General features: G+C 71.9%; 108 protein-coding genes, 1 pseudogene and 1 riboswitch (2 of these 110 cut by a window edge). Of the genes and pseudogenes, 41 read left to right on the forward strand and 68 right to left on the reverse strand.

Features of this window, described 5'->3' with window-relative positions; genetic code table 11:
* Together ACFYNL_RS29115 and ACFYNL_RS29120 are read left to right on the forward strand one after the other, a co-directional pair.
* Nucleotides 1–769, forward strand: partial view of a TetR family transcriptional regulator gene (locus tag ACFYNL_RS29115; protein WP_388808204.1) — the 3' portion only. 44 nt of this gene lie to the left of the window's left edge; 769 of the gene's 813 nt are visible here — the last part of the coding sequence; the start codon falls outside the window, past its left edge; the stop codon is at nt 767–769.
* 108 nt (nt 770–877) lie between these two features.
* Nucleotides 878–1,096 (forward strand): hypothetical protein, encoded by a 219-nt coding sequence (locus ACFYNL_RS29120; RefSeq protein WP_388808205.1) that lies wholly within the window; start codon nt 878–880, stop codon nt 1,094–1,096.
* Between the two features lie 164 nt (nt 1,097–1,260).
* On the opposite strand, the gene ACFYNL_RS29125 is transcribed toward ACFYNL_RS29120, so the two are convergent.
* A complete protein-coding gene (locus tag ACFYNL_RS29125; protein WP_388808207.1) occupies nt 1,261–1,644 on the reverse strand; it encodes a VOC family protein in 384 nt (127 codons plus the stop codon).
* A gap of 452 nt (nt 1,645–2,096) precedes the next feature.
* Between ACFYNL_RS29125 and ccrA the strand changes: the two genes are divergently transcribed.
* The 7 genes from ccrA (at nt 2,097) to pssA (ending at nt 9,859) form a co-directional block, all read left to right on the forward strand.
* Entirely contained in the window at nt 2,097–3,440 is a 1,344-nt protein-coding gene (gene ccrA / locus ACFYNL_RS29130) for a crotonyl-CoA carboxylase/reductase (protein WP_388808208.1), read from the forward strand.
* 17 nt (nt 3,441–3,457) lie between these two features.
* Complete coding sequence (locus ACFYNL_RS29135) at nt 3,458–5,506, forward strand: protein meaA (protein ID WP_388808209.1); 2,049 nt, start codon at nt 3,458–3,460, stop codon at nt 5,504–5,506.
* A complete protein-coding gene (locus ACFYNL_RS29140) occupies nt 5,503–6,465 on the forward strand; it encodes an HpcH/HpaI aldolase/citrate lyase family protein (protein WP_388808211.1) in 963 nt (320 codons plus the stop codon). The genes ACFYNL_RS29135 and ACFYNL_RS29140 overlap by 4 nt, the downstream gene beginning before the upstream one ends.
* Before the next feature lie 5 nt (nt 6,466–6,470).
* Complete coding sequence (locus ACFYNL_RS29145) at nt 6,471–6,983, forward strand: MaoC family dehydratase (RefSeq protein WP_019757884.1); 513 nt, start codon at nt 6,471–6,473, stop codon at nt 6,981–6,983.
* Between the two features lie 2 nt (nt 6,984–6,985).
* On the forward strand, nt 6,986–8,191 hold the full coding sequence (locus ACFYNL_RS29150; protein WP_388808212.1) for an acyl-CoA dehydrogenase family protein: 1,206 nt from the start codon (nt 6,986–6,988) through the stop codon (nt 8,189–8,191).
* 170 nt (nt 8,192–8,361) lie between these two features.
* Nucleotides 8,362–9,021, forward strand: coding sequence for a phosphatidylserine decarboxylase (locus tag ACFYNL_RS29155; RefSeq protein WP_388809078.1), 660 nt, complete (start codon nt 8,362–8,364; stop codon nt 9,019–9,021).
* Entirely contained in the window at nt 9,008–9,859 is an 852-nt protein-coding gene (pssA, locus tag ACFYNL_RS29160) for a CDP-diacylglycerol--serine O-phosphatidyltransferase (RefSeq protein WP_388808213.1), read from the forward strand. The genes ACFYNL_RS29155 and pssA overlap by 14 nt, the downstream gene beginning before the upstream one ends.
* Nucleotides 9,860–9,945: 86 nt before the next feature.
* Here pssA and ACFYNL_RS29165 read toward each other — a convergent pair whose 3' ends face one another.
* A complete protein-coding gene (locus ACFYNL_RS29165) occupies nt 9,946–11,064 on the reverse strand; it encodes a glycerate kinase (protein WP_388809080.1) in 1,119 nt (372 codons plus the stop codon).
* Nucleotides 11,065–11,254: 190 nt separating this feature from the next.
* Here ACFYNL_RS29165 and ACFYNL_RS29170 point away from each other — a divergent pair, with 190 nt between their 5' ends.
* From ACFYNL_RS29170 to ACFYNL_RS29180, 3 genes are all read left to right on the forward strand, one after another.
* The gene (locus tag ACFYNL_RS29170) at nt 11,255–12,328 is read left to right on the forward strand and encodes an ADP-ribosylglycohydrolase family protein (protein ID WP_388808214.1); all 1,074 of its coding nucleotides are present in this window, start codon (nt 11,255–11,257) and stop codon (nt 12,326–12,328) included.
* 194 nt (nt 12,329–12,522) lie between these two features.
* Nucleotides 12,523–13,044: an NUDIX domain-containing protein gene (locus ACFYNL_RS29175; RefSeq protein WP_388808215.1), complete on the forward strand. Its 522-nt coding sequence runs from the start codon at nt 12,523–12,525 to the stop codon at nt 13,042–13,044.
* Between the two features lie 235 nt (nt 13,045–13,279).
* Nucleotides 13,280–14,008, forward strand: a complete 729-nt coding sequence (locus ACFYNL_RS29180; RefSeq protein ID WP_388808217.1) for an NAD-dependent deacetylase — start codon at nt 13,280–13,282, stop codon at nt 14,006–14,008.
* A gap of 143 nt (nt 14,009–14,151) precedes the next feature.
* Here ACFYNL_RS29180 and ACFYNL_RS29185 read toward each other — a convergent pair whose 3' ends face one another.
* Nucleotides 14,152–14,634 carry a methylated-DNA--[protein]-cysteine S-methyltransferase gene (locus tag ACFYNL_RS29185; protein WP_388809082.1) on the reverse strand — a complete coding sequence of 161 codons (483 nt, stop codon included), beginning with the start codon at nt 14,632–14,634 and terminating at the stop codon, nt 14,152–14,154.
* Nucleotides 14,635–14,677: 43 nt separating this feature from the next.
* Nucleotides 14,678–16,147, reverse strand: a complete 1,470-nt coding sequence (locus ACFYNL_RS29190) for an AlkA N-terminal domain-containing protein (protein ID WP_388809084.1) — start codon at nt 16,145–16,147, stop codon at nt 14,678–14,680.
* 200 nt (nt 16,148–16,347) lie between these two features.
* Between ACFYNL_RS29190 and ACFYNL_RS29195 the strand changes: the two genes are divergently transcribed.
* Complete coding sequence (locus ACFYNL_RS29195; RefSeq protein ID WP_388808218.1) at nt 16,348–16,710, forward strand: ArsR/SmtB family transcription factor; 363 nt, start codon at nt 16,348–16,350, stop codon at nt 16,708–16,710.
* A 23-nt stretch (nt 16,711–16,733) separates the two neighbouring features.
* Here ACFYNL_RS29195 and ACFYNL_RS29200 read toward each other — a convergent pair whose 3' ends face one another.
* The 6 genes and pseudogenes from ACFYNL_RS29200 to ACFYNL_RS29225 all read right to left on the reverse strand — a co-directional run bounded on the left by ACFYNL_RS29200 (nt 16,734) and on the right by ACFYNL_RS29225 (nt 21,708).
* Nucleotides 16,734–17,165 (reverse strand): hypothetical protein, encoded by a 432-nt coding sequence (locus tag ACFYNL_RS29200; protein ID WP_388808220.1) that lies wholly within the window; start codon nt 17,163–17,165, stop codon nt 16,734–16,736.
* Nucleotides 17,166–17,287: 122 nt separating this feature from the next.
* Nucleotides 17,288–18,820 (reverse strand): FAD-dependent monooxygenase, encoded by a 1,533-nt coding sequence (locus ACFYNL_RS29205; RefSeq protein ID WP_388808222.1) that lies wholly within the window; start codon nt 18,818–18,820, stop codon nt 17,288–17,290.
* A gap of 124 nt (nt 18,821–18,944) precedes the next feature.
* Nucleotides 18,945–19,202: pseudogene (locus ACFYNL_RS29210) on the reverse strand (transposase); the annotation flags it as partial.
* Nucleotides 19,147–19,434 (reverse strand): hypothetical protein, encoded by a 288-nt coding sequence (locus ACFYNL_RS29215; protein ID WP_019760071.1) that lies wholly within the window; start codon nt 19,432–19,434, stop codon nt 19,147–19,149. The gene ACFYNL_RS29215 and the pseudogene ACFYNL_RS29210, both read right to left, overlap by 56 nt.
* Before the next feature lie 185 nt (nt 19,435–19,619).
* A complete protein-coding gene (locus ACFYNL_RS29220) occupies nt 19,620–20,129 on the reverse strand; it encodes an O-acetyl-ADP-ribose deacetylase (RefSeq protein WP_388808223.1) in 510 nt (169 codons plus the stop codon).
* Nucleotides 20,130–20,295: 166 nt separating this feature from the next.
* Nucleotides 20,296–21,708 carry a phytoene desaturase family protein gene (locus tag ACFYNL_RS29225; RefSeq protein ID WP_388808224.1) on the reverse strand — a complete coding sequence of 471 codons (1,413 nt, stop codon included), beginning with the start codon at nt 21,706–21,708 and terminating at the stop codon, nt 20,296–20,298.
* Between the two features lie 97 nt (nt 21,709–21,805).
* Here ACFYNL_RS29225 and ACFYNL_RS29230 point away from each other — a divergent pair, with 97 nt between their 5' ends.
* Nucleotides 21,806–22,408, forward strand: a complete 603-nt coding sequence (locus tag ACFYNL_RS29230) for a hypothetical protein (RefSeq protein WP_388808226.1) — start codon at nt 21,806–21,808, stop codon at nt 22,406–22,408.
* Here ACFYNL_RS29230 and ACFYNL_RS29235 read toward each other — a convergent pair.
* Together ACFYNL_RS29235 and ACFYNL_RS29240 are read right to left on the reverse strand one after the other, a co-directional pair.
* A complete protein-coding gene (locus tag ACFYNL_RS29235) occupies nt 22,344–23,189 on the reverse strand; it encodes an inositol monophosphatase family protein (protein ID WP_388808227.1) in 846 nt (281 codons plus the stop codon). The genes ACFYNL_RS29230 and ACFYNL_RS29235 overlap by 65 nt on opposite strands.
* A 146-nt stretch (nt 23,190–23,335) precedes the next feature.
* Complete coding sequence (locus ACFYNL_RS29240) at nt 23,336–25,162, reverse strand: gamma-glutamyltransferase family protein (protein WP_388808229.1); 1,827 nt, start codon at nt 25,160–25,162, stop codon at nt 23,336–23,338.
* Nucleotides 25,163–25,389: 227 nt separating this feature from the next.
* Between ACFYNL_RS29240 and ACFYNL_RS29245 the strand changes: the two genes are divergently transcribed.
* The 3 genes from ACFYNL_RS29245 (at nt 25,390) to ACFYNL_RS29255 (ending at nt 27,291) form a co-directional block, all read left to right on the forward strand.
* Entirely contained in the window at nt 25,390–25,764 is a 375-nt protein-coding gene (locus tag ACFYNL_RS29245; protein WP_388808231.1) for a VOC family protein, read from the forward strand.
* 53 nt (nt 25,765–25,817) lie between these two features.
* Nucleotides 25,818–26,375: a GNAT family N-acetyltransferase gene (locus ACFYNL_RS29250; protein WP_388808233.1), complete on the forward strand. Its 558-nt coding sequence runs from the start codon at nt 25,818–25,820 to the stop codon at nt 26,373–26,375.
* A 367-nt stretch (nt 26,376–26,742) separates the two neighbouring features.
* Nucleotides 26,743–27,291, forward strand: coding sequence for a DUF1062 domain-containing protein (locus ACFYNL_RS29255; RefSeq protein WP_388808235.1), 549 nt, complete (start codon nt 26,743–26,745; stop codon nt 27,289–27,291).
* A 294-nt stretch (nt 27,292–27,585) separates the two neighbouring features.
* Here ACFYNL_RS29255 and ACFYNL_RS29260 read toward each other — a convergent pair whose 3' ends face one another.
* Both ACFYNL_RS29260 and ACFYNL_RS29265 read right to left on the reverse strand, forming a co-directional pair.
* Nucleotides 27,586–28,260, reverse strand: a complete 675-nt coding sequence (locus tag ACFYNL_RS29260; RefSeq protein ID WP_388808237.1) for a response regulator — start codon at nt 28,258–28,260, stop codon at nt 27,586–27,588.
* A complete protein-coding gene (locus tag ACFYNL_RS29265; RefSeq protein WP_388808239.1) occupies nt 28,257–29,360 on the reverse strand; it encodes a sensor histidine kinase in 1,104 nt (367 codons plus the stop codon). Before ACFYNL_RS29265 ends, ACFYNL_RS29260 begins: the two co-directional genes overlap by 4 nt.
* A gap of 167 nt (nt 29,361–29,527) precedes the next feature.
* Here ACFYNL_RS29265 and ACFYNL_RS29270 point away from each other — a divergent pair, with 167 nt between their 5' ends.
* Together ACFYNL_RS29270 and ACFYNL_RS29275 are read left to right on the forward strand one after the other, a co-directional pair.
* Nucleotides 29,528–30,535 carry a carboxymuconolactone decarboxylase family protein gene (locus ACFYNL_RS29270; RefSeq protein WP_388808240.1) on the forward strand — a complete coding sequence of 336 codons (1,008 nt, stop codon included), beginning with the start codon at nt 29,528–29,530 and terminating at the stop codon, nt 30,533–30,535.
* A gap of 150 nt (nt 30,536–30,685) precedes the next feature.
* Nucleotides 30,686–31,354 carry a hypothetical protein gene (locus ACFYNL_RS29275; RefSeq protein ID WP_388808241.1) on the forward strand — a complete coding sequence of 223 codons (669 nt, stop codon included), beginning with the start codon at nt 30,686–30,688 and terminating at the stop codon, nt 31,352–31,354.
* Nucleotides 31,355–31,373: 19 nt separating this feature from the next.
* Here the strand turns inward: ACFYNL_RS29275 and ACFYNL_RS29280 are convergent, their stop codons facing one another.
* From ACFYNL_RS29280 to ACFYNL_RS29320, 9 genes are all read right to left on the reverse strand, one after another.
* On the reverse strand, nt 31,374–32,921 hold the full coding sequence (locus tag ACFYNL_RS29280; RefSeq protein ID WP_388808243.1) for an NCS1 family nucleobase:cation symporter-1: 1,548 nt from the start codon (nt 32,919–32,921) through the stop codon (nt 31,374–31,376).
* A 146-nt stretch (nt 32,922–33,067) separates the two neighbouring features.
* Nucleotides 33,068–34,090, reverse strand: a complete 1,023-nt coding sequence (locus ACFYNL_RS29285) for a TIGR03842 family LLM class F420-dependent oxidoreductase (protein WP_388808245.1) — start codon at nt 34,088–34,090, stop codon at nt 33,068–33,070.
* A gap of 11 nt (nt 34,091–34,101) precedes the next feature.
* A complete protein-coding gene (gene hydA, locus ACFYNL_RS29290; RefSeq protein WP_388808247.1) occupies nt 34,102–35,505 on the reverse strand; it encodes a dihydropyrimidinase in 1,404 nt (467 codons plus the stop codon).
* An 82-nt stretch (nt 35,506–35,587) separates the two neighbouring features.
* Nucleotides 35,588–36,430, reverse strand: a complete 843-nt coding sequence (locus ACFYNL_RS29295) for a nitrilase-related carbon-nitrogen hydrolase (RefSeq protein WP_388808248.1) — start codon at nt 36,428–36,430, stop codon at nt 35,588–35,590.
* 155 nt (nt 36,431–36,585) lie between these two features.
* The gene (locus tag ACFYNL_RS29300; protein WP_388808249.1) at nt 36,586–38,202 is read right to left on the reverse strand and encodes a PucR family transcriptional regulator; all 1,617 of its coding nucleotides are present in this window, start codon (nt 38,200–38,202) and stop codon (nt 36,586–36,588) included.
* A 31-nt stretch (nt 38,203–38,233) separates the two neighbouring features.
* On the reverse strand, nt 38,234–39,517 hold the full coding sequence (locus ACFYNL_RS29305; RefSeq protein ID WP_388808251.1) for an aspartate aminotransferase family protein: 1,284 nt from the start codon (nt 39,515–39,517) through the stop codon (nt 38,234–38,236).
* Nucleotides 39,514–40,356 (reverse strand): nitrilase-related carbon-nitrogen hydrolase, encoded by an 843-nt coding sequence (locus ACFYNL_RS29310; protein WP_388808253.1) that lies wholly within the window; start codon nt 40,354–40,356, stop codon nt 39,514–39,516. The genes ACFYNL_RS29305 and ACFYNL_RS29310 overlap by 4 nt, the downstream gene beginning before the upstream one ends.
* A gap of 181 nt (nt 40,357–40,537) precedes the next feature.
* Nucleotides 40,538–42,043, reverse strand: a complete 1,506-nt coding sequence (locus tag ACFYNL_RS29315; RefSeq protein WP_388808255.1) for a hypothetical protein — start codon at nt 42,041–42,043, stop codon at nt 40,538–40,540.
* 131 nt (nt 42,044–42,174) lie between these two features.
* Nucleotides 42,175–42,435: a helix-turn-helix domain-containing protein gene (locus ACFYNL_RS29320; RefSeq protein ID WP_388808258.1), complete on the reverse strand. Its 261-nt coding sequence runs from the start codon at nt 42,433–42,435 to the stop codon at nt 42,175–42,177.
* A 61-nt stretch (nt 42,436–42,496) separates the two neighbouring features.
* Between ACFYNL_RS29320 and map the strand changes: the two genes are divergently transcribed.
* The 7 genes from map (at nt 42,497) to ACFYNL_RS29355 (ending at nt 50,939) form a co-directional block, all read left to right on the forward strand.
* Nucleotides 42,497–43,273, forward strand: coding sequence for a type I methionyl aminopeptidase (gene map, locus ACFYNL_RS29325; protein ID WP_388808261.1), 777 nt, complete (start codon nt 42,497–42,499; stop codon nt 43,271–43,273).
* A 346-nt stretch (nt 43,274–43,619) separates the two neighbouring features.
* Nucleotides 43,620–43,730 (forward strand): keywimysin-related RiPP, encoded by a 111-nt coding sequence (locus tag ACFYNL_RS29330; RefSeq protein ID WP_019759430.1) that lies wholly within the window; start codon nt 43,620–43,622, stop codon nt 43,728–43,730.
* 25 nt (nt 43,731–43,755) lie between these two features.
* The gene (locus tag ACFYNL_RS29335) at nt 43,756–45,600 is read left to right on the forward strand and encodes a lasso peptide isopeptide bond-forming cyclase (RefSeq protein WP_388808265.1); all 1,845 of its coding nucleotides are present in this window, start codon (nt 43,756–43,758) and stop codon (nt 45,598–45,600) included.
* Nucleotides 45,601–45,630: 30 nt separating this feature from the next.
* Nucleotides 45,631–45,885 (forward strand): lasso peptide biosynthesis PqqD family chaperone, encoded by a 255-nt coding sequence (locus ACFYNL_RS29340; RefSeq protein ID WP_388808267.1) that lies wholly within the window; start codon nt 45,631–45,633, stop codon nt 45,883–45,885.
* Complete coding sequence (locus ACFYNL_RS29345) at nt 45,882–46,307, forward strand: lasso peptide biosynthesis B2 protein (RefSeq protein ID WP_388808269.1); 426 nt, start codon at nt 45,882–45,884, stop codon at nt 46,305–46,307. Before ACFYNL_RS29340 ends, ACFYNL_RS29345 begins: the two co-directional genes overlap by 4 nt.
* Complete coding sequence (locus ACFYNL_RS29350) at nt 46,304–48,181, forward strand: ABC transporter ATP-binding protein (RefSeq protein ID WP_388808271.1); 1,878 nt, start codon at nt 46,304–46,306, stop codon at nt 48,179–48,181. The genes ACFYNL_RS29345 and ACFYNL_RS29350 overlap by 4 nt, the downstream gene beginning before the upstream one ends.
* A 205-nt stretch (nt 48,182–48,386) precedes the next feature.
* The gene (locus ACFYNL_RS29355; protein WP_388808274.1) at nt 48,387–50,939 is read left to right on the forward strand and encodes an ATP-dependent Clp protease ATP-binding subunit; all 2,553 of its coding nucleotides are present in this window, start codon (nt 48,387–48,389) and stop codon (nt 50,937–50,939) included.
* 63 nt (nt 50,940–51,002) lie between these two features.
* Here the strand turns inward: ACFYNL_RS29355 and ggt are convergent, their stop codons facing one another.
* Nucleotides 51,003–52,802, reverse strand: a complete 1,800-nt coding sequence (gene ggt, locus ACFYNL_RS29360; protein WP_388808276.1) for a gamma-glutamyltransferase — start codon at nt 52,800–52,802, stop codon at nt 51,003–51,005.
* A 119-nt stretch (nt 52,803–52,921) separates the two neighbouring features.
* Here ggt and ACFYNL_RS29365 point away from each other — a divergent pair, with 119 nt between their 5' ends.
* Complete coding sequence (locus ACFYNL_RS29365) at nt 52,922–53,686, forward strand: hypothetical protein (protein WP_388808278.1); 765 nt, start codon at nt 52,922–52,924, stop codon at nt 53,684–53,686.
* 115 nt (nt 53,687–53,801) lie between these two features.
* Nucleotides 53,802–55,367, forward strand: a complete 1,566-nt coding sequence (locus tag ACFYNL_RS29370) for a CocE/NonD family hydrolase (protein ID WP_388808281.1) — start codon at nt 53,802–53,804, stop codon at nt 55,365–55,367.
* Nucleotides 55,368–55,592: 225 nt separating this feature from the next.
* On the opposite strand, the gene ACFYNL_RS29375 is transcribed toward ACFYNL_RS29370, so the two are convergent.
* On the reverse strand, nt 55,593–56,336 hold the full coding sequence (locus tag ACFYNL_RS29375; RefSeq protein WP_388808285.1) for an amino acid ABC transporter ATP-binding protein: 744 nt from the start codon (nt 56,334–56,336) through the stop codon (nt 55,593–55,595).
* 161 nt (nt 56,337–56,497) lie between these two features.
* Entirely contained in the window at nt 56,498–56,905 is a 408-nt protein-coding gene (locus ACFYNL_RS29380; RefSeq protein ID WP_388808287.1) for a DUF6278 family protein, read from the reverse strand.
* 217 nt (nt 56,906–57,122) lie between these two features.
* On the opposite strand from ACFYNL_RS29380, the gene ACFYNL_RS29385 reads away from it, so the two are divergent.
* Nucleotides 57,123–58,889: an SGNH/GDSL hydrolase family protein gene (locus ACFYNL_RS29385; RefSeq protein ID WP_388808289.1), complete on the forward strand. Its 1,767-nt coding sequence runs from the start codon at nt 57,123–57,125 to the stop codon at nt 58,887–58,889.
* A gap of 45 nt (nt 58,890–58,934) precedes the next feature.
* Here ACFYNL_RS29385 and ACFYNL_RS29390 read toward each other — a convergent pair whose 3' ends face one another.
* The 3 genes from ACFYNL_RS29390 to pcaC are packed head-to-tail and all read right to left on the reverse strand — an operon-like array spanning nt 58,935 to nt 61,742.
* Nucleotides 58,935–59,714, reverse strand: coding sequence for an exodeoxyribonuclease III (locus ACFYNL_RS29390; RefSeq protein WP_388808291.1), 780 nt, complete (start codon nt 59,712–59,714; stop codon nt 58,935–58,937).
* Between the two features lie 58 nt (nt 59,715–59,772).
* Nucleotides 59,773–60,408: an MBL fold metallo-hydrolase gene (locus tag ACFYNL_RS29395; RefSeq protein WP_388808293.1), complete on the reverse strand. Its 636-nt coding sequence runs from the start codon at nt 60,406–60,408 to the stop codon at nt 59,773–59,775.
* Nucleotides 60,409–60,446: 38 nt separating this feature from the next.
* Entirely contained in the window at nt 60,447–61,742 is a 1,296-nt protein-coding gene (gene pcaC, locus ACFYNL_RS29400) for a 4-carboxymuconolactone decarboxylase (protein WP_388808295.1), read from the reverse strand.
* 511 nt (nt 61,743–62,253) lie between these two features.
* On the opposite strand from pcaC, the gene ACFYNL_RS29405 reads away from it, so the two are divergent.
* From ACFYNL_RS29405 to ACFYNL_RS29425, 5 genes are all read left to right on the forward strand, one after another.
* Complete coding sequence (locus ACFYNL_RS29405) at nt 62,254–63,123, forward strand: alpha/beta hydrolase family protein (RefSeq protein WP_388808297.1); 870 nt, start codon at nt 62,254–62,256, stop codon at nt 63,121–63,123.
* 899 nt (nt 63,124–64,022) lie between these two features.
* Nucleotides 64,023–64,153: riboswitch (cobalamin riboswitch) on the forward strand.
* Nucleotides 64,154–64,215: 62 nt separating this feature from the next.
* A complete protein-coding gene (locus tag ACFYNL_RS29410; RefSeq protein ID WP_388808300.1) occupies nt 64,216–65,256 on the forward strand; it encodes an ABC transporter substrate-binding protein in 1,041 nt (346 codons plus the stop codon).
* Entirely contained in the window at nt 65,253–66,317 is a 1,065-nt protein-coding gene (locus tag ACFYNL_RS29415) for a FecCD family ABC transporter permease (RefSeq protein ID WP_388808302.1), read from the forward strand. The genes ACFYNL_RS29410 and ACFYNL_RS29415 overlap by 4 nt, the downstream gene beginning before the upstream one ends.
* A gap of 269 nt (nt 66,318–66,586) precedes the next feature.
* Entirely contained in the window at nt 66,587–67,342 is a 756-nt protein-coding gene (locus ACFYNL_RS29420; RefSeq protein WP_388808304.1) for an ABC transporter ATP-binding protein, read from the forward strand.
* A 195-nt stretch (nt 67,343–67,537) separates the two neighbouring features.
* On the forward strand, nt 67,538–68,230 hold the full coding sequence (locus ACFYNL_RS29425) for an ANTAR domain-containing protein (RefSeq protein ID WP_388808306.1): 693 nt from the start codon (nt 67,538–67,540) through the stop codon (nt 68,228–68,230).
* A gap of 47 nt (nt 68,231–68,277) precedes the next feature.
* On the opposite strand, the gene ACFYNL_RS29430 is transcribed toward ACFYNL_RS29425, so the two are convergent.
* The 5 genes from ACFYNL_RS29430 to ACFYNL_RS29450 form a co-directional block, all read right to left on the reverse strand.
* Nucleotides 68,278–70,488, reverse strand: coding sequence for an SWIM zinc finger family protein (locus ACFYNL_RS29430; RefSeq protein ID WP_388808308.1), 2,211 nt, complete (start codon nt 70,486–70,488; stop codon nt 68,278–68,280).
* Between the two features lie 551 nt (nt 70,489–71,039).
* Nucleotides 71,040–73,859: an SNF2-related protein gene (locus tag ACFYNL_RS29435; RefSeq protein WP_388808311.1), complete on the reverse strand. Its 2,820-nt coding sequence runs from the start codon at nt 73,857–73,859 to the stop codon at nt 71,040–71,042.
* Nucleotides 73,860–73,998: 139 nt separating this feature from the next.
* Nucleotides 73,999–74,580: a sugar kinase gene (locus ACFYNL_RS29440; RefSeq protein WP_388808313.1), complete on the reverse strand. Its 582-nt coding sequence runs from the start codon at nt 74,578–74,580 to the stop codon at nt 73,999–74,001.
* Nucleotides 74,577–75,725, reverse strand: a complete 1,149-nt coding sequence (locus ACFYNL_RS29445; RefSeq protein ID WP_388808315.1) for an ROK family glucokinase — start codon at nt 75,723–75,725, stop codon at nt 74,577–74,579. Before ACFYNL_RS29445 ends, ACFYNL_RS29440 begins: the two co-directional genes overlap by 4 nt.
* Before the next feature lie 211 nt (nt 75,726–75,936).
* Entirely contained in the window at nt 75,937–76,674 is a 738-nt protein-coding gene (locus ACFYNL_RS29450) for a GntR family transcriptional regulator (RefSeq protein ID WP_388809087.1), read from the reverse strand.
* Nucleotides 76,675–76,803: 129 nt separating this feature from the next.
* Here ACFYNL_RS29450 and ACFYNL_RS29455 point away from each other — a divergent pair, with 129 nt between their 5' ends.
* On the forward strand, nt 76,804–77,826 hold the full coding sequence (locus ACFYNL_RS29455; RefSeq protein ID WP_388808317.1) for a Gfo/Idh/MocA family oxidoreductase: 1,023 nt from the start codon (nt 76,804–76,806) through the stop codon (nt 77,824–77,826).
* 34 nt (nt 77,827–77,860) lie between these two features.
* Here ACFYNL_RS29455 and ACFYNL_RS29460 read toward each other — a convergent pair whose 3' ends face one another.
* From ACFYNL_RS29460 to ACFYNL_RS29470, 3 genes are all read right to left on the reverse strand, one after another.
* Nucleotides 77,861–79,045, reverse strand: coding sequence for a cytochrome P450 (locus tag ACFYNL_RS29460; protein ID WP_388808320.1), 1,185 nt, complete (start codon nt 79,043–79,045; stop codon nt 77,861–77,863).
* Between the two features lie 44 nt (nt 79,046–79,089).
* Nucleotides 79,090–79,770: a response regulator gene (locus ACFYNL_RS29465; RefSeq protein ID WP_388808322.1), complete on the reverse strand. Its 681-nt coding sequence runs from the start codon at nt 79,768–79,770 to the stop codon at nt 79,090–79,092.
* A 76-nt stretch (nt 79,771–79,846) separates the two neighbouring features.
* On the reverse strand, nt 79,847–81,091 hold the full coding sequence (locus ACFYNL_RS29470; RefSeq protein WP_388808325.1) for a sensor histidine kinase: 1,245 nt from the start codon (nt 81,089–81,091) through the stop codon (nt 79,847–79,849).
* 180 nt (nt 81,092–81,271) lie between these two features.
* On the opposite strand from ACFYNL_RS29470, the gene ACFYNL_RS29475 reads away from it, so the two are divergent.
* Nucleotides 81,272–81,472, forward strand: coding sequence for a hypothetical protein (locus ACFYNL_RS29475; RefSeq protein ID WP_388808328.1), 201 nt, complete (start codon nt 81,272–81,274; stop codon nt 81,470–81,472).
* 48 nt (nt 81,473–81,520) lie between these two features.
* On the opposite strand, the gene ACFYNL_RS29480 is transcribed toward ACFYNL_RS29475, so the two are convergent.
* Nucleotides 81,521–81,907, reverse strand: coding sequence for a ribonuclease domain-containing protein (locus tag ACFYNL_RS29480; protein WP_388808331.1), 387 nt, complete (start codon nt 81,905–81,907; stop codon nt 81,521–81,523).
* A 168-nt stretch (nt 81,908–82,075) separates the two neighbouring features.
* Nucleotides 82,076–82,702, reverse strand: a complete 627-nt coding sequence (locus tag ACFYNL_RS29485; RefSeq protein WP_388808333.1) for a dihydrofolate reductase family protein — start codon at nt 82,700–82,702, stop codon at nt 82,076–82,078.
* Nucleotides 82,703–82,856: 154 nt separating this feature from the next.
* On the opposite strand from ACFYNL_RS29485, the gene ACFYNL_RS29490 reads away from it, so the two are divergent.
* Complete coding sequence (locus ACFYNL_RS29490) at nt 82,857–83,603, forward strand: SDR family oxidoreductase (protein WP_388808335.1); 747 nt, start codon at nt 82,857–82,859, stop codon at nt 83,601–83,603.
* Nucleotides 83,604–83,687: 84 nt separating this feature from the next.
* On the opposite strand, the gene alc is transcribed toward ACFYNL_RS29490, so the two are convergent.
* Nucleotides 83,688–84,818: an allantoicase gene (gene alc / locus ACFYNL_RS29495; RefSeq protein ID WP_388808337.1), complete on the reverse strand. Its 1,131-nt coding sequence runs from the start codon at nt 84,816–84,818 to the stop codon at nt 83,688–83,690.
* Nucleotides 84,819–84,856: 38 nt separating this feature from the next.
* Nucleotides 84,857–86,197: an allantoinase AllB gene (gene allB / locus ACFYNL_RS29500; RefSeq protein WP_388808339.1), complete on the reverse strand. Its 1,341-nt coding sequence runs from the start codon at nt 86,195–86,197 to the stop codon at nt 84,857–84,859.
* A 249-nt stretch (nt 86,198–86,446) separates the two neighbouring features.
* Here allB and ACFYNL_RS29505 point away from each other — a divergent pair, with 249 nt between their 5' ends.
* The gene (locus tag ACFYNL_RS29505; RefSeq protein WP_388808342.1) at nt 86,447–87,241 is read left to right on the forward strand and encodes an IclR family transcriptional regulator; all 795 of its coding nucleotides are present in this window, start codon (nt 86,447–86,449) and stop codon (nt 87,239–87,241) included.
* Between the two features lie 139 nt (nt 87,242–87,380).
* Here ACFYNL_RS29505 and ACFYNL_RS29510 read toward each other — a convergent pair whose 3' ends face one another.
* Nucleotides 87,381–87,701 carry a DUF5955 family protein gene (locus tag ACFYNL_RS29510; RefSeq protein ID WP_388808345.1) on the reverse strand — a complete coding sequence of 107 codons (321 nt, stop codon included), beginning with the start codon at nt 87,699–87,701 and terminating at the stop codon, nt 87,381–87,383.
* A gap of 186 nt (nt 87,702–87,887) precedes the next feature.
* On the opposite strand from ACFYNL_RS29510, the gene ACFYNL_RS29515 reads away from it, so the two are divergent.
* Nucleotides 87,888–88,490, forward strand: coding sequence for an NTP transferase domain-containing protein (locus ACFYNL_RS29515; protein WP_388808348.1), 603 nt, complete (start codon nt 87,888–87,890; stop codon nt 88,488–88,490).
* A 209-nt stretch (nt 88,491–88,699) separates the two neighbouring features.
* Entirely contained in the window at nt 88,700–90,322 is a 1,623-nt protein-coding gene (aceB, locus tag ACFYNL_RS29520) for a malate synthase A (protein WP_388808350.1), read from the forward strand.
* A 36-nt stretch (nt 90,323–90,358) separates the two neighbouring features.
* Here aceB and ACFYNL_RS29525 read toward each other — a convergent pair whose 3' ends face one another.
* The 8 genes from ACFYNL_RS29525 to ACFYNL_RS29560 form a co-directional block, all read right to left on the reverse strand.
* Nucleotides 90,359–90,637 carry a SelT/SelW/SelH family protein gene (locus ACFYNL_RS29525; RefSeq protein ID WP_388808353.1) on the reverse strand — a complete coding sequence of 93 codons (279 nt, stop codon included), beginning with the start codon at nt 90,635–90,637 and terminating at the stop codon, nt 90,359–90,361.
* Nucleotides 90,634–91,539 (reverse strand): HipA family kinase, encoded by a 906-nt coding sequence (locus ACFYNL_RS29530; protein ID WP_388808356.1) that lies wholly within the window; start codon nt 91,537–91,539, stop codon nt 90,634–90,636. Before ACFYNL_RS29530 ends, ACFYNL_RS29525 begins: the two co-directional genes overlap by 4 nt.
* A 154-nt stretch (nt 91,540–91,693) precedes the next feature.
* The gene (locus ACFYNL_RS29535) at nt 91,694–92,137 is read right to left on the reverse strand and encodes a hypothetical protein (RefSeq protein WP_388808359.1); all 444 of its coding nucleotides are present in this window, start codon (nt 92,135–92,137) and stop codon (nt 91,694–91,696) included.
* Complete coding sequence (locus tag ACFYNL_RS29540; protein ID WP_388808361.1) at nt 92,134–92,646, reverse strand: hypothetical protein; 513 nt, start codon at nt 92,644–92,646, stop codon at nt 92,134–92,136. Before ACFYNL_RS29540 ends, ACFYNL_RS29535 begins: the two co-directional genes overlap by 4 nt.
* A gap of 32 nt (nt 92,647–92,678) precedes the next feature.
* A complete protein-coding gene (locus tag ACFYNL_RS29545) occupies nt 92,679–93,122 on the reverse strand; it encodes a hypothetical protein (protein ID WP_388808363.1) in 444 nt (147 codons plus the stop codon).
* A gap of 72 nt (nt 93,123–93,194) precedes the next feature.
* Entirely contained in the window at nt 93,195–93,596 is a 402-nt protein-coding gene (locus ACFYNL_RS29550; protein WP_388808366.1) for a peptidoglycan-binding protein, read from the reverse strand.
* A 106-nt stretch (nt 93,597–93,702) separates the two neighbouring features.
* Nucleotides 93,703–94,155 carry a hypothetical protein gene (locus tag ACFYNL_RS29555; RefSeq protein ID WP_388808368.1) on the reverse strand — a complete coding sequence of 151 codons (453 nt, stop codon included), beginning with the start codon at nt 94,153–94,155 and terminating at the stop codon, nt 93,703–93,705.
* 14 nt (nt 94,156–94,169) lie between these two features.
* Nucleotides 94,170–94,637 (reverse strand): hypothetical protein, encoded by a 468-nt coding sequence (locus tag ACFYNL_RS29560; RefSeq protein ID WP_388808370.1) that lies wholly within the window; start codon nt 94,635–94,637, stop codon nt 94,170–94,172.
* An 809-nt stretch (nt 94,638–95,446) separates the two neighbouring features.
* Here ACFYNL_RS29560 and ACFYNL_RS29565 point away from each other — a divergent pair.
* Nucleotides 95,447–96,244, forward strand: a complete 798-nt coding sequence (locus ACFYNL_RS29565; protein WP_388808372.1) for a BTAD domain-containing putative transcriptional regulator — start codon at nt 95,447–95,449, stop codon at nt 96,242–96,244.
* Here the strand turns inward: ACFYNL_RS29565 and ACFYNL_RS29570 are convergent.
* The 18 genes from ACFYNL_RS29570 to ACFYNL_RS29655 all read right to left on the reverse strand — a co-directional run.
* Complete coding sequence (locus tag ACFYNL_RS29570) at nt 96,227–96,859, reverse strand: class I SAM-dependent methyltransferase (protein ID WP_388808375.1); 633 nt, start codon at nt 96,857–96,859, stop codon at nt 96,227–96,229. The genes ACFYNL_RS29565 and ACFYNL_RS29570 overlap by 18 nt on opposite strands.
* 11 nt (nt 96,860–96,870) lie before the next feature.
* Nucleotides 96,871–97,509 (reverse strand): sterol desaturase family protein, encoded by a 639-nt coding sequence (locus tag ACFYNL_RS29575; RefSeq protein ID WP_388808377.1) that lies wholly within the window; start codon nt 97,507–97,509, stop codon nt 96,871–96,873.
* Complete coding sequence (locus ACFYNL_RS29580) at nt 97,506–98,345, reverse strand: SDR family oxidoreductase (RefSeq protein ID WP_388808380.1); 840 nt, start codon at nt 98,343–98,345, stop codon at nt 97,506–97,508. The genes ACFYNL_RS29575 and ACFYNL_RS29580 overlap by 4 nt, the downstream gene beginning before the upstream one ends.
* A 55-nt stretch (nt 98,346–98,400) precedes the next feature.
* On the reverse strand, nt 98,401–98,898 hold the full coding sequence (locus tag ACFYNL_RS29585; RefSeq protein ID WP_388808382.1) for a type II toxin-antitoxin system RatA family toxin: 498 nt from the start codon (nt 98,896–98,898) through the stop codon (nt 98,401–98,403).
* A 1-nt stretch (nt 98,899) separates the two neighbouring features.
* Nucleotides 98,900–99,961: an SDR family oxidoreductase gene (locus ACFYNL_RS29590; RefSeq protein WP_388808385.1), complete on the reverse strand. Its 1,062-nt coding sequence runs from the start codon at nt 99,959–99,961 to the stop codon at nt 98,900–98,902.
* Between the two features lie 209 nt (nt 99,962–100,170).
* Nucleotides 100,171–100,491, reverse strand: a complete 321-nt coding sequence (locus ACFYNL_RS29595) for a hypothetical protein (RefSeq protein WP_388808387.1) — start codon at nt 100,489–100,491, stop codon at nt 100,171–100,173.
* A 286-nt stretch (nt 100,492–100,777) separates the two neighbouring features.
* Complete coding sequence (locus tag ACFYNL_RS29600; RefSeq protein WP_388808390.1) at nt 100,778–101,761, reverse strand: LLM class flavin-dependent oxidoreductase; 984 nt, start codon at nt 101,759–101,761, stop codon at nt 100,778–100,780.
* A gap of 106 nt (nt 101,762–101,867) precedes the next feature.
* On the reverse strand, nt 101,868–102,302 hold the full coding sequence (locus tag ACFYNL_RS29605; protein WP_388808392.1) for a PaaI family thioesterase: 435 nt from the start codon (nt 102,300–102,302) through the stop codon (nt 101,868–101,870).
* Between the two features lie 173 nt (nt 102,303–102,475).
* Entirely contained in the window at nt 102,476–103,693 is a 1,218-nt protein-coding gene (locus tag ACFYNL_RS29610; protein ID WP_388808395.1) for a beta-ketoacyl-[acyl-carrier-protein] synthase family protein, read from the reverse strand.
* Complete coding sequence (locus ACFYNL_RS29615; protein WP_388809089.1) at nt 103,693–103,923, reverse strand: acyl carrier protein; 231 nt, start codon at nt 103,921–103,923, stop codon at nt 103,693–103,695. The genes ACFYNL_RS29610 and ACFYNL_RS29615 overlap by 1 nt, the downstream gene beginning before the upstream one ends.
* 128 nt (nt 103,924–104,051) lie before the next feature.
* A complete protein-coding gene (locus ACFYNL_RS29620; RefSeq protein ID WP_388808398.1) occupies nt 104,052–105,089 on the reverse strand; it encodes a beta-ketoacyl-ACP synthase III in 1,038 nt (345 codons plus the stop codon).
* Nucleotides 105,086–106,072: a VlmB-like protein gene (locus ACFYNL_RS29625; RefSeq protein WP_388808401.1), complete on the reverse strand. Its 987-nt coding sequence runs from the start codon at nt 106,070–106,072 to the stop codon at nt 105,086–105,088. Before ACFYNL_RS29625 ends, ACFYNL_RS29620 begins: the two co-directional genes overlap by 4 nt.
* Nucleotides 106,069–106,614 (reverse strand): flavin reductase family protein, encoded by a 546-nt coding sequence (locus tag ACFYNL_RS29630; protein ID WP_388808404.1) that lies wholly within the window; start codon nt 106,612–106,614, stop codon nt 106,069–106,071. Before ACFYNL_RS29630 ends, ACFYNL_RS29625 begins: the two co-directional genes overlap by 4 nt.
* Before the next feature lie 5 nt (nt 106,615–106,619).
* Nucleotides 106,620–107,171 carry a hypothetical protein gene (locus ACFYNL_RS29635; protein ID WP_388808406.1) on the reverse strand — a complete coding sequence of 184 codons (552 nt, stop codon included), beginning with the start codon at nt 107,169–107,171 and terminating at the stop codon, nt 106,620–106,622.
* Between the two features lie 52 nt (nt 107,172–107,223).
* On the reverse strand, nt 107,224–107,706 hold the full coding sequence (locus ACFYNL_RS29640) for an SRPBCC family protein (RefSeq protein WP_388808409.1): 483 nt from the start codon (nt 107,704–107,706) through the stop codon (nt 107,224–107,226).
* Nucleotides 107,693–108,988 (reverse strand): aspartate aminotransferase family protein, encoded by a 1,296-nt coding sequence (locus ACFYNL_RS29645; protein ID WP_388808412.1) that lies wholly within the window; start codon nt 108,986–108,988, stop codon nt 107,693–107,695. The genes ACFYNL_RS29640 and ACFYNL_RS29645 overlap by 14 nt, the downstream gene beginning before the upstream one ends.
* Nucleotides 108,989–109,041: 53 nt before the next feature.
* Nucleotides 109,042–110,181, reverse strand: coding sequence for an acyl-CoA dehydrogenase family protein (locus ACFYNL_RS29650; RefSeq protein WP_388808414.1), 1,140 nt, complete (start codon nt 110,179–110,181; stop codon nt 109,042–109,044).
* 36 nt (nt 110,182–110,217) lie between these two features.
* On the reverse strand, nt 110,218–111,831 hold the 3' portion of the coding sequence (locus ACFYNL_RS29655; protein WP_388808416.1) for an aldehyde dehydrogenase family protein. It continues 21 nt past the right edge of the window; 1,614 of the gene's 1,635 nt are visible here — the last part of the coding sequence; its start codon lies off the right edge, out of view; the stop codon is at nt 110,218–110,220.

Consider the following 111,831-nt stretch of genomic DNA (forward strand, 5'->3'; position numbering starts at 1 on the left):
CGCGCCGGAGAGTGCCGCAGGCAGTCGCGCGGCCGCCCAGCGACTCAAGATGCGCCGAGAACTGGCGGCCGCCGCGATGGAGCTGTTCGCGACCAAGGGGTACGAGGCGACCACCGTCGACGAGATCGCGGCCGCGGCCGGGGTCGCCCGCCGCACGTTCTTCCGCCACTTCCGCTCCAAGGAAGAGGCGATCTTCCCGGACCACGACGACACGCTGATCCGCGCGGAGGCCGTGCTCAACGCCGCGCCCGCGCACGAGCATCCGCTCGACACGGTGTGCCGCGGGATCAAGGAAGTCATGCGCATGTACGCGGCCCGGCCGGAGATCTCGGTCGCCCGCTACAAGCTCACGCGCGAGGTGCCCACCCTGCGCGAGGCGGAGATCGCCTCGGTGGCCCGCTACGAGCGTCTCTTCACCCGCTACCTCCTCGGCCACTTCGACGAGCACGCGCACGACGACGACGCCAACGACGACCCGCTGCTGGCGGAGGTCGCCGCGTCCGCGGTGGTCACCGCGCACAACCACGTCCTGCGGCGCTGGCTGCGCGCCGGCGGCCAGGGTGACGTGGAGGCGCAGCTGGACCACGCCTTCGCGATCGTGCGCAGGACGTTCGGCACGGGGATCGGGGCGGGCCGGGAGACGGCACCGCGTACGGCGCCGGCCTCCGTGGCCGCCCAGGGAGAGGTCCTGGTGGCGGTGGCCCGCACCGACGCTCCGCTCGACGAGGTGATGCGGACCATCGAACACGCCCTGAAGGAGCGGGCGTAGGGCGCACGGCGGCTTCTCGCGGGGCTCCCGGCAGGGGAACCATTCGGCGGGCCCGTCCGTCTTCCATGGCGAGGCTGATCTTCAGGCGAGCGACGGAAGTGGGTTGCCATGCAGACGAACGACCCGGCCAGGCTGGAGACCACACTGGCCGACGGACGGCGGATGACCCTGTCCCTGCCCCCGACGGACGCCCAGTGGGCCGCCGACGGCATCCAGGGCCTGCGCGCCGTCCCGCCCACGCACACCGGCCGGGGCGAGGAGCCCCCGGCCCTGCCCGAGGAGCCGGCGCTGCCGCTGCAGGTGGCTCTGCTCGGCCTGGGGGCCTGAGCGCGGCTCACCGTCCTGGATGATCGCGTCTGGCGGGACATGCTCGCGCGGGACTCGGTCTCGCGGGACGTGATGGTCCGACGAACGGCCGGTGAGCCCGGTCGAGGCCATGGTGGTCCTCGGGGGCGCACCGGGCCGTCGGCCTGCGGTCGGGCCCGCGGGCTTCAGGAGGGCGTCGCCGCGCGGTCCGACTCGCTGCGCAGGACGCAGAACTCATTGCCTTCGGGATCCGCCAGCACCGCCCAGCCCGCGCCACCGGGTTCCCGGCGGTCGGCGACCAGGGTGGCTCCCAGCCGCAGGAGCCGCTCGATCTCCGCCTCCCGCGAGGTGGTCGGGCGCAGGCACAGGTGGATCCGGTTCTTGACCGTCTTCGGTTCCGGCACCTGGTTGAAGTACAGCAGCGGTCCCTCCGCGAGCACCACCCGGACCTCCGGATCGCCCGGCCCGTCCTGCGGATGCACCGCGCCACCGGTCGCCTCGCTCCAGAACCGCGCCAGCTCATAGGCGTCGGAACAGTCGATCGCCACGTTCTGCACCACCGAAGTCATGCGGACGATCCTGCCCTCGACGGCGCTTTCGAGACCAGCGTTCTCACAGGGAGCCGGGCCGTGCGCCTGGCACCGCGTGCCGCTATCCCTTTGCGCCCGATAAGCACCTACTCACGAGTAGCTTTGATCGATCATCGCTCATTTGTTACGTAAAGATTTCATCTGAGGGGAAGTTCTGGCACCCAGTGCCTTGCCAGGTGACACGCCGTGCCATACGTTGAAGGAGTCCGGGCGGCCGGCGTGCAGAGACCTTTCGTACGCCGGCTGTCCCCGCAAGTCCCTCCCGGGACCTGCGCGCCCGGCGCCTGCGTCACAGGCAACCTCCCGCGCCACAAAGCGCTGCCGAACAGCACCACCGGCCGAACCGACGGCACCTCACCAAAAACCCTCAGCAGCACCGACGTAACCCTCAGCACCCCTCCCTCAGGGTGCGCATCGCCGGAGGCAACACCGTGACCGTGAAGGACATCCTGGCCGCGATCCAGTCGCCCGACTCCACGTCGGAGGACTTCGCCGCCCTGCCGCTCCCCGAGTCGTACCGCGCGATCACCGTGCACAAGGACGAGACGGAGATGTTCGCGGGCCTCACCACTCGCGACAAGGACCCCCGCAAGTCGATCCACCTGGACGACGTGCCGCTGCCCGAGCTCGGCCCGGGTGAGGCCCTGGTGGCCGTGATGGCCTCCTCGGTCAACTACAACTCGGTGTGGACCTCGATCTTCGAGCCGCTGTCCACGTTCGGGTTCCTGGAGCGCTACGGCCGCACCAGCGAGCTGGCCAAGCGCCACGACCTGCCGTACCACATCATCGGCTCCGACCTCGCGGGCGTCGTCCTGCGCACCGGCCCCGGCGTGAACTCCTGGAAGCCCGGTGACGAGGTCGTCGCGCACTGCCTGTCCGTCGAGCTGGAGTCCTCGGACGGCCACAACGACACGATGCTCGACCCCGAGCAGCGCATCTGGGGCTTCGAGACCAACTTCGGCGGCCTCGCCGAGATCGCCCTGGTCAAGTCCAACCAGCTGATGCCCAAGCCGGACCACCTCAGCTGGGAGGAGGCCGCCGCCCCGGGCCTGGTCAACTCCACCGCCTACCGCCAGCTGGTCTCCCGCAACGGCGCCGGCATGAAGCAGGGCGACAACGTCCTGATCTGGGGCGCGAGCGGCGGACTCGGCTCCTACGCCACCCAGTTCGCGCTGGCCGGCGGCGCCAACCCGATCTGCGTCGTGAGCAGCCCGCAGAAGGCGGACATCTGCCGCTCGATGGGCGCCGAGGCGATCATCGACCGCAACGCCGAGGGCTACAAGTTCTGGAAGGACGAGAACACCCAGGACCCGAAGGAGTGGAAGCGCTTCGGCAAGCGCATCCGCGAGCTCACCGGCGGCGAGGACATCGACATCGTCTTCGAGCACCCCGGCCGCGAGACCTTCGGCGCCTCCGTCTTCGTCACGCGCAAGGGCGGCACCATCACCACCTGCGCCTCGACCTCGGGCTACATGCACGAGTACGACAACCGCTACCTGTGGATGTCCCTGAAGCGGATCATCGGCTCGCACTTCGCCAACTACCGCGAGGCCTGGGAGGCCAACCGGCTCATCGCGAAGGGCAAGATCCACCCGACCCTGTCGAAGGTGTACTCCCTGGAGGACACCGGCCAGGCCGCATTCGACGTGCACCGCAACCTCCACCAGGGCAAGGTCGGCGTGCTCTGCCTCGCCCCCGAAGAGGGCCTGGGCGTGCGCGACGAGGAGATGCGCGCCAAGCACATCGACGCCATCAACCGCTTCCGCAACATCTGAGACACCCGAGGTCATAGATGACTGAGCGTCAGCCCGCCGAAGGCAAGCGGGAGAAGGACCGGCCGTGGCTCATGCGGACCTACGCCGGTCACTCCACGGCCGAGGCGTCCAACGAGCTGTACCGGCGCAACCTCGCCAAGGGGCAGACCGGCCTGTCGGTCGCGTTCGACCTGCCGACGCAGACCGGCTACGACTCCGACCACATCCTCGCCCGCGGCGAGGTGGGCCGGGTCGGTGTGCCCGTCGCGCACCTCGGTGACATGCGCCGGCTGTTCCAGGACATCCCCCTGGAGCAGATGAACACCTCGATGACGATCAACGCCACCGCCATGTGGCTGCTGGCGCTCTACCAGGTCGTCGCCGAGGAGCAGGGCGCGGACATCACCAAGCTCCAGGGCACGACCCAGAACGACATCGTCAAGGAGTACCTGTCGCGGGGGACCCATGTCTTCCCGCCGGGGCCCTCACTCCGGCTGACGACGGACATGATCGCGTACACGGTCTGCCACATCCCGAAGTGGAACCCGATCAACATCTGCAGCTACCACCTGCAGGAGGCGGGCGCCACGCCGGTCCAGGAGATCGCGTACGCGATGTCCACCGCGATCGCGGTTCTCGATGCCGTGCGCGACTCGGGGCAGGTCCCCGAGGAGAAGTTCGGGGACGTCGTGGCCCGTATCTCCTTCTTCGTGAACGCGGGCGTCCGCTTCATCGAGGAGATGTGCAAGATGCGGGCGTTCGGGCGGATCTGGGACCGGATCACGCGCGAGCGGTACGGCATCGAGAACCCCAAGCAGCGCCGCTTCCGGTACGGCGTCCAGGTCAACTCCCTCGGTCTGACCGAGGCGCAGCCCGAGAACAACGTCCAGCGGATCGTCCTGGAGATGCTGGCCGTGACCCTCTCCAAGGACGCCCGCGCGCGTGCCGTGCAGCTGCCCGCCTGGAACGAGGCGCTTGGCCTGCCCCGGCCCTGGGACCAGCAGTGGTCGCTGCGCATCCAGCAGGTCCTGGCGCACGAGAGCGACCTGCTGGAGTACGAGGACATCTTCGAGGGCTCGCACGTCATCGAGGCGAAGGTCGCGAGGCTGGTCGAGGAGTCGCTGGCCGAGATCGAGCGGATCCAGGAGATGGGCGGCGCGATGGCGGCCGTCGAGTCCGGCTACCTCAAGTCGCAGCTCGTCGCCTCCCACGCCGAGCGCCGGGGCCGTATCGAGTCCGGCCAGGAGAAGATCGTCGGCGTCAACATCTTCGAGACGACCGAGCCGAACCCGCTGACGGCGGATCTCGACACGGCCATCCAGACGGTCGACCCGGCCGTCGAGGCCCGTGTCATCGCCTCCCTGCAGAACTGGCGCGACACCCGCTATCAGCCGCCCTTCAACCACCCGCGCCCCTGCAAGGCGCTGGAGCGGCTGAAGGAGGCCGCCAAGGGCACCGCCAACCTCATGGAGGCCACCCTGGAGTGCGCCCGCGCCGGGGTCACGACCGGCGAGTGGGCCGGGGCGCTGCGCGAGGTGTTCGGGGAGTTCCGGGCGCCGACGGGCGTGTCCTCGGCGCCGGTGGCGATACCCGCCGAGGAGGGCTCGGCCCTGTCGCAGGTCCGCCGCAAGGTCGACCTGACCGCGCGGGAGATGGGCGTCGGCAAGCTCCGCTTCCTGGTCGGCAAGCCCGGCCTGGACGGGCACTCCAACGGCGCCGAGCAGATCGCCGTGCGGGCGCGTGACGCCGGCTTCGAGGTCGTCTACCAGGGCATCCGGCTGACGCCCGAGCAGATCGTGGACGCGGCCCTCGCCGAGGACGTGCACGCGGTCGGGCTGTCGATCCTGTCCGGCTCGCACGCGCAGCTGGTGCCGGACGTGCTGGAGCGGCTCCGTGTGGCCGGTGCCACAGATATACCGGTGATCGCCGGTGGCATCATCCCGAATGGTGACGCCGAGCAGCTCAGGGCCGCCGGAGTGGCCGCCGTCTTCACCCCGAAGGACTTCGACATCACCGGGATCATCGGCCGCATCGTCGACGAGATCCGCAAAGCGAACAAGCTCGACCCCCTGGAGGTCCCCGCATGACCACGGTCAACCGCCTTCGCCCCCGGCGTTCCTGCCTGGCGGTACCGGGCTCGAACCCCCGCTTCCTGGAGAAGGCACAGGGTCTCCCGGCGGACCAGGTCTTCCTCGACCTGGAGGACGCGTGCGCCCCGCTCGCCAAGCCCGAGGCGCGGCACACCATCGTCAAGTTCCTCAACGAGGGTGACTGGACGGGCAAGACGCGGGTCGTGCGCGTCAACGACTGGACGACCGAGTGGACGTACCGCGATGTCGTCACGGTGGTCGAGGGCGCCGGCCAGAACCTCGACTGCATCATGCTGCCGAAGGTGCAGACGGCTCAGCAGATCGTCGCCCTCGACCTCCTGCTGACCCAGATCGAGAAGACGATGGGCTTCGAGGTCGGCAAGATCGGCATCGAGGCGCAGATCGAGAACGCCCAGGGCCTGAACAACGTCAACGAGATCGCGACGGCCTCCCAGCGCGTCGAGACGATCATCTTCGGCCCGGCCGACTTCATGGCGTCCATCAACATGAAGTCGCTGGTCGTGGGCGAGCAGCCGCCCGGCTACCCGGCGGACGCCTACCACTACATCCTGATGAAGATCCTGATGGCCGCCCGCGCCAACAACCTCCAGGCGATCGACGGCCCCTACCTGCAGATCCGCAACATCGACGGCTACCGCGAGGTCGCCCAGCGCGCCGCGGCCCTCGGCTTCGACGGCAAGTGGGTGCTGCACCCGGGCCAGGTCGAGGCGTCCAACGAGATCTTCTCGCCGTCGCAGGAGGACTTCGACCACGCCGAGCTGATCCTGGACGCGTACGACTACTACACGTCCGAGGCGGGCGGCAAGAAGGGCTCGGCGATGCTCGGCGACGAGATGATCGACGAGGCCAGCCGCAAGATGGCGCTGGTCATCTCCGGCAAGGGACGCGCGGCCGGCATGCAGCGCACCAGCAAGTTCGAGATCCCGGAGGGCTGAGCGCGATGCAGTTCGGACGCACCTACGAGGAGTTCGAGGTCGGGGCGACGTACAAGCACTGGCCTGGAAAGACGGTCACGGAGTACGACGACCACCTGTTCTGTCTCCTCACCATGAACCACCACCCGCTCCACATGGACACGAACTATGCGGAGAAGACGACTGATTTCGGCAAGAACGTCGTCGTCGGGAACTACATCTACTCGCTGCTGCTCGGCATGTCCGTCCCGGACATCTCCGGCAAGGCGATCGCCAACCTGGAGATCGAGTCGCTCAAGCACGTGGCGCCGACCTTCCACGGCGACACGATCTACGGCGAGACGACCGTGCTCGACAAGTGGCCGTCGAAGTCGAAGAACGACCGCGGCATCGTCTACGTCGAGACCAAGGGCTACAAGCAGGACGGGACGCTGGTCTGCGTGTTCCGCCGCAAGGTCATGGTGCCCACCGAGACGTACATCAAGGAGCGCGGCGGCGAGCAGCCGGGCCGCCCCGAACTGAAGCAGCAGGAGAAGTAGAGATGGCCCGTCTCGCCCAGACCGCCGGTCTGACCGACGTCCAGCAGGAGATCCTCTCCACCGTCCGCGACTTCGTGGACAAGGAGATCATCCCGGTCGCGACCGAGCTGGAGCACCGCGACGAGTACCCGCAGCAGATCGTCGACGGCCTCAAGGAGCTGGGCCTCTTCGGCCTGATGATCCCCGAGGAGTACGGCGGCCTGGGCGAGTCCCTCCTGACGTACGCCCTGTGCGTCGAGGAGATCGCCCGCGGCTGGATGTCGGTCTCCGGCATCATCAACACGCACTTCATCGTGGCGTACATGCTCAAGCAGCACGGCACGCAGGAGCAGAAGGACCACTTCCTGCCGAAGATGGCGGCCGGCGACATCCGGGGCGCCTTCTCGATGTCGGAGCCGGGCCTGGGTTCCGATGTGTCGGCCATCACGTCCAAGGCGGTCAAGGACGGCGACGAGTACGTCCTGAACGGCCAGAAGATGTGGCTGACGAACGGCGGAACGTCAACCCTGGTTGCCGTACTCGTCCGAAGTGACGAAGGACACCCCGAGGGCACCGCACCCCACAAGTCGATGACGACCTTCCTCGTCGAGAAGGAGCCCGGCTTCGGGGAGGTCCGCCCCGGCCTCACCATCCCCGGCAAGATCGAGAAGATGGGCTACAAGGGGGTCGACACGACCGAGCTCATCATGGACGGCCTGCGAATTCCGGCCAATCGGGTGCTCGGCGGCGTCACCGGCCGAGGCTTCTACCAGATGATGGACGGCGTCGAGGTCGGGCGCGTCAACGTGGCGGCGCGTGGCTGCGGCGTCGCTCAGCGTGCGTTCGAACTCGGTGTCCAGTACGCCCAGCAGCGCCACACCTTCGGCAAGGCGATCGCCCAGCACCAGGCGATCCAGTTCAAGCTGGCCGAGATGGCTACCAAGGTCGAGGCCGCCCATGCCATGATGGTGAACGCGGCACGCAAAAAGGACTCCGGGGAACGTAACGACCTTGAGGCCGGTATGGCGAAGTACCTCGCCTCCGAGTACTGCAAGGAGGTCGTGGAGGACGCCTTCCGGATCCACGGCGGCTACGGCTTCTCCAAGGAGTACGAGATCGAGCGCCTCTACCGGGAGGCGCCGATGCTGCTGATCGGTGAAGGTACTGCCGAGATCCAAAAAATGATCATCGGTCGTAGGTTGCTCGAAGAGTATCGATTCCAGGGCTGATTGTCCGGATACGGGGTGTTTTCTTGGAGAAGAAGATCACACCCCGTCAACACTCTTCAGCCGCCGACTCGGCTTCCTGGCTTGCCCAGTTGTGGCCCGCGACCGGTACGATCCCGGGAAAGCCGCCGTCCCCTGATACCGCGCGGCATCATCCGCTACGAAGGTCATCCATGCCCCACAGCCAAACCTCTGCACCACGCGACAGCCAGGTCGGCGGCGTACGCCTCGCGCGCGGAGCATCGCCGTGGCTTCTCCCGACCGTCGCCACCGCAGCCGTCAGCCTGCTGCGCGCGCGCCGCTCCGGCGCCGCGAAGGCCGTCGCCGTGCCCGCCACCGCTCTCGCGGCGGGCATGCTGTGGTTCTTCCGCGACCCCGAGCGCGAGATCGCCCAGGGCCGGGTCATCTCGCCCGCCGACGGTGTGGTGCAGAGCATCATGCCGTGGAAGGACGGCCGCACCCGCGTCGCGATCTTCATGAGCCCGCTGAACGTCCATGTCAACCGTGCCCCGCTCTCCGGCACGGTGACGTCGGTCGAGCACATCCCCGGCGGGTTCGTTCCGGCGTTCAACAAGGAGAGCGAGAACAACGAGCGTGTCGTCTGGCACTTCGACACCGAGCTCGGCGACATCGAGATGGTCCAGATCGCCGGCGCGGTGGCCCGTCGCATCGTCCCTTACATCCCGCAGGGCACGAAGGTCGAGCAGGGCGACCGCATCGGTCTGATCCGATTCGGCTCGCGTGTCGACATCTACTTGCCCGAGGGCGTGGAGGTCGCGGTCGAGGTCGGGCAGAAGACCGTGGCTGGGGTGACTCGCATTGACCGTGATTGATCCTGAGACTCAGGCGGGCTGGGTGCCCGAGGCCGACGAGGTGGACGAAGAGGAGGAGATGCCGCTCTCTCTCCGCCTCTCAATAGCGGACACCCTCACCCTCGGCAACGCCACGTGCGGCTTCATGGCGGTGTACTTCACCACCACCGGCATCCTGATCCCGCACCTGTCCGGGGACGACTCGGGCATGGCCCGCAACAGCGCGGCCACGGCCGTGATACTGATGCTGTGCGCGGCCGTCTTCGACCTCTTCGACGGCCTCGTCGCCCGCAAGCTGCGGTCCTCGCCTATGGGCGCGGAGCTGGACAACCTCTCCGACCTGATCAGCTTCGGCCTGGCGCCGGCGTACTTCGTTCTGGTGTACGGCATGGTCGCGAGCGACGCGCACGAGCGGGTCGCGGCGGTGGGCGCGATCGTCGTGCTGTTGGCGGTGGTGCTGCGGCTTGCCCGCTTCTCGTGCGTCACCGTGAAGGACGGCACGTTCCAGGGCATGCCATCGCCGTTCGGTGCGCTCACCGTCGTCTCGATCGTGCTGCTGGAGCTGCCGTTCGAGGCGACGCTGCTGGCGGTCGTCGGTACCGCGTGGCTGATGGTCAGCCGGGTCGAGTACCCGAAGCCGCGGGGCGTCCTGGCGGTGGCGGTGCTCGGCTGGATCGTGTCGGCCATGGGCCTGCTGGCGGCCTGGGCGTTCGACGCGCCGGGTGGCCAGGTGCTGCTGCAGATGGGCTGCGCCCTGCAGATCGTGATGGCGGCGACGATTCCGCTGTTCGCCACAGCGCGCCGGGTGAACACCTTCCGGGACAACCGGCGTGAGGCCCGGGCGGCACAGATTCCGTAAGCGGACACGCCCAGGGGCTGACGGTACGACCACCCGAAGGGCCCCGAGCCACCCGGCTCGGGGCCCTTCGGCGTACGTGCGTCGGCTCAGCGCAGGAAGTCGGCGGCGATCCGCTCCGCCACCCGCTCCAGAATCGGTCCCGCGTCCGCGATGCACTTGGCCACGTCCGGCTCTGCCTCCGTCAGCGGGTACGCCCGCCGGATGCCGGCCCGGCCCAGGGCCTCCGGTGGCAGCAGGAGGCGCCCGCAGACGGCGACCACCTCCTTGCCGGCCGCGCGGGCCGCGGACGCCACGCCTGCCGGGGCCTTGCCGTGGAGGGTCTGCTCGTCCAGGGAGCCCTCGCCGGTGATCACCAGGGAGGCGCGCTCCAGCGCCGGTGCGAAGCCCAGGACGTCCAGCATGACGTCGATCCCGGGCCTGAAGCGCGCGCCGATCAGCAGGGCCCCGTAGCCGATTCCGCCCGCCGCTCCGGCCCCCGGCGACGCGGCGTGCTCGGCGGCCCGGGCGCCCACGGTCTCCTCCAGGACCTTCGCGTAGTGCGCGAGGGCGGCGTCCAGGGTCCGCACGTCGTCCGGCGAGGCGCCCTTCTGCGGGCCGTACACGGCCGGCGCGCCCTTCGGGCCGGTCAGCGGGTTGTCGACATCGCTGGCGAGGACCAGGTCGACCGAGGTCAGCCTCGGGTCCAGGCCCGAGAGGTCCGCGGTGGCGAGGGCGCCGAGGCCGCCGCCGCCCGGCGTCACCGGCTGCCCGTCCGCGTCCAGGAAGCGGGCGCCCAGCGCGGTCAGCATGCCGGCGCCGCCGTCCGTGGTGGCGCTGCCGCCGACACCGAAGACGATGGTGCGGGCGCCCGCGTCGAGGGCGGCGCGCAGCAGCTCGCCGGAGCCGTACGTGGACGCAGTGAGCGGCGCGAAGACGCCGGCGGGCAGCCGCTGCAGGCCGCTCGCCTCCGCCATCTCCACGACCGCGGTCTCGCCGCGCAGCGCGAACGCCGCCGTCACCTCGTCTCCGAGGGGCCCGGCGACCCGCACCTCCCGCCGCTCGAACCCGGCCGCGACCGCCGCGTCCACGGTCCCGTCGCCGCCGTCGGCCACGGGCATGGCCTCGATGTCGAGGCCCGGCACGACCCGGCGCAGACCGGCCGTCACCCGCTCGGCGACCTGCACGGCCGTGAGCGAGCCCTTGAACTTGTCCGCGGCGATGAGCACGCGCTGTGTCACCTGATTTCCCCTTGCTCTCCGGGCCTCGCGCATGTCAAGGCCAGTCGCGCCGCTGCGACCTTAACCTCACGACGCCCACGGCGTCATGCCCTGCCCAGGGCCTGAGAACGCCCCTCGGCCCCGAACCCGTACGGTCGGCCCCCGCGCGCTCGCCCCCGGAATTGGGTAAACCGGTCCTATGACCCCTGTGGGCACTGAGCCAGAGCTCGCCGACCGCGTCCTCGGGGGCTGGCTGGGCCGGATCGCGGGCAACATGCTCGGCAAACCGGTCGAGCAGGGCGACCTGTGGACGCGGGACCGGATCGACCGCTATCTGCGGCAGGCCGCCGCCCTGCCCCTCACCGACTACCTGCCCGAGCCGATCAGCGAGAGCGACGGCTTCGAGCTGCGCCCCGAGTGGCGTCAGTGCGTCCGCGGCCGGATCCACGGCAGCTGCCGCGACGACGACGTCGACTACGCGATCCTCGGCCTGGACCTGCTGGAGACCCACGGCTTCGCCTTCAGCACCGAGCAGGTCGGGGACCTGTGGCTGCTGCGGCTGCCGTTCCTGCAGACCTTCACGGCGGAGCGGGCCGCGTACCGCAACCTCGCCAACGGTCTGAAACCGCCGCTCACCGCGACGTACGACAACCCGTACCAGGAGTGGATCGGCGCCCTCATCCGCGCCGACATCTACGGCTGGACCTCCCCAGGCGTCCCGCGCCGCGCCGCGTCGCTCGCCCGCCGGGACGCGGTGCTGTCGCACACCGGCAACGGCGTGTACGGCGCGATGTGGGCGGCGGCCCTGATCGCGGCGGCGTTCACGGCGACCACCGTCCGGCAGGCGGTCGACCAGGCGCTCGCGGTCATTCCGGCGAGCAGCCGTCTCGCCCGGACCGTACGCCGTGTCGTCTCGCTCCATGACACCCGGATGACCTGGGAGGACACGCTCGCCACCCTGACCCAGGAGACCGCCGGGCTCGGCTGGATCCACACCGTCCCGAACGCCGCCGTGCTCACCGCCGGGCTCCTGTACGGCGACGGCGACTTCACACGGACGATCACGCTCACCGTGCGCGGCGGCCTGGACACCGACTCCAACGGGGCGACGGCCGGTTCGGTGGCCGGTGTGCTGTCCGGGGCCGCGGCGATCCCGCAGCAGTGGACCGTGCCGCTGGAGGACACGGTGCGCAGCGCGGTTTTCGGGTTCGACGGGATGCGGATCAGCGAGCTGGCGGAGCGGACGGTGCGGCTGGCCGAGGCCGCGGAGTAGACGGTGCGGCCGGTGGCGTCCGAAGCACCGCGGCTGGGGCGGGCGGGCGCCGGGGTGCGGAGGCGGCGAGCGGGCGCCGGGGTGCGGAGGCGGGCGGCGGTGCGCCGGGGGGCGCCTTCCCGCGCGGGGCTTGTGCTTCCGTGGGCGGGGCGGGAGGCCGGAGTGTGATCGCGTGGGCTGGTTACGCTTCCCCCATGACCACCACGCCAGACTTCGCCACGTACATCGCCGGTCTCCCGCGGGTCCTCGCCGGTGCCGCCGCCCTGTTCCGGGACGCCGAGGGCCGGGTACTGCTCGTGGAGCCCAACTACCGTGAGGGCTGGGCGCTTCCGGGGGGCACGATCGAGTCGGACGACGGTGAGACGCCCCGCCAGGGCGCGCGGCGTGAGACGGCCGAGGAGATCGGCCTGGACCGGGATCTGGGCCGGCTGCTCGCGGTGGACTGGGTGGGCGGGCCGGGGCGTCCGCCGCTGGTGGCGTACCTGTACGACGGCGGGGTCCTCGGCGAGGACGACTTCAAGGCGATCCGGTTGCAGGAGGAGGAGCTGCTGTCCTGGCGGCTGGTCGCGCGCGAGGAGATCACCGCGCATCTGCCGGGTGCCCTGGGCCGCCGCGTCCTGGCCGCGCTGGACGTCCTCGCCAGCGGCGGGGGCACGGTGGAGCTGGAGAACGGCCACCCGGCGGACACCGGAGCCGTCCGCCCGGTGTCTTCATAGCGGGGCGGAACGGCTGAAACGGGCCGGGAACCCGGCCGCCCCCCGTCGCGGCGGGCGTCGTCGCCGCGAGCCCACGGTCGGCGGGCCGGCCCCGGTCGATCCGGCCCGCGACGCGGGCACGAGGCAGGCGAAACGCGACAGGCGACAGGCGACAGGCGACAGGCCCATGGGACCGACGGCGCACCGCTCGGATATCCGTTCGCCCGGCCACCGAGCCCGCCCTACTCTCGGTGACATGACCAAGCCGCCCCTCGTCGCCCTCCTCAGTGGCGCCGGTGTCTCGACCGACTCCGGCATCCCCGACTACCGCGGGCCGAACGGGCTGTGGCGGCGGGACCCCGAGGCCGAGAAGCTCGTGACGTACGAGTACTACATGGGCGATCCGGAGATCCGGCGCCGCTCCTGGCAGATGCGGCGCCAGAACCGCACGCTCAGGGCCGAGCCGAACGCGGCGCACCGGGCGGTGGCCGAGCTGGAGCGGTCCGGAGTGCCGGTGCGGGTGATCACGCAGAACGTGGACGGGCTGCACCAACTCGCCGGGATGCCCGCCCGCAAGGTGCTCGAACTGCACGGCAGCGCGCGCGGCGTGGTCTGCACGCGGTGCCACGCGCGCGGGTCGATGCAGGACGCCCTCGCTCGGGTCGACGCCGGAGAGGCGGATCCGCCGTGCCTGGAGTGCGGCGGCATCCTGAAGTCGGCGACGGTGATGTTCGGCGAGCCTCTCGATCCTGTGGTGCTCGGTCAGGCTGTCGCGATCACCAAGGCGTGCCAGGTGTTCGTCGCCGTCGGCACCAGCCTTCAGGTGCAGCCCGCCGCCGGGCTCGCGGGCGTCGCCGCCGACCACGGTGCTCGGCTGATCATCGTCAACGCCGAGCCGACGCCGTACGACGACCGTGCTGACGAGGTGATCCGGGAACCGATCGGCACGGCGCTGCCCAAGCTGCTGAGCGGGTTCGGGGCGTAGGAAGGCCCCTGCGGGGAGCGCGCGTACACACCCGCTGCCCGGGACCGTGCCGCCGCCGGCCCGCCGGCCACGCGCCGGCGGCGCGGGAGTGCGGGTCGGGGTGGTCGAGCGCCTGCCGGCGCGGGGTGGCGGAGCGGACGGGCTCAGAACAGCGCGGTTCCACTCTCGAAGTCGAGCAGCCGCTGCTTGCGGTCCAGGCCGCCGCCGTATCCGGTGAGGCCGCCGTTCGCGCCGACGACGCGGTGGCAGGGCACGATGATGCCGATCGGGTTCTTGCCGTTGGCGAGGCCGACCGCGCGGGAGGCACCGGAGTTGCCGAGGGCGTCGGCGAGTTCGCCGTAGGAGCGGGTCTCGCCGTACGGGATCTTGCGCAGTTCCGTCCAGACGCTGCGCTGGAACGGCGTCCCGTGCAGGCGTAGTTCGAGGGTGAACTCCTTCAACTCACCGCTGAAATAGGCCTCCAGTTGCTCCTCGGCCTCACCGAAGGGGGACGCGTCCCGCGTGCCGAAGGACTCCTCGGGTGGGCGGTGCCGTTGCTCGGTCATGTAGAGGCCGCACAGCACGCCGTCCTCGGCGACGAGTGTGAGGGGGCCGTAGGGGCTGTCGATGACGGTGTGCCGTTTCATCTGCCTCGTCTGGTCCTTCTGCATCTGCGGTTTCCTTACGTTTCTACACCGGGAGGAAGTTGATCGGGTGGCTGTCCGTCGCCCACAGATACTGCACGGCGTACGCCCGCCAGGGCCGCCACGCGGCCGCCCGGGCCGTGAGGGCCGCCGGGGTCGACGGCAGGCCCAACTCCTGGGCGGCTCGACGGATACCGAGGTCGGTGGGCAGGAAGGCGTCGGGGTCGCCGAGGGCCCGCATCGCGATGACGTCCACGGTCCAGGGGCCGAATCCGGGCAACTCCAGCAGCCGGGCTCGGGTGGCGGGCCAGTCGCTGTCGGGCCCCAACCGGATCTCGCCGTCGGCGAGTCGGCGTACGAGTGTGGTGAAGGTCGTACGGCGGGCGCGGGGCATCGCCAGTGACTCCGGGTCCACGCCTGCCAGTGCCTCGGGGGCCGGGAAGAGATGGGTGAGGCCGCCCTCGGGGTCCTCGGCCGGTTCGCCGTGAGCGAGGACCAGGCGGGCCGCGTGGGTGCGCGCGGCGGCCGTGGACACCTGCTGGCCGAGCACGGCCCGTACGGCGAACTCCGCCTCGTCGACCGTGCGCGGTACCCGGCGACCGGGTGCCTTGTCGACCAGGGGCGCGAGCACCGGATCCGTGCGCAACTGGTCGTCGATCGCGACCGGGTCGGCGTCCAGGTCGAGCATCCGGCGGCACCGGCTGATCGCGACGGTCAGGTCGCGCAGGTCGCTGAGGGTGAGGCGGCAGGCGATGTGGTCGGGCTGCGGGGTCAGGGCCACGAGGCCGTGCCCGTACGGCAGCCGGAGCGTGCGCCGGTACGCGCCGTCCCGCCACTCCTCGACCCCCGGTACGGCGGTCGCCGCGAGGTGGCCGAAGAGGTTGTCGGGGTTGAGGGGGGCGCGGAACGGCAGGCGCAGGGTCAGGGCGCCGGCGGTGCTTCCCGGCGTGCTGCGGGGGGCGCGGGCGCGCAGGTCGGTCGGGGAGAGGGCGAAGACCTCGCGCACGGTGTCGTTGAAGGTGCGAATGGAGGCGAAGCCGGCCGCGAAGGCGATGTCCGCCATGGGCAGGGGCGTGGTCTCGATGAGGAGCCGGGCCGCCTGGGCGCGCTGGGCGCGGGCGAGGGCCAGTGGGCCGGCGCCGAGTTCGGCGAGGAGCTGGCGTTCGATCTGCCGGGTGCTGTAACCGAGCCGGGCGGCGAGGCCGGGTACGCCCTCGCGGTCCACGACGCCGTCGGCGATCAGCCGCATCGCGCGGGCCACGAGGTCGGCGCGCTGGTTCCACTCCGGTGAGCCGGGGCTGGTGTCCGGGCGGCAGCGCTTGCAGGCCCGGAACCCGGCCTGCTGGCAGGCGGCCGCGCTCGGGAGGAACCTCATGTTCTCCGGCTTGGGCGGGACCACCGGGCAACTGGGCCGGCAGTAGATCCCGGTCGTGACGACCGCCGTGAAGAACCAGCCGTCGAAGCGGGCGTCCTTGGACTGGACCGCGCGCACGCAGCGCTCGGTCTCGGTGTGCATCCCCTTCTGCATGCGTCCAGCATCGACCACCGGCGGACCCGAGGGCTGGCGAGAATCCGACATCAACCTCGGCTGTGCTGGGAACTGCCGGATCGCCCGGGTCTGGGGACGTGGACCGCCGGACCGGCTTTCGGTCCACACCCGACCCTGCACATGAAGAATCATTCATGTGTTCATGTGCGATGAGTAAGATACCGCTCATGGGTCATGGAGCCGTCACCACCGCGCAGGACTCCGGCGAGCGCGTACGCCTGGACGCGGCCAATGTCGCCAAGGTGGCCACCACCCTCCAGGCCCTCTCCACCCCGTCCCGTCTGCTGATCCTGGCACGCCTGCGCGAGGGGCCGCTGCCGGCCACGGAGTTGGCGGCGGAGGTCGGCATGGAGCAGTCCGCGTGCTCGCACCAGCTGCGCCTGCTGCGCAACCTCGGCCTGGTGGTGGGCGAGCGACGCGGCCGCTCGGTCGTCTACACACTGCACGACCACCATGTCGCCGAACTGCTCGACCAGGCCGTCTACCACGTGGAGCATCTGCGCCTGGGCATCAGCGACGCGGCCGAATGAGCCGCGCCGCCGGCCCGGCCGCGCTATGACGTGCCCGGGGCGGTCGGCCCCACGCCCCGCAACTTTTGGATGCTCCCGCCCAGTCGGGGGCGCAGCCGCTCCAGCACCGCCGGTTCGGCGCTGACCACCCAGCGGGTGCCGACGAGGTATTCACCCCCGTAGACGGCGGCCGCGTCCAGCCAGGTCAGCTTGTACTTCTCCGCGGGGAACGTGGTGATGAGGTAGTCGCCCCGCTTCGTGTGACACACGCCCTCACGCAGTTCGTCGGCCTCGGTGCGGATCTTGGCCTTGCAGCCCGTCAGGCCGGCGATCACCTCGACCTTCGCCGGTGCCACCACACCTGCCGCGGTGGCGGCGACCTTGGTGGGGGTGCTCTTGGCGGTGCCCCCCTCGTCCTCACCCCCTGCGCCGCACGCCGTGGTCAAGGACAGAAGAATGAGACCGCCGGCCGCCATGCCGCGGCCGGTCCTTCCTGACTGTGTCCGCACGCTGCTTCCTCGGTGTGACTGCTGCACGCAGAGGGGTACGGATCCACGCCGGACGCCGTTCACCTCGTGCCATCGCCGTTCACCTCGTGTCATGGGGTGCTTCCGCTCGGCAGCCAGCGGGCGGCATAGGCCCGCAGCCCCGCCAGATCGGTGCCGCGCGCGACATAACCGAGGTGGCCGTCGGGGCGCAGCAGTCCATGGGCGACGCCGGGCCAGGGGCCGCGAGCGTCCAGGCGGTGCACGGTGACCAGCTCCGCGCGGCCGCTGAGCACCGGGGCGAGGAACCGGTCCGGCCAGAGGTGGGGTGGTCCGGTCAACAGCAGGTGCCAGCAGGGGGCGGCGAGCCGCGCCTGGAGCCCTCGGGGCAGGTCGGGCAGCCGGTCCCCGGCCCGGGGGCCGCGGCGGGGCCGTCGTACGCCGGTCGCGGAGAGCGGACTGCGCCGGTAGTGGATGGCGAGCTCGGAAACGGTGCGGAAGACCCACTCGCGCGGCGCTGTCGCCCGCACCGCCAGAGGGGCGACGCGCGGGGCGAGCCGGGCACGGGCGAACCGCAGCAGCGGATGAGGGCTGGTCGCGACGACGAAGGCCCGGTCGGTGAGGCGCCGTACATCACGGCCGACCGGGACGCGTTCGGTGCCGTAGGTGTCCAGCAGCTCCGGCGGGGCGGCTCCGCGGCACACCAGAGCGATCTTCCAGCCCAGATTGAGGGCGTCCTGGATGCCGGTGTTCATGCCTTGGGCGCCCGCCGGGCTGTGGATGTGGGCCGCGTCGCCCGCCAGGAAGAAGGGTCCGCGACGGTAGTGGGTGGCGCCGCGGTTGTGGAGCCGGAAGGCCGTCATCCAGACCGGATCCCGCAGGCAGTGCCCGCGCACGCCGTACTGATCGGCGATCCGCCGCAGGAGCGGCAGCGTCACCTCGCCGTCCGGGACGTCGTCGGGGCGCATCGCGAGCATCCGCCACGGGGCGGGCGAGCCCAGCGGGAAGAAGAACAGCATGCCGTCCGCGGTCATGTAGGAGTGCACGGCGCCCGGCTCCAGGCCGTCGACGTCCAGGTCGGCGAGCAGGTACGTCTGCGGATAGGCGTGGCCTTCGAAGGCGATGCCCGCCAGGGTTCGCACGGTGCTGTGGGCGCCGTCGCAGCCGACGACGTGCCGCGCGGCGACGGTTTCCCGAGTGCCGTCGCGACGGCGCAGCCGGCAGTCGACGTGTGCGCCGCGCTGCTCCAGCGCGGTCAGTTCGGTGCCGCGCTCGACCGTCACCCCGCGCTCGGCCAGGTGTTCACCGAGGACGCTCTCGGTCTCGGCCTGCGAGAGGAAGAGCAGGAAGGGGTACGGGCTGTCGGCCAGCCCGACGTCGAAGAGCGGCAAGGACACCGTGCGCCGGGTCAGATGCAGGCGCAGACCCATCGCGGGATTGCCGCGGGCCACCAGCCGGTCGGTCACACCGAGGCCGGCCAACGCCTCCAGGGTGCGGGGCTGGACGCCGAGCGCCCGGGACTCGTGGACGCGGTCGAGGCACCGGTCGACGAGACGGAACGTGGCACCGTGAGCGCGCAGTTGCGCGGCGAGCGCCAGCCCCGTGGGTCCCGCGCCGACCACGAGCGCGTCCAGGGGTGCCGCCATGGGTCCACGGTAGGCGCATGGCGCGACACGCGGCCAGGGGCCTGACCCGCGCACAGCGGATCAGGCCCCTGACTGGTTTCCGGGATGCGGCCTCGGCCTGCAACCCGGTCTGCACGGCTCGCCGGACACCGGTGCCTCGCCAACGGCGCGACAGTCCGTGGACTGTCCGCCACGGCCCGTACTCCACCGGTAGGTCTCGCCATGGGGCACCGGTCCCGCACCGCCGACGGATGCCGGGGATCGGCCTCCGTCGGCCCGCGGACGGCCTGACGACCCGTGCATCGGGCAACGGTGACGCGGCACCGGCCCGCTCTGGGGAAGGCGGCTCAGAACGCCTTGTTGTCACAGCCCATGGACGAGCCGAGGTGCGTGTCCTGGCCACCCGAGTTGCCCTCGCCGTTGAGCGCGTTGCCGAGCACGCCGTTCAGCACACCGACCTGGCCGAGGACGTCGACGTTCAAGTCGTGCGACTTGCAGGAGGAGCTCTGCAGAACGCTGTAGTGACCGCCCTTGCCGCCGCCGTCGAGGCCCTGGGCGGTGGCGGTGCCGGCGCTCAGGAGACCGACGCTGCCGAGGGCGACGACCACGACCGCAGCCTTGTGAAGCTTGTGCATGCCATCTCCGATGGAGTGAGTGGGGGTGCGATCCGCGAGAGATCGACTTCGTACAGTTATGAGAGATTAGTGTGAAAAGCCCGAAATGCACCGACGACGCGCCGGTGTTCGTGATCTCGCGGGGAAACAGCACCCGAACGACGGCGGAGGCCGAACGAGGTCGCTCCGGAAGGCGGCGCGCCCCCTCAGCCGACCTGAGCGGCGAACGCCTCGTACGCCCGCTCGTCGAAGAGGACGAACCGGACCTCCTCGACGTCGGTCTTTGTCGCACGCACCGTCTCCACGGCGATCCGTGCGGCCTCCGCCAGCGGATAGCGGTAGACGCCGGTGGAGATCGCGGGGAAGGCGACGGTACGAGCGCCGAGTTCATCGGCGACCCGCAGGGATTCCCGGTAGCAGGAGGCGAGTTGATCGGCGCGGTCCTCCTGCGGGGAGTAGACCGGGCCCACGGTGTGGATCACCCACCGCGCGTCCAGCTCACCCGCCGTCGTGGCGACCGCCTGCCCTGTGGGCAGGCCCCTGCCGTACCGGGAGGCACGCAGTCTGCGGCAGTCGTCGAGGATCGCGGGGCCGCCCCGGCGGTGGATGGCGCCGTCGACTCCTCCCCCTCCGAGGAGGGAGGAGTTGGCGGCGTTGACGATCGCGTCGACGCTCTCCCGCGTGATGTCGCCCTGAACGAGGCTGATCGTGGTCATGTCCACCTCTATAGCAGCCGAGGTGGCCACGCGGGTTTCACCGCCGGGCGACAGGCGGGGCGCGCACGCCGTGGACCGTGCCCCTCGACAGGGCGAGCGACCCGGGCGGGGCCGTCAGGCGCTTCGGGGCGTCAACTCGCGTATGAAATTGGGTCTTTCGAGCAGGCTACGCTTCCTGCCGCAAGCGCTTCCACACGGCCTTGGCCGCGTTGTGCCCCGACATGCCGTGCACCCCGGGTCCGGGTGGCGTCGCCGACGAGCAGATGAAGACCGCCGGGTGCGGGGTGGCGTAGGGGAAGAGCGACAGCTTGGGACGGAGCAGGAGTTGAAGTCCGGATGCCGCGCCGGAGGCGATGTCGCCGCCGACGTAGTTGGCGTTGCGGGCGACGAGTTCGGCCGGGCCCGCGGTAGCGCGGGCGAGCACGCGGTCGCGGAACCCCGGGGCGAAACGCTCCAGTTGGCGCTCGATGGCGTCCGTGAGGTCTCCGGTCCAGCCGTTCGGCACATGCCCGTACGCCCAGAAGGCGTGCTTGCCCTGCGGTGCGCGGGTGGGGTCGACGACGCTGGGCTGCACCGTGATCAGGAACGGCGGGTCCGGTGCGCGGCCCTCCCGGGACGCGGCGCGCAGCGCGGCGCCGATCTCCGCACCGCTCCCCCCGACCTGCACGGTGCCGGCCCGCCGGGCCTCCGCCGCGGTCCAGGGCACGGGTCCGTCGAGGGCGTAGTCGATCTTGAATGCGGCGGCGCCGTACCGATAGCCCTCGTAGTGGTTGCCGAAGCCGGCGATGCGGGCCAACGCGGTCGGTGAGGTGTCGAAGATGTACGCGCGCGCGGGCGGCAGGTCGTCCAGCCGCTTGACCTCGTAGTCGGTGTGGACGCTGCCGCCGAGGTCCTTGAGGTAGGCGGTGAGGGCGTCGGAGATGGACTGGGAGCCACCGCGGGCCACCGGCCAGCCGCGGGCGTGGGCGGCGAGGGCGAACACCAAGCCGATGGCGCTGGTGGCGAAGCCGCCGAGCGGGGCGATGACATGGGCGACGAGCCCGGCGAAGAGGGTCCTGGCCCGCTCGTCGCGGAATCGGCGCATCAGCCAGGTCGACGGCGGCAGGCCGACCAGGCCGAACCGGGCCAGCGTGACCGGGTCGCGGGGCAGGGCGGTCAGGGGCAGCGACATGAAGTCGCGGGCCAGCGTGTCCCACTTCGTCAGGAACGGCTCGACCAGCCTGCGGTACGTCCCCGCGTCTCGCGGTCCGAAGGAGGCCGCGGTCTCGGCGACGGAGCGGGACAGCACGGCCGCGGTGCCGTCGGGGAAGGGATGCGCCATGGGCAGCTCGGCGTGCAGCCACTCCAGGCCGTGGCGCTCCAGCGGCATGGCACGGAACGCGGGCGAGTTGACACCGAGGGGGTGCGCGGCGGCGCACGGGTCGTGGCGGAAGCCGGGCAGGGTCAGCTCCTCCGTACGGGCTCCCCCGCCCACGGTGTCGCGCGCCTCGAACACGGCCACGGAGAAGCCGCGCCGGGCCAGCTCCACGGCAGCGGTCAGCCCGTTCGGCCCCGCTCCCACCACGACCGCATCGAGCATCGACGGCACCTTCGGACCCCTTCGTCAGCCGATGGCCTTGAGGGATCAGGATATGCCGGGCCGCTGACAACGCCGGAGCGCGGGTAAAGTCCGCCGGGTGACGCGCCGCTTCCGCTGCCGTGCGCCCGAGGGCGACCTGTGGCACTGGTTCGAGGTGGGGGACGCCGGGCGGGTGCTGCGGCAGATCTCCCTGCGGGGGCGCGAGCGGGTGCCGGTGGTCGCCGCCGACCCGGCCGAGCTCGGCCTCGCCCGGCAGGCGTGCGGAGAGTGGGGCGCGCGGCTGTACGAGGCCGTGTACGGGCTGCCGGCGCGCGGCCCGGTCGTGGAGCCACCGGGCGCGCGGCAGGTGGACGCGAGGGAGTTCGACCTCGCCTGGGGCCGCGCACGCGCGTACCGGCAGTGCGAGGTCCGCCACGACGGCGGCCCGCTGCCCGTGGGCACCAGGCTGTCGGGTACGTTCACCGGCTCCCCGTGGGGGCCCGGGGTGACGGGCGTGTTCGTCGACGTCGGCCTGCCGGCCCACGGTTTCGTGGACGCCGCTGTGCTCCTGCGCGCGGGGTGCCGATGGCCCGCGGACGGCACGCCCGCCGAGTTCGAGGTGATCGACCTGCGTGTCGGCGGCGGCCGTCCGCAGATCAGGCTCCGGCCGACAGCAGTCCCATCACCCGGCGAGCCGTGGCCGCGTCCCGGGCCGCCGTGAACGGCAGCGCGTTGCCCCCGGTGACGCGGAACGGCTCGCCGGTAAGGGTCAGGTGGGCGCCGCCCGCCTCCTCGACCAGGAGCAGGCCCGCCGCGTGATCCCACGCCGCTTCCCACGAGAAGGCGACGGCGTCCGACTCGCCGCGTGCCACGGCGAGATACTCCAGGCCGGCCGAGCCGCAGGGGCGTGGGGCGACGCCGTCGGTCCACAGGCCGAGCAGCGCGCGCTTTTGCGCGTCGGTCGTGTAGTCCGGGTGGGACGTGGCGACCCGGAGGTCGGAGCCGGGCTCGGGCGCGCCGGAGTTCAGCCGCTTCCCGTCGAGGAAGGCGCCCCGGCCCCGTGTCGCCGTGGCCAGTTGGCCGCGGGCGGGGGCGTACGTCCAGGAGGCCAGCAGGACGCCGCCCTGCGCGAGGGCGACCAGCGTGCAGAAGCCGTCGTCGCCGTGCACGAACTGGCGGGTGCCGTCGACGGGGTCGACGATCCAGACGGGGGCGTCGGCCTGTATCGCGTCGTACGACGCCGGATTGGCGTGCACCGCTTCCTCACCGACCACGATCGAGCCGGGCAGGAGCGCGCCGAGCGTCTTGGTGAGGTACTGCTCGGCCAGCCGGTCGGCGTCGGTCACCAGGTCGTGCGGTCCGCTCTTCTCGTCGACCTCGTGCGCGGCGAGCTGCCGGAAGCGCGGCATGATCTCGGCCGCGGCCGCCTCACGGACGGCTTCCTCCACGTCGGCCGAGTGCTGTGCGAGAAACTCGTCGATGGTTTCGTTGTTTTCGATCACCCCTCCATGAGAGCACGCCCCACTGACAATCCCCGCCCGGCCGGTGAACGGCAGGGGGCACCGGCATGAACTCGGGGGGCGTGCGGCAGCGGGTCGGAACGGTGGGTGGCCCCCCGCGCCGACCGGTCCCGCCGCGTCACACCTCGTCAGCGTCCGACCGCGTACCCCTGCATGCCCCGCGGGTTGGCCGCCGCCGACAGCACACCTGTCTCCGGGTCCCTCGCGACGGCGCACAGCCGCCCCTCCGACCATGCGTCGCCGACGGTCACCGTGTGCCCGCGCCTGCGCAGCTCCTCGACCACCCCGGCGTCCATGCGGGACTCCACGGTGACGCTGCCCGGTCGCATCCCGCGCGGGTAGAAGGAGCCGGGGAAGCTGTCGTTGTGCCAGTTGGGGGCGTCGATCGCGCCTTGGAGGTCGAGGCCGCCGCGGACCCGGGCGCGCAGCGCCACCGCCAGGAAGAAGTGCAGCTGCCACTGGTCCTGCTGGTCCCCGCCGGGCGTCCCGAAGGCCATGACGGGCACGCCGTCGCGCAGGGCGATCGAGGGCGTGAGGGTGGTGCGGGGGCGGCGGCCGGGCGTCAGCGAGTTCGGCAGGCCCTCCTGGAGCCAGGTCATCTGGAGCCGGGTGCCGAGCGGGAAGCCCAGCTCGGGCACGACGGGGTTGGACTGGAGCCAGCCGCCGCTGGGGGTGGCCGCGATCATGTTGCCCCAGCGGTCGACCACGTCGAGGTGGCAGGTGTCGCCGCGAGTGCCTCCGTCGGTGCCGACGTCCGGCTCGCCCGGCACCGGGGACGTGGGCCGCTTGGCGACCGTCGGTTCCCCGGCTCCCGGTACGTCCAAGCCGGGTCGGTCGCCTGCCACGGCGTGGGCGTGCGTGCAGAGCCGAGGGGCGCGTCCACCCGGACGGCCGGGCCGCAGTTCGTGGGAGGCCCGGTCCGTCACCAGCTTCCGCCGGGCCGCGTTGTACGGATCCGACAGCAGCTCGGTGAGAGGCACGTCGTCGGCGTCCCCGTACCAGGCCTCCCGGTCGGCCATCGCGAGCTTGCAGCCCTCGATCAGCAGATGGACGTACTCGGCGGTGCCGTGGCGGGGCAGTTCGGGCGGGAGCAGGGCGAGTTGCTGGAGCAGGACCGGGCCCTGGCTCCAGGGGCCGGCCTTGCACACGGTCCAGCCGTGGAAGTCGTACGTCACCGGCGCCTCGTAGGTCGCGGACCAGCCGGCGAGGTCGGCGGCGGTGAGCGTGCCGGAGTGCCGTTCCCCGCTGGTGTCCAGGGTGGGACGCCGGGCCTGCCGTACGAGTGCCTCGGCGATGAACCCGGTGCGCCACACCTCCCGCGCGGCCTCGATCTGCGCGACGCGGTCCCCGGCCCCGGCGACCTCGGCGAGGAGCCGCTTCCAGGTGGCGGCGAGGGCGGGGTTGCGGAACAGCTCGCCGGGGCGGGGTGCCTTCCCGCCGGGCAGATACACCTCGGCCGACGAGGTCCACTGCGTCTCGAACAACTCCCGTACGGTCTCGACGGTCTCGCTGACGCCTTCCACGGGCGCGTGCCCGCGTTCGGCGTACCCGACGGCGTACTTGAGCACCTCGGCGAGGGTCTTGGTGCCGTGGTCGCGCAGCAGCAGCATCCAGGCGTCGAAGGCCCCGGGCACGGCGGCGGCCAGGGGCCCCGTGCCGGGCACGAGCTCCAGGCCGAGCCCCCTGTAGTGCGCGACCGTCGCCCCGGCGGGTGCGACGCCCTGTCCGCACAGCACCCGCACCTCGCCGTCGGCGGGCGCGAGCAGGATCGGCACCTCGCCCGCGGGTCCGTTCAGGTGCGGCTCGACGACGTGCAGCACGAAGGCGCCCGCCACGGCGGCGTCGTACGCGTTTCCGCCGTCCTCCAGGACCGCCATCGCCGACTGGGAGGCCAGCCAGTGGGTGGAGGACACCATGCCGAAGGTGCCCTGAAGTGTGGGGCGGGTGGTGAACACAGGGCCTTCCACCTCACTTTCACGAGAGCGATGCGCGTGTGGCGTCAGGCTACGTCGACGCCGGGCCGGCGCCCTGAGCGGGGTTGTGGCGTGCGGGCCCCTCCCGCTGGGGTGCACCGCTGATCGGCGCGCGGGGCGGGCGGTGCGCATGTCCCGAGCGGTGGCGGGTACGACCCTTCCCGTACCGGGGCGTCGCGGAAGCGGCCGGAGAGCGAGGGGCGTCGTAAGTGATTCGCAAGCTGCAGGCTGTCGCGCTGGACTGTGCTGATCCGGTACGGCTCGCGGAGTTCTACGCGGAGTTGCTCGGCGGCCGGGTGGTCGTGGACGCCGAGGACGCCGACTGGGTCGAGGTGCACGGGTTCGAGGGGACACCGCTCGCCTGCCAGCGCGTGGACGGCTACCAACCGCCCCAGTGGCCCGGCCAGGAGCGCCCGCAGCAGCTCCACCTGGACTTCGATGTGGACGACCTCGACGGTGAGGAGAAGCGGGCGCTCGCCCTCGGTGCGACCGTGCTGGAGCGGACGGACCAGGTCCGCCCGGGAGCCAACTGGCGGGTCTACGCGGACCCGGCCGGGCACCCGTTCTGCCTCTGCCTTCACTGAGCCGCCCCCCTGTTCGTTTGCCGCAGGTCGACCCTGTCGGATAGGAAGCCTGCATGCTCAAGGGCGACAAGGTCGGGCTGAGGGCCCGTCACGAGGACGACATACCGGTCCTGCGGACCGAACTCTACGACGACGTGGTCAACTCCTCGCGGGCCGACGCCCGGCCGTGGCGGCCGGTCAGGCCGGGTTCGGAGGACTCGCGGCTCGTGGTGGACGACGACGAGCAGGGGGTGGTCCCGTTCTCGGTGGTGGAGCTGGAGGGCGGCACCCTGGTCGGCACCGCGACGCTGTGGGACATCGACAACCACCACCGGTCCGCGCACATCGGGCTGGGACTGCTGCCGTCCGCACGCGGCAAGGGCTATGGCACCGACGTGGTCGGGGTGCTGTGCCACTACGGTTTCGTCGTGCGCGGCCTGCAGCGGCTGCAGATCGAGACGCTGTCGGACAACGCCGCGATGCTGCGCGCCGCCGAACGCAACGGCTTCGTCCGCGAGGGCGTGCTGCGCTCCTCGGCCTGGGTGCTGGGCGAGTTCATGGACGAGGTGCTGATGGGGCTCCTCGTCCGGGACTGGCGCCGGACCGACCCGCGGGACCCGGCCGACCGGTGACGGCGGGCGCCGACCGCCTTCCAGCGGGCCGCCGCGGGCTCAGGGCTTCGTCCCTGCCTTCGGCCCGCGCCGTACGCGAGCACACCGCGGCAGCGGCCCCGTGTCCTCCCCGGCACCGCCATCGCCACCGTCCTCCGACTCTGGCAGGCGTCGTCCTGATCGCCGGTAAGGGCCGGAGGGAGGCGCCGGAAAACCAGTGGTACGGCGCCACCGTGGCCCATTAGCGTGCTGCCGACCCGAGTCGTCTGAGCGAGGACGTGCCGTTGTACACCGTGTGAAATCCCCCGAGCGCTGAATCGTCGCGCGTCGCGCCTGCGCGCCGCGCTCCTTCTTGCTGCGGATTTCTCACTGAAACCGGTGTACTTCTGTGCTCAACAACTGGGTCGTCGCGCCCACCTGCCTGCCGCTCGTCCTCCGCCGTTGCCACACCTGCGGATCCGAGCGCTTCCGGGCCTGCGGCAGATTTCGCGTCAACGCACACCACAAGCTCATCGACGTCTGGCTCCTCGTGCGCTGTACCGCCTGCGGGGAGACCGCGAAGCTCACGGTCCTGGAGCGGGTGAACGTACGCTCCGTACGACCTGAGCTGCTGGACCGCCTCCATGCCAACGACCCCGGTCTGACGGCGGAGTTGCTCCAGGATCCGCTCGTGCTGCACCGCAACCGCGTCGCCCTCGACTGGGACGGCGCCTGGCGCCTCGACACCGGCGGATCGGATCACCTTCAGTGCGAGGTGATCGACGTCTCGGTCCGTTTCGCGGCCCGGATCCCCGTCCGGCCGGTGCGACTGATCGCTGAAGGCTGCGGTCTGTCACGGGCCGAGGTGGGGAGACTGATCACGGAGGGGAGGCTCGTCTCGGCAGTCCGGCTGAACGGCAGGCTCTCCACCGACTTCACCTTCACGCTCAAGCGCTGAGCCCATCAGGGCCAGGGCCTGTCCGGCGACATCCGCGGGGCAGGCCCTGGGCCGGGCGGATCCCATGAAGTCACCGCCGCCGTCTCCCCGATGCGGACGGTCCGCCCGGTCGTCGGACCGACCGGTGCGCCACCCTCAACGCGTCGGTCCGGTCGACCGGTTGGGGCAGCAGTCATGCGTACGGCGGCCGCGGGCAGCAGCCGCCGCAGGATGTCCGGCCCGGGCCGGAACTCCATCCGGCCGACGGGCCGCGCCGCCCTCCGTGAGGCCGGCGTTGCGCGGTTGCGCAGGCGGTCAGTTGCCGCGTGCCGTCACCAGTCCGGACTCGTAGGCGAACACCACGAGTTGGGCCCGGTCCCGTGCCCCCAGCTTGGTCATCGCACGGCTGATGTGGGTCTTCGCGGTGAACGGGCTGATGACCATGTGCGCGGCGATCTCTTCGTTGGTGAGGCCGCGGGCGGCCAGCGCCGTCACCTCCCGCTCGCGCCGGGTCAGGCACTCCAGGCCGGGGGCCGTGGTGCGATCCGGCGGTCTGGAGACGAACTCGCCGATCAGTGTGCGCGTCACCGACGGGGACAGCAGCGCCTCCCCGCGGGCCACGACCTGGATCGCCTGGAGCAGGTCGGCCGGTTCGGTGTCCTTCAGCAGGAAGCCGCTCGCGCCGGCGCGCAGCGCCTCGAAGACGTACTCGTCATGGCCGTAGTTCGTCAGGATGACCACGCGGACCGGCGACAGCGCCGGGTCCTCGGCGATCCGGCGCGTGGCCTCTATGCCCGTCATCACCGGCATCTGTACGTCGATCAGCGCGATGTCGGGCACATGGGCGCGGACCAGTTCCAGGCCCTGTGCCCCGTCCGCCGCCTCGCCGACCACGTCGACGCCGTCCTCGGCCTCCAGGAGGGCTCGGAAGCCCGCCCGCATCAGCGCCTGGTCGTCGACCAGCGCCACCCTGATCACGTCGTCCGTCATCCTGCCTCCCCCAGCGGCAGCCGCGCCCGCACCGCGAACCCGCCCTCCGGGCGCGGGCCGGCGTCCAGTGTGCCGCCGAGGGCGGTGACGCGTTCACGCATGCCGGTCAGACCGATGCCGGGAGTGGGAGGACGGGACGGGTCGGCGGTGCCGTCGTCCTCCACGTCGAGGGCCAACTCCCGTGTGCCGTACTCCAGTCGGACGAGCACCTTGGCCGGGCCCGCGTGCCGCGCGGCGTTCGTCAGGGCCTCCTGGACGATCCGGTACGCCGCCCGGTCGACCGAGGCCGTCAGTGGCCGCTCCTGCCCCGTCACCGTCAGCTCCACCGCGAGGCCCGCCGCCCGCGCCCGCTCCACGAGCAGCGCGGGTGTGCCGGTCGGCTCGTCCGTGCGCAGCACCTCCAGAGTGGCGCGCAGCTCACGCATGGCCTCGCCGCTCGCCTCCTGGATCGCGAGCAGCGCGGGCGGTATCGCCTCGCCGCGCTTGCGGGCCAGGTGCACGGCGACGCCCGCCTGGAGCTTGACGATGGAGATGCTGTGGGTGAGCGAGTCGTGCAACTCGCGTGCGATGCGCAGCCGTTCCTCCCCCGCCCTGCGCAACGCCGCTTCCTCACGGGTGCGTTCGGCCTCCAGGGCGCGCTGTTCGGTCTGGCGCAGATACGCCTGCCAGTTGCTGTCGGCGAGGCCCGTGACCACCGCGCACAGGAACCAGCCGGCCAGGAGCAGTGCCTCGCGCGCCACGGAGGCACTCGCCGAACCCGCCGCCACATAGCCACCGAGGAAGACGGCGGCGGCCGCGGCGGCCGTCCCCCGGTGTCCGGACCGCCCCGCGGTGTGCACGGCGCCCACCACGGGCAGGGCCATGATGGTCGAGGTCCCGGCGTGGACCACCTCGGCGAGCAGACAGGCCGTGGTGACCGCGAGGACCGCGCGGGGAGCCGTGCGGTGCGCGGCGAGGGCCAGGGAGCCGACGGCGATCAACGCGTGGTCGACGGGTCCGTCACGGCCGTCCCCCAGGGCGACGAGCATGACGATCGCGCCGACCACGACCGCGACGGCCGCGTCGACGAGCCGCTCGCGTGTGATCCGACTCCCGCTCATGCCCGCACACTAGACCGCCGCACCGACAGTGACGTCACCCCTGTGGACGGCTCCCGGACTACTCCCCCCGCAGTACTTCCCGGCGCCGCTCAGCCCGGCCGTCGCAGTCCCGACTGTCTTCGGCGGTACGACGACCCGGCCGGCCCCGGCGGCGCACGCTACTGCCCATGCCCACACCCTTCCGCCACACCGAACCCCTCCCGCCCAAGTCGGCCACCGGCACCGCCGCCGAGGTCTACGCGCAACTCGGTCTCGACTTCGGCATCGCCGAGCCCTCCACCTTCGTGGTCCTGTCCTCCGCCCCCGAACTGCTCGCTCCCACTTGGGCGTTGATGCGCGAGTCGCTCATCGCCGGGGCCGGCGACAGGACCGGCAAGGAGTTGGTGGCCCTCGGGGTGTCGCTCGCCAACAAGTGCCCGTTCTGCGTGGACGCGCACACCGTGCTGTTGCACGCCACCGGCGACCACGCGCTCGCGGAGCGGCTGGCGCGCGGCCTGCCCCCGCAGGACGAGGAGCACGCGCGCGTGCTCGAATGGGGCCGCCGCACGCGGGTGCCCGGCGCGGCTTCGACTCCGTACCCCTTCCCGCGCGCCCACGCCCCCGCCTACCTCGGCACCGCGCTGACCTTTCACTTCATCAACCGGATCGCGTCGGCCCTGCTGACCGAGAACCTGCTGCCGGCGGGCGCTCAGCGGTTCCGGGCGGTGCGCAGCCTCGCGGGCCGCTCGCTCGCCCGGACCGTACGCCGCCCGGCACGGCCCGGTGTCGCCCTGTCGCTGCTCGACCATCCCGACCCCGGCGAAGCCCCGGCGTGGGCGGCCGGCACGCCCGTCGGCCTCGCCTACGCGGCGCTGCTCAGGGCCGCCCTGTCGGGAGCGGGCCTGCTCGACACCGACGACCAGGACCTCGTGGAGGCGGTCGTGCAGGACTGGGACGGCACGCATCCACCGCTGAACCTGGCAGGCTTCCCGGACCGGCGGGAGCGGCCCGGCGCACGCCTCGCGCTGCTGGCCGCCCTCGCGCCGTACCGCATCACGGACGCGGACGTGGCGGCCTGGCGTCGGCCGGAGCACACCGACCACTGTCTGGTGCACCTCGTGGCATACGGGGCGTTCCTCGCCGTGGACCGTATCGAAAGCACCTTTTCCGCCCAAAACATGCAGGAGGCCGCGTAACTGGCCCACACCACCACGTAATTGAGGGCATGCTGTAGCGGCGCCGGTACGGAGCGAGTTGGCACTTCCGCCTCACAGGGAGCCATGTGACACTGGCGTCCCGTCCGCAGTGCGGACTCCCTCCGCACCGTCCCCCACGAAAAGTGCGCCGTGCGTTTTCTTCCCCTGCCGATCGCCCTCACCGCGCGTCTGTCGCCCGTCGTCGTGCTCGCCGCGGCGGGCTGGGCGCTGTCGTCCGGACCGTTCGCCGCGACGCCGGCCGCCGAGGGCCGGACGGCGCAGAAGGCCGAGGAGGAGTCGCCCGCGGCCCCCGCGACGACGGCGGTGTCGAAGACGTACCCCGCCGCTCCGGCGCCGTGCGACAGCCTGGGCGCGAAGACGGTCAAGTCGCTCGTGCCGGGCGCCAGGACGGCCGGCAAGGAGATACCGTCCACCGACTCGAAGCTGCGCCGCACCTGCTCGTGGAACGCGCTCAAGGGCTACGACTACCGGTGGCTGGACGTGTCCTTCGAGATCACGGCGTCCGACGACGCGGCACTGACGTCGTTCAAGGAGCGAGTCGCGGCCAGGAGCGGCGGGGGCGACGTCCCCGGCATCGGTGACTCCGGCTATTCGGTGGTGAACCTCACCACCGAGGACGGGCAGCAGACCCGTGAGGGCGTGGTGCTGGTCCGCGCCTCCAACGCGCTGATCTCGGTGACGTACAGCGGCAGCGACTTCGAGTCGAAGAAGGCGCCGGCCACGGCCGAGATCAACAAGGGCGCGATCAAGGCGGCCAAGGAGGCGGTGGCCGCCCTGGAGGACGGCCGGCAGGGCTGACCGTCCTCCGAAGCCGCATTCAGGCCTCGTCGCGTTCCCGGTGGCCGGACATCAGCGCCACATACAGCAGCAGCGAGGCGCCGAGGCCCACCGCCCAGCCGTAGTCGGCCAGGGGCTTGAGGAACGGGACCAGGCCGTCGACCGGGAACGGCCCGGTCTTCGAGCCGTCCGCCCCGACGCCCGAGTACGAGCCGCCGACCGCGAGGAGGCCGCCGACCGCGAAGGCGACGATCGCGCGCCAGTTCCAGCCGGACGAGTACCAGTAGCGCCCCCCGGGCGTGTACAGGTCCGCCAGGTGCAGGACGGTACGGCGGATGATCCAGTAGTCGGCGATCAGGATGCCGGCGACCGTGCCGAGGAGGCCGCCGACGACGCCGAGCCAGGTGAAGATGTAGAACTCGGGCGTGGAGATCAGCTTCCACGGGAAGATCAGGATGCCGACGACACCGGTGATCAGCGCGCCGGTACGGAAGTTGATGAGTCGGGGCGCCAGGTTGGCGAGGTCGTACGCCGGGGAGACCACGTTCGCCGCGATGTTCACCGAGACGGTGGCGACGAGGACGACGATCAGCGCGAACAGCAGACCGAAGACACTGTCGGTCTTGGCGGCGAGGGTGACCGGGTCCCAGATGGCCTCGCCGTAGACGGCCTCGGAGCCGGAGGTGACGAGGACGGCGAGGACGGCGAAGAGCGTCATCGTCGTGGGCAGCCCCAGTGACTGCCCCCAGGTCTGCGCCTTCTGACTGGCGCCGAAGCGGGTGAAGTCAGGAATATTGAGGGACAAAGTGGCCCAAAAACCAATCATTCCCATGAGGGACGGGAAGAAGACCGGCCAGAAGTCGGCGCCCCAGCCCAGCTTCGACGGCTGGTCGAGCAGCGCCCCGAAGCCGTCCGCCTTGACCGCGATCCAGATCAGCAGCACGAAGGCGCCGACGATCACGAAGGGCGCGGCCCAGTTCTCGAAGTGCCGAAGGAAGTCCATGCCGCGGTAGATGATGGCGATCTGCAGCGCCCAGAAGAGGACGAAGCAGAGCCACAGCGGCCACGGGTTGCCCGCGATCCGGCTCGCGTTCTCCCACCCGCCACCGGTGAGCTTCGAGCCCAGCGCGAAGATGCCGCTGCCGCCGATCCAGGTCTGGATGCCGAACCAGCCGCAGGCGACGGCTGCCCGGATCATCGCCGGGATGTTGGCGCCGCGCAGTCCGAAGGAGGCCCGTGCCAGCACCGGGAACGGGATGCCGTATTTCGGTCCGGCGTGACCGGTGGCCAGCATCGGCAGCAGCACGATGACGTTGGCCAGGGCGATGGTGAAGACGGCCTGCTTCCAGTCCATGCCGAGGGCGACCAGTCCGGAGGCCAGGGTCCAGCTGGGGATGCAGTGGGCCATGGATATCCACAGCGCGGCGAAGTTGTACGTCGTCCACTTGCGCTCGGAGACCGGGACGGGACGCAGGTCCTCGTTGGCGAAGGGACTGTCGGCGGGGAATGCCTCGGGGGCGAGTTCGACGCGGCCGTCGGCCTGGGCGAACTGGGACATGGGTGACCCCGTGGGGACTGTTTCGGTCATGGGCAGGCCAATCGATCAGGTGGGACGGGAAAGGCCGTGCGGGGGCCTTGGGCCCCTCCCCGGGGCGGCGGGGAGGCCGGGACCGCGGGGAGGGAGAACAAGGTGTGGGGGGTCGGGGGGGCGGTGCGTGAACTCGCCGCCGGGTGTCAGGAGTTGACGGCGGGGATGACGGACGAGCCGTACGCGTCGATCACCGCTTCCTGCGCGTCGTGCATGTCGTACACGGCGAACTGGTCGACGCCCAGCTCCCGCAGCGCGTTCAGCTTCTCGATGTGCTTCTCGACCGGCCCGATGACACAGAACCGGTCGACGATCTCGTCGGGCACGAACGCGGTGTCGGGGTTGTCGGCACGTCCGTGATGGGAGTAGTCGTACCCCTCGCGGGCCTTGATGTAGTCGGTGAGTTCGTCGGGTACGGCGGCGGAGTGCTCCCCGTACCGGGAGACCAGGTCGGCGACGTGGTTGCCGACCATCCCGCCGAACCAGCGGCACTGCTCGCGCGCGTGGGCGAGGGCCTCGGGCGAGTCGTCCGCGGTGACGTACGCGGGGGCGGCGACGCAGATCGTGACGTCGTCGGGGTCGCGCCCGGCGGCGACGGCCGCGTCCTTGACGGCCTTGACCATGTACTCGGTCAGATACAGGTCGGCAAGTTGCAGGATGAACCCGTCGGCCTCCTCGCCGGTCATCTTCAGCGCCTTGGGACCGTACGCCGCCATCCACACGGGGAGTTCGGCGCCCGGTTCGATCCACGGGAACCTGACGACCGTCCCGCCGCCGAGGTCGGCCTCGTCGCCGCGGCCCAGCGCCCTGATGACCTTCATGGCGTCGCTGATGCGGGCGAGGGTGTTGGGTTTGCGGCCCGCGACGCGCATCGCGGAGTCTCCGCGGCCGATGCCGCAGACCGTGCGGTTGCCGAACATGTCGTTGAGGGTGGCGAAGGTGGAGGCCGTGACCTCCCAGGTGCGGGTGCCCGGGTTGGTCACCATCGTGCCGACCTTCAGCCTCTCGGTGTTCGCGAGGATCTGGCTGTAGATCACGAACGGCTCCTGCCACAGCACGGCGGAGTCGAAGGTCCAGCCGTAGGTGAAGCCGCTGCGCTCGGCGCGCTTCATCAGGCTGACCACCCGCGAGGCCGGCGGGTCGGTCTGCAGGACGAGTCCGAAGTCCATGTACTCCGCTCCTAGTTGAGGTACTGACAGGTGGAGCGGGGGGTGTAGACGCCGTGCCCGGCGCGCCCGGTGTACTCCCGCTCGGTGATGACGAGTTCGCCGCGCGAGAGGACCGTCTCGACCCGGCCGGTGGTGCGCTTGCCCTCGTACGCCGAGTAGTCGACGTTCATGTGGTGCGTGACGGCGGACATGACCTGCTCGGCCGCCGGGTCGTAGATCACGACGTCGGCGTCGGCGCCCGGCGCGATCGTGCCCTTCTTCGGGTACATGCCGAACATCCGGGCCGGTGTCGCGCAGGCGATCTCGATCCAGCGGCGGCGTGAGATATGGCCGTCCACGACGGCCTGGTGGAGCAGGTCCATACGGTTCTCGACGCCCGGCAGGCCATTGGGGATCTTGGAGAAGTCGCCCCGGCCGAGCTCCTTCTGGCCCACGAAGCAGAAGGGGCAGTGGTCGGTGGAGACCACCTGGAGATCGTTGGTGCGCAGGCCCTTCCAGAGCTGGGCCTGATGCTGCCGGGGCCGCAGGGGCGTGGAGCACACGTACTTGGCGCCCTCGAAGTCGGGCTCGGCGAGGTTGTCCGTCGACAGGAACAGGTACTGCGGGCAGGTCTCGCCGAAGACGTTCAGCCCCTCGTCACGTGCCCTGGCCAGCTCGGCGACCGCCTCCATCGCCGAGACGTGCACGACGTACAGCGGGGCGCCCGCGACCTGGGCGAGCCGGATGGCACGGTGTGTGGCCTCGGCTTCGAGGAGCGCCTTGCGGACCTCGCCGTGGTAGCGGGGGTCGGTCTCCCCGCGGGCGAGCGCCTGCTCGACGAGCACGTCGATCGCGATGCCGTTCTCGGCGTGCATCATGATCAGGCCGCCGTTCTCGGCGGAGCGCTGCATGGCGCGCAGGATCTGGCCGTCGTCGGAGTAGAAGACGCCGGGGTAGGCCATGAACTGCTTGAAGGAGGTCACGCCCTCCTCGACCAGCAGGTCCATCTCCTTGAGCGTCTCCTGGTTCACATCGGAGACGATCATGTGGAAGCCGTAGTCGATCGAGCAGTTGCCCTCGGCCTTGGCGTGCCAGGCGTCCAGGCCCTCGCGGAGGGTGTGGCCCACGCTCTGCACGGCGAAGTCGACGATCGTCGTGGTACCGCCCCAGGCGGCGGCCCGGGTGCCGGTCTCGAAGGTGTCGGAGGCGAACGTGCCGCCGAACGGCAGCTCCATGTGGGTGTGGACGTCGACGCCGCCCGGGATGACGTACTTCCCGCTCGCGTCGATGGTGCGGCCGGCCGTCCAGGCCTCGGCGGCCGGGGTACCGCTGGCGGCGAGGGCGGCGATACGGCCGTCCTCGATCAGGACGTCGGCGTGGATCTCGTCGGACGCGGTGATGACGAGACCGCCGCGGATGACGGTACGGCTGCTCATGGTCCCTCTCCTGGTGTCGTACGAGTCGGTCGGTGCCGCCGGTCCGGCCCCCGTGCTCCGGACCGGCGGCGGTCGGGGCCGGTTACGGAGCGGTGAGCGGGGAGTACGCGTCGGGGCGGCGGTCGCGGTAGAACTGCCAGCGGTCGCGGACCTCGCGCAGCCCGGCCATGTCCAGGTCGCGCACGACGAGTTCGCTCTCCTTGTCGCTCGCCACCTCGCCGACGAACTGCGCCTGCGGGTCGACGAAGTAGCTCGTCCCGTAGAAGTCGTTGTCGCCCAGGTCCTCGACCCCGACCCGGTTGATGGCGCCCACGAAGTACTCGTTGGCGACGGCCGCCGCGGGCTGCTCCAGCTGCCACAGGTAGCGGGAGAGGCCGCGCGAGGTCGCCGAGGGGTTGAAGACCAGCTCGGCACCCGCGAGGCCCAGCGCCCGCCAGCCCTCGGGGAAGTGCCGGTCGTAGCAGATGTAGACGCCGATCCTGCCGACGGCGGTGTCGAAGACCGGCCAGCCGGCGTTGCCGGGGCGGAAGTAGAACTTCTCCCAGAACCCCGGCACCTGGGGGATGTGGTGCTTGCGGTACTTGCCGAGGTACGAGCCGTCCGCGTCGATCACCGCGGCCGTGTTGTAGAGGACGCCGGGCTGTTCCTCCTCGTACATGGGCAGGACCAGGACCAGGCCCAGCTCCTTCGCCAGTGCCTGGAAGCGCCTGACGATCGGGCCCTCGGGGATCTGCTCGGCGTACTCGTAGAACGCCTTGTCCTGGACCTGGCAGAAGTACGGCCCGTAGAACAGTTCCTGGAAGCACAGGACCTGGGCGCCCTGCGCGGCCGCGTCGCGCGCCGCCTGCTCGTGGACCTTGATCATGGATTCCTTGTCGCCGGTCCAGGCGGTCTGGAAGATCGCGGCACGGATCACTCTGCTCATCGGGACCTCCGGTCGCTCGGTGTCCGAGGAGCGTAGGAAGCCGGCGAGCCCGCTTTGAGTTGCACGGTGTCACGTCTGCGGGCGTGCGGCGTGCCACGGTGTCACCTTCTCTTGGAACCATGTTTCACCGCCGTTTCCCCTGGTCATTGCGGGTTTCAACCGTGTTGCGCATCGTGTGCGAGGAGTGCGATGTGCACCGAGGCGGCCTGCTCGAAGTCGTCGAGGTCGACTCCGAGCCGGGTCTGTATCGCCTCCAGGCGGCGGTAGAGCGCGGGCCGCGAGACGTGGTGGAGCTGGGCGGTGCGGGACTTGTTGCGGCCGGTGGCGAGGTAGGTCCGCAGGACGGCGAGCAGATCCTCGTCCGCCGTGCGCAGCAGCCCGTCCAGCTCCCGTTCTGCGAAGGACTGCACATGCGGGTCGTCGCGCAGGAGACGGACGAGACCGCGCAGGTGGACGTCCCTGAGGCGGACGACGTCCGGGAGGTCGAGGGCCGCCGAGGAGTCGGCCACGGCGTCGGCGACGTGCTGGGCCTCGCGCAGTCCCGCCGGCACCTCGTCCCACACGGTGCGCGGGTCGGCGGCGGCCACGACGGCCGGGGCGGCGCCCAGCTCGGAGCGCGCGCGGGCGGCGAAGTTCGCGGTGAGCACGCCGGCGTCCTGGTCCCGGGCGAGGCTCAGCAGTACGGCGGTGGCCCCGTCGGCGAGCTCGGCGACGATCCCGGGCAGACCCAGCAGCCGCAGCACGCGCTCCAGCCGGTCCGTCCCGCCGTCCCGCACCACCAGCGGCACGAAGGTGCGCCGATTGACCGGCAGTCCGGCGGCCCGCGCGCGTGGCAGCAGCTGCCGTGCCGGTACGACCCCACTGACCAGGTCGGTCAGCAGGCTCTGCGCGGACTGCTCCTCCCAGGTGTGCGCGGAGGTGCCGCCGAGCATGCGGTGCAGCACGAGCGCCTCGGCGGCCCGGTCGGCGAGCAGCCGCCCGGTGGCGGTGTCGCCCCGGTACCCGCACAGCACGATCCGGCCCCACCGCTCCCCGCGCCCGCCCAGCTCGGCGTGGATCCAGCCGTCGCCCTCGCCGCCTCCGCCGGTGCCCGAAAGACCCGGGTGGTGCCCCCATGCCTGGCGGGCGATGCGCTCCCAGTCACGCAGTACGTCATCCACCGCCGACCGCTCCCCCGCCGTGGCGAGGACACGGTGGGCGAGGTTGGTGACGACGACGGGGCAGGCGCTGTGCGAGGCGACCTCGTCGAGGAGGCGTTGCAGCGGGGCACCCGCGGTGATGAGTCCGGTGAGCGCGGTCCGTACCGCCTCCGAGAGGCTGACGGCGGCGAACTTGCGCCGTACGAGCCGGGACTGGACCTCCTCGGTCAGCTCGGCGAACGGGAAGGGCCGGTGCAGCACGACCATGGGCAGGCCGCACCGCTCGGCCGCCCGGCGCATCACGGGCGGCGGAGCGGGGAACGCCCGGCCGAGTCCCAGGACGACGGCGGCTGCCTCCGCCCGGTGCAGGGAACGGATGTACTCGGCCTGCTTGTCCTCGTCCCCGGCGAGCAGCACCCCGGTGGTGAGCACCATCTCCCCGCCGGTGAGCATCACCCCGACGTCCGGCGCCTCGGCGACGTGCACCCAGCGCACGGGGCGGTCGAGCTGACCGGCGCCGGCCACCACCTCGGGCTCTCCGGCCAGGACACGCTCCAACGTGAGGACCTGACGGACCGACAGCGCCGGTTCCAGGGGTTCCGCGGGCTTCGGCGACGTGGAGGTGGTGGCCATGGCAGTGCTTCCCTTGCTCGGGTGGGTCCCGCTAGATGCTCCTCAGAGCGTTCTCCAGGATCGCGGCGCCCTCCTCGGCCTCCGCGACGGTGAGGGACAGCGGCGGGGCGACCCGCAGCGAACTCGTGTTGTGCCCGCCGCCCTTGCCGATGAGCAGGCCGCCCCGGCGGGCCGCCTCCAGCACCGCGGACGCGGCGGAGAGGTCGGCCTCGTCGGTGCCGGGCCGGGTGATCTCGATGCCCAGCATCAGACCCCTGCCGCGCACCTCCCGTACGTGCGGCACCTGCGCGGCGACGGCCCGCAGCCGCTCCAGGAGCAGCCCTCCGACCCGCCGGGCGTTGCCCTGGAGATCGTGCTCCAGCAGGTAGTTGAGGTTGGCGAGGCCGGCCGCCATGGTGATCTGGGTGCCGCCGAAGGTGGAGATGCTGTTGGCGTCCAGGCAGTTCATGATCTCGGCGCGGGCGACGACACCGCCGATGGACATGCCGTTGCCGATGCCCTTGGCGAAGGTCATGATGTCCGGCGGTCCGGCTTGGCCGTGCGCCTGCCAGCCCCAGAAGTGCTCGCCGGTGCGGCCCCAGCCGGTCTGCACCTCGTCGGCGATCCACAGGATGCCGCGCTCGGCGAGCACCTCGCGGAAGGCGGCGTAGAGGCCGTCCGGGCCGGAGGTGAAGCCGCCGACGCCCTGGATGGGCTCGGCGATCAGGGCGGCGGGCGGGCGGGTGTGGCCGAGGAGGTCCTTGAGGTCCTCGACGCAGGCCGCGATGAAGTCGGCGTCGCTCAGCGCGGCGTACGGGCCGCGGGTGCGCACGCCGCCGTGGACGTACAGCGTCTGCAGCGGGGACAGCGCGGTCGGCGACCAGCCGCGGTTGCCGGTGATGCCGACGGCGCTGAAGGAGCGGCCGTGGTAGCTGTTGCGCATCGCGAGGACGGTGTTGCTCTGCCGGTAGGTCGTCGCGAGCAGCAGGGCGGTGTCGTTGGCCTCGGTGCCGGAGGTGGTGAAGAAGACGCGGGCGTTCGGGATGCCGCTCAACTGGGCGATGCGCTCGGCGAGTTCGACCATCGGCCGGTTGAGGTACAGGGTGGAGGAGTGGATGATCCGCCCCGCCTGCTCGCTCACCGCCTTCGTGACCTCGGGCAGCGCGTGCGCGGTCATCGTCGTGAGGATGCCGCCGAAGAAGTCGAGGTACCGGTTGCCCTCGGCGTCCCAGACGTGGCGGCCCTCGCCGTGGGTGATCTCCAGCGGCTCCTCGTAGTACAGGGCGAGCCAGTCCGGCATGACGGCGCGGTGGCGGCCCAGCAGGTCCTTGGTCACGGCTGCACCAGTCCTTCGTAGGCGTCGGGGCGGCGGTCGCGGTAGAAGGCCCACTGCTGCCGCACCTCTTCGATGAGATCGAAGTCGAGGTCGCGGACGACCAGTTCCTCGGTCTTGTCGTTGGCGATCCCGCCGACGAACTGGCCGCGCGGGTCGACGAAGTACGACGTCCCGTAGAAGTCGTTGTCGCCGTACTCCTCGACGCCGACCCGGTTGATCGCGGCGACGAAGTACTCGTTGGCGACCGCCGCCGCCGGCTGCTCCAGGCGCCAGAGGTAGGAGGACAGGCCGCGGTGGGTGGCGGAGGGGTTGTAGACGAGCTGGGCGCCGTTGAGGCCGAGTTGGCGCCAGCCCTCCGGGAAGTGCCGGTCGTAGCAGATGTAGACGCCCACCTTGCCGACGGCCGTGTCGAAGACGGGCCAGCCGAGGTTGCCCGGCTTGAAGTAGTACTTCTCCCAGAAGCCCTTGACCTGCGGGATGTGGTGCTTGCGGTACTTGCCGAGGAAGGTGCCGTCGGCGTCGATCACGGCCGCGGTGTTGTAGTAGAAGCCGGACTGCTCGACCTCGAAGACCGGTACGACGACGACCATGCCGGTCTCGCGGGCGAGCTCCTGCATACGGCGCACGGTCGGCCCGTCGGGGACCGGCTCGGCCCAGCGGTAGTGCTCGGGCTCCTGGACCTGGCAGAAGTAGGGGGCGTTGAAGACCTCCTGGAAGCCGATGATCTTCGCACCCTGTCGAGCCGCCTCGCGGGCGTGCTCCTCGTGTTTCGCCACCATGGACTCGGTGTCGCCGGTCCAGGTGGCCTGGACCAGGGCGGCACGAACGACGTTGGCCATGAGCTGCTCCTTCGACGGGACGTCAGAGCCTCTACGCCCGTAGAGGGGGGCCGTAGAGGCTTGAAAGTAAGCCCCCAAAACAGCCTTGCCAAGACCATCGTCGTTAACCCGCTGAGTCGATCACGTTTCACACTCCAGTGGGTGACGGACGGGGCCGGTGGGACGGATGCGGCACCCGTGGTCAGGCGGTGAAGCCCGCCACCCGCAGGGCGTGGACGAGGTCCCAGCGGCGCTCGTCGGAGACGCCCCGCGCGGCCTCCAGCAGGAGCGGTACGAGCGTCTTCGGGTCGGGTGCGGCGCTGCGGGCGGCTTCCTCGGGGGTGCGCACGCTGACGTACGCGGCGAGCAGCGCGCGGACCTCACGCTCCCGGCCCTCGCCGGCCAGCGCGGCCACGGCCTGCCCTATCTCGGTCGCGGGCCGGGCCACGCCCTGCCGCAGGATCTGCTCCCCGTCCTCGGTGCGCCCGGCCGCGGTCAGCGCGTCGGCGGCGGCGACGAGCCGCTCGGCCGGCAGCGAGGCGGCCTCCCACAGCAGCGTCGCCCAGTCGGCACCGAGTCCGGCCCGCTCCATGGCGGCCGCGAGTACGGGGAAGCGGGCGGAGGGCCAGTACGCGGCCTCCGCGAGCAGCGCGTGCGCCTCACCGCTGCGGCCCTCGGCACGCAGCCCGACCAGCGCCTCCACGGTCCGGGCGACCTCCTTGCGGTCCGCCTCGCCCATCGGCTCGACCCGCGGCTGCGGGGCGACCACCGGCACCTCGGCGGCGGCCCCGGCGAAGCGGGCACCGCGCGGCGTGCGGCGCGGGGTGGCCGGTTGGGCGGGGAGGGTGGGCGCGGCGCTCGGCGGTACGACGAGGGGGGCGGCCTCCTCCTCGACGATCCCGGCGAACCTGGCACCGCCTCGGCGGCGCTTGCGCTTCTTGGGGTCGGGGCCGGAGGTGTCCGTGGGCTCATGGGCGGGGGCGGGGTGGGCGTCCGCCCAGGCGGGAGATGCGGGGGCTCGGGCCGCGGTGGCCCGGTCGGCGGGCTCGGTGGGCCGGGTGGGGCGGTCCGTGTCGGTACCGATGCCGTGGGCGTCCGGCCGGACGGGGGCCGCGGGGACACCGGCCGGGGCGGTCCGGTCGGCGGGCTGCCGGGGGTGGACCATGTCGGCGTCCCTGTGGTGGGCGTCCGGCCAGGCGGGGCGTGCGTCCAGGCCGGCCATGCGTTCCCGGAGCTCGGCGCAGCGGGCGGTGGCCCGTTCGTGGTCGTCGCGGGCCCAGGCGAGGTCGAGGCGGATGGCGTCGGCCTGCTCGCGGGTGGTGGCGGAGGCGAGCAACCGGCCCAGTTCCGCGTGCCGTTCGGCGGCGTACCGCTGTTCGCGGAGCATGACGTCGAGCCGGTCCCCGAGGGCGTCGCGGGCGTCCGGTCGGGCGTCGTACGCGGCGAGGGCGGCGGCGTGCAGGGCACGGGCCCGCTCGGTCTCGGGGTCGGCGCCGCCGGGGCCGTACTGGGCGGCGAGGTCGTGCAGGAGGGCCTCGACCACGTCCCAGGGCGGCACCTCGCGTCCGTCGAGGCAGGCCTGCATGCCGTCCGGATCGCGCTGCCAGAACACGGCGCACCAGCCGCCGCCCTGGTCCAGGCGCGCCAGAAGACCGTGCAGATAGTCCACGAACTCCCGTACATGAGCCGGGAGTTGTTCCAGTGACATCGCCCACTCCCGCCAGACCGGATCGCTCCGGTCCGCTAGGCAACACCAGCGATGTTACGAACGCGCTACGGGAAGTTTTCCTCTTGAACGCAGAGTACGCCCGGCCTGCCGGAACGTGACGTGCGAACCCGTCAGGCGGCGGTGCCGACGACCGGTGAGCACCGCCCGGCCAGCGCGTCCATGGACAGGCCGAGAGCGTGCGCGAGGGCGGCGACCGTGAAGAAGGCCGGAGTCGGCGCCCGCCCGGTCTCGATCTTGCGCAGTGTCTCCGCGGAGATGCCGGCGCTCGCGGCGACCTCCACCATGCTGCGTTCGCCGCGGGCCTCGCGCAGCAACCGGCCGAGCCGCTCGCCGCGTTCACGCTCTTCAGGGGTGAGAGGGGTGCGCACCATGGCGCCCATTCTAATACCGCCCCCGCACCTCCCCCATTTAAATACCGGTATAATAATTGGCATGGTTGAGCTGAAGACGGACACGTCGATCGACGCGATGCACGCGGCCGGGCAGGTCGTGGGGCAGGCCCTCACCGCGGTGCGAAAGGCCGCCGGCGTGGGGGTTTCCCTGCTGGAACTGGACGAGGTGGCACGGGAGGTCCTGCGCGCGGCGGGGGCCTCCTCCCCCTTCCTCGGCTACCGCCCCTCCTTCGCACCCGTCCCCTTCCCCGCGGTCATCTGCGCCTCGGTGAACGACGCGATCGTGCACGGCATCCCGACCGGCCGCCGGCTGCGCGACGGCGACCTGGTCTCCATCGACTGCGGCGCCGAACTGCACGGCTGGGTCGGCGACTCGGCGATCAGCTTCACGGTGGGCAGGGCGCGCCCGGCCGACATACGGCTGATCGAGACGGCGGAGCGGGCACTGAAGGCGGGCATCGAGGCGGCCGTGGTCGACAACCGCATCGGCGACATCGCGCACGCCGTCGGCTCGGTGTGCCGGGCCGCCGGATACGGCATCCCGGACGGCTTCGGCGGGCACGGCATCGGCCGCCGTATGCACGAGGACCCTCCGGTGCCGAACGAAGGGCGCCCCGGACGTGGACCGCGTCTGCGGCACGGCATGGTGATCGCCATCGAGCCGATGCTCGTCGGCGGCGGCACGGACGGCTACCACGCGGCCCCGGACGGCTGGACCCTGCGCACGAACGACGGCTCCAGGGCGGCGCACGTCGAGCACACGGTGGCGATCACCGACGCGGGACCGCGCATTCTCACCGCTCGGCAAGCCCTCTGATCAACCCACGCGCCGGGCCGCCGCCTCCGAGGTGGTGTGCGGCGGCGATCATGTCGTGCGCCCCGGCGGCGCCCCTCCCCCTCCTGTCGTGAACGGTGGACGCGCCCCCCTGGAGGGCCGCACCTGAGAACGTTTCTTCGCACATGCGCACGGCAAACCACCGCGCGACATGAGGCTACGTGCCGGCCGGCTGTGCGCTTCCATCAGGCCAGAGGCATCTGCCTTTTCGTACCGTCATACTTTCGTGCCGCGCCTTGCCCCGCCCTCACGTTTCACCGCTAGCTGGTGCTGCGCCCGTTCCCCGCCCTGGGGTCCGGGTCGACACCGCAGTGAGTGAGGAGAAGTCATGAAGAAGGCATACGAGGCACCGACGCTCGTCCGGCTCGGCTCGTTCCGCAAGGAGACGGGGCTCCTGGGACGCTCCGGCAACGACCGGCTGATCCTGAGCAAGAACTGACGGGCGACGGTACTGACCCGACGTCATGACTGAACTGCACGAAAGTGCGGGGGCGGGCCCCGGCGACGCGGACTTCGCGGTCTTCACCGACCGTGCGGACGCGGCCGCCGTGGCCCGTTCCGCCGCCCGGCCCGGCTCCCGCACCCTCACCCACGCGTCGGGCCGGCCGTGGCTGGTGGGGCACTGGCACGACGAGGAGGTCGTCACGGCGAGCGCCGGTTCGGCCGCCCTCGCCGTCATCGGCTGCTGCCCGGTCACGGCGGACGAACTGCGGCGCAGGGCCGCTCGCCTCAGGGACCTCGCGGAGCTCGACACCCTGGCCCGCTCCCTCCCCGGCAGCTTCCACCTCGTCGCCGCCCTCGACGGACAGGTCCGGGTACAGGGCACCGCCTCGGGGCTGCGGCTGGTCTTCCACGCGGAGATCGACGGCGTACGGGTGGTGGCCACCCGCGCCGACACGCTGGCCGCCGCCCTCGGCCTCGACCCCGATCCGGGGGAACTGGCCTTGCGGCTGCTGTGGCCGGCCCCCTACCCCCTGTTCGAGAGCTCCCTGTGGCGCCCGGTCACCGCCGTCGCCCCGCAGGACGCCGTGATCGTCGCGGCGGACGGACGCTCCGTGCGGCACACCCGCTGGTGGACACCCCCGGCACCGGTCCGGTCCCTCGCCGAGGCGGCACCCGCGATCCGGGAGACGCTCCAGAAGGCCGTGGACGCGCGGACCCGGCTGGGCGGCGTGGTCAGCTGCGACCTGTCCGGCGGACTGGACTCCACCTCCATCTGCTTCCTCGCCGACCGCTCCCCCGCCCGCGTGGTGGCCAGTACCTGGCCGGGCCGCGACCCGGCGGACACCGACCTGCACTGGGCCGAGCGGGCCGCGCAGCACCTCCCGGACGTCGAGCACGTCATCTGGGACGCGGACGCCTCACCGCTGGTCTACGACGACCTGCTCGGCATCGGCGACCTCCTCGACGAGCCCACCATCGGCGTCATGGACCGCTCCCGGGTCCTGCACCACCTTCCTGCCCTGGCCGCACGCGGCAGCCGGGTGCACCTGACCGGCATCGGCGGCGACCACGTGGCCTGGTGCTCCGAGGCCTACTACCACCGGCTGCTGCGCACCCGTCCGCTGTTCGCCCTGCGGCAGCTGCGCGGGTTCCGGGCGCTGTGGCAGTGGCCGGCCGGCGGCACGGTCCGCGCGCTCGCCGACTCGCGGCCGTACCGCAGGTGGCTCGCCGACGCGGCGGACGGGCTGCGCGACCCGGTGCCCTCCTCTGTGGCCACCGGGCTCGGCTGGGGCATGGCCCCACGGCTGTTCGGCTGGGTGACCGCCGAGGGCGAGCGGCTGGCGCGCCGGGCCCTGCTCGACGCCGCGGCCACCGCGGCCCCGCTGCATCCGGACCGGGGGATGCACGCGGACCTGGAGCAGATCCGCTCGACCACGCGGGTCATCCGCCAGTGGGACCACATGGCGGCTCGCGCCGGTCTGCCGATGGCCTCCCCCTTCCTCGACGACCGCGTCATCGAGGCGTGTCTGGCGGTGCGCCCCGGCGAGCGCGTCACCCCGTGGGCGTACAAACCGGTGCTGACCGCCGCCATGAGGGGGGTGGTGCCCGAGTCCTGTCTGCGGCGCACGACCAAGGCAACGGCCTCCATGGACGCCGCCGACGGGCTGCGCGCGCACCGCGCGGACCTGCTGGCGCTGTGGGAGGACTCCCGGCTGGCGCAGCTGGGCCTGGTGGACGGCGCCGAGCTGCGCCGCCTCGCCCTGCGGCCCGCCTCCCCGGGGCTGTCCGACGCCATCCTCTACTCCACGATCGCCGCCGAGGTGTGGCTGCGCGGCCTGTCCCGCAGCCGTGCCCGCACCCACTGAGAACCCCCGCCGCGTCAGAAAGGTGAGCGCATGCCCTTGCGGTTCGACGCACACATCTCCACGGCCGAGACCGACTACGGCACCGTCCTGCTGGACGAACGTGCCGGCACCTACTGGGAGTTGAACCCGACGGCCACACTGGTGGTCCGCACCCTGCTCGACGGCGGCGAGGAGGCGGACGCGGCCGCCGCCCTGGTCCGGGAGTTCGACATCGACCGGGCGCAGGCCCAGCAGGACGTCGAGGCGCTCGTCGCGAACCTGCGTGAGGCGGGGCTGGCGTCATGACGACACCCAGCGCGCTGGAACGCCCCACCGGTGTGCCGTTGGGCCGCCGTCTGGCCGCCCGCCTCGTGATGCTCCCGGCCGTCGCGCTCGCCCTGCTGCCGCCCCGCCGCATCCGCGCCGTCCTCGGTGTCCTGCGCCGCGGGGCCGCACCCGCCACCACCGCGCAGGCCCAGGCCGGACGGGACGCCATGTGCGCGGTCAGCCTGCGCTGCACCGGGCCGAAAGGGTGCCTGCCGCGTTCTTTGGGGGCCGCGCTGCTGTGCAGGCTCCAGGGAACGTGGCCGACGTGGTGCACCGGGGTCCGGGTGGTGCCGCCCTTCACCGCGCACGCCTGGATCGAGGTGGCGGGCCGCCCCGTCGGCGAGGACGTGCCGGACGGCTACTTCGCCCGGCTGGTGGCCGTCGAGCCGGCCGAACGATGAAGGGCGGTACGGCCACGGACACCGGGCCGCCGGCCGGTTCGGCGGTCGAGGACGCCGGCGGGCGGGGGAGCCCCGGCGAGGACAGGTCGACCCGTGCGGCGGTGGTCACTCTGTTCCGGCTCACCGCAGGGCACCGGGCCGCCGTCATGGTGGCCGGAGTGCTGACGCTGGCCGGCTCCGCCCTCGGACTGGCGCAGCCGCTGGTGGCCAGGCAAGCGGTGGACGCGAGCGGGCGCGGCCAGGTCGTCTGGCCGCTGCTGGCACTCCTCGGCGCGCTGTTCCTCGTCGAGGCGGCCATCGGGTCGGCGGGACGCTTCCTGCTGGAGCGGATGGGCGAAGGTGTCGTACGCCAGCTGCGGACCGGTCTGGTGGGACGTCTGCTCCGGCTGGAGATGCGGGAGTACGACCGCCACCGGGGCGGTGACCTCGTCTCCCGGGTCACCTCCGACACCATCATGCTGCGCGAGGTGGTCTCGCAGGCCCTCGTCGACCTGGTGACCGGAAGCATCGTGGCCGCCGGAGCGCTGATCCTGATGGCGTGGCTGGACCCGCTGCTGCTGCTTCTGGTCGTGCTCACCGTGGCCGTCGCGGCCGCCGTGGTCACCTCGCTGCTCCAGGGCATCCGGCGCGCCTCCGAACGCATGCAGGACTCGGTCGGCGCCGTCGCCGCGGATCTGGAACGGGCCCTGGGCGCCCTGCCCATGGTTCGGGTGCACCGCGCCGAGGAGCGGGAGGCGGACCGGATCGGGGCCCGGATCGAGGACGCCTACGACGCGGGCGTACGGACCGCGAAGCTGGCGTCCGTCATGAGTCCCGCCGTCGAACTCGCCGTCCAGGGCTCCTTCCTCGTCGTCCTGGTCGTCGGGGGTCTGCGCGTCAGCGGCAGCGCCGGCTCCCTCGGAGACCTCGTGGCGTTCCTGCTGTACGCCTCGTACCTGGTCCTGCCGCTGTCCTCCGTGTTCCACGCGGTGGGGCTCATCCAGCGCGGCATGGGTGCGTACCGGCGCGTCGACCAGGCGCTGCGTCTGCCCGTGGAGCACACGGCGCCGTCGCCGGCGCGGATCCGGCCCGAGCCCGTACCGTCCGCCCCCGCCGGCCGGCCCGCCGCGCTCGCGCTGCACGACGTCAGGTTCGGCTACGACCCGGGCCGCCCGGTGCTGGCCGGTGTGTCCTTCGCCGTCCCCCACCGCCGGCACGTCGCCCTGGTGGGCCCCTCGGGGGCCGGCAAGAGCACCGTGTTCGCGCTGGTGGCGGGGTTCTACGAACCGGACGCGGGAGCCGTGCTGTTCGACGGCCGGCCCGCGGCGGAACTCGGCCGTGACGCGTGCCGCCGGCGCATCGCCGTGGTGGACCAGAACACCCATGTCGTCCACGGCACCCTGCGGGAGAACATCACCTACGCCGCGCCCGACGCCCCGGAGGCGGAGGTGCGGCGGGTCCTCGCGCTCGCCCGTCTGGAGGAACTCGTCGAGCGGCTGCCCGGTGGTCTGGACGCCGTCGTCGGCGAACGCGGCAGCACCCTGTCGGGCGGCGAACGTCAACGCGTCGCCCTGGCCCGTGCCTTGCTCGCCCGTCCCGGGCTGCTCCTGCTGGACGAGCCGACCTCCCACCTCGACGCGATCAACGAGGCGGCGCTGACCACGGTGATGAAGGACATCGCCCAGGAATGCGCCCTGCTGGTCATCGCCCACCGCCTGTCCACCGTGCAGCACGCCGACCACATTGTCGTGCTCCACGAGGGCCGTACCGCCGCCTGCGGACGGCACGAGGACCTGCTGGCCCGCGACCCCCTCTACCGAAAGCTGGCCACCAGCCAGATGCTGCGCCCCGGCGGCCCGTCCGACCCCAGCCAGGGGCGCGGCGCGAACGGCTGAGCAGGACGCGCCGGAGCACGCCCGCCACGCGCGCCGGACCGCCGCACGGGGTGGGAGGGGGCCGCGGCCCCCGCGTCCTTGCACATGCCCCCTGGGCGAGAACGTGCCATCGTTGCATGAGCGAGTCCGAACCGGGTTACCCGACTCCGGCACGTCGATCAGCGAGGGCGACCCTGCCCGCGCAGGGACGCCGGATGGGAACGCCATGACCAGCGGCTTCAGTGGTCCGGAGGACTACGACCCCTTCGGAGAATTCCTCGCCCGTTTCTTCGGCGGACCGCGTCCCGGTCCCCGGCAGATCGACATCGGCCGGCTGCTCAGTCAACCGGCGCGGGAGCTGGTGCGGGGGGCCGCCCAGTACGCCGCCGAGCACGGCAGCCGCGACCTGGACACCCAGCATCTGCTGCGGGCCGCGCTGTCCTCGGAGCCGACCCGGAGCCTGCTCAGCCGGGCCGGCGCGGACCCGGACTCGCTGGCGACGGAGATCGACGAGCGGTCGGGCCCGGTCCAGCACCCGCCGGGTGAGGCCCCGCCCCCCACGTCGCTGTCCCTGACACCGGCCGCCAAGCGCGCCCTGCTGGACGCGCACGACCTGGCAAGGGCGCGGGGCGCCGGATACATCGGCCCGGAGCACGTGCTCAGCGCCCTCGCCGCGAACCCCGACTCCGCGGCGGGCCACATCCTGAACGCGGCCCGCTTCGCGCCCTCCGGCATGCCCTCCGAGGCGCAGGACAGCACCCAGACGCGGCCGGGCACCGACCAGCGGCCCCGTGTCGACGGCGGCACGCCCACCCTCGACAAGTACGGCCGCGACCTCACCGACCTCGCCCGCCGGGGCCGGATCGACCCGGTGATCGGCCGGGAGGAGGAGATCGAGCAGACCGTCGAGGTGCTCTCCCGGCGCGGCAAGAACAACCCGGTGCTCATCGGTGACGCGGGCGTCGGCAAGACGGCGATCGTGGAGGGCCTGGCCCAGCGGATCGCCGACGCCGACGTGCCCGACGTGCTCAGCGGCCGCAGGGTCGTCGCGCTGGACCTGACGGGCGTGGTGGCGGGTACCCGCTACCGGGGCGACTTCGAGGAGCGGCTCAACAACATCGTCGGCGAGATCCGCTCGCACTCCGACCAACTGATCGTCTTCATCGACGAGTTGCACACCGTCGTGGGTGCCGGAGGCGGTGGCGAGGGCGGCTCCATGGACGCCGGGAACATCCTCAAACCGGCTCTCGCGCGCGGCGAGCTGCACATCGTGGGAGCGACCACCCTGGAGGAGTACCGCAGGATCGAGAAGGACGCGGCGCTCTCCCGTCGCTTCCAGCCGATCCTCGTCCCCGAGCCCACCCCCGCGGACGCCATCGAGATCCTGCGCGGCCTGCGCGACCGTTACGAGGCCCACCACCAGGTCCGCTACACCGACGAGGCGCTCGTCGCCGCCGTGGAGCTGTCGGACCGCTATCTCACCGACCGCCGCCTGCCGGACAAGGCTATCGACCTGATCGACCAGGCGGGCGCCCGGGTCCGGCTGCGGGCACGGACCAAGGGCACCGACGTACGGGCCATGGAGCGCGAGGTCGAGCAGCTGTACCGGGACAAGGACCAGGCGGTCGCCGACGAGAGCTACGAGCAGGCGACGCAACTGCGGGACCGTATCGTCGAGTTGCGCAAGCGCATCGCGGAGGCGTCGGACACCGAGGAGGTCGACGAGGGCCAGCACCTGGAGGTCACCGCCGAGGCGATCGCGGAGGTCGTGTCGCGGCAGACCGGTATCCCGGTGAGCAGCCTCACCGAGGAGGAGAAGGACCGGCTGCTGGGCCTGGAGGAGCATCTGCACCAGCGGGTCATCGGCCAGGACGAGGCCGTCCGCGTGGTCTCCGACGCGGTGCTGCGCTCACGTGCCGGTCTGGCGAGCCCGCATCGCCCGATCGGCAGCTTCCTCTTCCTCGGTCCGACCGGTGTCGGCAAGACCGAGCTGGCGCGGGCCCTCGCCGAGGCGCTGTTCGGCAGCGAGGAGCGGATGGTCCGGCTGGACATGAGCGAGTACCAGGAGCGGCACACCGTGAGCCGTCTGGTCGGCGCCCCGCCCGGTTACGTCGGGCACGAGGAGGCCGGGCAGCTCACGGAGGTCGTGCGCCGTCACCCGTATTCGCTGCTGCTGCTCGACGAGGTCGAGAAGGCGCACCCGGACGTCTTCAACATCCTGCTGCAGGTCCTGGACGACGGCCGGCTGACCGACTCCCAGGGGCGGACGGTCGACTTCACCAACACGGTCATCGTGATGACCAGCAACCTGGGCTCCGAGGCGATCAGCCGGGGCGGCTCGGGGATCGGGTTCGGCGCGGGGGACGCGGTGGCCGACGAGGAGGCACGGCGCGAACGGATCCTGCGGCCGCTGCGCGAGCACTTCCGGCCCGAGTTCCTCAACCGTATCGACGAGATCGTCGTCTTCCGGCAGCTCACGCACGAGCAGTTGGAGCGCATCACCAACCTGCTGCTCGACCAGACCCGCGGTCTGCTGCGGGCCCAGGGCGTCTCGGTCGAGTTCACGGGCGCGGCCGTCGACTGGCTCTCCGAGCGCGGCTACCAGCCGGAGTACGGCGCCCGCCCGCTGCGTCGCACCATCCAGAAGGAGGTCGACAACCAGCTCTCGCGGCTGCTCCTGGACGGCCGGATCGGCGAGGGCGGCCGGGTGACGGTGGATGTGGAGGACGGGCGGCTCTCCTTCCGTACGGAAGAGCTGCCGCCCGCCCCCGAGTTGTGACGCCTGCCGTGCGGTCGGGCGCTACGTCGTGTCGCGGGGCAGGCGGGACTTTGCGGATACGGCCTACGAAGCCGGCCGCACGACCATCGCCGAGCCGCCGCCCCGCCGTACCGTCTCGGCGGCGGCCAGCCACTTCCCGTTCGGCAGCCGCTGCACCCCGGTCGTGGCGCCGATCTCCGGGTTCTGCCGGAACCCGTGCCCGATCGCTTCCAGCTGGGCTCGCAGCGGGCTGTTCCACAGGCCCGGTTCGAGTTCCGTGGTGGTCTGGTTGCGCTGGCTGGCGCGCGGTGCGGCGATCGCGTCGACCAGCGGCAGCCCCCGGTCGAGGAACCCGGTCAGCGTCTGCAGCACGGTGGTGATGATGGTGGCGCCACCGGGTGAGCCGAGTGCCACCACGGGCTTGCCGTGCCCGTCGAGCACGATCGTGGGTGACATCGACGAGCGCGGGCGCTTGCCCGGGCCCGGCAGGTTCGGGTCGTGCACGGCGGGGCTCGCCGGGGTGAAGGAGAAGTCCGTCAGCTCGTTGTTGAGGATGAAGCCACGGCCCGGGACGGTGATGCCGCTGCCGCCGGTCTGCTCGATGGTGAGGGTGTAGGAGACGACGTTGCCCCACTTGTCGGCGACCGTGAGGTGGGTCGTGCTGTCGCCCTCGTAGGTGGTGGGGGCCGCCGTGCCGCTCGCGTCGCAGGCGGCCGGGTTGCGCGGGTCGCCCGGGGCGACGGGGCTGGTCAGCACCGCGTCGTCCTTGATCAGGCACGCGCGGGAGTCGGCGTAGCGCTGCGACAGCAGTTCCTTCGTCGGTACGTTCTCGAAGGCCGGGTCGCCGACCCAGCGGCCCCGGTCGGCGAAGGCGATGCGGCTGGCCTCGATGAAGCGGTGCAGGTACTGGGCCTTGGTGGCCTCCGACAGGTCCGTGCGCTCCAGGATGTTGAGGGCCTCGCCGACCGTGGTGCCGCCGGAGGAGGAGGGCGCCATGGAGTAGACGCCGAGACCGCGGTACGAGGTCCGGGTGGGCGCCTGCGACTTGACGCGGTAGGCGGCCAGGTCACGCGCGGACAGGTCGCCGGGGCGGGCGTTCCAGCCGGAACCCGGGTCGACGGGCGGCTTGTTGACCGTGTCGACGATGTCCTGGGCGAGGTGGCCCCGGTAGAGCGTGCCCACGCCCTTCCTCGCCAGCTCGGCGTAGGTGCGGGCGAGGTCGGGGTTCTTGAAGGTGGAGCCGACGACGGGGAGCTTTCCGTTCGGCAGGAACAGCTCCGCGGTGTCCGGGAAGTAGCGGAACCGGGTCTCGTTGGCGGCGGTCTGCGCCCGGAAGGTCTCGTCGACGACGAACCCGTCCCGTGCGAGCCGTTCGGCGGGCTTCAGCAGGGTGCCGAGCCGCTTGCTCCCCCATGTGTCCAGCGCCTTCTGCCAGGTGGCGGGCGTGCCGGGGGTACCGACGCTCAGACCGCTGCTGACGGCCTCGGCGAACGGGACCGCCTTGCCGTTCTCCACGAACAGGTCGGAGCCGGCACTCAGCGGTGCGGTCTCGCGGCCGTCGAGGGTCTGCACCGTACGGGACTTCGCGTCGTAGTGGACGAAGTAGCCGCCTCCGCCGATGCCGGCGGAGTAGGGCTCGGTGACGCCGAGCGCGGCGGCGGTCGCCACGGCGGCGTCGACGGCGTTGCCGCCGTTGCGCAGGACCTCGATGCCGGCCGCGGAGGCGTCCGGGTCGACGCTCGACACCGCTCCGCCGTAGCCGACGGCCACCGGCACCTTCTGCACGCTGCCGGTGGGGGAACCCGGCGGCGCCGCCGCCCCCACCGAGACCACGGCGGCCGAGACCACCAGGACCGACAGTTTCCGCGCGACAGGGCGACGCATCCGCACCTCCAGTCAGGAACCGTCCGCGCAGCCTATTCGATCGGCATGCCCCCGTCAGCCCGGCCACGCCAGACCGTTGTCGAACACGGGTTTGCGTTCGCCCGCTACCATGCGCGCCCATGAATGACGACGTGCGCAACATCGTGCTGGGCGTGGTCGCGGCGGGCATCAGCGCCGCGCTGGGCTGGCTCGCCCGTACCTATCTGTGGCGGCGCAAGCTCCGCCGCAAGCAGGCGTTCTTGGGGCTGCCGCAGAACTCGGAGTCGCTGCTCGTCGTCAACCGCGACCCGGCGACCTCCGAACCGGCCGTCCACCGGTTCGACGTGTTCGCCCTGCTGGAACTCGCCGCCCTGATCAAGGACTGCGGGGCGCACCTGCAGATGGTGACCCAGGACAACGTCCAGCAGGGCTTCGGCGAGCGCACCGAGTTCTGCGTCGGCGGCCCCGGCTCCAACCGGCGGATGCTCGCCCACATGGCCGCGATGCTGCCCGGGGTGCGCGTGAACATCGACCCGGAACCGGGCCCGGACCGGGGCGCGTTCCGGATCGGCGGCGAGCACTACCGGATGGAGCCCGGGGTGACGGAGTACGTCCTGCTGGCCCGTCTCACCGCGGGCGAGCGGAGCGAGGCCCGGCCGGTGTTCCTCTTCTGCGGGCAGCGCGCGATCACCAATCAGGCCGCGACCCGCTATCTCGCCCGCAACCACGAACGGCTGGCTCGCAAGCATGGCACCAAGTCGTTCGTCCTGCTGCTGAAGGTCGTCAACTCGCAGGCGTACGGCCCGGACGTGGTCGAGCTGGTCGCGGACGTCACCCGGGCCGCGCAGGCTCCGCTGCCAACCGCGGAGGCGGTTCCCGCACGGAACTCACACCGCGCCCCCTGAATTCATTCACACCACAACAATCGTTACTCCCACGTAACTTACCGACGGGTTACCTACGGTAAGGAGCCACGGTTACCGTTCGGTCACTTTGCATTGACACGAGTGAGGAGTGACCGTGGGAACCCAACGCAAGGCCCTGCGTACGACCGCCGTGGGTGCCGTCTCCGCGACCATGGTCGCCGGCGCCCTCGGGTTCGCCCCCACCGCCCAGGCGGCCATCAACAGCGTGCGGTTCGTCGACATCACCGGCGACGGCGGCACCGTCCTCAAGGCGAACGTCATCACTCCGGCCGGCGCCGACGGCTCCCGCCGCTACCCGCTGCTCGTCATGCCCACGAGCTGGGGCCTGCCCCAGGTCGAGTACGTCGCCCAGGCACAGAAACTCGCGAACTCGGGCTACGTGGTCGTCAGTTACAACGTGCGCGGCTTCTGGCAGTCGGGCGGCGAGATAGAAGTGGCGGGCCCGCCTGACACAGCCGACGCGTCCAAGGTCATCGACTGGGCACTCGCCAACACCCCGGCCGACGCGGGCCGCATCGGCATGGCGGGCGTCTCGTACGGCGCCGGGATCAGCCTGCTGACCTCCGCGCACGACGAACGGGTCAAGGCGGTCGCCGCCCTCAGTGGCTGGGCCGACCTCATCGACTCGATCTACTCCGGCCGCACCCAGCACGTCCAGGCCGGTGCGCTGCTGGACGGCGCGAGCGTGGTCACCGGCCGGCAGAGCGCCGAACTCCGGCAGATCTTCGACAACTTCTACGCCTCCAACCTGTCCAAGGAACAGGACATGATCAACTGGGGGAAGAAACGTTCGGTCGCTACGTATGTGGACCAACTGAACAAGAACGGCACCGCGGTCATGATGGCCAACGCCTGGGGCGACACGGTCTTCCCGCCCAACCAGTACGCGGACTTCTACGAGAAGCTGACCGGGCCCAAGCGCCTGGCATTCCGGCCCGGCGACCACGCCACCGCCGAGCTGACCGGCCTGTTCGGACTGCCCAACGACGTGTGGAACGACACCGAGCGCTGGTTCGACCACCACCTCAAGGGCGAGGCCAATGGCATCGACCGCGAGCTGCCCGTCCAGCTCAAGTCCCGCTCCACGGGCGGCTACGAGGGCTACCCGGACTGGAAGTCGGTCGCCGCGACGCACAGGAAGATCGCCCTCGGCGGCACGACCACGATCCGCACGAACGTCAACTCCGGCGCCGACGGCGGGATCGTCTTCCTGTCCAGCATCCTCGACCAGGTGGCCCAGCTGCCCCCGATGGCGTCGATCCCGCTGCTCCCGCGCCGGTGGGCGGCCGTCTGGCAGTCGGAGAAGTACCCGACGGCCCAACGCGTACGGGGCACGGCGAAGTTGCACACGACCGTCACCCCGACCGAGGAGAGCGGCACCCTCGTCGCCTACCTCTACGACGTGGGCCCGCTCGGCCTCGGCAAGCTGGTCAGCAACGCGCCGTACACCTTCCACGGACGCACGCCCGGCCGGCCGTTCGGCGTCGACCTGGAGCTGTTCTCCACGGCCTACGACGTCCCGGCAGGCCACCGGCTCGCCCTGGTCGTCGACACGGTCGACCCTCTCTACATCGAGCACAACCCGTCCGGCGCGCGGCTGACCTTCTCCTCACCGGCGAACGACCCGTCGTACGTGTCGATTCCACTGCGCGAGCAGTGATCTCCGGCCGGCGCCGGGCGGGTATGGCTCTATGACTGCTGCCCCCTGCTGCCCCTGGGTCCAGGGGCCGTGGGGGGATCCCCACCCGGCAGCAGCGTCCCTGGTCGCGGCCGGGGCCACCTCCACGGCCTTGGGGACGGACGGAACATCGTAGTCGAGGTCATGCCCGGCGAGGATTCCGGTGCGGGAAACCCCGTTCGCCCCGGCACGGGTCGCGCTCCCCGCTCAGTGGTGGAGGATCTTCGACAGGAAGTCCTTGGCACGCTCACTGCTGGGGTTGTTGAAGAACTCGTCGGGGGTGCGGTCCTCCACGATACGGCCGTCGGCCATGAACACGACGCGGTTGGCGGCCGAGCGGGCGAAGCCCATCTCATGGGTGACGACGATCATCGTCATTCCGTCGCGGGCGAGTTGACGCATCACCTCCAGGACCTCGTTGATCATCTCGGGGTCGAGTGCGGAGGTCGGCTCGTCGAAGAGCATCACCTTGGGCTCCATGGCCAGGGCACGCGCGATGGCCACGCGCTGCTGCTGGCCGCCGGAGAGCTGCGCCGGGTACTTGTCCGCCTGGTCGGCCACGCCGACGCGTTCGAGGAGTTCGCGGGAGCGCCGGTCGGCGTCCTCCTTCTTGCGGCCGCGGACCTTGACCTGGCCCAGCGAGACGTTCTGCAGGACCGTCTTGTGGGCGAAGAGGTTGAAGGACTGGAAGACCATGCCGACTTCGGCGCGCAGCCGCGCGAGCCCTTTGCCCTCGTCGGGCAGCGGCTGTCCGTCGAGCAGGATGGTGCCGGACTGGACCGGCTCCAGTCGGTTGATGGCCCGGCACAGCGTCGACTTCCCCGACCCCGACGGGCCGATGACCACCACCACCTCCCCCCTGCCGACGGTGAGGTCGATGTCCTGAAGGACATGCAGGTCCCCGAAGTACTTGTTGACGTCGCGCAGCTCGATCAGTGGATCGCCAGCCATGCCCAGCCCCAGTCATGTTCAGCTGTGTAGCGGTGGCCGCAAACTATCCAGGCAAAGATGGACTTAATACTCGACACGCACTTTTCGGGCATAAGCCGTATTTACGCCGAACTTATACGCGCGGCTCACACGGCGTCGCCCGGACGGCTCCACCGACGCCGTCACGCCTCCGCGACCTCCGCGTACAGCTGCGACAGCTCGGGCACCCCGCTCGTGGCCCACTCCTGCCCCGAGGCCACGACATCGAACTCACGGCCGGAGGCGAGGCGGACGATCGGCTGGCCGTCCGGCCAGATCCTCCAGGCGGCGCCGGGCACGGTGCGCACGATGACGGTGCCGAGGTACAGCCCGGCGTCGTTGCCCAGCCACGGCAGGACCTCCGCGTCGTCACGCCAGCGCGGCACCAGTTGGTCGAGCGCCTCCAAGGACGCAGCGGTGTCGTCGAGTTGCACTCCCGCCCGGGACGCGTGGGAGCGCAGCAGTTCGCATTCGGCAAGGAGTTCGGCGATGCCCTCGGGGTCGGGGGCCCCGCGCTTCTCGGGCCGGTCGCCCAGAAAAGGGATCTTCATACCTCCAGCGTGTCATTCGCACGGCCGAACGCACCACAGGCGCGCCAACCGCCGATTCCGGTCGAGTTCACGCCGAGTTCGGGCATGGCTCGTTGACGGGTCACGGGCGCCTCTCTAACTTCACGATGCGTCTTGCGTCTCGTCCGGACGTCACACCCGAGCTTGTCATGTGCAGCCATTCGCAGCCCTGAGCAGTCGTGAGCGGGAGGAGTCGGAGTTGCGCCGACGTGTGTGGAGTTCCACGGTCGTCCTCGCTCTCTTCGCGGTCCTGGTGCCGGGAGTCTCCGCACAGGCGGCCCCCGAGCGCAGAGTCGGGCCGCTGCCGCTGGAGCGGCTCTTCGACAACACGGCCGTCAGCGACGACGCCCGGCCCGGCACGGGGAACTTCGACGGGACGGGCGCCTCCCTGTCGGCACAGGACCTCGCGGCGGCGGGCTGGACGCCCGGCCGCGCGCTGACGGTGCAGGGCGCCAGGCTGACCTGGCCGAACCGTCGTCCGGGCGAGCCGAACAACGTCGTGGCCGCCGGGCAGGACGTACGGGTGCGGGGCCGGGGCGACGCCCTGGCCTTCCTGGTGGCGGGTACGTCGGGCTCCCTCACGGGCGGCCCGGGAACCGTGTTCTACGCCGACGGCAGCCGCTCCGCGTATCACTTGTCCGCCCCCGACTGGCGCACCGGCCCGCTCGCCACCAAGGCGGTGGCCCTGCCGCACATCAACACTGCCGGCGGTCAACTCGCCTGGCGTACACGGCTGTACGTCGTCACCGTGCCGCTCCTCACCGGGCGCGAGGTGGCCGCCGTACGGCTGCCGCACCACCGCGCGCTGCATGTGTTCGCGGTGGCGGTACGGACTCCCGCCCCCGGCTGGACGGGGAGTTGGACGACGGCGACGGGCGGCTACGCGGCCGTGGGGCCCTGGACCGACCGGACCCTGCGGCTGGTGGTGCACACGTCGGCGGGCGGGCCGCGGGTCCGGCTGCGGTTCGACAACACCTTCGCGGCGGCACCGGTGCGGATCGGGAGCGCCACCGTGGCGGTACAGGCGGCGGGCGCGGCTTCGCGGGGCACGCCGGTCCGGGTGTCCTTCCGCGGTGCGCGGGGCGTCGAGATCCCCGCGGGGGCGCAGGCCTACAGTGATCCGCTCGCCTTCCATGTGCCCGCGGACACCAGTCTGCTGGTCAGTTTCCATCTGCCCGGGACCGTGCCCGCGGCGCCCGTGCACCGCCTGGCGCAGCAGCGGTCGTACGTGAGTGCTCCGGGCGACCACACGGCGGACGCCTCCGCCGTCTCCTATCCCACGGTCCTGACCAGCTGGCCGCTGCTGACGGGAGTCGACGTGGGCGGCGGACCGGGGTCCGTGGTGCTGCTGGGCGACTCGATCACCGACGGCGACAAGTCCACGATGGACGCCGACCGGCGCTGGCCCAACGTGCTCGCCACACGACTGCTGAACCAGAATGTGGTGCCGCGATATGGGGTGCTCAACCAGGGGATCTCCGGCAATCGTGTGGTCTCCGACCGCTATCCCGGGGACGGCGTCTCCACGGACACGGCCGGGGTGAGCGCCCTGTACCGGTTCGACCGGGATGTACTGGCCCAGACCTCCGCGCGTACGGCGGTGGTCTTCGAGGGCGTGAACGACGTGCGCTGGGGCACGACCGCGGAACAGGTGATCGCCGGGCTGCGTGAGGTCGCCGACCGCGGGCATGCGCGGGGGCTGCGGATGCTCGCGGCGACGATCCTGCCGTGCGAGGGCGAGGTGCGGTGCACGCCCGCGGTCGACGCCGAGCGCCTCAAGGTCAACCAGTGGATCCGCTCCGGCGCCGGCTTCGACGGCGTGCTCGACTTCGACGCGGTGGTACGGGATCCCGCGCGGCCCTCCCGGATGCTGCCCGCCTACGACAGCGGGGACCATCTGCATCCCGGGGACGAGGGGCTCGCCGCACTCGCCAGGTCGGTGGATCTGCGAGCGCTCGTGCCGTGACGCCGGGCGCCGGGACACCGGGCGGGCCGGTGGGACCGGCCTCGGCTACACGTCCAGGTCGACCACGACCGGCGCGTGGTCCGAGGCGCCCTTGCCCTTACGTTCCTCGCGGTCCACGTAGGAGTCGGTGACCGCCTTCGCGAACGCCTCGTTGCCGTAGACCAGGTCGATGCGCATGCCCCGGTTCTTGGGGAAGCAGAGCTGGCGGTAGTCCCAGTACGTGAACGGCGCGTCGTACTTCAGGGGGCGCGGGACCACGTCGGACAGACCGGTCTCGCGCAGGGCGGCCAGGGCGGCGCGCTCGGCGGGGGTGACATGGGTGGAGCCCTCGAAGGCGGCGCGGTCGAAGACGTCGTCGTCGGTCGGCGCCACGTTGTAGTCACCCATCACCGCGAAGGGGCGGCTGCCGCCGGCGTCGCCCGCGACGGCCGCCTTGAGCGCCTCGAACCACTGGAGCTTGTACGCGTAGTGGGGGTGGTCCACCTCGCGGCCGTTCGGCACGTACACCGACCAGACGCGGAGCGGGCCGCAGGTCGCGGAGATGGCGCGGGGCTCCACGGCGCCGTCGTAGCCCGGGTCGCCGGGCAGCCCCTTGACGACCTCCTTGAGGCCGACTCGGGAGAGCACCGCCACGCCGTTCCACCGGCCGGTGGCGTGCACCGCCGCCTCGTAGCCGAGGTCGCGCAGCGGGTCGAACGGGAACTGCTCCTCGGCGACCTTCGCCTCCTGGAGGCACAGCACGTCCGTGCCGCTGCTCTCCAGCCAGGCGAGGAGCCTCGGCAGGCGGGCGGTGATCGAGTTCACGTTCCAGGTCGCGATGCGCATGCCTGACAACCTACCGGGCGGGACTGACAACCCGGCCCCGCCCAGCGTGGGGCCCCGCTCACACCTGCGCCGACTCCCCCGGCGTCAGACGCAGGTGCTCCGAGCCGCCGAGGCCACCGATCTGCCGGTCGTAGATGGGACGGGCCAGGTCGGTGAGCAGCGCGTCGTGGATGTCGTAGGCGCGCTGCGGCGCGACCTCGCGCACGTAGTCGATGACCTCGGAGATCTTGTTCCAGGGAGCCATCACGGGGAGCATCAGCGTCTCCACCGGGTGGTCGGGGACGGTGAGGGCGTCGCCGGGGTGGAACACCTTGCCGCCGTCCACGAGGTAGCCGACGTTGGTGATCCGCGGGATGTCCGGGTGGATGACGGCGTGCAGTTCGCCGTGGACCTGGACGTCGAAGCCGGCGGCGGTGAAGGTGTCTCCGTGGCCGACCGTGTGCACCCGGCCCGGGAAGGCCGACGAGAGCTTGTCCGCGACCGACTTCAGCGTCCAGACCTCGGCGGCCGGGTTGTGCTCCATGGCCGCCCGCAGGCGCGGTTCGTCGAAGTGGTCGGGGTGCTCGTGGGTGACGAGGATCGCGTCCGCGCCGAGCGCGGCGTCCATCTCGCTGAACCCTCCGGGGTCGAGGACGAGCGTCCGGCCGTCCTTCTCCAGCCGGACGCAGGCGTGCGACATCTTCGTGAGCTTCATGACACCATCCTGCCGCGCCGAGGCTCGCCGCCGAGCCTTCACTCCTCGGGCGTGGTCTCCTCGCGTATGACCTTCTGGGCGACCCGGAACGCGCTGTTCGCCGCCGGTACGCCGCAGTAGACGGCGGCCTGGAGCAGCACTTCCTTGATCTCGTTCGGGGTGAGGCCGTTGCGCAGGGCGGCACGGGTGTGGAAGGCGAGTTCGTCCAGGTGGCCGCCCGCGACCAGGGCGGTGAGGGTGACACAGCTGCGGGAGCGCCGGTCGAGGCCCGGTCTGTTCCAGATCTCGCCCCAGGCGTAGCGCGTGATGAACTCCTGGAAGTCCCCGGAGAACTCGTCCGCCTGCGCCAGCGCCCGGTCGACGTGCGCGTCCCCGAGCACCTCGCGCCGGACCTTGATCCCGGCGTCGTACGGGTCCTGCGGGCCCGTCGGCTGCGGCACCACGACGGCGGGGGCTATCTCGGCGACCGGCGCCGGCTGCGCGGGTGCGGCGGACAGGACCGGCCTGACGGCGACGGCCGGGACGGCGATCTGGCCGGTGGTGTCGAAGCCGGGCTGCCAGGCGGTGGAGAAGTGCCGGACCAGCAGGTCCGTGACGGCGGCGGGCTGCTCGACCGGCACCAGGTGGGAGGCGCCGGGAACCACGGCGAGACGGGCGTCCGGTATGCCCGCGACCAGCGTGCGGGCCTCGGCGGGGCCGGTGACCTGGTCGTCCGAACCGACGAGGACGAGGGTGGGCACGGCGACGCCGGCGAGCTGCGACCGTACGTCGAAGGACGCGAGCGCCTCGCAGGCGGCGATGTAGCAGCCGGGGTCGGTGGTGCGCACCATCTGCACGGCCCACTCGGTGATCGCGGGCTGGGCGGCGGCGAAGCCGGTGGTGAACCAGCGGTCGGGCGACGTGCGGGCGATGGGGTCGAGGCCGTTGGTGCGCACGATCACGCCCCGCTGCCGGAACTCGTCGGCCGTGCCGAAGCGCGGAGAGGCGGCGATCAGGGCGAGCGAGGCGACGCGCTCCGGGCGCCGCAGCGCCAGTTCGATACCGAGGGCACCGCCCAGCGCGCAGCCCGCGTAGCCGAAGCGCTGCACGCCGAGGCCGTCGAGGGTGGCGAGCAGCCGGTCGGCGAGGTCGGCGACGGAGCCCGCCGGGTACGCGGGCGCGCCACCGTGTCCGGGCAGGTCGAACCGGAAGACCCGCCACTGCTGGGTCAGCTCCGGGACCTGCCGGTCCCACATGTGCCAGGTGGTGCCCAGTGAGGGACCGAGGATCAGGACGGGGGCCTCTTCTGGCCCGTCAAAGCGGTATTGCAGGGTGTTCGACGGTGTCTCACTCACCCGCCCGAGCCTCTCATCTGTCACGAGATGTCACATCGCCGGGGTGGGTTAGCGGGCCTTGTCCCGCTCCGGCGCTGCCGCGCCTGCCGGCGAGAGTCAAGGTACATATTCTCCGCGGCGCCTGTTGGTCCTCCTGGCACCTACCCCGCACCAGCGCCTCCGGATCTCACCTCCGACCCACCAGCGGACGCCGACCGTATCTCTGCCTGAAGTGCGTCCGCATCGTCCGGCGCAGCATCCCTTCCCAGTTCGGAGCGACCACCGCCAGCCTCACCCGTTCCCTCACCGAGGCCGGGCGGAAGGCACGCGCACGTCTCCTCCCGCCCCGGCACAACCGGGACTGCCCGCGCGCGATCAAGAAGCCGAACCGATGGCCGGTGCTGAGGACCCGCGCCAAACGCGGCACTGTGCAGCGAGGCCGCTGGGCCCACAACCCCGACCACATAGCCGAAGAGCACCTGCCGGGCTGGAAGACCCGCACTTGGGACAGGCGCCCCCCTACGATGTCGCCATGATGATCTCTGGACAGGGACAGCCGCTGATACGTGTCCTGCTCGACGAGTCCCGACGTGACCTGAGGGATCCGACTCGTCCGCGCCCTGTCCGTCTTTACCTGTGGGAGCCGAGCCACCCACAGGCCGCACCCGCTCCGCTTGTCGTCGTCTCTCACGGCACCGGAGGTTCGGGCAGCGACATGGAGTGGCTGGTACGACCGCTGCGCGAGGCGGGTTTCCGGGTTGTTGCCCTCGATCACCACGGCAACAACTACGTCGACGGCTACGAGCCGGAGGGCTTTCTCCACGTATGGGAACGGCCCCGGGACGTCTCCTTCGCACTCGAAGCGCTCGCCCGGGAAGAGTTGCTCGGTCCGGTCGGTGTAGCGGGTTTCTCCCTCGGCGGTTACACGGCGGCGGCCCTTGCCGGGGCCCGTGTCGATCCGCAGATCCTGTGGGCTGTGCTGACGGGAACGATCCCTCTGCCGGAGATCCCCGAGTTCCCCGGCGCACTGGACGCGCTGCGGAAGAAGTATCCACTGGACGAGTCGTCACGACGTGCGCTGGATGCCGCCGCGGCAGACCTCTCGGATCCCCGAGTGCGGGCGGTCTTCCAGGTAGCCCCCGGTGTGGGCAGTCTCGTGACCCCGGAAAGCCTGGCAACCGTGCGGGTGCCTGTGGGCATCCGCTGGGGTGGAGCAGACACGGTCAACCCGTACGACGTCGACACCAAGCCGTACCTGGAGCACATTCCCACAGCGAGTGGTGGCTCGGCCGGCCCCGATGTCCGCCACGACGACTTCTTCGCCCCGGAACCTGCCGACCCGACTGTCCGCGTTCGGGTCGGCAGGGAGGCGGCCGCCTTCTTCCAACAGCACCTTGGCTGACACCCCGGCGGACACGGCGTCGGCGTAGAGCACGGGGCTACCAGCGTTGAGTATCGAGCACGGGGCCACCAGCGTTGAGCACGGCCACTGGCGCCAAGGCAACTGCATTGGTCGTCGCCTGGGCCTGAGCCATCTGGGCGTGAGGCGCTGAGCTGACTCGCTGACCCCCTGCTTTCATGGCGCCCGGTTTGCGAGCGATCCTCGGGTCTGGTTGCTCCGGCGCACAGGTCCCGGCCGTGGCAGGGATATGGGAAATCGCTGACGTGCCGCCGTGCAGCGAGTGGCACTCGGTACGGGCGCCCGGACTTGTGCCCGACGGACACGGTGGTGGCTGCGCTGCGGACGCTGTGGCGTTCAGGGCGACCCCATCATCCGAAGTCCGTGCCATCCCCCGGGCCAAGACCTGGTCAGCACGGACACCACTGCCTGGTCACTCGTCTCCCAGGGCACCCCAGGCGCAGCACACCTGAACCGTCTGGCCCGGCACCCGGCCGGGCCGTCTGCACTGTGTGTCCTCAAGGAAATGGGGCCTGCGCCCGATGGCCTTCTCCTGCCCGGGCGATGAGGGTGGAAGGCCAGGTCACGTCGGTGGGGGAAGGGGCGCCGACGCCGGGGGTGCGACGGGGACGGCGGTGCTGCCCGCCGCCTCGGCTCCGTTCCGGCCCGGTCGGCGCCCGGTCGACGGTGGACTCGACGCCGAGGGCGGCGGAGGGTGTCGAGCGCTGAGGTGGGAGCGGGAGGCCGCTCCGGTGGGAGCGGGAGGCTGACCGTCAGTCAGAGTCCGTGGCCGGAAAAGGCCCCTGGCGAAGGCGATCACACCCCAGCGGGGGCGGGTGAGCGCGTGGTAACTTCCGGACGCCAGTCGAATCCGTGGGCGCGGTCGTACGCGTACACGGGTCAGGGAATCCGGTGAGAGTCCGGAACTGACGCGCAGCGGTAAGGGTGACGGGCGGGGCAACAGCCACTGGAGCACGGCCACGGCCGGATCCGGGAAGGCGCCCCGTCAGGGCGATCCCGAGTCCGAAGACCTGCTGGCAGCAGACCGTCCGAACGGGCTCCGCGCATGGGCCCCGACGCCGAGGAAGTCACACCGTGCTCCTGTCACGTTCCGTCCGCTGTTCCGTTCTGCTCCTGACCGGAGCGCTGCTGCTGTCCGCGTGCGGTGCGGGCTCGTCGTCCGACGGGGCCGGCGCGTCCGGCGGCTCCGGCGGCAAGGCCGTCACGCTCGCCAACTGCGGGCAGAAGGTGACGGTCAAGGCCCCGCCCGAGCGGGCCGTGTCCCTGAACCAGGGCACCACCGAGATCATGCTCTCCCTCGGCCTGGCCGACCGCATGGTGGGGACCGCCACCTGGACCGACCCGGTCATGAAGGGACTGGAGACGGCCAACGCGATGGTTCCCCGGCTCGCTGACAACCAGCCGTCGTTCGAGAAGGTCCTGAACACCGAGCCGGACTTCGTCGCCGCCTCCTTCACGTCCCTGCTGAGCAAGGGCGGAGTGGCACCCCGTGAGAAGTTCGAGGAGCTCGGGGTGCCCACGTATCTCTCGCCCGCGGACTGCGAGGGCAAGGACAACGGCGGCGACGGGGACGGCTCCCGGACGAGGCCGCTGACCATGGAGACCGTCTACCGCGAAGTGCGGGAACTGGCGCGGATCTTCGGGGTGGAGGCGCGCGCGGAGAAGCTGGTCGCCGAGCTGAAGGCCCGGGTGGCGAAGGCCACGTCCGCGACCCGGGCCGAGGACGCGACAGTGCTGTACTGGTTCGCCAACCAGGAGTCCCCGTACATGGCGGGCTGCTGTGGCGCGCCCGGCATCATCACGCACGCGCTCGGCGCGAAGAACGTCTTCGACGACAGCACGCAGGAGTGGCCCCAGATCAACTGGGAGACCGTCGCCGACCGCAACCCCGATGTGCTCGTCATCGGAGACCTGACCCGCAAGCGGCAGACCGCGGAGACCGCCGCGAAGAAGATCGCTTTCCTGGAGTCCAACCCGGCGACAAGGAACATGGACGCGGTCAAGAAGAAGCGGTACGTGCTGGTCAGCGGGCAGGTGATGAACCCGACCATCCGCACCGTCGAGGGCGTGGAGAAGGTTGCGGCGGCCCTGCGCGAGTACCGGCTCGCCGGATGACCACCACCCTGCGCCCGCCCGCGGCCCGGCCGTCGCGGACCGCCGCCCGCGCGCTGCGTGACGCGGCCGGCCTGGGTGCCGGACTGGCGGTGCTCGCCGCGTCCGTCGCCGTGGCCATCACCATCGGCCCGGCGGACATCGGCGTCGGCGACGTCTGGTCGGCGGTGGCCTCCCATCTCGGTTGGGGCAGCACGGAGTTGTCCCCCATCCGGGACGGCATCGTGTGGAACCTGCGGCTGCCGCGCACCCTGCTCGCCGCGGTGTGCGGGGCAGGACTCGCCGTGTGCGGAGCGGTGATGCAGTCGCTGCTGCGCAACCCGCTCGCCGACCCGTTCGTCCTGGGCGTGTCCTCCGGGGCGTCTACCGGCGCCGTCGTCGTGGTCGTCCTCGGCGCCGGGGGCGGTGTCCTGTCCGTCTCCGGGGGCGCGTTCGTGGGCGCGGTCGGCTCGTTCGCGCTGGTGCTGCTGCTCAGTCACACGCTCGGCGGGACGACGGACCGGGTCGTGCTGTCCGGGGTGGCCGCCATGCAGTTGTTCTCGGCGCTGACCTCGTTCGTCGTGATGACGGCGGCCGACGCCGAGACCACCCGGGGCGTGCTGTTCTGGCTGCTCGGGTCGCTCAGCGGGGCCGACTGGAGCGAGGTGTGGCTGTGCCTGGCCGTCCTGGGGCTCGCCCTCGTGGTGTGTCTCGGGTACGCGCGCACCCTGGACGCCTTCGCCTTCGGCCAGGACGCGGCGGCGACGCTCGGGGTCGCGGTCGCCCGGACCCGGCTGGTGCTGCTGTGCGTGACCGCGCTGCTGACCGCCGCCCTGGTCAGCGCGGCGGGCGCGATCGGCTTCGTCGGCCTGGTCCTGCCGCACGCCGCCCGCGCCCTCGTCGGCCCGGGGCACGGCCGCCTGCTACCAGTCACCGCGGTCGCCGGGGCGGTGTTCCTGGTGTGGGCCGACACCCTGGCCCGTACCGTCCTCGACCCCCAGGAGGTGCCGGTCGGCGTGGTGACGTCGCTGGTCGGCGTTCCGGCGTTCGTCCTGGTCCTGTACCGCACGAGGAGGCGGCGATGACGATCGGCACCGGGCGCCGGGACGAGGATTCCCGGCCTCCGCACCCCGGAGCGGCACCTGACGGGTCTGCACCTGACGGGTCTGCACCTGACGAACCAGCACCCGAGGGGCCGGCACCCGCCACGCCGGTGACCGCCGGGCCCACATCCGCGAAGCGGACGACCGGCGGATCGACCACCGAGGGGCCGGCAACGGTCGGGCGGACGACCGGTGGGCCGACAGCCGCCGAGCAGTCGCCCGGCCGGCCGCCCACCCTCGTCGCCGACCGTGTGAGCCGCACCGTCGACGGGCGGCTGATCCTCGACGGTGTCAGCCTCGACCCTCGGCCCGGCTCCGTGACCGGCCTGCTCGGTCCCAACGGCTCGGGGAAGTCGACGCTGCTGCGGCTGCTGTCCGGGGTGCTCGCCCCGGCCTGCGGGGTCGTCACCCTTGACGGGCGCCCCCTGCCCGACTGGAACCGCCGCGCGATCGCCCGGCGCGTGGCGGTGGTCGAGCAGCACGCCGAGACCCTCGTCGAACTGACGGTCCGCGACGTGGTGCGCCTCGGCCGCATTCCGCACCGCCGCGCCTGGACTCCCACGACCGAGGCGGACGAGAACGCCGTACGCACCGCCCTGGAACGCACCGGACTCGGCGGCCGGGCCGACCAGCCCTGGCAGACGCTCTCGGGCGGCGAACGCCAACGCGTCCAGATCGCCCGTGCCCTGGCCCAGGAGCCTCGCGAGCTGCTGCTGGACGAACCCACCAACCACCTCGACATCCACCACCAGCTCGACCTGCTGCACCTGGTCGCCCACCTGCCCGTCACCAGCGTCGTCGCCCTGCACGACCTCAACCTGGCGGCCATGTACTGCGACCAGGTCGTCATCCTCCGGCAGGGCCGGGTGGTGGCCGCCGGAGCCCCGGGCGCCACGCTGACCGAGTCCCTGATCGCCGACGTCTACGGCGTACGCGCCGCGGTCACCCACCCCGGTCCGGGTGCCCGGCCGCACATCCGCTTCCTGGGGACGGTCGCCGACAGCTGACGGCGGCATGCACACGGCCCAGCCACGAGCCACCAGCCACGAGCCACGAGTACGGACGTTCGACGCCGAGGCACGATCCGGACGGCCTTTGAGGAGCTGCCCCGCACGCCGTCCGCCCGGTGGACACCGCCGCCCCCGACAAGGGCGGGGCTGGCGTACTGTGACCGAACCGGCGATCGAGGCGGGGTGGTGGCGGTGGACTGGCAGGAGTACGCCGAGCAGATGGCTGTGCTGGCGCGGGAACTGCTGGCACAGGACTCGGTCCAGGCGACCCTGGACGAGATCGTGGCGTCGGCGGTGAAGCTGGTGGACGGCTGTACCGCCGCCGGCATCCTCGCGGTGCGCAAGGGCCGGGCCGTGACACTGGCCGCCTGCGGAGACATGGTGCATGAGTCGGACCGCCTGCAGGGCGAACTCGGCGAAGGTCCCTGCTTCGATCTCGCCCGCGGCAAGGACGGCGAGCGGGTGTACCGGATCGCGGACCTCACCCAGCCACAGCAGACCTGGCAGCGCTTCGCTGAACAGGCGCGCAGGCTGGGCATCGGGAGCATGACCGGCGTACTGCTGTACACCGACGACGAGGACTTCGGCGCGCTGAACCTGTACGCACGGCGTCCCGGAGCCTTCAGCAAGGACATCGAGACCGCGGGCTGGCTGCTGGCCTCGCACGCCGCCGTCGCCCTGGCTGACGCCCGGACCATCGACCAGCTGGAACACGCCATGCAGACCCGGCACGCCATCGGCGAGGCCATGGGCATCCTCATGGAACGCCACCGCCTGAGCGAAGACGACGCCTTCAGCGTCCTGCGCCGCATCTCCCAGCACCACAACATCAAGCTGCGCGACGTCGCCCAGCGGGTCCGGTCCGAGCCCACCGCCCCGGACTGATCATCAGCGTCTCCGCTGCCCGGGGCCGGTCCCTGACCGGGGCCGTGTCAGCCGTCGGGCGAGACGCCCAGGCCGGTCAGGGCACCGACCGGGTCGAGGTCGGGAGTGCCCCTCGGCCACCAGTCGTCGCGGCCCGGTTCCGACTCGTACGGATACCAGAGGCCGTCGCGGCCCAAACGGAGCTGGACGTGGCCGTGGGGGTGGGTGAGGCGGTTGCGCCAGGGCCGGAAGGCGGGCAGGTCGGCGGCGAGAAGCAAGGGGCGTGCCCGGTCGAACCGGCCGGCCGGTGGGTCCCAGGGTTCTTCGAGGACGGTGAGGCCCTCAAGTCCCCCTTGGCGCCAGGCGGCGACCGCCCGGGCCAGTTCGGCAGGGGTGCGGTCGGCGGCGGAGGCTAGGGCGGCGTACAGACCGCGGGTGGCGCCGGTGAGTCCGGAGCCGGGGCGAGCCGCGGCGAGCCGGACCGCGTCCTGCCACAGGGTCAGGTCCGCCACCGGGTCGCGGCCGGTACTGAGCAGGGCGTGCGCTCGGGCCGCGGCGTCGGTCGCCAGTTGGTCCAGCGCGAAGGGGTCGGGGCCACCCGGAGCCGCCGGATAGGCGGGCGGCTGCTCCGGGTGCGGGGGCACGGGCAACGGAGGCGGCAGGGAAGGGAGTTGCCGATCCGACGCGATGGTGTCGGTGGCCCGCACCCCGGGGAGGGGCGCCGGCTCCCGGTCCTGCGCGGCGCGTGCGGCGCGGGTGGCGTTGCGGCGAGACAGTGCGTCGAGCAGTTCGCGTTCACCGCGGCCGCGCAACAGGAGCAGGACGAAGGGGTCGGCGTCGAGCAGGCGGGCCGTCTGGTAGCAGAGTGCGGCGGCGTGCTTGCAGGGGTGGCCGTTGTCGGGGCAGCTGCAGTGGGGGTCCAGATCGCCGGGGCCGGGCAGCAGGGGGACGCCGCAGTCGGCGAGGGACTGGGGCATCTCCTTGTCGAGCAGCGCGGCGATGTGCCCCGGCCGGTCCGCCGCGGAGTCCAGGAACCGCGCCCAGTCGTCGTCGCCGAGCGTCCGCAACCGCACCTGGACCCGGTACGGCCGGGGCCTGCTGCCGCGGACATAGGCGAGCACGAGCCCCGGCGTCACGGTGATGGCATCGACATGCCCCTGCTGTGCGTAACCGCGACCGCGTGCCAGCCTCTTGGTGTCGAGGGCGCCCTCCTCCAGCGCGGCCACCCACGCGTTGCCCCACCAGGTCTCGGCGAAGGCGGCGTCGTCCGGCGGGCGAGGGGCGAACGCCGGGAACGTGCGCCGGAGTTCGCCGTCACGGCCGGGGGCGGCCATGGAGCGGGGCACCTGGGGGGTGGCGGGAACGTCAGGCAGGAGCGGGGCGTCGGCGTCCGGGTGGGCCGAGGGGGTCGTGTAGGACCGGCTCTGCGGTGACGTGGAGGGCTGCCGGAGGGGGGCGGCGGGCTCCGGGAGCGGGGCGGCAGGCGTTCGTGGCGCCCATGGTTCGGAGGGTTCGGAGGGTGCAAAGGGTTCGGAAGGCTGAGAAGGCTCGGAAGGCTGAGAAGGCTCGGAGTGCCGAGAGAGCTCAGACGGCCGGGCGGACTCGGAGGGTCGAGAGGGCGACACGGGGGCCGGATCAGCCGTGCGGTGAGTGTCGTCGCCGCGGGGCCGGGCCGTCGCTCCGGACGTCTGCGACACGTCCGTGTCCGGCTCGTCCATGGGTGGCATCTTGAAGGCGTCGGCGAGCAACTCCCTCACCGCACGGGCACGGTGCCCGGCGACACCGCCGCCGGACCCCTTCCGGCCATGCGGGCCGGACGAAGCCGGTCGCCCTTGCCTGCCGCCGCGCTCGCGGCCCTCACCGTCGCCCTCGTCGACCGCCCGGGCCTGCCTCCTGTCCCCCAGAGCCGCCCGCAGCGCCTCCCGGGCGGCATCGGCGGGACGCGAACCCCGTGGCCCGGAAGCAGGAGGGCGCGCCGGTACCGCCGCATCGGAAGCAGGGGCGGGCGGCGATGCGAACGGCCCGGAAGCGGGCGCGCGTGGCGGTACGGCCGGGTCGGGAGCGGGGGCGCGCGACGGCACCGCCGGATCGGATGCGGGACCACGCGGCGGTCCACCCGAATCGGATGCGGGGGCGCGCAACGGCACCGCCGGATCGGATGCGGGACTACGCGGCGGTCCACCCGAATCGGATGCGGGGGCGCGCAACGGCACCGCCGGATCGGATGCGGGACTACGCGACGGCACCCTCGAATCAGGTGCAGGGCTACGCGACGGCACCCCCGGATCAGGTGCAGGGCTACGCGACGGCACCCCCGGATCGGGCTCCGGTGAGGCATGCTCCCTGCCCGTGTCGGTCCGGTCGGCTGCCGTGTCCGACGTGCCGCTCCCCGCGACGGCACGGCGCAGCGCGGCCCGGGCCGCATCACCTGGGCGGGTCACGGGGCGCTCGCCCCGGGCCACATCACCCGGGCGAGTCACGGGGCGCTCGCCCCGTTCCGGCGCCGGCTCCTCCGCAGCGGCCTCCCGCCGCTCCCTCGCGGCCCGAAGCGCCCGGCGCGCGGCATCGGCCGGACGCCCGGGGGCGACCTGGTGAACCGAGGGGTCCTGCGCGGCCGGTGCACGGTCCGGGCCGGCAGCGGGACCCGGATGGCTTTCGGAGTTCCGACTCGGCTCCTCCTGGACCGGGTCGGGCGCCGTGTCCACGACCCGTTCCTCGCCGAGTCCGGTGGCGTGCATGTCGGTCTCGCCCGCATCCGAAGGTGCGGGGCCGTCCGGGCCGCGGCCCCGGCCGTTCCCGTCCCGCGCGCTCCCCCGGTTCGTCGCTCCTGTCATGACTGCCTCCGCAACGACACCAGGTCGGACAGCTCCCGGTCGGTCAGTTCCGTCAGGGCCGCCTCGCCGGTGCCCAGGATCGCGTCGGCGAGGGCCCGCTTGGACGCGAGCATCTCGGCGATGCGGTCCTCGACGGTGCCCTCGGTGATGAGGCGGTGGACCTGGACGGGCTGGGTCTGGCCGATGCGGTAGGCGCGGTCGGTGGCCTGCTCCTCCACGGCCGGGTTCCACCAGCGGTCGAAGTGGACGACATGACCCGCGCGGGTCAGGTTGAGTCCGGTTCCCGCCGCTTTCAGCGAGAGGACCAGGACCGGGGTCACGCCGTCCTGGAAGCGGTCCACCATGCGCTCCCGCTCGGCGACCGGCGTCCCGCCGTGCAGCATGTCCACCGGGACGGCCCGGGCGGCGAGGTGGGAGGTGATCAGCCGGGCCATGCCCACGTACTGCGTGAAGACCAACGCCGAGCCGTCCTCCGCCAGCACGGTGTCCAGCAGCTCGTCCAGCAGTGTCAACTTGCCCGAGCGGACCGCCAGGCGGTCGTCGGGCGCGCGCTCCTCCTTGAGATACAGCGCGGGGTGGTCGCAGATCTGCTTCAGCGACGTCAGGAGCTTCAGCACCATGCCCCTGCGTGCCATGCCCTCCGCCGTCTCGATGGCGTACATCGACTCGCGCACCACCGCCTCGTAGAGCGCCGCCTGTTCACGGGTGAGCGGGACGGGATGGTCGGTCTCCGTCTTGGGCGGCAGCTCGGGGACGATGCCGGGGTCGGACTTCTTGCGGCGCAGGAGGAAGGGGCGGACCAGCCGGGCCAGGCGCTCCACCGCCTCCTCGTCCTCGCCGTTCTCCACCGCGCGTGCGTGCCGGGCCCGGAAGGACTTCAGCGGGCCGAGCAGGCCGGGGGTCGTCCAGTCGAGCAGGGCCCAGAGCTCGGAGAGGTTGTTCTCCACCGGGGTGCCGGTGAGCGCCACGCGCGCGGCGGTCGGGATCGTGCGCAGCGCCTTGGCCGTCGCGGAGTACGGGTTCTTGACGTGCTGTGCCTCGTCGGCGACGACCATGCCCCAGGTGTGCCGGGCCAGCGTCGTCGCGGTCGACCGCATGGTGCCGTAGGTGGTGAGGACGAAGCCGGTGTCCAGGTCGTCCAGGGTGCGTTCCGGGCCGTGGAAGCGGCGGACGGGGATGCCGGGCGCGAAACGGGCGATCTCCCGTTGCCAGTTGCCCAGCAGGGACGCCGGGCAGACCACCAAGGTCGGGGCGGTACCGGCACGTTTCAGGTGCAGGGCGATGACCGTGATCGTCTTGCCGAGTCCCATGTCGTCGGCCAGGCAGCCGCCGAGCCCCAGGGACGTCATGAGGTCCAGCCAGGCGAGGCCCCGGAGCTGGTAGTCCCGCAGCGTCGCCCGCAGTCCCGGCGGCGGCTCGGCAGGTCGCACCCCGGCGGTGAGACGCTCGCGCAGGGCGGCCAGGGCACCGACCGGCACCGCCTCGACCGTCTCTCCGTCGACCTCCGCACTGCCGGTGAGGGCGACGGAGAGGGCGTCGACCGGGTCGAGCAGGCCCAGTTCGCGCTTGCGTGCCTTGCGGACCAGGGCCGGGTCGACCAGCACCCAGCGGTCCCGCAGCCGGACGACCGGGCGGTGCGCCTCGGCGAGGGCGTCCATCTCGGCCTCGGTGAGCGGATCTCCGCCGATCGCCAGCTGCCAGCGGAACTGCAGCAGTTCCTCGCTCTCGAAGAAGCCGGTGCCGTCGGTCGCCGAGCCCGGCGCGGGTCGTACCACCGCCGCCGCGCTCAGGTCGTGGGCCAGGTCCCGGGGCCAGTGCACGGCGACTCCCGCGGCCGCGAGCCGGGTCGCCGCGATGCCGAGCAGATCGCTCAACTCCTCGTCGGACAGGGCCAGTACGTCGGGCACGTCCTGTTCGGACAGCCGGTCGAGCGGCGCCCACACCCGCGCCGCGCGGCGCACCGCGAGCGCCGCGTCCACCCGCGCGCGCGGGCCGAACGCGGCGTCGGCCTCGCCGGACCACAGGGCCGCCGCGTCGACGACGAGGGTGGGGTCGGCGAGGCTGTGCACCTGGACGATCGCAGCGCCGGCGCTGCGGGCGCCGTCACCGCTGTCGTCGAAGAGGTCGTACGCCGACAGGTCCAGGCGCAGCGAGACGCGCACGCCCGCGTCCATGCCGGCGGCGACCTCGGCCGCCCAGTCATGGGCGGTGGGCAGGTGCACGCCGTCGCGCGCGGCGAAGGGCCTGCCGGAGCTGTGCGGTGCGGCGGGGGTGCGGGGCAGGGTGTCCGCGACCGCGTCCAGGAAGGACCGCATCAGCGCTTCGGGCTCGGGCAGCCGCAGGGGGCCGGGGCCGGGCAGCGGGACCGCGTGGCCCTCGTACGGCAGGGCCGCGGCGACTGCGCGCAGGTGGGCGATGTCGTCCGGGTCGAGGGGGCCGGCCCGCCAGGCGTCGTGGCCGGTCGGGGTGAGGCCGGGCAACAGCCGGCCGCGCGCGGTGAGCCTGAGGGCGTGCAGCGTGGCGGCGCCCCAACAGGCGGTGGCGGGGTGGGCGGCCGGGTCGTGGCGGGCCCGCACGAGCAGCGGCAGCGCCTCGCCGAGCGGCAGGGCCAGCGCGGGGGTGGTTCTGCGGCGGACTCCGGCTCCATGGCGTCGTACGACGGTGAGCTCGGTGTCCTCGGCGGGCAGCGGGCCGCCGTCGGGGTCCCAGAAGGCCATCCGGCCCTCGCGCGGCAGCGGAGCGGGCAGGAAGACGGCCGCGAGCCGCACGGGCACGGCGTCCCCCGCGCGCTCGGCCACCACAGCACTGCCGCTCATACGTCCTGCCACCTCCCGCCCCTGAGTCGGATCAACCGTCTCCGACTCTACGGGCGGGGTCTGACAATCGGCCCCGGCGGCGGGCGGCGGTCTCGGTGCCCAGGTGACCGCCGCCCGGCGCGGAGGGCTCGGGGACCGGTCAAGGGACCGTGCGCGAGACGACGTACACGAACGGATTGTCCGGGTCGGACATGTTCACGACGACGTCTCGGGTGGGTGCCGGGTTCTTCTGCTTGTGGACGAAGCCGTACCACGGGCCTGGACCGCTGAAGTCCCAGCCGGTGACCTTCTGGTCGCGGGCGCTGATGGTGATGGCTCCCGGTTTCAGATCGCCCCGGGTGACTCCCACGGTCCTCAGGAACCAGTCCATGTTGGAGTCGGCCGTCTGGAACTGGACGTAGAGACGGCTGGTCCTCCAGTTGTTCGTCTCGTAGTACGCGACCTTGTACGACGGGTCCGGGACGGGGATCTGGTACAGCCGCCGCTGCACCCGGGACGGCCAGCCCTCGGTGAGGCCGGTCGCGGAGTACTTCCGCTCCTTGTCCTTGCCGCTGTCACGGCTCTGGTTGGCGGAGATCACCAGGTAGCCGGCGGGCACGCCGATCAGCAGCACGATGATGAGCAGGGTGAGCGCCCTGCGGCGGATCATGTGGCGGCGGTCCTCGGTCGGCGGCTGCGGCTCGTCCGGGGAGTCGGCCTGGCGGGGTACGGTCACGGTCACGCCGACCCCTGTTCGGACCGGCGGGCCTCGGCGAAGCGGGCATAGCGCTCGTAGCGCTCGACCCGGCGCCGGTTGGCGCGGCGGAAGCGGCGGGCGACCAGCCGGGCCAGGTCGGCGGCGCCGACCATGCCGGCCTCGGGGCCGAGCTGGGCCCGGGTGATGCGGGCCTCGGGGCGATAGCCGCGGCCGGTGAGGTGGCGTTTGAAGGCGTCCCGGGCGGGGCCGATCAGCAGGTCGTCGGCGGCCGACACACCGCCGCCGATGACGAAGCAGGACGGGTCCAGGGCGGCCGCGAGGTTGGCGATGCCGACGCCGAGCCACTGGCCGATGTCCTGGAGCAGCTCGATGCACATGGCGTCGCCCTCGCGGGCCAGCTCCGTGATCATCGGGCCGGTGATGTCGCCGATGCTGCCCTTGACGTGCTCGATGATCCCGTAGGCCACCGGCGAGTCGGCGGCCGCCAGCTCACGCGCCTCCCGCACCAGCGCGTTGCCCGAGCTGTACTGCTCCCAGCAGCCTCGGTTGCCGCACGGGCAGCGGTGGCCACCGGGCACGACCTGCATATGGCCGAACTCACCGGCGACGCCGTACTTGCCGCGCTTGACCTGCCCGTCCTCCAGGATCGCGCCGCCGATGCCGGTGCCCAGCGTGATCATGACGAGGTGGTCCTCGCCGCGGCCGGCGCCGAAGCGCCACTCGGCCCAGGCGGCGGAGTTGGCGTCGTTGTCGACGAGTACGGGCACCGCGAGCCGGCCGGCGAGACGGTCCCTGAGGGGCTCGTTGCGCCAGGACAGGTGCGGGGCGAACAGCACGCGGTTGCGGTCGGCGTCGACCCAGCCGGCCGCGCCGATGCCGACGGCGTGCACGTCGTGGCGGTCGGAGAGGTCCAGGACCAGCTCGACGATCGTGTCCTCGACGACCTTCGGGCTCTTGGACTTGTCCGGGGTCTCCGTGCGGAGCTTCTCCAGGATGTTGCCGTCGGCGTCCACGACGCCCGCCATCACCTTGGTGCCGCCGATGTCGATGCCCACGGTGGGGACACGGGGCGCCGACAGGTGCGAGCGGCGCTCTCTGGAGCCCACCGTCCTCAGGACGGGGGCTCTGCGGGAGCCGATCGGTGCGGTGAAGTCGCGGTAGGTGCTCATCAGGCCCGATTGTGCCGCACGCTGACACTGGGTGCCGAGCGGGGGAACGAGGGCGCCACCCCCGCGTCCTGCCCGGTACGGGTGGTTTGTGGTCGCTCGCACGGTTCACCGCGCCTCTGGGGCACGCCACCGACCGGGAGTGCCCATTGTCCTGACATTGCAACGTACCGCGCGGTCCGTCGGACCCGGACGACCTCGCGGTCCGTGCCCGTCAGGACCGTACGAGCAACTGGAACTCGAAGGAGTACCGGCTCGGCCGGTACGTGTGCGTGCCGTACTCGACCGCTCGACCCGTGTCGTCGAACGTCACTCGCTGCATCGTGAGGAGCGGCGCGCCCTCCTCCTCGGCGAGGCGTTCCGCCTCGGGGGCGGTGGCCGCGCGGGCGCCGATGGTCTGCCGGGCGCTGTGCAGGGTGATGCCGGCGGCGCGCATCAGGCGGTACAGGCCGGTCGCCTCCAGCTGCGGGGTGTCCAGGTCGATCAGGCCGGGCGGCAGGAAGTTGCACAGGTACGCCATCGGCTCGCCGTGCGCGAGACGCAGCCGCTCGATCCGGTGCACGTCGCTGTCCTCGGCGACACCCAATGCGGCGGCGACCTCGGCGGACGCCGGGACGACGGTGTTCACGAGCACCTTGGTCGCCGGTCGCTGGCCGGCCGACTCCAGGTCGTCGAAGAGGCTGCTGAGTTCCAGCGGGCGCTTGACCTGGCTGTGCACGACCTGCGTCCCGACACCCCGACGGCGCACCAGCAGACCCTTGTCGACGAGTGACTGGATCGCCTGGCGGACGGTCGGCCGGGACAGGCCGAGGCGTGCGGCGAGTTCGATCTCGTTGCCCAGCAGGCTGCCGGGAGTGAGCGCTCCGTGCTCGATCGCGGCCTCGAGCTGCTGGGACAGCTGGAAGTACAAGGGCACCGGACTGCTCCGGTCCACACTGAGCTCGAGTTCCACGGTCGGGTCCACTTCTGGTTTCGGCACGGCCTGACTGTAGCTCTACGCGTTGTTGACGGGAAGTCGTGTAGTTCGATTGTCCGGACATTTGCATTGACAGCGTACGCACTGAACCCGCACTTTGTTTCCATGCGCATCGGTGTCATCGGTACGGGCCGCATCGGCACGATCCACGCCAACACGCTCAGCCGCCATCGCGACGTCGGGTCCCTGATCCTCACGGACGCGGACACCGCGCGGGCCCAGACGCTGGCGCACCGGCTGGGCGAGACGGCGGCGCCCGGAGTGGACGAGATCTTCCGGTGGGGCGTGGACGCCGTGGTGATCACGACGGCGACCTCGGCCCACGCCGAACTGATCGGTCGGGCAGCACGGTCGGGTCTCCCGGTGTTCTGCGAGAAGCCCATCGCCCTCGATCTGCCGGGCACGTTGAGCGCGATCGGCGAGGTGGAGACGGCCGGGACGATCCTGCAGATGGGTTTCCAGCGCCGCTTCGACGCCGGGTACCTGGGCGCCCGCGAGGCGGTGCGCTCCGGGCGGCTCGGGCGGCTGCACACCGTGCGGGCGGTGAGCAGCGACCAGGAGCCGCCGCCGGCCGCGTGGCTGCCGCTGTCCGGCGGGCTGTACCGGGACACGTTGATCCACGACTTCGACGTGCTGCGCTGGGTGACCGGGCGCGAGGTCGTCCTGGTGTACGCGGCCGGGTCGGACGCCGGCCCCGCGATGTTCCGGGAGGCGGGTGACGTGGACACCGCGGCGGTGGTGCTCACGCTCGACGACGGCACGCTCGCCACGGCCACGGCGACACGGCTCAACGGCGCCGGGTACGACGTGCGCATGGAGCTGGCCGGGGAGCGGGACCAGATCGTGGTGGGCCTGGACGACCGTACGCCGATCGCGTCCACCGAGCCGACGGGGCCGCCCGCGGCGGACAAGCCGTGGTCGGGGTTCCTGGAGCGGTTCGCGCCCGCGTACGAGGCGGAGCTGAACGCGTTCGTGGAAGTGGTGCGGGGCGAGCGCGCCAATCCCTGCGACGGGCGGGAGGCCCTGCAGGCGCTGCGGATCGCGGAGGCCTGCGAGGTGTCGAGGCGCGAGCGAAGACCCGTCCCGCTGGCGGAGATGCCGGGCGGGGCCTCGGCGTCGGCGCTGTGAGAGCCGTCCTCGCCAGGGCTCCGGCCCCGCGCCCCTACCAACGCACCGGCAGACTCCGCACCCCGCGCATCAGCGGCCCCGGCAGCCACTCCCCCGGCGCCCCGTCCAGGGCGAGGCCGGGAGCGCGCTCCAGCAGGGACCGGAGCGCCGTGCGGGCCTCCAGGCGGGCCAGGGGCGCACCCAGGCAGTAGTGGATGCCGTGGCCGAACGCGAGGTGGCCGCGGGAGTCACGGCGGATGTCGAAGCGGTCCGCGGCGGGATAGCGGGCCGCGTCACGGCCGGCCGCGGCGAGGCCGACCAGCACGGACTCACCCGGCGCTATCGCGACGCCGGCGATCTCCAGGGGCTCGGCGGCGAATCGGAACGTCGCGTTCTCCACCGGGCCCTCGTAACGCAGCGCCTCCTCCACGGCGGCGTCCAGGAGAGTCATGTCGGCGCGCAGGGCGGCCAGTTGGTCCGGGTGGGTGAGCAGGCCGTGGACCGCGTTGGTGATGAGGTTGACCGTGGTCTCGTGGCCGGCGATCAGCAACACGAAGGCCATGCCCCGCAGTTCCTCCGGGGAGAGCCGGTCGCCGTCCTCGGCGGTGGTGCGGATCAGCTCGCCCAGCAGGTCGGCGGTCGGACCGGCCCGGCGCTTGTCCTCGATGAGGTCGGTGAGGTACTCGGCGAGGCGCACGAAGGCGGCGTACTCGCTGTCCGCGCTGGTGGGCGCGACCGCCTCCGTGGACAGCTTGCGGAATTCCGCACGGTCCATCTCGGGTACGCCGAGCAGCTCGCAGATCACCGTGATCGGCAGCGGGTAGGCGAAGGCGTCGACGAGGTCGGCGCGGCCCTGCGGCAGCATCACGTCGAGCAGTTCGTCGGTGATCTGCTGGATCCTCGGCCGCAGTTCCTCGACGCGGCGCATCGTGAACGCGCGCGTGATGAGACCGCGCAGCCGGGTGTGCTCGGGTGGGTCGGCGATCAGCAGGTACTTTCCGATCAGCTCCTCGTCGAGGAACGTCACCCCGATCTTGCGGCCGTCCTTGGCCAGCCGTGGGTCGGCGAGCGCCGCGCGCGCCTCCTCGTACCCCACCACGAGCCAGGTCTCGTGGTGGGCGTCGGGCTCCGGCAGCCGCACCCGGTGCACCGGGCCCCGCTCACGCAGCCGTGCGTAGACGGGGTGCGGGTCGGCGCGGAACTCGTCGCCGTACGCCCCGAGGTCGATCACTTCCGTCATGGCTTCCCCCTTCTCACCACTCCGACAACGACCCGTTCTCCGCGCTAGTGCCCGTCTTCCTCCAGTTCTTCCAGAAGTCCCGCGTCGTAGGCCAACAGGGCGATCTGCACACGGTTGTTGAGGTCGAGCTTGGCCAGGACGCGGGAGACGTGGGTCTTGACGGTGGCGACGCTCATGAAGAGCCCCGCGGCGATCTCCGCGTTGGACAGGCCCCGGCCCACCGCGACGGCGACCTCGCGCTCGCGGTCGTTGAGGACGGTGAGCCGCTCACGCGCGCGTGCGCGGCGGGTGTCGGCGGCGGTGCCGGCCGCGTGCTCCATCAACTGGCGTGTGACGGTGGGCGACAGCACGGGGTCACCGGCCGCGACGCGGCGCACCGCGTCGACGATCTCGGCGGGCGGGGTGTCCTTGAGCACGAACCCGGCGGCGCCGGCCCGCAGGGCGCGCAGCACCTGCTCGTCGGCGTGGAAGGTGGTCAGCAGCACGACCTGCGGGGCGTCCTTCCTGCCGCGCAGCCGCTCGGTGGCGGTGATGCCGTCGACCGAGGGCATCCGGATGTCCATCAGGACCACGTCCGGGCGGGCGCGGTCGACCAGCGCGTCGACCTCGGCGCCGTCGGAGGCCTCGCCGACGATCTCGATGTCCTGGGCGCCGCCCATCATGAAGGACAGGCCGGCCCTGACCAACGGGTCGTCGTCGACGAGGAGAAGTCTGATCGCAGTCATGGGGCTTACGTAATCACGGTTGTGCGGGCCTGCGTTCCGGACCGGCGCCACCTGGTGAGCGGCACGACCACGCGGGTCATCGCCAAGGCAGCCAGGCCCGCACCTCGAACCCCCCGTCCGCGGCCGGGCCGTGCTCCAGCCGGCCGCCGGTCAGGACGGCCCGTTCCGTCAGGCCGATCAGGCCCTGCCCGGAGCCGGGGACGTGCGGGACCTCGCCCTCGGGCGCGGGATTGCGCACCGACACGTTCAGCCCCTCGCCGGGTGTGCCGGTCACCGTCACGGTGACCTCCGTGCCGGGGGCGTGCTTGCGGGCGTTGGTCAGGCCCTCCTGGGCGATGCGGTAGGCGGTGCGGCCGACCGAGGCGGGCACGTCCGCGGGGTCGGTGACGCGCTGGTCGAGGGTGACCTTCATGCCCGCCTCGCGGGACTCGGCGGCCAGCGCCTCCAGTGCCGCGAGGGTGGGCTGCGGGCGGCCGGTGTCGTCGGGCTCCCCGGCCCGCAGTACGCCGATGATCTCCCGCAGGTCCTGGAGCGCCTCGTGGGAGCTCTCCCGGATCACGCCGGCCGCCCGCTGGATCTCCTCGCGGGGCGCGTCGGGACGGAACTCCAGGGCGCCCGCGTGCACGCTGAGCAGCGTCAGCCGGTGCGCGAGGACGTCGTGCATCTCGCGGGCGATGGCCTCGCGGGCGAGCCGCTGCGCCTGCTCGGCGCGCAGCCGGGCCTCCGTCTCGGCACGGCGGGCGCGGTCGCGCAGGCTCAGCAGGAGCCGCCGTTTGGACCGGGCCAGCATGCCCCAGCCGACCACCAGGGCGGTCATCAGCGAAGCCAGCAGGACGGCCCAGCCGTACGGCAGATCGGGCTCGGGGCGCCACCAGAAGTACAGCGGGTTCAGTACCGCGGAGGCACCTGCCACCCAGGCCACGTACCGGAAGGGCCGGTGGACGGCGAGCGTGAACAGGGCGATCAGGCCCGCGCCGCCCGCCGTGGTCGACACGAAGGCGACCGGAAGCATCGCCACGGCGAGCCCGAGGGGCCAGCGGCGCCGCAGCCAGACCGCCGCGCAGGAGAGCGCGCCCAGCAGTTGGTCGAAGGCCGCGTAACCGGCCGGCAGGTCCTCCTTCTGCAGCGTGTCCGCGCCGAGCAGGCCGATGACGACGGCCGCCAGAAAGCAGGAGAAGTCGACCACCCAGTCGCGTGCGGTGCGCCGGGGGCGCCCGGTGGGCGCGGCATCGGGGTCGAACTCCTTGATCAGGGCTGAGGGCAGCAGCCAGCGCCGCCCCGCGAACGCCTGGGGTACGGGCTCCGGCTGGTCTCCACTCACGGTCGCCCAATCTACGCAGTGCGGACGACCGGGGGCGCCACGGCGGCGCGTTCGTCGACCAAAGTCGCGGCATCCGCGACCTTGGTCGCGGCCGGGGCGTACGGAACCTGGACTTCCGTCCGACATGGCTCGCCCCGCGGCCGATTGGGGGTGGGGGGTCCGCGGGGCGAGGATCATGCCATGAAGCAGCTGCTGGAGATCATTGGATTCATCGCCCTGGTGCAGGGCGTCGCGGGCCTGGTGCACGAGTTCACCGACTGGAACTGGGGTCTCGTGCAACGGATCGACTTTCTCGACGGCTTCGAGATCTACGCGAACGTCGCCCTGCTCGCGCTGGCGTTCGCGCTGTTCGCCGCCGCCGAGAGCCGCAGATCCGGCTGAAACCGGGCCCGGTGGGGGTCAGGCCCGGTGGGTTCAGGCCCGGTGAGTTCAGCAGCCGTAGTCGACCAGGTCGAACGACTCGTAGTGGTCGGCGGTGTAGTAGTCCTCCTGGTTCCGCTCACCGGTGACGATCCGGCGAGCTCCGCGTGTGTCGGAGCCGGGCGTGATCACCGTGTACTCGTGGTAGTACCCGGACGACTGGCTGGGCAGGATGCCTTCCCGGTTCTGGAAGACGGTGCCGTCCTGTTCGAAGGGGTAGGGCCCGCCCTGCTCGATCAGGTCGAGGGTGTCGTGGGCCTGGGAGGGCAGGCGGCTGTAGCAGATGCTGCCGACCGCCGCGGCCGCCGGCGTGGCGGTGACGGTTCCGCCGACGAGCAGGGCGGACAGGACGGCGGCCGCGGTGCCGATACGGCTGATTCGTGGGGGGAATCTCATGCCCCTCATGATGACGCGCGTAGACAGTGGCATGTCAATGACAACGCCGGAGATTTTCCCGGCAAGTCCGATCAGTTTTCGGGAAGTTAACGTTCGCCCGGGCGTCCTCACACGATCTCCAGGAGATGGTGCGAGGACGCCGTCGGCGTGTGGGGCGGGGTGCCGCGGTCACGTGTTGTCGGGCAGTCCGAAGGTGCCGTACTCGGGGCGGCCAGCCAGGTCGTACGAGTGGATGGCGACGCCGGTGCTCGTGGTGCGGCCTCCGGTGTGCCTGAACGCGGTGGGCACGGCGCCCTCCGTGAACAGGCGGTGGCCCGTGCCCAGCACGACCGGGAAGGTCAGCAGGTGCAGCGTGTCCACCAGGCCGAGGGCCAGCAGGGACCTGACGAGGGCGCCGCTGCCGTGCACCTGGAGCTCGCCGTCGGTGCGCTCCTTGAGGGCGGTGACCTCCTTTGCGAGGTCGCCGCGGACCACGGTGGTGCCGTCCCACTCGGGGGCGGTCAGCGTCGAGGAAACGACGTACTTGGGCAGCGTGTTGAGCTTGGACGCGACCGGGTCGGACGGGTCGGTCACCTTCGGCCAGAAGGAGGCGAAGATGTCGTACGTGTACCGGCCGAGGAGGAAGGCGGCCGGGCGCTGGAAGACCTCGTCGACGAACCGGCCGAAGTCGTCGTCGGCGTAAGGAAAGCTCCAGCCGCCGTGCTCGAAGCCGCCGCGGGTGTCCTCCTCCCGGCCGCCGGGTGCCTGGTAGACACCGTCGAGCGTGACGAAGAGTGTGGAGACGAGCTTGCCCATGACAGGTGCCTCTTTCCGGGGTGGGGTCTGCTGTCATCACCTCAGACCCCGGTGGCGCCCGCAACTCATCGGTGGGCCGCGCCCCGCCGGCCCTGCGGATCTCGATGTCCGTTCACCGCCGGTGCCCGGGCCCGCGCGGCACTGCAATGGACCCATGACAACCACTTACGGAATTCTGGACGGCAAGGTCGCCCTCGTCACCGGCGGCAGTCGCGGCATCGGCGCCGCGACGGCGCTGCGGCTCGCGCGGGAGGGCGCGGACGTGGCCGTGACATACGTGAACGGCGAGGAGGCGGCCGAGGAGGTCGTGCGGCGCGTGACGGCGCTCGGGCGGCGGGCCGTGGCCCTGCGGGCGGACTCCGCGGACCCGGACGAGGCCGCCGGCGCGGTCGAGCGTGCGGCGGAGGCGCTCGGGGGCCTGCACGTGCTGGTGAACAACGTCGGCGTCGGCGTCCTGGGCCCTTTGGAGGACCTCTCGCTCGCGGACGTGGACCGGGTCCTCGCCGTGAACGTCCGGGGCGTCTTCCTGGCCTCCCGGGCAGCGGCCGCCCGGATGACCGCGGGGGACAGGATCATCACCATCGGCACCTGCATGACCCAGCGGGTGCCGGGGCCGGGCGGGACGCTCTACGCCACCAGCAAGTCGGCGCTGATCGGCCTGACGAAGGCCCTGGCGCGGGAGCTGGGCCCGCGCGGCATCACGGCGAACATCGTCCACCCCGGGCCCATCGACACGGACCTCAACCCGGCGGACGGCCCGTACGCGCCGGACCAGTCGGCGATGACCGCGCTCGGGCGGTTCGGCACGGCCGAGGAGGTGGCGTCGACGGTCGCCCACCTGGCCGGGGCGGACTACGTCACGGGTGCGGAGTTCGCCGTGGACGGCGGCCACGCGGCGTGACGTCGGGCCCCCGGCCATGACGTGGGGCGCACCGGTGCTGTCCGGGCCGGTGCGCCCCACGGGTTCGGTCGCCCGGTACGGGCGTCAGCCGCCCAGCTCCCGGTGGCGCGCCGCCAGCCCCGCCGCCCCCTGCTCGGTCAGGGAGCCGAACAGGCGCAGCCGGGAGATGCCGCCGTCCGGGAAGATGTCCACGCGCGCGTGCGTGCCCGTCGCCGGGGCGTCGAGGACGAACCGGTGGTTGGTGTCGGGCTGCAGGCGGGTGCGCGGCAGCACCTCCCGCCACTCGCCGTTCTCACCGTCCTTGACCGAGACGGACGCCCAGCCGGCGCTGTTGCCCTTCAGGTACGCCGTGTCGATCTCGATCGCCCGGATCTGGGACTGCGCCACCAGCCGGTAGCGGATCCAGTCGTTGCCCTGGTCACGGCGTCGGCGGGTTTCCCAGCCGTCGTCCATCTTGCCGGAGCGGCCCGGCTGGACGGTGTTGGTGGCGGGCGAGTAGAAGAGGTCGGAGGCGTCCTCGACCTGGCCGCCGTTCTCCAGGGCGACCACGTCGACGGTGTCCAGCGCCTGAAGCCACCGCGGGTCCGGAGCCACCTCCCCGTACACGCGCAGGCGCGCGATGCCGCCGTCGGGGTGCTGGTTGATCCGGAGGTGGGTGAAGCGCTGCTCGACGGCGACGGCGAAACCGTTCGCCGCGTGGCCGCCGACGGGCGTGCGGGGTATCAGCGTCGTCCACTTCACGTCGTCCGCCAGCAGTTCCTCCGGGGACGGGGAACCCGGTACCGAGGCGGCCTCGACCGACACCGCCTGCGGGTAGTTGCCGCGGAAATGCGCCGTGTCGACGACGATCCCGCGGATCACACCGGGGGCCCCGAGCCGGACCAGCGCCCAGTCGTGGTCCTCGGCCGTGGGCCAGGGGTGCTCGGCGGAGGCACCGCGTCGCCGCCGGGTCTCCCAGCCGTCCATGATCTTGCCCTTGTGCCCGAAGTGCTCGGGGTCGAACTCGGCCCGCTCGGGCACCAGCAGGTTCTCGCGCTGGGCGAAGAACTCGTCGTTGGCCGCGATGACACCGGCGCCGAGACGCCGGTCGGCGAGGTTGGCGTACCGGGTGAAGGGGAAGTCGGCGGTGCGGTAGTCCGCGTACGGGTCGCCGCCTCCGTAGGGGTGTGCGTCGCCGGTGAAGCGAGCCAGAGCAGATGGATGCTGCGCCGTCACGGTGATCAGGTCTGCCTTTCGGTGTCGGTGGGTGGTGGTCAGCTGGTCCGGGTGAGCAGTCGCCCCTTCGGCTCGGTGAACTCGCCGTCCACGACGATGCGTTCGCCGCGCAGCCAGGTGGATCTGACGACGCCGTACAAGGTCCTGCCCGCGTACGCCGTCACGCGGTTGCGGTGCTGGAGGGCTGCCGGGTCGACGGTGAAGGTCTCCTCGGGGGCGACCACGGCGAAGTCGGCGTCGCGGCCCACCGCGATGGCGCCCTTGCGGTCGTCGAGGCCGACGAGTTCGGCCGTCCGCGTGGACATCCAGCGGACCACGTCCTCCAGGCCGTGCCCGCGCCGGCGGGCCTCGGTCCACACCGCCGCCATGCTCAGCTGGAGCCCGGAGATGCCGCCCCAGGCCGTGGCGAAGTCGTCGGTCTTCAGGTCGGCGGTGGAGGGCGAGTGGTCCGTGACCACACAGTCGATGGTGCCGTCGGCCAGCGCCTGCCAGAGCAGGTCCTGGTTGGCGGACTCGCGGATCGGCGGGCAGCACTTGAACTCGCTGGCACCGTCCGGGACTTCCTCGGCGGTCAGGGTCAGATAGTGCGGGCAGGTCTCGACGGTGACCCGTACGCCCTCCCGTTTGGCCTCGGCGATCAGGGGCAGCGCGTCGCTGGAGGAGAGGTGCAGGACGTGCACGCGCGCGTGCAGGCGCCTCGCCTGGGCGATCAGCTGGGCGATCGCCGTGTCCTCCGCGTCGCGCGGGCGGGAGGCGAGGAAGTCGGCGTATCTGGGGCCGCCCTGCTGCGGGGCGGCCTGCAGGTGGTGCGGGTCCTCGGCGTGCACGATCAGCAGGCCGTCGAAGGAGGCGATCTCGGCCAGCGACTGGGCGAGCTGGTCCTGGGTCAGGTGCGGGAACTCGTCCACGCCGGACGGCGACAGGAAGGCCTTGAAGCCGAAGACGCCCGACTCGTGCAACGGGCGCAGGTCCTTGACGTTGTCGGGCAGCGCGCCACCCCAGAAGCCCACGTCGATGTGGGCCTTGTCGCCGGCCACGTCCCGCTTGGTGCGCAGGTGGTCGACCGTGGTGGTGGGCGGCAGGGAGTTGAGCGGCATGTCGACGAGGGTGGTGATGCCACCGGCGGCCGCCGCGCGCGTGGCGGTCCAGAAGCCCTCCCACTCGGTGCGGCCGGGGTCGTTGACATGCACGTGCGTATCGACCAGGCCGGGCAGCAGGACGTCGTCCCCGAGGTCCTCCAGACGGGCGCCGGGCGGGACTTCGGCGTCGTGCGGCAGCACGGCCGTGATCTTCCCGCCGGCGACCGCGACCGAGGCGGCGCGCGTCCCCTCGGGTGTGATGACGCGCGTCGAGCGCAGCACCAGTTCAGCGTCGGACACCCGGACCCCTCTCTGCCGCCGTCAACTTCCGCGTGACGGAATTCAACTTTCTGTTGAAGGAGTCTTCACTCCCGTTCCCGAGCCGTCAAGGGCACACTTCTCCACAGTGCACCCACCGGACCCACTCTGGACGTTTCCACAAAGCGGAATTAGAATTCCGCCAAGCAGAACGTAGCTATGCACAAGCGGGGAGTCAACCGACCGACGGGTAGGCTTTGGCCCTCCCACCGGCCCCGAAAGGAACGCGCCGTGCCGACGTCCAGCGCCAGCACCACCGACTCCGCCAGGTCCTCCAACGGTGGCGTCCAGTCCCTTGAGCGCGCCTTCGACCTGCTCGAACGGATGGCCGACGCCGGCGGCGAGGTCGGCCTGAGCGAGCTGTCCGCGAGCAGCGGGCTGCCGCTGCCCACCATCCACCGCCTGATGCGCACGCTCGTGGCCTGCGGATACGTACGCCAGCAGCCCAATCGCCGCTACGCCCTCGGCCCGCGTCTGATCCGCCTCGGCGAGTCCGCGTCCCGGCTGCTGGGCACCTGGGCCCGGCCGTACCTCGCCCGGCTGGTCGAGGAGACCGGCGAGACGGCGAACATGGCCCTGCTCGACGGGGACGAGATCGTCTATGTCGCCCAGGTGCCGTCCAAACACTCGATGCGGATGTTCACCGAGGTGGGCCGACGGGTACTGCCGCACTCCACCGGTGTCGGCAAGGCGCTGCTCGCCGGCTTCCCTCCGGAGGAGGTGCGCGCACTGCTGGCCCGTACCGGCATGCCGGCCGCCACGGAGAAGACGATCACTACGCCGGACGGCTTCCTCGCGGCCCTGGAGGACGTGCGGAACAACGGCTACGCGGTCGACGACAGCGAGCAGGAGGTCGGCGTCCGCTGTCTGGCGGTCTCCGTCCCGAACTCCCCCACCGCGGCGGCGATCTCGATCTCCGGCCCGGCGGGGCGGGTCACCGAGGCGGCCACGGACAAGATCGTGCCGGTGCTCCAGCAGGTGGCCGGAGAGCTGTCCGAGGCACTGGCCAGCCAGAACCAGGCGTGACGGCGAGACCGCGCCGGCCTGTGTGACGCACCGGCCGGCCGGCCACCGTCACACCGCGGGCACACCGGCCGTGCGACGCAGGGCGCGCCCGCCCTCCGGCCCGGGGCCCGTCGACACCGGCATGGTCCGAGGACAGCTCCTAGCCACGCCCGCGAGGCTGCTCCCCGAACAGGTCCACGGCGTCACGAACATCGGACAAACCCCGCGACAGGGCGCTGACGGACCCGATCGCACCCGCGATCAGCAGTAACGACCTCCGCAGCCGCGGTGTCTCGGGCACCCCGCCGTCCGTCATCGCGGCCAGCGCGGCCAGTTCGTCCTCGGCGATCGCCCGGTCCCGGAACTCGGCCGGATGCGCGGCAAGTTCGCGACGCAGCCGGGACACGGCCGTCCGCAGTGCCACCACCCTCGCGTCCTCGTCGCCGCTCGTCACCGGCCTCTGCCCCAAGCTCCGCAACACAGCACTCCCCCTCGCACGCCGTTGTGCGCCAGTGGTCCCGCTCCCCCTCGAAGCTCCCCCGACGTAGGTCGGGCGCCGGGGACGCGGGTCAGTAAACGCCACCCGATGCGGGGCGCGCCACCATGCGGACGGAAATTCAGCCCTGAGAAACCGGGCTCTCGCGCAGGTGTCAGGTAAGCAGGACATATGACTGAGACAGAAGCGTTCCCGGTCGCCGGTCTGGTCCTCGCGGCGGGGGGCGGCAGGCGGCTCGGCGGACGCCCCAAGGCACTCCTGCCGCACCGTGGCCGGCCGCTCGTCGAGCATGCCGTGGAGGTGCTGCGCGCGGCCGGCTGCGCCCGTGTGCACGTGGTGCTGGGGGCGCGGGCCGCCGCCGTACGGGCACGGGCGGAACTGGGTGGCTGCGTACTGGTGGAGAACCCCGACTGGGCGGACGGAATGGGCTCCTCCTTGCGCGTGGGGCTCGACTCACTGGCCGGGACGGGGGCGAGAGCGGCACTCGTCTCGCTCGTCGACCAGCCGGGCATCGGAGCGCAGGCGGTGGCCCGGGTACGCGCCGCCTACGAGGACGAGTCGTCGCTCGCCTCGGCCGCCTACGACGGCGTACGCGGACATCCCGTCCTCCTCGGTGCCGCCCATTGGGCGGGCATCGTGGCGACTGCCACCGGCGACCGGGGTGCACGCGCCTATCTGAAGGAGCACGAGGACGCGATCGGGCTCGTCGAGTGCGGGGACGTGGCCCGTCCCTACGACATCGACACCGAGGCCGATCTCGCCCACCTTGAGTGAAGGCGGTGGCACCGAGAGCCACCTTGCCTCGACTCAGAGAATCTCGACATCAACAAACCATTGAACTTCCACCATGAGGAAACTAGTATCCACTGTTCAGAAGCGCCCGACTGCTCCGCGGGCGTTGTCCGCCGTATCCGGGAAGACTGGCACCCGGTGCCAGAGCTCGACAGCTCGTCCACGTAGCTCGCTGAAGGAAGTGACAGCTCATGTCCGCACCAGCGCCGTCCCCGCTGGCCATCGTCGACGCCGAGCCCCTGCCCCGGCAGGAGGAGGTCCTCACGGAGGCGGCCCTCGCCTTCGTGGCCGAGCTGCACCGCCGGTTCACGCCCCGGCGTGACGAACTCCTCGCCCGCCGTGCGGAGCGCCGCGCCGAGATCGCCCGCACCTCCACCCTCGACTTCCTCCCGGAGACCGCCGCGATCCGCGCGGACGACTCCTGGCGGGTGGCCCCGTGCCCGCCCGCGCTGCAGGACCGCCGGGTGGAGATCACCGGTCCCACCGACCGCAAGATGACCATCAACGCCCTCAACTCGGGCGCGCGGATCTGGCTCGCCGACTTCGAGGACGCCTCCGCGCCGACCTGGGAGAACGTGATCCTCGGCCAGCTCAACCTGATCGACGCGTACACCCGGAACATCGACTTCACCGACCCGCGGTCCGGCAAGTCGTACGCCCTGCGCCCGAACGACGAGCTCGCGACCGTCGTCATGCGCCCGCGCGGCTGGCATCTGAACGAGCGTCACCTCCAAGTCGACGGTCAGCCGGTCCCCGGCGCCCTGGTCGACTTCGGCCTGTACTTCTTCCACAACGCCCAGCGCCTGCTCGACCTCGGCAAGGGCCCGTACTTCTACCTGCCGAAGACGGAGTCGCACCTGGAGGCCCGCCTCTGGAACGAGGTCTTCGTCTTCGCGCAGGACTACGTCGGCATTGCGCAGGGCACCGTCCGCGCGACCGTCCTGATCGAGACGATCACGGCCGCGTACGAGATGGAGGAGATCCTCTACGAACTGCGCGACCACGCCTCCGGGTTGAACGCCGGCCGCTGGGACTACCTGTTCTCCATCGTCAAGAACTTCCGTGACGGCGGCGCCAGGTTCGTCCTCCCGGACCGCAACGCGGTGACGATGACCGCCCCGTTCATGCGGGCGTACACCGAGCTGCTCGTGCGCACCTGCCACAAGCGCGGCGCGCACGCGATCGGCGGCATGGCGGCGTTCATCCCGTCGCGGCGCGACGAGGAGGTCAACAAGGTCGCGTTCGAGAAGGTCAAGGCCGACAAGGACCGTGAGGCGAACGACGGTTTCGACGGTTCCTGGGTCGCCCACCCCGACCTGGTCCCGATCGCCATGGAGTCCTTCGACAAGGTGCTCGGCGACCGGCCGAACCAGAAGGACCGCCTGCGCGAGGACGTCTCCGTCAAGGCGGAGGACCTCATCGCGGTCGACTCCCTGGACGCCAAGCCGACGTATCCGGGTCTGGTCAACGCCGTCCAGGTCGGCATCCGCTACATCGAGGCCTGGCTGCGCGGTCTCGGCGCGGTCGCCATCTTCAACCTGATGGAGGACGCGGCCACCGCCGAGATCTCCCGCTCCCAGATCTGGCAGTGGATCAACGCGGGCGTCGAGTTCGAGAACGGCGAGAAGGCCACCCCGGAACTCGCCCGCAAGGTCGCCGCCGAGGAACTGGCGAACATCCGGGCGGAGATCGGCGAGGAGGCCTTCGCGGCCGGCCACTGGCAGCAGGCCCACGACCTGCTCCTGGAGGTCTCCCTCGACGAGGACTACGCGGACTTCCTGACGCTTCCGGCGTACGAGCAGCTGAAGGGCTGAACCCTCACGGACCCCGCGCCGACCCTCGCTGAACCCTCAGGGGGCCGGTTTCTCCGAGTGGCCCAGGGACTTCCCCGGGGCCACTCGGTCGCGTACGGCCTGCTTGACCGCCGTGGGCTCGGGAAATCCCTGCTCACGGCGGTCCCAGACGGTCTCTGCGTCGACCCGGACGACGAAGACACCGCCCGTGCCGGGCTTGAGCGCCAGTTCCGTCAGCTCGGCCTCGAACGTCGTGAGCAGTTCCTGAGCCAGCCAGGCCGCACGCGGCAGCCAGCGGCACTGGGTGCAGTACTCGATCTCGACACGGCCACTCATCCGAGGTGCACCGACCAATCCTGTTGGGCCGCGGGCTTGCCGTGCAGGTCGGGGACCTGCTTGAGCCACGCGGGACGTCCTTGACGGCTCCTCGCCGCGCGCCGGGACTCCTCGGCGGCGAGTTCCTCCCGGGTGGGGAAGCCCGTGGGGATCCACTGCCGCGAGGCGCGCACGCGCGCGTTGAGGTACGCCACATAGGCCTCGCGGGCCTCGCCGGGCGAGGCGAAGTCGGTCAGCCACGCGTCCGGCACCTCCGCCACGATCTCCCGCAGCAGCTCCTCGGTCACCCGGGGCGCCAGCTCCGCGTCGGCCGCCCGCACGTCCGGGGCGTAGTGGCCGAGGGCGTGGTGGCGGAAGTCGTACGCCTTCTCGGGGTCGGAGCCGTCCCAGCGGTGGTGGAAGACCAGGGCGGCTCCGTGGTCGATCAGCCACAGCCGCGCCGGTGCGGTGCCGAACGTCGGCCAGACCATCAGGTTCGAGCTGTGCACCGTACGGTCGACGTTCGCGGTCAGCGCGTCCAGCCAGACGACCCGGCCCGCCTCCAGCGGGTCGACGCGGAAGGTGCGGGCGACCTCCGGGGTGAAGTCGTGCGCGCCCGGCAGATAGTCCATGCCGAGGTTGACGCCGGCGCTCGCGCCGTGCAGGTCGCGTACCTCCTGATGGGGCTCGCTGTCGGCGATCGCCGGGTCGAAGTGGACCAGGACCAGCTCGGGGAAGCGCAGACCGAGCGCGCGGGCCAGCTCACCGACGATCACCTCGGCGACCAGCGCCTTGCGGCCCTGCGCGGAGCCCGTGAACTTCACGACGTACGTACCCAGGTCATCGGCCTCCACCACCCCGGGGACGGAGCCGCCGGAGTGGAGGGGAGCGACGTAGCGGGTGGCGGTGACCTCTCTCAGCATGCTTCGAGGCCCCACGGTTCACGTGCCCTGTGTTTCACGACGGCCCCATGTGATCCCTCGGAGGCCGTGCACCCGGTGCATCCGGCCTCCGTCCGAAGAGAACCCCTGACATGAAGAGAACATAGTAGTCGTCGAGCGTGAGAGACCCCGCGGCCTACCACCAGGGGCAGCGTGGCAGCCCCGGGAAGGGGTCCTGGGGCGTCCACAGGTGGTTCGCGGGAATGGTGCCCCACGCCTCGACGGACGGGACCTGCAACGTCTCGTCCCCCTGGGTGTAGTACCAGACGTTGTTGCCGCCCGGATGCGGTTCGCCCATGGTCCAGCAGACGAACCAACTGGTCGTGCTGTTGAGCAGACCGGTCACCGGAGCCTCGAACGCGGCGCGCCCGTACACCTTGCCCGGGCTGTTCTCGCAGTAGAGGTCCTTGGTGAAGGCGTTCCCCAGTGTGTCCTGGTGGCGTACGCCCTCACGGATGTGGCAGGTCCGCTCGACGGAGGCGCCGGCCGCGACGGAGTCCGTGGACAGCACCGCTGCGGCCGCGAGCAGGAAGGCCCCCGCCGCGCTACGGGCCCTGCGACCCGCTGCGGGCCGCGTCATGACCGCTCCGTCGTGCCGGACTTCTCCTTCATCGAGGGCAGGCACGGCGGCAGGCCCGGGAACGGGTCCTGTTCCGTCCACAGGTAGAACGCGGGCACGTAGCCCCAGCCCTTGCGCAGCGGCCAGTTGAGGATGCGGTCGCCCTGCGTGTAGTACCAGATGCGGTTGCCGCCGGCGTGCATCTCACCGGTCTCCCAGCACACGAACCAGCTCAGCGTGGTGACGAGCTTGGCGATGACGGTGCCGTAGTTCTCCGGACTGGCGTAGACGTCGGCGGCGGCGTTCTCGCAGTACAGGTCCGTGGTGAAGGTCTTGCCGGTGTGATCGGTGTGGGACACCCCCGTGCGGACCTGGCAGATGCGTTGCGCCCGGTCCCGCTCGGTGTCGGCCGCCGCCGGCGGCGTGGCCGCGGTCGCGGCCAGCACGGCGGTGGCGGCGGTCGCGGCCACCGCCGCCCAGCGCCCTGTCCGGCGCCGTTTCGGTCCCTCGACGGGCTCGTACCTCGTCATCTCTCCCCCTCGTCGGCGTTGCTGTTCTGTCGTCATCCCCAGGGACACCTGGTCAGGCCGGGTGCGGGATGGCTGCCGGAGTACACCATGGAGGCCGGCAGGTAGCCCCATGCCTGGGCGGAGGGCCGGCTCACGACCTCGTCGCCCTGCGTGTAGTACCAGATGCTGTTGCCGCCGGCGTGGAGGTCGCCGAGCTTCCAGCAGACGAACCAGCTCCGGGTGGTGTGCATCCGCCCGACCACCGGGCTGGCCGAGAAGGACTGCAGGCGTACGTCCCCCGGCGCGTTGTCGCACACCACGTCGTGGTCGAACCACATGCCGGTCCAGTCGACGTGCTGGACCCCTTCGCGTGTCTCGCACGCCGCCGCGGCGCCGGAGGGGACGCCGCCCGCCCAGGCGGGGCCGGACGCGGTGGTGGCCACCAGTGCCACGACCGCGCCGAGCACGCTCAGGGCCCGGGCCCGTGCTGTCTTCATGACCGTCCTCGATGTGTCGGCCGGCCCATGGGGCCGGAGATGGCGGGTGACCTGCGTGAGGCGTCGGTCGGGTCAGGGGTGCAGGGCGGCCCAGGTGCGCGGGCCGACGAAGCCGTCGGCCGTCAGGCCGACGGACTGCTGGAAGTCGACGACCGCGGCTCGTGTCGCGGGGCCGAAGATCTTGTCGATGCTGACGCTCGTGTAGCCGTACACCTGGTTCAGCACGCACTGGAGGTGCCCCACGGCGTCGTTCGCATGGCCCTGGCCCAGCTCCGGGTGGGTGCCGGAGTAGGGGCACAGGCGCCATTCGCCGTTGACGGCGTTCATCACGCGCGGGGCGGAGTGGGCCGCGGGTTCCTGTCGGCCGGCCCCTGTCGCGCCGGAGTTCAGGGCCATCACGGGGGCGGACAGCAGGGCGCAGCCGAGCACCGAGGCCAGGGTGGCCCCGAGGTATCTCTTTCGCTTGACGGGCATGGGATCTCCTGAGTCGAGACGGACCGCGGCAGGGATCCGCCGGGCAGGTTCCGCCGGGACGTCGCCCGGAGCCGGGGAGGCCGCCGCGCGGGCGGAGCGGGGTGGATCAGAACCACGAGCAGCGGGGCAGTCCCGGGTACGGGTGGGCGGGGGCCTGCACGATCCGCGCGGGCACCACGCCCCAGCCCTTGATGCGCCGCTGGGTCAGTACGCGGTCGGCCTGCGTGTAGTACCAGACCCGGCTCTCCCCCGCGGGGGCGGAACCCTCGGTCCAGCAGACGAACCAGCTCGGCGACATCATCAGGCGCCCGGTGATCGGTGCGTCGAAGGCCGCCCTGCCGTAGACGTCCGAGGCGAGGTTGTCGCAGTACAGGTCGAAGGAGAAGACGTTTCCGATGGCGTCCGCGTGGGGCCGCTGCTGGCGCAGCGAGCAGGCGGCCCGCGCGGTGTCCGGGGCCCCGGCGTTCGCGACCGCGGTGGGCGTGGCAGCGATGCCCAGGCAGAGCAGGACGGCCGTGAGCGTCCTGCGGGCCCTCGCCGGGGTACGTTCGGCTCTCAACGCGACCTCCTGGCTCAGGACCAGGTGCACTGGCGAAGGCCGGGCACCGGATGGACGGGAACGCGCAGCTCTGCCGCGGGAAGGTAGCCCCAGCCCTTGGAGATCCGGCTGGCGGAGACCGTGTCGCCCTGCGTGTAGTACCAGATGGTGCTGCCCTGGTACTCCCCGCCCCGCTTCCAGCACACGAACCAGCTCGGCGAGAAGCGGATCTGGCCGTTGACCGAGCTCTGGGTGGTGGACTGCAGCCGTACGTTGCCGAGGGTGTGCGGGCAGACGACGTCGCCGACGAAGTTCATGGGCGTCCAGTCGACGTGCTCCGCGGTCGGCCTGCTCACGCAGGAGTCGGCGGCCTCGGAGGTCCCGGGGACCATCAGTGCGCTGCCGGCGAGCAGGGCCGTCACCGCCACCGCTCGTACTCCGCTGCCCGGTGTGCGGGCGCGACGCCCGCCCCGGGCTCTGGCTCTGCCGATCTTGGCCGTCATTCGTGAATCCCCCCTTTGATGCAGGTGAATCGGCGAACACCTGTCAGTGACCGGAGAGGTGGCGGTCTTCAGCCGTTGACACGGCACACCTCCCACTGCTCGTCCATTTTGGCCAGGTGCCCTGACATTGAGCTGACACTGGCCTGATTTCAGCACTCCTCGCAGCTGGAGCCGTATGCCGGAACGCCGGACGATCATTGCGGGGCGGTTGGATGTCAAGACCAATGAACGCCCACCGAGCCGCTGGTTAATTTGTCTTAAAGGGGGTGCCTCGACGACCCGGGCGAGCGGGCACAGTGTGTGAGGCGATTGAGCATGGGCAGGGTTTGTGAGAAGTGAACGACAAGGTCGCCGCAGAAGCCGGGTTGACTGCCGCTTCGACGGTGTGACGGGGGGTGATCCCATCGCGGGCACCGGAGCACGGGTCCGTGCAGGGACGATGCGCAGAGCGCGTTCAGCAGTCGGCCGATCGCCGTCATATGACCGGCGGGGGTCCGGACGGAGGGGCTCACGGGGCCTTCGGCGGGCCTCCGGTTCACGATGCCCATGAACGCATATGGCCTCTATTCATTCCCTTAACAATTTGGTTGACGCGCAGCCAGTCACCCGTGGTACGGATGAAAGCGCTCTACCCGTACATCCAGAAGATCGCGGCGAAGAACGCGATCACCCGATTTCACCGAACACAATCACGAGGCGCCGCACCATGCCCGGAAGCCCTGTCGGTGAAGCCCTCTGACAGCTGAACTTTGCGCCGCGACCGAGACGACGCGAATCGTTTCCCCACCTTTTCGAAAGGAAAGAGAACCGTGCTGAAATTTTCCATTCTCGGGGCTCTGGAGATCGACACGCCCGACGGAAGGATCGAGGTGCCCGGATGCCTGCAACGCTCGCTGTTGCAGACGCTGCTGGTCGGAGAGGGCGAGCCGATTCCGAGTGAGGAGCTGATGCACGGTATGTGGGGAGACGCCGCCGAGGACATCCAGGCGAACGCCCTGCACGCACATGTAAGCCGACTGCGACGCCGCCTGCGCAGTCTCGAACCCGACCGTCCCTCACCCCGGTTGACCGCCCACCCCACCGGTTACCGACTGGCCCTGTCGGAGAGGGAACTCGACGCCGTCGAGTTCGTCAAGGCCGTCAACACGATAGAGGCCGCCTCGCACATACCCCCGCACGAGTTAGCGGGCCGCCTTCGGGCGGCCCTGTCCATGTGGCGCGGGCCGGTCTTCGGCGGCTCCGTGGAGATCCCTCTGTGCCGTAGGGCGGCGGCCCGCTACGAGGCGTACCGCATCCGCGCCCTTGAGCTCATGTTCGATGCCGAACTCGCCGCCGGCCATCACGCGGGGGTGATCGCCGAACTCTACGAACAGCACTACGCCCACCCCATGAGCGAGCACTTCTGCGAGCAGCTCATGATCGCTCTCTACTGCTCGGGCCAGCAGGCCGAGGCCCTGGACATCTACCGGCGGATGCGCCGTCGGCTGTCCGAGGAGCTGGGTGTGGAGCCCTCACCCAAGCTGCGCCGGGTGGAACAGGCCATCCTGGCGCACGACCCGGAACTCGGGCCGCTGGCGGAGGCCCCGCTGTCAAGGCGCCCGGGATGAGTCCGGCTTGCGGGCCGCGCCCAGCAGGTAGTCGCCGCTGACCACGGTGTACGCCCCACGGATGTCCAGGCCCTGGCGCTCCAGTTCTTCCAGGAACTGCCCGGCGGAGAAGCGGTCGTGCCGGGGATGGTCGAACAGCAGCCGGTAACTCGGGCGCGCCAGGGCGTGGGAGGTGACCTCGTCGAAGACGAAGACGCCGCCGGGGGCGAGCACCCGCACGATCTCGGCGACCGCCGCCCGCCAGTCGGGCACGTGGTGGATGATGGCGAAGTCGAACGCGGCGTCGTAGGTGCCGTCCTCGGCCCCCAGAGCGGCCCGCAGGTCGGTCGCGTCGCCCGCGGCCAGGCGCACTCGTTCGCCCCGTGCCGCCAGCCGCCGTCGGGCCCTGACCACCATGTCGGGGTCCAGGTCCATGGCGTCCACCCGGGCCGCGCCGAACCGGTCCAGGATCTCCTCGGTGGCGAATCCCGTGCCGCAGCCGACCTCCACCGCCCGTCCCCCGGCCGGCAGCGGCCCGCCGGCCAGCCGCAGCAGTGCGGGGATCTCGTACCGGCGCAGCAGGGCCCGCCGGGCCCAGCTGTTCACGAGCGCCTTCTCGACCCGGTTGAGCAGCATGGGAACCCCCTTCACCGGCCGCGGCGAACGGAGGTTCCGAACAGCGCGTCCCAGTAGGGCGCGCTGATCCCGAAGCCGCGGCTGTCGTCTCGGTGGTGATGGCGCATGTGGCGCGAGCGCAACCCGCGCAGCAGACGGTTCCTGGGCCGTCCGTGGTGCAGGTACAGATGGCACATGTCGTACAGCAGATAGCCCGTCACGAAGCCCGCCGCGAAGATCGGCGGCAGGTCCAGCGCACGGCCCGTGGCGAAGGCCGCCGCCGTCATCGGGACGCTCAGCAGCGGGCTGAGCACGGAGCGGCGTACGTCCTGCGGATAATCGTGGTGGACGCCGTGCACGACGTAGTGCAGCCGGGCTCCGAGGCCGCGTTCCGGTTCGAAGTGCAGGATCAGCCGGTGGCCCCAGTACTCGGTCAGGGTCCAGGCGACATAGCCGGCCCCGGCCCAGCCGGCCAGTGCCCACGGCTCGGCCCGGCCGGCGGAGGCGACGGCGGCGCCGGCCGCGAGGGGACCGTACACGGCCGCCGCGACCGCGGGATGGACGTGGAGCAGGCCGTCGAGCAGGCGCCGCCCGGTCACCGGCGGCGCGTCACCGCGCCGGACGGTGCCCCGGGCGGAGGGGGCTGTGCGGGCGGAGATGTCCGTGGTCACCGGCCCACCTCCGCTCGCGCCGACCTGATCCTCGTCTCGTAGCGGGACCGGGCCGACTGGTCGGTGGTCCGCAGCAGTTGGTCGGCCTTCAGCAGCCGGCCCACGGTGTCGCGCCAGGGCTGCGGCAGCAGGAACAGCGACCGTGTGACGGGGTTGGTCCAGCCGGGCACGTACCGGTTGTAGACCGGGCGCCGGGCGGTGCGTACGACGGCCTGGGCGATCTGCTGGGGCGTCAGCAGGGGAACGAACCGGCCCTTGCCGACGCCGGACGTCAGATCGGTTCCGGCCGGGATGGGCAGGATGACCGACAGGTCGACGCCGCTGCCGCGCAGTTCGCCGCGGACCGCCTCGGACAGTCCGGTCACCGCGTGCTTGGCGGCCGAGTACGTGGCGCAGCCGGGCAGACCGACCATGCCGACGGCCGACACCATGTTGATGATGTGCCCCCGCCCCCTGGCCCGCATCGGGGGGATGGCGGTCTTCATGCCGTTCATCGTGCCGAGCAGGTTGACCCCCAGCTGGTGCATGGTGTCCTCGGGGCTCTCGTCCTCGAAGCGGCCCACGAGCATCTCCCCCGCGTTGTTGACGAGGACGTCGATCTCACCGGACTCGGCCTCCACCGCGTCCCAGAAGCCCTGGACCGAGGCCGGATCGGTGACGTCCAGCCGGTGGGCCCGGGCGCCGATCCCGGCGGCGGCCTTCTCGGCGTGGTCCAGGTCTCGGGCGCCGATGGCCACCCGGGCTCCCTGGCGGGCGAAGAGTTCGGCGGTGGCGAGGCCGATGCCGCGGCTGGCGCCGGCGATGGCGACGACCTTGTCGTTGATGTCCCTGGGCACGGGATCCTCCTTCGGGGGTGGGTGGTCCGGCTGGGGCCGACGGAAAGGGTGGGATTCACGCGGAGACGCGGGGCGCCGGGAGCACGCCCTCGCCCTCGGGGCCGTCCGGGACGGTGACCGTGATCCGATCTCCCAGAAGTCCGCGCAGGATGAGCCCGACGGACTCGGCCAGCGCCTCCCGGGCGATCGGGTCGAGGACGGCGGCGAGGGTGGGCATCCCGAGATCGAAGGCGGCGGTGAAGCGCACGGTCACGGCCCCGTCGTGGGCGCGCACCCGCCAACTGCCCTCGAACCGCTCGAAGTCGCCATTGGTCTGGACGAAATCGATGCCCAGCGCCGCCCGGTCCACATGGTCCCTTTCGGACCAGCGCAGCACGCCGCCACGGAAGTCGACGGACCAGTCGGAGTCGAGGACACCGCCGCCGCGGTCGGTGACGGTGACCTGCCGTACGGCGGAGCAGTGCCGCGGGTAGGCGGCGAAGTCCCGCAGGCGGTCGAACACCTCCCCGGCACGGGCCCCCGGGACGTGTGCGTCCACGATCACCTCGGGCATGTCAGCGCACCCCTTCCGAGAGGCGGGCGGCGGTCGGGGCCAGCCCCTTGGCACGGGCCAGGTGGACGATCGAGGTGCGCAGCGCGGCCCTCAGGTCGGGGACGGTCGGCGCGGTCGGACCGCCCAGGGTCGCGCCCAGGCTGGTGGGGAAGTCCGAAGCGCCGGAGAACAGGCAGGTCAGCGCGAGCATGGCCTCGAACTGGCGGCGGTCGCCGGGGCGGAGATGACGGAGGAAGACGGGTCGGATCAGACGCTCCACGGCGTCGGGGTCGATCAGGCGGGGCAACGCCACGGGGATGCCGAGGTCTTCGGCGGTGTCCGTGAGGACGTGCAGGGCGTCCTCGACGGTCAGGGCCCGTTCTCCCGCCGTGATCCACATCTCGCCGCCGCACCGTCCGGCGCGTACCAGTGCGGCGATCGCCGACGCCGCCACGTCCTGCGGGACGAAGTCCACGAGTGACCCTCGCGCCAGAGGCAGCATCGGCACCAGACCGCGCAGCAGGCCGTGCAGCATGGCGTGCAGGCCCTGGAAGGCGGTGATGGCGCCGGTGACGCTGTCACCGATCAGGACCGAAGGCCGCACGATCGTCGCGGCCGCCCCCGAAGCCCGCACCTCGTTCTCCGCCGCGCGCTTGGAGTTCAGGTAGTCCGCCGGGTGGGCGGTCCTCGCTCGCGGCGGACCGGTGCGGAGCCGGGCGAGGCCGGTGCGGGCGACGAATGCCGTGGACACGTGGTAGAGCGCGGCGCCGGTCTCGGCCGCCAGCCGGGCCACCCGGCGGGTCCCCGCCACGTTCAGCGCGAAAGCGCGGTCGGGCCCGGTGGCGAAGCCGGTGGCCGCCGCACAGTGCACGACCGCGTCCACCCCCGCGGCCAGCCGCCGGCGGGCGGCTCGGCCCAGCCCGAGGCCGGGCGCGGTCAGATCGCAGGCCATCTGCTCGTCCGCGGCGGGAACGGGCCTGCCGTGGGTCAGGGCGATGACATGGCAGTCGGCCAGTTCGGGCAGCAGGGCACTGCCCAGGACGCCGGATGCCCCGGTGAGTACGACCGTGGGGGACTTGGACATGAGCGAACACCTCGCGGGCGATGGGGGGACCAGGGGGCTGGGGTAGGGGGCAGGGAGTACGGTCGGCCGCCGGGGTGACGGGCCGGGACACGGGGGCGGGCGGCCTACGGTCCGCGCGGCGTGTCGGCCGGACCGGGCGGCCGGGTCAGGGGTGACCGCGGCCGGCGGCCGGGGCGACGCGGTGCTCGGGTCGGCCACCCGCCCCGACCTCAAGGCATGCGCAGCGGCGGGCCGTCCGTGAAGCGGCCACCGCCGGCCCGGGCGGGCGGCCGGCAGGCCGGGGCGGGGGTGCGGCAGGCCGCGTACCGGTGGGCGCTCCCACCGGAACCCACGAAGCTCATGCCTCCCCACGCCTGCGCGCACCGCGGCAGGACGCGGTCGAGCGCCGCGGAGGACGGCAGCAGGCCCTGCCGGGGACGGCCGACGACCGGCCGCAGGCCCTGCCGGGCGACGGCCGCCGACAGTGGACACTCCGTGCCCGGACCGTCCGCGACCGTCTCGGTGAGCGATGCGGCCGAAAAGTGGTGCATGGTCGTCGCCGCGGCGGGAGAGACGGAGCGTGCCCGCCGGCGGGCTGCACCCGCACGGCCGTGAGCAGGTCGGCACCGCGTCCGCCGTGCGGCGCGGGCACCGGCGGCCCCGGGCCTCCGACCCGGACGAGGAGGCGGGCACCGCGACTGCCCCCGGCCTCCGGCCTCGCCGGGGCCTGCGTGGCCGACCGCCCGTCCGGACCGGGCAGCGGTTCCTCCGGTACGGCACGCTCGCGCTGCGGGAACCTCACACCTCACTCCCTTCCCCGGCCCCGTCCCGTGGTGGTCAGCCCAGTTCGCGCACGGCCGGCACGACGGCCTCGGCGATCTCCTTGAGCTGTGTCTCGGGCTGGAGGGAGCCGACGCGGATGATCAGGTGCCGGGCACCGGCGCGCACGTATCCGGCGAGCCACTGGGCGCACTCCTCGGCGCTCCCCCAGCAGTACGCCTGGATCGCGGACATCTGGTCGAGCGAGCGTCCGTAGTAGTGGCTGATGTAGTGCTCCAACTGGGCGCGGGCCCGGGCCCGGTCGGGGTCGACGGTGAGGGTGGCGTACAGGGCGGGGGTGACGGCGTCCGCCGGGCGGCCGGCCGCGTCGCGTGCCCGTTGGATGCCGTCCCAGGCACGGCCGTAGGCCTCGGCGGACGGGACGAAGGGCATCCAGCCGTCGTAGTGGCGGGCCACCCGTTCCACCACGCGGGGGGTGTCGCTGCCGGCGAGCCACAGGGGCGGTCCGCCGGGTCGGTGGGGCGGGGGCAGCCGGTCGAGGCCCTCGGCCTGCCAGTACCGGCCGTTGAAGTCGGCCCGGCCGGCGCCCTCGTGCCGCTGCCACGCCGTGCGCCACAGGGCGGTGATCTCGTCCAGCCGTCCCGCGCGGCCGGAGAAGCTCGCGCCCACCGTGTGGAACTCCTCCTCGGTCTCCGGTACGGGGAAGCCCGAGCCGAGGCCGAGGATCAGACGGGATCCGCACACGTGGTCGAGGCTGGCGACCATGTTGGCGCCGATCACCGGGTGGCGCAGGGCGGGTGTGAGCGCGGCGGTGCCCAGGGTGATCCGCGTGGTGACCGCGCCGGCCGCGGCCAGGACCACGAGGGGGTCCAGGCGCGGCCGGGCGGTCAGGGAGTCACCCGTCCACAGCGAGTCGAAGCCGAGGGATTCGGCTTGGCGGGCGAAGTCCAGCAGCGGGGAGGCGGCGACGTTCTCGGAGATGGCCTGCTCCCTGGTGGGGAGCAGGATTCCGATGCGCAGCGGGTGCCGTGGCAGGGCCATGTCTGCTTCCGTTCCGGTTCGGGAGTCGTACGTGTGCGTGTGCCGTACGGTGGCTGCCCGGCTGGAAGGGAGCGCGCGAGCGCCCGCGGCCGTCCCGCGAGCGGGGTCAGTTCGTGGCGCGGTCCTTCGCAGCGAGCACGATCTGGGTCTGGGTGGTCTGCCCCACGAGCCGGTCCTTGTCGTCCCGCAGGTCGGTCTGCACGACGACGAGGGTGCCGCCGACGTGCAGGGGGCGGGCGGTGGCCTGGACCCGTCCGGAGGCCACTCCGCGCATGAAGTTGGTCTTGGACTCCACCGTGGACGTCGCGGCACCCGGCGGGAGGTTGAGGTAGGCGCAGACGGCACCGACGGAGTCGGCCAGTGTCATCAGGGCGCCGCCGTGCAGGATGCCGCCGGCGGTGCAGGCATCCGGGGTCCAGGACAGGCTGCCCACCGCCCGGTCGGGGGTGGCCTCGTGGAGTTCGATGCCCGCGTGCGCCGCGAAGGGCATGGCCGCCAGGAGGTCGGCGGGGCTGGGGGCTGCCGTCTCGGAAGGGGGCATGGAGTGCTGCCTTTCGGGTCCGGGGAAGCGGTCTGGGGCACGCGGGAGTGATCGTCCGGCGTGCCGACCGTGCCAGTGTGGCAGCCTGCGTCGGGGGCGCCGCCGCGACGGACGAGAACGCGCCACAGCCTCGCCGCGGGCCCTGCCGCGACCCACCGGGCCCCGGTGCGTGGTCACGCCCGGGCGATGGCCAGGACCGCATTCTGTCCTCCGAAGCCGCAGGAGTTGCTGAGCGCCAGATCGAGGACGCCCGCCTTGGGTGACCGTGCCACCTCGATGTCCGCACGCGGGTCCAGCCGGTGCAGGTTGGCCGTCGGCGGCACCAGCCCGTGCTCCACGGACAGCACGGTGAACGCGGCCTCCACCGCTCCCGCCGCGCCCATCAGATGCCCCGTCACCCCTTTGGTGGAGGTGACCAGCGGGCCGTGCGGCAGCGTCTGCCGGATCACCCGGGCTTCCGCCAGGTCGTTGAGCGGCGTGGAGGTGCCGTGCGCGTTGACGTGCCGTACGTCGCCGTGGGCGGCCCCGGCGTCGTCGAGGGCCGCGCGTACGGCCAGGGTCAGCCCGGTGCCGTCCGGGTCGGGCGAGGTGATGTGGTGGCCGTCCGCGCTGGCGCCGTAGCCCACGATCCGGGCGCGGACCCGTGCGCCGCGGGCCCGTGCGTCAGCGGTCCGCTCCAGGACCAGTAGGCCCGCCCCCTCCGCGCCGACGAAGCCGTCGCGGTCGGCGTCGAACGGGCGTGAGGCGCCCGCGGGGTCGTCGTGGCGTCGGGACAGCGCCCTCATCCGGGCGAACCCGGCCATGATCAGCGGCGTGACGAGGGCCTCGCTGCCCCCGGTGAGCACGATGTCGCAGCGGTCCAGGGCCAGCAGGTCCCGGGCGGTCCCGATGGCGCTCGCCCCCGAGGCGCACGCCGTGGCGACCACCAGGTTGGGGCCGCGGGCGGCGAACTCGATGGCCACCTGTCCCGCGACCATGTTGGGCAGTTCCATGGGCAGCAGCAGCGGCGAGACCTGGTCCGGCCCGTCCTCCCGCAGCACCCGGTGCTGTTCCTCCACCGTCCCCGAGCCTCCGCCGGCCGAGCCCAGCACGACGCCGACCCGGGCACCGTCCCAGGTGGCGGGGTCGAGTCCGGCGTCGGCGACCGCCTCACGCGCGGCCACCAGGGCGAACTGCACGAAGCGGTCCAGGCGGTGCGCGCGCCTGGCCCCGAGCAGCCGGTCGGCGTCGAAGTCGGGGACCCGGCAGGAGATCCGCGCCGGATGGTCCCGCAGGGCGGGGTCCGGTGCCCCGGCGGACCTGCCCTCGCAGACCCTCTCCCAGGCGGCCGTCACACCGATGCCGGCCGGGGTCACGAGGCCGAGACCGGTGACCGCGATGTCGGAGCCCATCAGACCGCCGCGCTCCGTTCCTCCAGCAGCCTGACCATGGCGCCGACCGTCGGGATCTCCATCAGCTCGTCGTCGCTGATCCGCAGGTCGAGTTCCTTCTCCAGCACCAGGGACAGCTCGACCACCGCGAGCGAGTCCAGTTCGATGTCCTCGCGCGTCGCGTCGGGTGTGATGTGCTCCGGATCCACCTTGAGCTTGCTGACCAGGATTTCCTTCAGCTGTTCGAACATGGCGGACATGGTGTGCTCCTCTCGTTCGGATGGTGTGGCGCTCTGGGTGAGCGGACGGTGTGCAGCTCGCGGCGACCGGATGGTGTGGCGCTCGCGCCGACGCCGGGCGCCGGAGCTGCCCGAACCGGTCAGCCCGCGGTGACATCGGGCCAGGTCAATGTGGTGGCGCCCCAGGTCAGCCCACCGCCGAAGGCGGTGAGCAGGACGCGGTGGCCGGCCGTGAGCCGTCCGGCCTCCACGGCCTCGGACAGCAGCAACGGGATCGACGCGGCGCCGGTGTTGCCGACGTGCGCTACGTTGCACAGCAGCCGTTGCTCGGGCAGGTCGAGCCGGTCGGCGACGGCGGCGATGATGCGGGCGTTCGCCTGGTGCGCGGCCAACCGGTCGACGTCGGCGAAGGTCCAGCCCGCGGCGTGGACCGCCTGCCGCGAGGCGGACGTCATCCGTTCGACCGCGTGCCGGTAGGTGTCGCGGCCCCGCATCCGCAGGTAGGTGTCCTGCGGCCGGGCCGGGACCCGGGCCGAGCGCTGGCGTGAGCCGCCCGCCGGGACCTCGATGAGATCGCTCGCCGTTCCGTCGCTGCCCAGCACGAACGAACCGACCGCACCGGGTTCACCGGCGGTGCCCGCGCGCAGCAGCACCGCGCCCGCCCCGTCCCCGAAGATGATCGCGGTGTGCCGGTCGTCGGGGTCGACGAGGCTGGTGAACGCCTCGGCGGCGACGAGCAGCACGCTGTCCGCGACGCCCGCGACGACGAGGGAGGCGGCCGTGGCCAGGCCGTACAGGAACCCGGTGCACACCGCCGACACGTCGAACGCGGCGGCTCCCGCGCAGTCCAGCCGCGCGGCGACCTGGGGCGCGGTCGCCGGGCAGGGCTGGTCGGGCGTGGTGGTGGCCAGGACCACCGCGTCCGCATGGGAGGCACCGGCGGACTTCAGGGCTCGTTGCCCGGCCTCCACCGCGAGGTCCGAGGTCGCGGTGCCCGGTGTGATCCGGTGCCGGGTCACGATGCCGGTGCGGGTGCGGATCCACTCGTCCGACGTCTCCAGACGGGCGGTCAACTCGTCGTTGGTCACCACGTCGGGCGGCACATAGGACCCGATGCCGGCGATCACCGCGGCCCGCAGGGCGCCTTCCGGGGCGTGCGGGGGGTCGGGGGCGCTCACGCTCCGGCCTCTCCCGCGCCGGAGAGGACCTCCAGGGGCAGCCCCATGTAGGCCATGCGGGCCTCGGCGAGTTCGTCGGTCCACGCCTCGGCCATCTCGTAGCGCTGCTCGGGCGTGGTGTCCAGCATCCGCACGCCGGGCCACAGTTCGTAGTCGCCGATGAGGTCGGCGTGCCGGAGCATGCCCTCCTGGAACAGCTCCTCCCGGGGAATGACGAACTCGCGGTCGGGGACCTCGTCCCAGAGCCGGACACCGGCCCGGAGGATCTCCAGCAGCCGGGGCCGGTACTCCGGGTGCGCGGCGACGTGATCGCGCAGGATGGTGCTGGCGACCGTCAGATGGCGGATCTCGTCGATGGCGGTGCCGCGGGATATCTCTCCGGTGGCCGGGGACAGCGGTGTCCACTTGCGCTCGCTGAGTTCGGCGGCGGGGGCGAGCACGCCCTCGATGACGATGGCGAAGACCGCCACTCCCCCGGCGAAGTCGCGCTGCTCGCGCACGATGTCGTTCGCGAAGTCCTCCACGGGTTTGAGGACCCGACGGCGGTAGTCGGCCGCCATCTCGTCGATGTCCCGTACGAGGGTGTCGGCCGGCTGTCCCAGCTCCACGAGGTGTTCGCGGAAGACCCGGGCGTGCCTGGCCTCGTCGATCAGTTGCGTGGCGTAGAACTCCATCTCCGGGATGCCGGGGGCGAGGGTGACGTACTGTCCCAGCAGCCGGGTGGCCAGTTCCTCGGACAGGGCGCGCAGGCCGAACTCCTGGATGAGCGCCTCGCGCAGCGGTCCGGGTTCGGTGAGGAACGCCGGTACGGTCGCGTCCCGGTGGTGTCCGGTCCTGCCGCGGTCCCTCAGCGTTCCCTGTGCCACCTCGGTGATCCAGTAGGCGAGATCGCACTCGCGGGGTCCGAGGGTGAGTTCCTTCGCTCCCTCCAGCAGTCCGGGAGCGCGGTCCCAGTCGGCCTCCGTGGCCACGGAATCGGTCATGTCGCGATGTTCTCCTTCCTGTTCCTCGTGGGGGCGCCGCGGGTCGCGGCCGCCGGGGGGATCGCGCCCGCGAACATGTCCCCGGCGTACGACAGGAGCGGGACGCCCTGGTGGACGGCGGCGCGGGTGACGTGGCCGAGGAGCACGTCGTGGTCGCCCACCCGGGGCACGGCGAACACCCGGCAGCTGTAGTGCGCCAGGGCCCCGGCCAGCAGGGGGGCGTCGGCGTAGGGGTCCGTGCTCCACGGGACGTCGGTGAACTGCTCGTCGCCGTCCGGCCGGGCCGGGTCGGCGAACCTCCGGGCCACTGCGGTCTGGGACGCGTCCAGCACGTTGACCACGAACCTGCCCTCGGCGGCGGCGAGTCGGGCGAAGGTCGATCCGGTGCGCAGGCAGACGCCGAGCAGCGGAGGCATCTGGGAGACCGCGGTGACGCTGCTGGCCGTGGTGCCGTGCGGGTCGCCTTGGTGACGTACCGTCAGAACGGAGACGGCGGACGCCAGATGGCGCAGGGGACGCGGCTGCCGTCGGCGCGTGGCCATGGTGCTCACCGGACCGCCTCCGGCTGCTCCGGCAGCCCCGGCCCGTGCCCGGGTACGGCGGCGGGCACATGGCCGACCGGCACGGGGTCGAAGGTGTGCCCGAGCGGCTTGGGGTGGGCGACTCCGAGGTCGTCCAGGAGCCGGAGGTAGCCCGGCTGCCGCACCGGCTCGAAGGGCAGGGCGTACGGCTTGTAGAAGTTTCCGAACAGCCCGCGGTCGCCGAAGAGATGGAACGGCAGCGCCAGCAGGGCCCATTCCGGTCCCACCAGCCAGCACCACAGCGCGGCGACCGCTGCCTGGGTGATCAGGCTGTGCATGACGTTGTAGAGGGTGTAGTAGGTCTTCGCTATGGGCCGGCCCTTGGCGCGTCGGAACGCGATCGCCCCCGGGATGTAGCCGATGAGGTCGATGTAGAGGAACAGCCCGATGGCGGGCAGCCAGCGGATGTCGTCGAAGTGCGCGACGATCAGCCCGGTGGTGACGGCGAGCCCGACCAGGTACTCGGCGCGGTGCAGGGTGAAGGTCCTGGGGGTGTCGAAGGGGTTGGCCTGATCCATCGGTTCGGCTCCTCGGGCGGGGGCATGCGGTGGCGCGTGGGGGGTGGGGTGCTCATACGGCATCGCCTCGGACGGGCGTCAGATCGGCCTCCCCGAGGATCTCCGCGCGCTGGAACAGCCCGGTCAGGGCCCAGGCGACGCTCTCCTTCAGCACGCGTTCAGCGATCGGGTCGAGGATTCCCTCCATGCTCGGGATTCCGAAGTCGAACTCGGCCCGGAACAGGACCTCGACGTCGTCGCCGGTCTGACGCAGCTGCCAGTCGCCGCGGAAGCTGTCGAAGTCGCCGTGCGTCTGGGTGAAACGGATGCACAGCTGGTCCCTGAGGAACTCCTCCTGCTCCGACCAGGTGAGCAGCCCGCTGCGGAAGTGCAGCTCCCAGCTGGAGGAACACACCGGCGCGGGCGGGGCCGCGTGCACCTGGGTGGCGTGCACGTGCGGCGCGAGCTCCGGGTATCTCTCCCAGGCGCCGATGCGGTCGAGGGCGGCCAGGGCGTCCTCGCCGTGCAGGACGGCCCGCAGTTCAACGCAGCGCATGGGAGGCTCCTTCCGGCATCCTTGCCGAGCGGCGGACGAGGTCGCGGGTGGCCCGTTCGAAGGCGTCGAGGAGGTAGGAGACGTCGGCGGGCGTCAACGTGGCCGGCGGGGTGAACCGCACGACCGCGTTGCCGTTCATCGAGTGGTTGGCGACCACTCCGTTGTTGAACAGCTCGATCAGCAGTTCCCCGGCCAGTCCCGCCTCGGTCATCTCCACCCCGATCAGCAGCCCGCGTCCGCGGACGTCGGCGACCATCCCGGGCAGGTTGCGGTGGGCTATCTCGGAGAGCCGGGGCAGCAGTTGCGCGCCGAGGTCCATGGCCCGGGTGACCAGGCGCTCCTCCTTCACGGCTCGGATGGCGCCCTGGACGGCGGCCATCAGTACCGGCTGCCCGGAGAACGTGGCGGTGTGGACGAAGGGGTCCTTGTCGAAGGGGCTGAACGCCTTGCGGGTGGCGACCGCCGCGGAGACCGGCAGCACACCGCCGCCGAGCGCCTTGCCGGCCAGCAGCACGTCGGGCTGGATGCCCTCGATGTCCGCTCCCCACCATTCCCCGAGGCGGCCGAACCCGCTCTGGACCTCGTCCAGAACGAGGAAGCCGTCGTAGGTACGGGTGAGTTCCTCGACCTGCTTGAGGTAGCCGGCGGGCGGGATGACCACGCCCCCCTCGCCCTGGACGGGTTCGACGATGACGCACACCTCGCCGGGATGGGCGGCGAGTTCGGCGCGCAGCGCGTCCGCGTCGCCGTAGGGCAGTTGGGTGAAGCCCGGTACCAGCGGGCGGAACGGCCGCTGGTAGACCTCCTTGGCGGTGGCGGACAGGGCGCCGAGCGTCTTGCCGTGGTAGCCGCCCGAGAAGGAGACGGTGCGCCGGTAGCCGTTCGCCCGGGCCAGTTTGAGTCCCGTCTCCACCGCTTCGGCGCCCGACAGGGCGAAGTGCACCCGGTCCAGTCCCGGTGGGAGGACCGAGACCAGTTCCTCGGCGGCCCTGGCCACCATCGGTTCGAGCAGGATGCGGGTGGCGGTGGGATGGGTGTGCAGCTGACGCGTCACGTGTTCGAGGACGAGCGGGTGGCGGGCCCCCATGATGAACACGCCGTAGCCTCCGGCGTTGAGGAACCGCTCGCCGTCGCTCGTGGTGAGCCACGCTCCGCGTGACTCCACCTCCATGTGGCTGCCCAGCAGTTCCGCGAGGGTGGCTCTGCCTTTGCTGAGATGGGCCCGGTAGAGAGCGAGGGTCTCCTTCTCCACGTCGCCTCGGGCATCCTGGCGCTCGCTCACGGCTGTCTCCTCCAGGTCGGCGCGGTTCTGGTCCGGTGCGGGTGTCGGGGACGTCAGGCGAGTTCGAGGGGGCCGCCCGCGAAGTAGCCCAGCAGCGGCTCCGCGGTGGCCCGCCGGGCCGGGGGGTGGAAGGCGAGGGGGCGTACCGAGGCCGCGAGGTGCGCGGCGTCGAAGGAGCGGATGAAGTGCATGCCGCCGAGCAGTTCCAGGGCCTGCTGGGTGACCCGGACGAGGGTCTCCTGGGCGGAGTACCGGGCCACCAGGACGGCCGCCACGGCCTCCTCGCCGGGCTCCTCGTCCCGCGCCGCCCGGGCCGCTCCCTCCAGCAGCCCGAAGGCCGCCTCGCACTCGACGACGAGGGTCGCGCGCTCCTCGGCGGACCCGGCGCCGTGCTCCAGGACCTGCCCCACCAGGGCGCCGGCCGCCCCGGCGTAGCCGGCGGAGATCAGCAGCTCGAACCAGACGAATCCGGCCGTCTGCAGGTCGTCCAGCCGGTGCGGGTCGTCCGCGGCGGTGCGCACCACCAGTTCCTCGGGGACGAAGACGTCCGCCAGCCGGACCTCGTCGCTCTCGGCGCCCGCCAGGACCCCGCTGCCCCAGAAGGGGTGCACCGACAGTCCCGGGGAGGAGGCGGGCACGAGGGCCACCGCCAGTTCGGGTGTCCCGTCCGTGCCCGGCACCGCGACGCTCGCGGTGAGCAGGTCCATGGAGCGCGACAGGCTGCACGGCTTCTTCACGCCCGAGAGCAGGTAGCCGCCCTCGACCGGGCGCGCGGTGACGGACGGGGTGAGCACGTTCGCCCGGGTCCTGCCCTCGGCCCAGCCGGAGGCCATCAGCTGCTGCTGGGGGACCACATCGCGCAGCAGGTTCAGCTGGGCCTCGGTGAGGCGTCCCGGCTCGGCGGCCAGGGCGTACAGCATCGCCGCGGTGAAGTGGTGCATCGTGGCGGCGGCCGCCAGCGAGGGCGAGAGCGAGCCGATCGCCCGCTGCACCCGGATCGCGGTGAGTGGATCGGCGCCCTGACCGCCGTACTCGGCGGGGACGAGCAGACCGACGCCGCCGCAGGCGCGGAAGAGTTTGATCACCGGGCTGCCGGGCTGCTCGCGCTCGGCGTACGGCACGTCCTCCAAGGCCTTGACCAGTCCGGGGTGGTGGCGTTCGCAGACGGTGCGCGCGAAGTCCAGGGTACGCATCGGGAAACTCCGTTCGGCTCTCGCCGTGAGGGGATGTCAGGTGCCGAAGACGGCGCGGTGCGGGCTGATGCCGCCGGCGATGCTCACACCCTGCAGATGCGAGGTGCGCAGCATCGGGTAGTTGGCCTCGCCGAAGGCACCGCCGGTCAGGCCGGTGCCGCCGTGGCTGGGCAGGCAGGGGACGAACCCGATGTGGGAGTCGTTGACCTTCAGCAGACCGCCGTTGCCCACCCGCCCCACGAACTCGTCGATCACCCGGTCGGAACGGGCCCACAGGGAGTTGCGCAGGCCGTAGGGGTTGGCGTTGACGAAGTCGATGAAGCTGTCGAGGAGTTGTGCGTCGGGCGCGGGCTCGGGCACGACGACGGGGATGAGCGGGAAAAAGGTCTCCTCCCGGACCAGGTCGTAGGAGCGGGCGTCGGCCAGTCCGTCGATGCGCACCACCGTGGGCTGGAGGAAGACGCCGGTGTCCGAGGGGGTGCCGTCCAGTTCCGTGCGCCGGCCGCCGGTGACGAGCCGCGCCCCCTTGTCGAGCGCTTGCCGCAGCAGGGCGAAGAAGCGTTCGCTGCGCCGCACCGGGGACAGCAGGACGTCCTCGTCCTCGGGGTGGCCCGGGCGGATGGAGGCGATCTGCTCCTTGACGCGGGAGAGCAGTGCGTCGGCCACGCGGGGGTGGACCAGGACGCAGTTGGGCACCATGCAGATCTGACCGGAGCCGTAGAACGCCTCCGTGACGGCTTCGGCCGCCCAGTCGAGGTCGGCGTCGGACCAGACCACGATCGCGTCGTTGCCGGCCAGTTCCAGGATGGGCTTCTTGCCGTGGGCCACGCAGTCCCGCTCGAAGCGCAGGCCCTCCTCGCTGCCGCCGATGTAGAAGATGTCGTCGACGAGCGGGCTGCTCACCCAGCGGTCCAGCGTCTGCTTGGGGTTGCCGCACACCACGTTGAGCGTGCCCGGCGGGGCTCCGGCCTCGTCGAGCAGCGGGGCCACGATCTCCCGCAGCAGCCACATGGTGCTCAGCGCGATGCTGCGGGGTGCGCGGACCACGACGGCGTTGCCCGCCATGAGGACGAGGACCGCGAGTGCCGCGCTGGACATCGGCGCGTTCTGCGGAGGGTTGAACGCCACGACGCCGTCCGGTCGGCGGCGTACGACCAGTCGCCGCTCCCCGAGCCGGATCTCGGTGTGCATCTGCCGTCGGCACCAGTCGAGGCTCTCCTCGCTGAAGATCTGCAGCAGGCCGCTCAGTTCCCAGCGGGCCAGCTTCATCGGGTGCGACTCGACGACGAGCATCTCCAGGAAGGTGTCCTGCTGCCGCATCAGCTCCTCGCGGAACCGGTGGCCGAGCCGCATGCGCCGGTCCAGCGGTACGGACGCCCAGCCGGGGGCGGCGGACGCGGCGGCTTCGGTGGCCAGGTCGATCTGGGCCTCCCCGGCGACGGCGCACCGGCCCACGACGTACGGATGGTGCGCGGCCTCGGAATCCGGGTCGCGTTCCAGCGACCGCTTGAGGCTGATGCTGGTGAAGACGTCCTCCAGGAGGGAGCGTCCGCTGACGGTGTAGACCCATCCCTCGCCGTCGATGTCCTTGCCGGCGACGAGGAGCGGATAGCTGAGCAGCGGTCGTTCGCGTGGCGGGTGGGCGGGTGC

The sequence above is a fragment of the Streptomyces sp. NPDC007808 genome (genome assembly GCF_042868655.1).
In the GTDB taxonomy this organism is placed as follows: Bacteria; Actinomycetota; Actinomycetes; order Streptomycetales; family Streptomycetaceae; genus Streptomyces.

Excerpts from the sequence above, each read along its gene's own strand:
- ACFYNL_RS29250 (WP_388808233.1), top strand. The coding sequence starts at position 25,818 with ATGCTCAAGGGCGACAAGGTCGGGCTGAGGGCCCGTCACGAGGACGAC.
- ACFYNL_RS29120 (WP_388808205.1), top strand. The coding sequence starts at position 878 with ATGCAGACGAACGACCCGGCCAGGCTGGAGACCACACTGGCCGACGGA.
- ACFYNL_RS29190 (WP_388809084.1), bottom strand. The coding sequence starts at position 16,147 with ATGCACACCGAGACCGAGCGCTGCGTGCGCGCGGTCCAGTCCAAGGAC.
- ACFYNL_RS29330 (WP_019759430.1), top strand. The coding sequence starts at position 43,620 with ATGAAGAAGGCATACGAGGCACCGACGCTCGTCCGGCTCGGCTCGTTC.
- ACFYNL_RS29460 (WP_388808320.1), bottom strand. The coding sequence starts at position 79,045 with ATGACGGAAGTGATCGACCTCGGGGCGTACGGCGACGAGTTCCGCGCC.
- ACFYNL_RS29625 (WP_388808401.1), bottom strand. The coding sequence starts at position 106,072 with ATGACCGATTCCGTGGCCACGGAGGCCGACTGGGACCGCGCTCCCGGA.
- ACFYNL_RS29285 (WP_388808245.1), bottom strand. The coding sequence starts at position 34,090 with ATGGACTTCGGACTCGTCCTGCAGACCGACCCGCCGGCCTCGCGGGTG.
- ACFYNL_RS29605 (WP_388808392.1), bottom strand. The coding sequence starts at position 102,302 with ATGCCCCCTTCCGAGACGGCAGCCCCCAGCCCCGCCGACCTCCTGGCG.
- ACFYNL_RS29375 (WP_388808285.1), bottom strand. The coding sequence starts at position 56,336 with ATGGCTGGCGATCCACTGATCGAGCTGCGCGACGTCAACAAGTACTTC.
- ACFYNL_RS29465 (WP_388808322.1), bottom strand. The coding sequence starts at position 79,770 with ATGACTGCGATCAGACTTCTCCTCGTCGACGACGACCCGTTGGTCAGG.
- ACFYNL_RS29195 (WP_388808218.1), top strand. The coding sequence starts at position 16,348 with ATGGGTCATGGAGCCGTCACCACCGCGCAGGACTCCGGCGAGCGCGTA.
- ACFYNL_RS29200 (WP_388808220.1), bottom strand. The coding sequence starts at position 17,165 with ATGGCGGCCGGCGGTCTCATTCTTCTGTCCTTGACCACGGCGTGCGGC.
- ACFYNL_RS29590 (WP_388808385.1), bottom strand. The coding sequence starts at position 99,961 with ATGTCCAAGTCCCCCACGGTCGTACTCACCGGGGCATCCGGCGTCCTG.
- ACFYNL_RS29515 (WP_388808348.1), top strand. The coding sequence starts at position 87,888 with ATGACTGAGACAGAAGCGTTCCCGGTCGCCGGTCTGGTCCTCGCGGCG.
- aceB (WP_388808350.1), top strand. The coding sequence starts at position 88,700 with ATGTCCGCACCAGCGCCGTCCCCGCTGGCCATCGTCGACGCCGAGCCC.
- ACFYNL_RS29140 (WP_388808211.1), top strand. The coding sequence starts at position 5,503 with ATGACCACGGTCAACCGCCTTCGCCCCCGGCGTTCCTGCCTGGCGGTA.
- ACFYNL_RS29585 (WP_388808382.1), bottom strand. The coding sequence starts at position 98,898 with ATGCCCGAGGTGATCGTGGACGCACACGTCCCGGGGGCCCGTGCCGGG.
- ACFYNL_RS29640 (WP_388808409.1), bottom strand. The coding sequence starts at position 107,706 with ATGCGCTGCGTTGAACTGCGGGCCGTCCTGCACGGCGAGGACGCCCTG.
- ACFYNL_RS29340 (WP_388808267.1), top strand. The coding sequence starts at position 45,631 with ATGCCCTTGCGGTTCGACGCACACATCTCCACGGCCGAGACCGACTAC.
- ACFYNL_RS29155 (WP_388809078.1), top strand. The coding sequence starts at position 8,362 with ATGCCCCACAGCCAAACCTCTGCACCACGCGACAGCCAGGTCGGCGGC.
- ACFYNL_RS29490 (WP_388808335.1), top strand. The coding sequence starts at position 82,857 with ATGACAACCACTTACGGAATTCTGGACGGCAAGGTCGCCCTCGTCACC.
- ACFYNL_RS29280 (WP_388808243.1), bottom strand. The coding sequence starts at position 32,921 with ATGACCGAAACAGTCCCCACGGGGTCACCCATGTCCCAGTTCGCCCAG.
- ACFYNL_RS29390 (WP_388808291.1), bottom strand. The coding sequence starts at position 59,714 with ATGCGCATCGCGACCTGGAACGTGAACTCGATCACCGCCCGCCTGCCG.
- ACFYNL_RS29485 (WP_388808333.1), bottom strand. The coding sequence starts at position 82,702 with ATGGGCAAGCTCGTCTCCACACTCTTCGTCACGCTCGACGGTGTCTAC.
- ACFYNL_RS29185 (WP_388809082.1), bottom strand. The coding sequence starts at position 14,634 with ATGAAACGGCACACCGTCATCGACAGCCCCTACGGCCCCCTCACACTC.
- ACFYNL_RS29180 (WP_388808217.1), top strand. The coding sequence starts at position 13,280 with ATGACCAAGCCGCCCCTCGTCGCCCTCCTCAGTGGCGCCGGTGTCTCG.
- ACFYNL_RS29350 (WP_388808271.1), top strand. The coding sequence starts at position 46,304 with ATGAAGGGCGGTACGGCCACGGACACCGGGCCGCCGGCCGGTTCGGCG.
- ACFYNL_RS29315 (WP_388808255.1), bottom strand. The coding sequence starts at position 42,043 with ATGTCACTGGAACAACTCCCGGCTCATGTACGGGAGTTCGTGGACTAT.
- ACFYNL_RS29345 (WP_388808269.1), top strand. The coding sequence starts at position 45,882 with ATGACGACACCCAGCGCGCTGGAACGCCCCACCGGTGTGCCGTTGGGC.
- ACFYNL_RS29270 (WP_388808240.1), top strand. The coding sequence starts at position 29,528 with ATGCCCACACCCTTCCGCCACACCGAACCCCTCCCGCCCAAGTCGGCC.
- ACFYNL_RS29300 (WP_388808249.1), bottom strand. The coding sequence starts at position 38,202 with ATGGCCACCACCTCCACGTCGCCGAAGCCCGCGGAACCCCTGGAACCG.
- ggt (WP_388808276.1), bottom strand. The coding sequence starts at position 52,802 with ATGCGTCGCCCTGTCGCGCGGAAACTGTCGGTCCTGGTGGTCTCGGCC.
- ACFYNL_RS29650 (WP_388808414.1), bottom strand. The coding sequence starts at position 110,181 with ATGCGTACCCTGGACTTCGCGCGCACCGTCTGCGAACGCCACCACCCC.
- ACFYNL_RS29530 (WP_388808356.1), bottom strand. The coding sequence starts at position 91,539 with ATGCTGAGAGAGGTCACCGCCACCCGCTACGTCGCTCCCCTCCACTCC.
- ACFYNL_RS29220 (WP_388808223.1), bottom strand. The coding sequence starts at position 20,129 with ATGACCACGATCAGCCTCGTTCAGGGCGACATCACGCGGGAGAGCGTC.
- ACFYNL_RS29550 (WP_388808366.1), bottom strand. The coding sequence starts at position 93,596 with ATGCCCGTCAAGCGAAAGAGATACCTCGGGGCCACCCTGGCCTCGGTG.
- ACFYNL_RS29260 (WP_388808237.1), bottom strand. The coding sequence starts at position 28,260 with ATGACGGACGACGTGATCAGGGTGGCGCTGGTCGACGACCAGGCGCTG.
- ACFYNL_RS29355 (WP_388808274.1), top strand. The coding sequence starts at position 48,387 with ATGACCAGCGGCTTCAGTGGTCCGGAGGACTACGACCCCTTCGGAGAA.
- ACFYNL_RS29145 (WP_019757884.1), top strand. The coding sequence starts at position 6,471 with ATGCAGTTCGGACGCACCTACGAGGAGTTCGAGGTCGGGGCGACGTAC.
- ACFYNL_RS29215 (WP_019760071.1), bottom strand. The coding sequence starts at position 19,434 with ATGCACAAGCTTCACAAGGCTGCGGTCGTGGTCGTCGCCCTCGGCAGC.
- ACFYNL_RS29480 (WP_388808331.1), bottom strand. The coding sequence starts at position 81,907 with ATGAGATTCCCCCCACGAATCAGCCGTATCGGCACCGCGGCCGCCGTC.
- ACFYNL_RS29265 (WP_388808239.1), bottom strand. The coding sequence starts at position 29,360 with ATGAGCGGGAGTCGGATCACACGCGAGCGGCTCGTCGACGCGGCCGTC.
- ACFYNL_RS29170 (WP_388808214.1), top strand. The coding sequence starts at position 11,255 with ATGACCCCTGTGGGCACTGAGCCAGAGCTCGCCGACCGCGTCCTCGGG.
- ACFYNL_RS29175 (WP_388808215.1), top strand. The coding sequence starts at position 12,523 with ATGACCACCACGCCAGACTTCGCCACGTACATCGCCGGTCTCCCGCGG.
- ACFYNL_RS29570 (WP_388808375.1), bottom strand. The coding sequence starts at position 96,859 with ATGCTGCTCAACCGGGTCGAGAAGGCGCTCGTGAACAGCTGGGCCCGG.
- ACFYNL_RS29445 (WP_388808315.1), bottom strand. The coding sequence starts at position 75,725 with ATGAGCACCTACCGCGACTTCACCGCACCGATCGGCTCCCGCAGAGCC.
- ACFYNL_RS29150 (WP_388808212.1), top strand. The coding sequence starts at position 6,986 with ATGGCCCGTCTCGCCCAGACCGCCGGTCTGACCGACGTCCAGCAGGAG.
- ACFYNL_RS29525 (WP_388808353.1), bottom strand. The coding sequence starts at position 90,637 with ATGAGTGGCCGTGTCGAGATCGAGTACTGCACCCAGTGCCGCTGGCTG.
- ACFYNL_RS29455 (WP_388808317.1), top strand. The coding sequence starts at position 76,804 with ATGCGCATCGGTGTCATCGGTACGGGCCGCATCGGCACGATCCACGCC.
- ACFYNL_RS29635 (WP_388808406.1), bottom strand. The coding sequence starts at position 107,171 with ATGGATCAGGCCAACCCCTTCGACACCCCCAGGACCTTCACCCTGCAC.
- ACFYNL_RS29615 (WP_388809089.1), bottom strand. The coding sequence starts at position 103,923 with ATGTTCGAACAGCTGAAGGAAATCCTGGTCAGCAAGCTCAAGGTGGAT.
- ACFYNL_RS29540 (WP_388808361.1), bottom strand. The coding sequence starts at position 92,646 with ATGACGAGGTACGAGCCCGTCGAGGGACCGAAACGGCGCCGGACAGGG.
- ACFYNL_RS29545 (WP_388808363.1), bottom strand. The coding sequence starts at position 93,122 with ATGAAGACAGCACGGGCCCGGGCCCTGAGCGTGCTCGGCGCGGTCGTG.
- ACFYNL_RS29415 (WP_388808302.1), top strand. The coding sequence starts at position 65,253 with ATGACCACCACCCTGCGCCCGCCCGCGGCCCGGCCGTCGCGGACCGCC.
- ACFYNL_RS29365 (WP_388808278.1), top strand. The coding sequence starts at position 52,922 with ATGAATGACGACGTGCGCAACATCGTGCTGGGCGTGGTCGCGGCGGGC.
- ACFYNL_RS29125 (WP_388808207.1), bottom strand. The coding sequence starts at position 1,644 with ATGACTTCGGTGGTGCAGAACGTGGCGATCGACTGTTCCGACGCCTAT.
- ACFYNL_RS29630 (WP_388808404.1), bottom strand. The coding sequence starts at position 106,614 with ATGGCCACGCGCCGACGGCAGCCGCGTCCCCTGCGCCATCTGGCGTCC.
- ACFYNL_RS29560 (WP_388808370.1), bottom strand. The coding sequence starts at position 94,637 with ATGACGGCCAAGATCGGCAGAGCCAGAGCCCGGGGCGGGCGTCGCGCC.
- ACFYNL_RS29435 (WP_388808311.1), bottom strand. The coding sequence starts at position 73,859 with ATGAGCGGCAGTGCTGTGGTGGCCGAGCGCGCGGGGGACGCCGTGCCC.
- ACFYNL_RS29395 (WP_388808293.1), bottom strand. The coding sequence starts at position 60,408 with ATGAAGCTCACGAAGATGTCGCACGCCTGCGTCCGGCTGGAGAAGGAC.
- ACFYNL_RS29610 (WP_388808395.1), bottom strand. The coding sequence starts at position 103,693 with ATGGGCTCCGACATCGCGGTCACCGGTCTCGGCCTCGTGACCCCGGCC.
- ACFYNL_RS29295 (WP_388808248.1), bottom strand. The coding sequence starts at position 36,430 with ATGAGCAGAGTGATCCGTGCCGCGATCTTCCAGACCGCCTGGACCGGC.
- ACFYNL_RS29135 (WP_388808209.1), top strand. The coding sequence starts at position 3,458 with ATGACTGAGCGTCAGCCCGCCGAAGGCAAGCGGGAGAAGGACCGGCCG.
- ACFYNL_RS29595 (WP_388808387.1), bottom strand. The coding sequence starts at position 100,491 with ATGCACCACTTTTCGGCCGCATCGCTCACCGAGACGGTCGCGGACGGT.
- ACFYNL_RS29535 (WP_388808359.1), bottom strand. The coding sequence starts at position 92,137 with ATGACGCGGCCCGCAGCGGGTCGCAGGGCCCGTAGCGCGGCGGGGGCC.
- ACFYNL_RS29225 (WP_388808224.1), bottom strand. The coding sequence starts at position 21,708 with ATGCTCGATGCGGTCGTGGTGGGAGCGGGGCCGAACGGGCTGACCGCT.
- ACFYNL_RS29335 (WP_388808265.1), top strand. The coding sequence starts at position 43,756 with ATGACTGAACTGCACGAAAGTGCGGGGGCGGGCCCCGGCGACGCGGAC.
- ACFYNL_RS29320 (WP_388808258.1), bottom strand. The coding sequence starts at position 42,435 with ATGGTGCGCACCCCTCTCACCCCTGAAGAGCGTGAACGCGGCGAGCGG.
- ACFYNL_RS29310 (WP_388808253.1), bottom strand. The coding sequence starts at position 40,356 with ATGGCCAACGTCGTTCGTGCCGCCCTGGTCCAGGCCACCTGGACCGGC.
- ACFYNL_RS29600 (WP_388808390.1), bottom strand. The coding sequence starts at position 101,761 with ATGGCCCTGCCACGGCACCCGCTGCGCATCGGAATCCTGCTCCCCACC.
- ACFYNL_RS29405 (WP_388808297.1), top strand. The coding sequence starts at position 62,254 with ATGATGATCTCTGGACAGGGACAGCCGCTGATACGTGTCCTGCTCGAC.
- ACFYNL_RS29380 (WP_388808287.1), bottom strand. The coding sequence starts at position 56,905 with ATGAAGATCCCTTTTCTGGGCGACCGGCCCGAGAAGCGCGGGGCCCCC.
- ACFYNL_RS29205 (WP_388808222.1), bottom strand. The coding sequence starts at position 18,820 with ATGGCGGCACCCCTGGACGCGCTCGTGGTCGGCGCGGGACCCACGGGG.
- ACFYNL_RS29475 (WP_388808328.1), top strand. The coding sequence starts at position 81,272 with ATGAAGCAGCTGCTGGAGATCATTGGATTCATCGCCCTGGTGCAGGGC.
- hydA (WP_388808247.1), bottom strand. The coding sequence starts at position 35,505 with ATGAGCAGCCGTACCGTCATCCGCGGCGGTCTCGTCATCACCGCGTCC.
- map (WP_388808261.1), top strand. The coding sequence starts at position 42,497 with ATGGTTGAGCTGAAGACGGACACGTCGATCGACGCGATGCACGCGGCC.